Annotated in this window: 107 protein-coding genes, 1 tRNA gene and 1 pseudogene (2 of these 109 only partly in view); 55 read left to right on the plus strand and 54 right to left on the minus strand. The window is 67.8% G+C overall.

Annotated features, from left to right (window positions below):
• The 4 genes from PARHAE_RS13110 to PARHAE_RS13125 form a co-directional block, all read left to right on the plus strand.
• Nucleotides 1-451: the final stretch of an ABC transporter substrate-binding protein gene (locus PARHAE_RS13110; protein WP_126155037.1), read on the plus strand. It extends 632 nt beyond the left edge of the window; only the last 451 of its 1,083 coding nucleotides appear in the window; its start codon lies off the left edge, out of view; its stop codon occupies nt 449-451.
• Nucleotides 452-529: 78 nt separating this feature from the next.
• Complete coding sequence (locus PARHAE_RS13115) at nt 530-1,606, plus strand: ABC transporter substrate-binding protein (RefSeq protein WP_126155038.1); 1,077 nt, start codon at nt 530-532, stop codon at nt 1,604-1,606.
• A gap of 56 nt (nt 1,607-1,662) precedes the next feature.
• Nucleotides 1,663-2,961, plus strand: coding sequence for an ABC transporter permease (locus PARHAE_RS13120; protein ID WP_126155039.1), 1,299 nt, complete (start codon nt 1,663-1,665; stop codon nt 2,959-2,961).
• 3 nt (nt 2,962-2,964) lie between these two features.
• Entirely contained in the window at nt 2,965-3,915 is a 951-nt protein-coding gene (locus PARHAE_RS13125; protein ID WP_126155040.1) for an ABC transporter permease, read from the plus strand.
• Between the two features lie 38 nt (nt 3,916-3,953).
• On the opposite strand, the gene PARHAE_RS13130 is transcribed toward PARHAE_RS13125, so the two are convergent.
• From PARHAE_RS13130 to PARHAE_RS13160, 7 genes are all read right to left on the minus strand, one after another.
• Nucleotides 3,954-4,898: an AEC family transporter gene (locus PARHAE_RS13130; RefSeq protein WP_126155041.1), complete on the minus strand. Its 945-nt coding sequence runs from the start codon at nt 4,896-4,898 to the stop codon at nt 3,954-3,956.
• A complete protein-coding gene (locus PARHAE_RS13135; protein ID WP_126155042.1) occupies nt 4,895-5,713 on the minus strand; it encodes an MBL fold metallo-hydrolase in 819 nt (272 codons plus the stop codon). The genes PARHAE_RS13130 and PARHAE_RS13135 overlap by 4 nt, the downstream gene beginning before the upstream one ends.
• Nucleotides 5,710-6,504, minus strand: coding sequence for a TatD family hydrolase (locus tag PARHAE_RS13140; protein WP_126155043.1), 795 nt, complete (start codon nt 6,502-6,504; stop codon nt 5,710-5,712). The genes PARHAE_RS13135 and PARHAE_RS13140 overlap by 4 nt, the downstream gene beginning before the upstream one ends.
• 3 nt (nt 6,505-6,507) lie before the next feature.
• The gene (locus PARHAE_RS13145) at nt 6,508-7,614 is read right to left on the minus strand and encodes a DNA polymerase III subunit delta' (RefSeq protein ID WP_126155044.1); all 1,107 of its coding nucleotides are present in this window, start codon (nt 7,612-7,614) and stop codon (nt 6,508-6,510) included.
• The gene (gene tmk / locus PARHAE_RS13150) at nt 7,611-8,207 is read right to left on the minus strand and encodes a dTMP kinase (RefSeq protein WP_126155045.1); all 597 of its coding nucleotides are present in this window, start codon (nt 8,205-8,207) and stop codon (nt 7,611-7,613) included. The genes PARHAE_RS13145 and tmk overlap by 4 nt, the downstream gene beginning before the upstream one ends.
• Nucleotides 8,207-9,352, minus strand: coding sequence for a D-alanyl-D-alanine carboxypeptidase family protein (locus PARHAE_RS13155; RefSeq protein WP_126155046.1), 1,146 nt, complete (start codon nt 9,350-9,352; stop codon nt 8,207-8,209). Before PARHAE_RS13155 ends, tmk begins: the two co-directional genes overlap by 1 nt.
• A gap of 90 nt (nt 9,353-9,442) precedes the next feature.
• Nucleotides 9,443-10,015, minus strand: coding sequence for a thymidine kinase (locus tag PARHAE_RS13160; RefSeq protein WP_126155047.1), 573 nt, complete (start codon nt 10,013-10,015; stop codon nt 9,443-9,445).
• A gap of 138 nt (nt 10,016-10,153) precedes the next feature.
• Here PARHAE_RS13160 and PARHAE_RS13165 point away from each other — a divergent pair, with 138 nt between their 5' ends.
• Nucleotides 10,154-11,341 carry a multidrug effflux MFS transporter gene (locus PARHAE_RS13165; protein WP_126155048.1) on the plus strand — a complete coding sequence of 396 codons (1,188 nt, stop codon included), beginning with the start codon at nt 10,154-10,156 and terminating at the stop codon, nt 11,339-11,341.
• Nucleotides 11,342-11,414: 73 nt separating this feature from the next.
• Here the strand turns inward: PARHAE_RS13165 and PARHAE_RS13170 are convergent, their stop codons facing one another.
• The gene (locus tag PARHAE_RS13170) at nt 11,415-12,644 is read right to left on the minus strand and encodes a DEAD/DEAH box helicase (RefSeq protein WP_164555250.1); all 1,230 of its coding nucleotides are present in this window, start codon (nt 12,642-12,644) and stop codon (nt 11,415-11,417) included.
• 490 nt (nt 12,645-13,134) lie between these two features.
• Here PARHAE_RS13170 and PARHAE_RS13175 point away from each other — a divergent pair, with 490 nt between their 5' ends.
• The gene (locus tag PARHAE_RS13175) at nt 13,135-14,094 is read left to right on the plus strand and encodes a calcium-binding protein (protein WP_126155050.1); all 960 of its coding nucleotides are present in this window, start codon (nt 13,135-13,137) and stop codon (nt 14,092-14,094) included.
• On the opposite strand, the gene dtd is transcribed toward PARHAE_RS13175, so the two are convergent.
• On the minus strand, nt 14,084-14,539 hold the full coding sequence (gene dtd / locus PARHAE_RS13180) for a D-aminoacyl-tRNA deacylase (RefSeq protein WP_126155051.1): 456 nt from the start codon (nt 14,537-14,539) through the stop codon (nt 14,084-14,086). The two genes, PARHAE_RS13175 and dtd, sit on opposite strands and share 11 nt — an antisense overlap.
• Nucleotides 14,539-14,763 carry a hypothetical protein gene (locus tag PARHAE_RS13185; protein WP_126155052.1) on the minus strand — a complete coding sequence of 75 codons (225 nt, stop codon included), beginning with the start codon at nt 14,761-14,763 and terminating at the stop codon, nt 14,539-14,541. Before PARHAE_RS13185 ends, dtd begins: the two co-directional genes overlap by 1 nt.
• 112 nt (nt 14,764-14,875) lie before the next feature.
• Here PARHAE_RS13185 and PARHAE_RS13190 point away from each other — a divergent pair, with 112 nt between their 5' ends.
• The 5 genes from PARHAE_RS13190 (at nt 14,876) to dusA (ending at nt 18,753) form a co-directional block, all read left to right on the plus strand.
• Nucleotides 14,876-15,127 carry a DUF2312 domain-containing protein gene (locus tag PARHAE_RS13190; protein WP_103172693.1) on the plus strand — a complete coding sequence of 84 codons (252 nt, stop codon included), beginning with the start codon at nt 14,876-14,878 and terminating at the stop codon, nt 15,125-15,127.
• A 149-nt stretch (nt 15,128-15,276) separates the two neighbouring features.
• On the plus strand, nt 15,277-17,139 hold the full coding sequence (locus PARHAE_RS13195) for a DEAD/DEAH box helicase (RefSeq protein WP_126155053.1): 1,863 nt from the start codon (nt 15,277-15,279) through the stop codon (nt 17,137-17,139).
• Nucleotides 17,140-17,280: 141 nt separating this feature from the next.
• A complete protein-coding gene (locus PARHAE_RS13200; protein WP_126155054.1) occupies nt 17,281-17,607 on the plus strand; it encodes an HU family DNA-binding protein in 327 nt (108 codons plus the stop codon).
• A 57-nt stretch (nt 17,608-17,664) separates the two neighbouring features.
• Nucleotides 17,665-17,739: transfer RNA gene (locus PARHAE_RS13205), tRNA-Val, on the plus strand.
• A gap of 30 nt (nt 17,740-17,769) precedes the next feature.
• Nucleotides 17,770-18,753 (plus strand): tRNA dihydrouridine(20/20a) synthase DusA, encoded by a 984-nt coding sequence (gene dusA, locus PARHAE_RS13210; protein ID WP_126155055.1) that lies wholly within the window; start codon nt 17,770-17,772, stop codon nt 18,751-18,753.
• 59 nt (nt 18,754-18,812) lie between these two features.
• Here the strand turns inward: dusA and mazG are convergent, their stop codons facing one another.
• A complete protein-coding gene (mazG, locus tag PARHAE_RS13215; protein WP_126155056.1) occupies nt 18,813-19,631 on the minus strand; it encodes a nucleoside triphosphate pyrophosphohydrolase in 819 nt (272 codons plus the stop codon).
• 61 nt (nt 19,632-19,692) lie between these two features.
• Here mazG and PARHAE_RS13220 point away from each other — a divergent pair, with 61 nt between their 5' ends.
• Entirely contained in the window at nt 19,693-20,859 is a 1,167-nt protein-coding gene (locus PARHAE_RS13220) for a M20 aminoacylase family protein (RefSeq protein WP_126155057.1), read from the plus strand.
• On the opposite strand, the gene PARHAE_RS13225 is transcribed toward PARHAE_RS13220, so the two are convergent.
• A complete protein-coding gene (locus tag PARHAE_RS13225; RefSeq protein ID WP_126155058.1) occupies nt 20,856-21,308 on the minus strand; it encodes an Lrp/AsnC family transcriptional regulator in 453 nt (150 codons plus the stop codon). The genes PARHAE_RS13220 and PARHAE_RS13225 overlap by 4 nt on opposite strands.
• Nucleotides 21,309-21,398: 90 nt before the next feature.
• On the opposite strand from PARHAE_RS13225, the gene PARHAE_RS13230 reads away from it, so the two are divergent.
• From PARHAE_RS13230 to PARHAE_RS13275, 10 genes are all read left to right on the plus strand, one after another.
• Entirely contained in the window at nt 21,399-21,983 is a 585-nt protein-coding gene (locus tag PARHAE_RS13230) for a LysE family translocator (protein WP_126155059.1), read from the plus strand.
• 155 nt (nt 21,984-22,138) lie between these two features.
• Nucleotides 22,139-22,474 carry a preprotein translocase subunit YajC gene (gene yajC / locus PARHAE_RS13235; RefSeq protein WP_126155060.1) on the plus strand — a complete coding sequence of 112 codons (336 nt, stop codon included), beginning with the start codon at nt 22,139-22,141 and terminating at the stop codon, nt 22,472-22,474.
• Between the two features lie 36 nt (nt 22,475-22,510).
• Entirely contained in the window at nt 22,511-24,175 is a 1,665-nt protein-coding gene (gene secD / locus PARHAE_RS13240) for a protein translocase subunit SecD (protein WP_126155061.1), read from the plus strand.
• A 10-nt stretch (nt 24,176-24,185) separates the two neighbouring features.
• Nucleotides 24,186-25,166, plus strand: coding sequence for a protein translocase subunit SecF (gene secF, locus PARHAE_RS13245; RefSeq protein ID WP_126155062.1), 981 nt, complete (start codon nt 24,186-24,188; stop codon nt 25,164-25,166).
• Nucleotides 25,166-25,519, plus strand: coding sequence for an Mth938-like domain-containing protein (locus PARHAE_RS13250; protein WP_126155063.1), 354 nt, complete (start codon nt 25,166-25,168; stop codon nt 25,517-25,519). Before secF ends, PARHAE_RS13250 begins: the two co-directional genes overlap by 1 nt.
• On the plus strand, nt 25,516-26,142 hold the full coding sequence (gene ccmA, locus PARHAE_RS13255) for a heme ABC exporter ATP-binding protein CcmA (protein ID WP_126155064.1): 627 nt from the start codon (nt 25,516-25,518) through the stop codon (nt 26,140-26,142). Before PARHAE_RS13250 ends, ccmA begins: the two co-directional genes overlap by 4 nt.
• Nucleotides 26,139-26,795, plus strand: a complete 657-nt coding sequence (ccmB, locus tag PARHAE_RS13260; protein WP_126155065.1) for a heme exporter protein CcmB — start codon at nt 26,139-26,141, stop codon at nt 26,793-26,795. The genes ccmA and ccmB overlap by 4 nt, the downstream gene beginning before the upstream one ends.
• 42 nt (nt 26,796-26,837) lie before the next feature.
• A complete protein-coding gene (locus PARHAE_RS13265) occupies nt 26,838-27,563 on the plus strand; it encodes a heme ABC transporter permease (RefSeq protein WP_126155066.1) in 726 nt (241 codons plus the stop codon).
• On the plus strand, nt 27,560-27,703 hold the full coding sequence (ccmD, locus tag PARHAE_RS13270; protein WP_126155067.1) for a heme exporter protein CcmD: 144 nt from the start codon (nt 27,560-27,562) through the stop codon (nt 27,701-27,703). The genes PARHAE_RS13265 and ccmD overlap by 4 nt, the downstream gene beginning before the upstream one ends.
• Nucleotides 27,696-28,238 (plus strand): DsbE family thiol:disulfide interchange protein, encoded by a 543-nt coding sequence (locus PARHAE_RS13275; RefSeq protein ID WP_126155068.1) that lies wholly within the window; start codon nt 27,696-27,698, stop codon nt 28,236-28,238. Before ccmD ends, PARHAE_RS13275 begins: the two co-directional genes overlap by 8 nt.
• Nucleotides 28,239-28,243: 5 nt before the next feature.
• Here PARHAE_RS13275 and PARHAE_RS13280 read toward each other — a convergent pair whose 3' ends face one another.
• From PARHAE_RS13280 to PARHAE_RS13305, 6 genes are all read right to left on the minus strand, one after another.
• Nucleotides 28,244-28,513, minus strand: a complete 270-nt coding sequence (locus tag PARHAE_RS13280) for a DUF2934 domain-containing protein (protein WP_126155069.1) — start codon at nt 28,511-28,513, stop codon at nt 28,244-28,246.
• Nucleotides 28,514-28,533: 20 nt separating this feature from the next.
• Complete coding sequence (gene glgX / locus PARHAE_RS13285; RefSeq protein WP_420899407.1) at nt 28,534-30,609, minus strand: glycogen debranching protein GlgX; 2,076 nt, start codon at nt 30,607-30,609, stop codon at nt 28,534-28,536.
• A gap of 13 nt (nt 30,610-30,622) precedes the next feature.
• On the minus strand, nt 30,623-31,690 hold the full coding sequence (locus PARHAE_RS13290) for a sugar phosphate nucleotidyltransferase (protein WP_164555244.1): 1,068 nt from the start codon (nt 31,688-31,690) through the stop codon (nt 30,623-30,625).
• Between the two features lie 155 nt (nt 31,691-31,845).
• Nucleotides 31,846-34,083: a malto-oligosyltrehalose synthase gene (gene treY / locus PARHAE_RS13295; RefSeq protein ID WP_126155071.1), complete on the minus strand. Its 2,238-nt coding sequence runs from the start codon at nt 34,081-34,083 to the stop codon at nt 31,846-31,848.
• The gene (gene treZ, locus PARHAE_RS13300) at nt 34,080-35,795 is read right to left on the minus strand and encodes a malto-oligosyltrehalose trehalohydrolase (protein WP_126155072.1); all 1,716 of its coding nucleotides are present in this window, start codon (nt 35,793-35,795) and stop codon (nt 34,080-34,082) included. Before treZ ends, treY begins: the two co-directional genes overlap by 4 nt.
• The gene (locus PARHAE_RS13305) at nt 35,792-36,649 is read right to left on the minus strand and encodes an SDR family oxidoreductase (protein WP_206436950.1); all 858 of its coding nucleotides are present in this window, start codon (nt 36,647-36,649) and stop codon (nt 35,792-35,794) included. Before PARHAE_RS13305 ends, treZ begins: the two co-directional genes overlap by 4 nt.
• A gap of 177 nt (nt 36,650-36,826) precedes the next feature.
• On the opposite strand from PARHAE_RS13305, the gene PARHAE_RS13310 reads away from it, so the two are divergent.
• Nucleotides 36,827-37,039 carry a hypothetical protein gene (locus tag PARHAE_RS13310; RefSeq protein ID WP_126155073.1) on the plus strand — a complete coding sequence of 71 codons (213 nt, stop codon included), beginning with the start codon at nt 36,827-36,829 and terminating at the stop codon, nt 37,037-37,039.
• 7 nt (nt 37,040-37,046) lie between these two features.
• Entirely contained in the window at nt 37,047-37,292 is a 246-nt protein-coding gene (locus PARHAE_RS13315; protein ID WP_126155074.1) for a hypothetical protein, read from the plus strand.
• Here PARHAE_RS13315 and PARHAE_RS13320 read toward each other — a convergent pair.
• Together PARHAE_RS13320 and PARHAE_RS13325 are read right to left on the minus strand one after the other, a co-directional pair.
• Nucleotides 37,289-37,924 (minus strand): cysteine hydrolase family protein, encoded by a 636-nt coding sequence (locus PARHAE_RS13320; protein WP_126155075.1) that lies wholly within the window; start codon nt 37,922-37,924, stop codon nt 37,289-37,291. The genes PARHAE_RS13315 and PARHAE_RS13320 overlap by 4 nt on opposite strands.
• 109 nt (nt 37,925-38,033) lie before the next feature.
• The gene (locus PARHAE_RS13325) at nt 38,034-38,474 is read right to left on the minus strand and encodes a pseudoazurin (RefSeq protein WP_126152698.1); all 441 of its coding nucleotides are present in this window, start codon (nt 38,472-38,474) and stop codon (nt 38,034-38,036) included.
• Nucleotides 38,475-38,667: 193 nt separating this feature from the next.
• On the opposite strand from PARHAE_RS13325, the gene dinB reads away from it, so the two are divergent.
• The 3 genes from dinB to PARHAE_RS13340 all read left to right on the plus strand — a co-directional run bounded on the left by dinB (nt 38,668) and on the right by PARHAE_RS13340 (nt 42,673).
• Nucleotides 38,668-39,780, plus strand: coding sequence for a DNA polymerase IV (dinB, locus tag PARHAE_RS13330; RefSeq protein ID WP_241232808.1), 1,113 nt, complete (start codon nt 38,668-38,670; stop codon nt 39,778-39,780).
• An 87-nt stretch (nt 39,781-39,867) separates the two neighbouring features.
• Nucleotides 39,868-41,742 carry a bifunctional sugar phosphate isomerase/epimerase/4-hydroxyphenylpyruvate dioxygenase family protein gene (locus PARHAE_RS13335; protein WP_126155076.1) on the plus strand — a complete coding sequence of 625 codons (1,875 nt, stop codon included), beginning with the start codon at nt 39,868-39,870 and terminating at the stop codon, nt 41,740-41,742.
• 4 nt (nt 41,743-41,746) lie between these two features.
• Nucleotides 41,747-42,673, plus strand: coding sequence for a LysR family transcriptional regulator (locus PARHAE_RS13340; protein ID WP_126155077.1), 927 nt, complete (start codon nt 41,747-41,749; stop codon nt 42,671-42,673).
• Nucleotides 42,674-42,755: 82 nt separating this feature from the next.
• On the opposite strand, the gene PARHAE_RS13345 is transcribed toward PARHAE_RS13340, so the two are convergent.
• From PARHAE_RS13345 to PARHAE_RS21130, 9 genes are all read right to left on the minus strand, one after another.
• Nucleotides 42,756-43,589, minus strand: coding sequence for a shikimate dehydrogenase family protein (locus tag PARHAE_RS13345; RefSeq protein WP_126155078.1), 834 nt, complete (start codon nt 43,587-43,589; stop codon nt 42,756-42,758).
• Between the two features lie 7 nt (nt 43,590-43,596).
• The gene (locus PARHAE_RS13350) at nt 43,597-44,340 is read right to left on the minus strand and encodes an amino acid ABC transporter ATP-binding protein (protein WP_206436951.1); all 744 of its coding nucleotides are present in this window, start codon (nt 44,338-44,340) and stop codon (nt 43,597-43,599) included.
• Nucleotides 44,341-44,357: 17 nt separating this feature from the next.
• Entirely contained in the window at nt 44,358-45,386 is a 1,029-nt protein-coding gene (locus PARHAE_RS13355) for a Gfo/Idh/MocA family protein (protein WP_206436952.1), read from the minus strand.
• Complete coding sequence (gene aroQ / locus PARHAE_RS13360) at nt 45,383-45,829, minus strand: type II 3-dehydroquinate dehydratase (protein ID WP_126155080.1); 447 nt, start codon at nt 45,827-45,829, stop codon at nt 45,383-45,385. The genes PARHAE_RS13355 and aroQ overlap by 4 nt, the downstream gene beginning before the upstream one ends.
• Nucleotides 45,830-45,896: 67 nt before the next feature.
• A complete protein-coding gene (locus PARHAE_RS13365; RefSeq protein WP_126155081.1) occupies nt 45,897-46,715 on the minus strand; it encodes a transporter substrate-binding domain-containing protein in 819 nt (272 codons plus the stop codon).
• Nucleotides 46,716-46,767: 52 nt separating this feature from the next.
• On the minus strand, nt 46,768-47,592 hold the full coding sequence (locus tag PARHAE_RS13370; protein ID WP_126155082.1) for a transporter substrate-binding domain-containing protein: 825 nt from the start codon (nt 47,590-47,592) through the stop codon (nt 46,768-46,770).
• A 27-nt stretch (nt 47,593-47,619) separates the two neighbouring features.
• Entirely contained in the window at nt 47,620-48,270 is a 651-nt protein-coding gene (locus PARHAE_RS13375; RefSeq protein WP_126155083.1) for an amino acid ABC transporter permease, read from the minus strand.
• A gap of 13 nt (nt 48,271-48,283) precedes the next feature.
• On the minus strand, nt 48,284-48,946 hold the full coding sequence (locus PARHAE_RS13380; protein ID WP_126155084.1) for an amino acid ABC transporter permease: 663 nt from the start codon (nt 48,944-48,946) through the stop codon (nt 48,284-48,286).
• Between the two features lie 28 nt (nt 48,947-48,974).
• A complete protein-coding gene (locus tag PARHAE_RS21130; protein ID WP_164555245.1) occupies nt 48,975-49,127 on the minus strand; it encodes a hypothetical protein in 153 nt (50 codons plus the stop codon).
• Nucleotides 49,128-49,160: 33 nt separating this feature from the next.
• Here PARHAE_RS21130 and PARHAE_RS13385 point away from each other — a divergent pair, with 33 nt between their 5' ends.
• Nucleotides 49,161-50,003 carry a 3-oxoadipate:acetyl-CoA acetyltransferase gene (locus PARHAE_RS13385; RefSeq protein ID WP_126155085.1) on the plus strand — a complete coding sequence of 281 codons (843 nt, stop codon included), beginning with the start codon at nt 49,161-49,163 and terminating at the stop codon, nt 50,001-50,003.
• 174 nt (nt 50,004-50,177) lie between these two features.
• Entirely contained in the window at nt 50,178-51,443 is a 1,266-nt protein-coding gene (locus tag PARHAE_RS13390) for an MFS transporter (protein ID WP_206436953.1), read from the plus strand.
• A gap of 34 nt (nt 51,444-51,477) precedes the next feature.
• On the opposite strand, the gene PARHAE_RS13395 is transcribed toward PARHAE_RS13390, so the two are convergent.
• The 5 genes from PARHAE_RS13395 to pcaD all read right to left on the minus strand — a co-directional run bounded on the left by PARHAE_RS13395 (nt 51,478) and on the right by pcaD (nt 55,075).
• Nucleotides 51,478-52,506, minus strand: coding sequence for a 3-carboxy-cis,cis-muconate cycloisomerase (locus PARHAE_RS13395; protein WP_126155087.1), 1,029 nt, complete (start codon nt 52,504-52,506; stop codon nt 51,478-51,480).
• A 65-nt stretch (nt 52,507-52,571) separates the two neighbouring features.
• Nucleotides 52,572-53,171 (minus strand): protocatechuate 3,4-dioxygenase subunit alpha, encoded by a 600-nt coding sequence (gene pcaG, locus PARHAE_RS13400; RefSeq protein ID WP_126155088.1) that lies wholly within the window; start codon nt 53,169-53,171, stop codon nt 52,572-52,574.
• Between the two features lies 1 nt (nt 53,172).
• Nucleotides 53,173-53,901 (minus strand): protocatechuate 3,4-dioxygenase subunit beta, encoded by a 729-nt coding sequence (pcaH, locus tag PARHAE_RS13405; protein WP_126155089.1) that lies wholly within the window; start codon nt 53,899-53,901, stop codon nt 53,173-53,175.
• Nucleotides 53,898-54,293, minus strand: coding sequence for a 4-carboxymuconolactone decarboxylase (gene pcaC / locus PARHAE_RS13410; protein WP_126155090.1), 396 nt, complete (start codon nt 54,291-54,293; stop codon nt 53,898-53,900). Before pcaC ends, pcaH begins: the two co-directional genes overlap by 4 nt.
• A complete protein-coding gene (gene pcaD, locus PARHAE_RS13415; protein WP_126155091.1) occupies nt 54,290-55,075 on the minus strand; it encodes a 3-oxoadipate enol-lactonase in 786 nt (261 codons plus the stop codon). Before pcaD ends, pcaC begins: the two co-directional genes overlap by 4 nt.
• A gap of 86 nt (nt 55,076-55,161) precedes the next feature.
• On the opposite strand from pcaD, the gene PARHAE_RS13420 reads away from it, so the two are divergent.
• Nucleotides 55,162-56,064 (plus strand): LysR substrate-binding domain-containing protein, encoded by a 903-nt coding sequence (locus PARHAE_RS13420; RefSeq protein ID WP_126155092.1) that lies wholly within the window; start codon nt 55,162-55,164, stop codon nt 56,062-56,064.
• A 197-nt stretch (nt 56,065-56,261) separates the two neighbouring features.
• Here PARHAE_RS13420 and PARHAE_RS21710 read toward each other — a convergent pair.
• Nucleotides 56,262-56,327 (minus strand): annotated as a pseudogene (locus tag PARHAE_RS21710) (hypothetical protein); the annotation flags it as partial.
• Between the two features lie 156 nt (nt 56,328-56,483).
• On the opposite strand from PARHAE_RS21710, the gene PARHAE_RS13430 reads away from it, so the two are divergent.
• Nucleotides 56,484-56,984: a YciE/YciF ferroxidase family protein gene (locus PARHAE_RS13430; RefSeq protein ID WP_126155093.1), complete on the plus strand. Its 501-nt coding sequence runs from the start codon at nt 56,484-56,486 to the stop codon at nt 56,982-56,984.
• Between the two features lie 34 nt (nt 56,985-57,018).
• Here the strand turns inward: PARHAE_RS13430 and PARHAE_RS13435 are convergent, their stop codons facing one another.
• The 4 genes from PARHAE_RS13435 to PARHAE_RS13450 are packed head-to-tail and all read right to left on the minus strand — an operon-like array spanning nt 57,019 to nt 67,422.
• Complete coding sequence (locus PARHAE_RS13435) at nt 57,019-57,984, minus strand: c-type cytochrome (protein WP_126155094.1); 966 nt, start codon at nt 57,982-57,984, stop codon at nt 57,019-57,021.
• Nucleotides 57,981-58,559: an SCO family protein gene (locus PARHAE_RS13440; RefSeq protein WP_126155095.1), complete on the minus strand. Its 579-nt coding sequence runs from the start codon at nt 58,557-58,559 to the stop codon at nt 57,981-57,983. Before PARHAE_RS13440 ends, PARHAE_RS13435 begins: the two co-directional genes overlap by 4 nt.
• Nucleotides 58,556-60,313, minus strand: a complete 1,758-nt coding sequence (locus PARHAE_RS13445) for a hypothetical protein (RefSeq protein WP_126155096.1) — start codon at nt 60,311-60,313, stop codon at nt 58,556-58,558. The genes PARHAE_RS13440 and PARHAE_RS13445 overlap by 4 nt, the downstream gene beginning before the upstream one ends.
• Nucleotides 60,310-67,422, minus strand: coding sequence for a hypothetical protein (locus tag PARHAE_RS13450; RefSeq protein WP_126155097.1), 7,113 nt, complete (start codon nt 67,420-67,422; stop codon nt 60,310-60,312). The genes PARHAE_RS13445 and PARHAE_RS13450 overlap by 4 nt, the downstream gene beginning before the upstream one ends.
• A 172-nt stretch (nt 67,423-67,594) precedes the next feature.
• Between PARHAE_RS13450 and PARHAE_RS13455 the strand changes: the two genes are divergently transcribed.
• Nucleotides 67,595-70,285 carry a trypsin-like peptidase domain-containing protein gene (locus PARHAE_RS13455; RefSeq protein ID WP_164555246.1) on the plus strand — a complete coding sequence of 897 codons (2,691 nt, stop codon included), beginning with the start codon at nt 67,595-67,597 and terminating at the stop codon, nt 70,283-70,285.
• On the opposite strand, the gene PARHAE_RS13460 is transcribed toward PARHAE_RS13455, so the two are convergent.
• Together PARHAE_RS13460 and PARHAE_RS13465 are read right to left on the minus strand one after the other, a co-directional pair.
• A complete protein-coding gene (locus tag PARHAE_RS13460) occupies nt 70,219-71,463 on the minus strand; it encodes an effector-associated domain EAD1-containing protein (RefSeq protein ID WP_126155099.1) in 1,245 nt (414 codons plus the stop codon). The two genes, PARHAE_RS13455 and PARHAE_RS13460, sit on opposite strands and share 67 nt — an antisense overlap.
• Nucleotides 71,460-72,554, minus strand: a complete 1,095-nt coding sequence (locus PARHAE_RS13465; protein ID WP_126155100.1) for a trypsin-like peptidase domain-containing protein — start codon at nt 72,552-72,554, stop codon at nt 71,460-71,462. The genes PARHAE_RS13460 and PARHAE_RS13465 overlap by 4 nt, the downstream gene beginning before the upstream one ends.
• 119 nt (nt 72,555-72,673) lie before the next feature.
• Here PARHAE_RS13465 and PARHAE_RS13470 point away from each other — a divergent pair, with 119 nt between their 5' ends.
• The gene (locus PARHAE_RS13470) at nt 72,674-74,944 is read left to right on the plus strand and encodes a coiled-coil domain-containing protein (RefSeq protein WP_164555247.1); all 2,271 of its coding nucleotides are present in this window, start codon (nt 72,674-72,676) and stop codon (nt 74,942-74,944) included.
• 49 nt (nt 74,945-74,993) lie between these two features.
• Here PARHAE_RS13470 and PARHAE_RS13475 read toward each other — a convergent pair whose 3' ends face one another.
• A complete protein-coding gene (locus PARHAE_RS13475; protein WP_126155102.1) occupies nt 74,994-75,734 on the minus strand; it encodes an N-formylglutamate amidohydrolase in 741 nt (246 codons plus the stop codon).
• A gap of 112 nt (nt 75,735-75,846) precedes the next feature.
• Here PARHAE_RS13475 and pyk point away from each other — a divergent pair, with 112 nt between their 5' ends.
• The 7 genes from pyk (at nt 75,847) to pheS (ending at nt 81,623) form a co-directional block, all read left to right on the plus strand.
• Nucleotides 75,847-77,292 carry a pyruvate kinase gene (gene pyk, locus PARHAE_RS13480; protein ID WP_126155103.1) on the plus strand — a complete coding sequence of 482 codons (1,446 nt, stop codon included), beginning with the start codon at nt 75,847-75,849 and terminating at the stop codon, nt 77,290-77,292.
• Nucleotides 77,293-77,326: 34 nt separating this feature from the next.
• Complete coding sequence (locus PARHAE_RS13485; RefSeq protein WP_126155104.1) at nt 77,327-77,554, plus strand: hypothetical protein; 228 nt, start codon at nt 77,327-77,329, stop codon at nt 77,552-77,554.
• A gap of 109 nt (nt 77,555-77,663) precedes the next feature.
• A complete protein-coding gene (gene rpmI / locus PARHAE_RS13490) occupies nt 77,664-77,864 on the plus strand; it encodes a 50S ribosomal protein L35 (RefSeq protein ID WP_126155105.1) in 201 nt (66 codons plus the stop codon).
• A gap of 16 nt (nt 77,865-77,880) precedes the next feature.
• Nucleotides 77,881-78,240, plus strand: a complete 360-nt coding sequence (gene rplT / locus PARHAE_RS13495) for a 50S ribosomal protein L20 (protein WP_126155106.1) — start codon at nt 77,881-77,883, stop codon at nt 78,238-78,240.
• A 199-nt stretch (nt 78,241-78,439) separates the two neighbouring features.
• Entirely contained in the window at nt 78,440-79,051 is a 612-nt protein-coding gene (locus PARHAE_RS13500) for a VPLPA-CTERM sorting domain-containing protein (RefSeq protein WP_126155107.1), read from the plus strand.
• Between the two features lie 46 nt (nt 79,052-79,097).
• Nucleotides 79,098-80,480 carry a cytochrome P450 gene (locus tag PARHAE_RS13505; protein WP_126155108.1) on the plus strand — a complete coding sequence of 461 codons (1,383 nt, stop codon included), beginning with the start codon at nt 79,098-79,100 and terminating at the stop codon, nt 80,478-80,480.
• Nucleotides 80,481-80,540: 60 nt separating this feature from the next.
• Nucleotides 80,541-81,623, plus strand: a complete 1,083-nt coding sequence (gene pheS / locus PARHAE_RS13510) for a phenylalanine--tRNA ligase subunit alpha (protein WP_126155160.1) — start codon at nt 80,541-80,543, stop codon at nt 81,621-81,623.
• Nucleotides 81,624-81,628: 5 nt separating this feature from the next.
• Here pheS and PARHAE_RS13515 read toward each other — a convergent pair whose 3' ends face one another.
• Together PARHAE_RS13515 and PARHAE_RS13520 are read right to left on the minus strand one after the other, a co-directional pair.
• Nucleotides 81,629-81,874, minus strand: coding sequence for a hypothetical protein (locus tag PARHAE_RS13515; RefSeq protein ID WP_126155109.1), 246 nt, complete (start codon nt 81,872-81,874; stop codon nt 81,629-81,631).
• Nucleotide 81,875: 1 nt separating this feature from the next.
• Nucleotides 81,876-82,367, minus strand: a complete 492-nt coding sequence (locus PARHAE_RS13520; protein ID WP_126155110.1) for a hypothetical protein — start codon at nt 82,365-82,367, stop codon at nt 81,876-81,878.
• 111 nt (nt 82,368-82,478) lie between these two features.
• Here PARHAE_RS13520 and PARHAE_RS13525 point away from each other — a divergent pair, with 111 nt between their 5' ends.
• Nucleotides 82,479-82,889, plus strand: a complete 411-nt coding sequence (locus tag PARHAE_RS13525; protein WP_126155111.1) for a SufE family protein — start codon at nt 82,479-82,481, stop codon at nt 82,887-82,889.
• Here the strand turns inward: PARHAE_RS13525 and mnmA are convergent.
• Nucleotides 82,861-84,027 (minus strand): tRNA 2-thiouridine(34) synthase MnmA, encoded by a 1,167-nt coding sequence (gene mnmA, locus PARHAE_RS13530; protein WP_126155112.1) that lies wholly within the window; start codon nt 84,025-84,027, stop codon nt 82,861-82,863. The two genes, PARHAE_RS13525 and mnmA, sit on opposite strands and share 29 nt — an antisense overlap.
• A 148-nt stretch (nt 84,028-84,175) precedes the next feature.
• Here mnmA and sciP point away from each other — a divergent pair, with 148 nt between their 5' ends.
• From sciP to recG, 4 genes are all read left to right on the plus strand, one after another.
• Complete coding sequence (sciP, locus tag PARHAE_RS13535) at nt 84,176-84,451, plus strand: CtrA inhibitor SciP (RefSeq protein WP_126155113.1); 276 nt, start codon at nt 84,176-84,178, stop codon at nt 84,449-84,451.
• 96 nt (nt 84,452-84,547) lie between these two features.
• A complete protein-coding gene (gene ctrA, locus PARHAE_RS13540) occupies nt 84,548-85,255 on the plus strand; it encodes a response regulator transcription factor CtrA (RefSeq protein ID WP_126155114.1) in 708 nt (235 codons plus the stop codon).
• A 92-nt stretch (nt 85,256-85,347) separates the two neighbouring features.
• On the plus strand, nt 85,348-87,537 hold the full coding sequence (gene ligA, locus PARHAE_RS13545; protein WP_126155115.1) for an NAD-dependent DNA ligase LigA: 2,190 nt from the start codon (nt 85,348-85,350) through the stop codon (nt 87,535-87,537).
• Entirely contained in the window at nt 87,510-89,630 is a 2,121-nt protein-coding gene (gene recG, locus PARHAE_RS13550) for an ATP-dependent DNA helicase RecG (protein WP_241232809.1), read from the plus strand. Before ligA ends, recG begins: the two co-directional genes overlap by 28 nt.
• 258 nt (nt 89,631-89,888) lie before the next feature.
• Here the strand turns inward: recG and PARHAE_RS13555 are convergent, their stop codons facing one another.
• Nucleotides 89,889-90,326, minus strand: a complete 438-nt coding sequence (locus PARHAE_RS13555; protein ID WP_126155117.1) for an iron-sulfur cluster assembly scaffold protein — start codon at nt 90,324-90,326, stop codon at nt 89,889-89,891.
• A gap of 61 nt (nt 90,327-90,387) precedes the next feature.
• Between PARHAE_RS13555 and hisI the strand changes: the two genes are divergently transcribed.
• Complete coding sequence (gene hisI / locus PARHAE_RS13560; protein ID WP_126155118.1) at nt 90,388-90,747, plus strand: phosphoribosyl-AMP cyclohydrolase; 360 nt, start codon at nt 90,388-90,390, stop codon at nt 90,745-90,747.
• Between the two features lie 61 nt (nt 90,748-90,808).
• Here hisI and gluQRS read toward each other — a convergent pair whose 3' ends face one another.
• From gluQRS to PARHAE_RS13585, 5 genes are all read right to left on the minus strand, one after another.
• Entirely contained in the window at nt 90,809-91,654 is an 846-nt protein-coding gene (gluQRS, locus tag PARHAE_RS13565; RefSeq protein WP_126155119.1) for a tRNA glutamyl-Q(34) synthetase GluQRS, read from the minus strand.
• Nucleotides 91,636-92,973, minus strand: coding sequence for a methylenetetrahydrofolate--tRNA-(uracil(54)-C(5))-methyltransferase (FADH(2)-oxidizing) TrmFO (trmFO, locus tag PARHAE_RS13570; protein WP_126155120.1), 1,338 nt, complete (start codon nt 92,971-92,973; stop codon nt 91,636-91,638). Before trmFO ends, gluQRS begins: the two co-directional genes overlap by 19 nt.
• Before the next feature lie 93 nt (nt 92,974-93,066).
• A complete protein-coding gene (locus PARHAE_RS13575; RefSeq protein WP_126155121.1) occupies nt 93,067-93,687 on the minus strand; it encodes a 50S ribosomal protein L25/general stress protein Ctc in 621 nt (206 codons plus the stop codon).
• Between the two features lie 65 nt (nt 93,688-93,752).
• The gene (locus tag PARHAE_RS13580; RefSeq protein ID WP_126155122.1) at nt 93,753-94,961 is read right to left on the minus strand and encodes an alpha-hydroxy acid oxidase; all 1,209 of its coding nucleotides are present in this window, start codon (nt 94,959-94,961) and stop codon (nt 93,753-93,755) included.
• Nucleotides 94,962-95,017: 56 nt separating this feature from the next.
• Complete coding sequence (locus PARHAE_RS13585; protein WP_126155123.1) at nt 95,018-95,278, minus strand: hypothetical protein; 261 nt, start codon at nt 95,276-95,278, stop codon at nt 95,018-95,020.
• Nucleotides 95,279-95,353: 75 nt separating this feature from the next.
• On the opposite strand from PARHAE_RS13585, the gene PARHAE_RS13590 reads away from it, so the two are divergent.
• The 8 genes from PARHAE_RS13590 (at nt 95,354) to PARHAE_RS13625 (ending at nt 104,692) form a co-directional block, all read left to right on the plus strand.
• Nucleotides 95,354-95,938, plus strand: coding sequence for a TetR/AcrR family transcriptional regulator (locus tag PARHAE_RS13590; protein WP_126155124.1), 585 nt, complete (start codon nt 95,354-95,356; stop codon nt 95,936-95,938).
• 65 nt (nt 95,939-96,003) lie between these two features.
• Nucleotides 96,004-97,893 (plus strand): DNA primase, encoded by a 1,890-nt coding sequence (dnaG, locus tag PARHAE_RS13595; protein WP_126155125.1) that lies wholly within the window; start codon nt 96,004-96,006, stop codon nt 97,891-97,893.
• A 139-nt stretch (nt 97,894-98,032) separates the two neighbouring features.
• A complete protein-coding gene (rpoD, locus tag PARHAE_RS13600; RefSeq protein WP_126155126.1) occupies nt 98,033-100,006 on the plus strand; it encodes an RNA polymerase sigma factor RpoD in 1,974 nt (657 codons plus the stop codon).
• Between the two features lie 105 nt (nt 100,007-100,111).
• Entirely contained in the window at nt 100,112-101,542 is a 1,431-nt protein-coding gene (locus PARHAE_RS13605) for a DNA recombination protein RmuC (RefSeq protein ID WP_126155127.1), read from the plus strand.
• Nucleotides 101,539-101,961, plus strand: coding sequence for a secondary thiamine-phosphate synthase enzyme YjbQ (locus tag PARHAE_RS13610; protein ID WP_126155128.1), 423 nt, complete (start codon nt 101,539-101,541; stop codon nt 101,959-101,961). The genes PARHAE_RS13605 and PARHAE_RS13610 overlap by 4 nt, the downstream gene beginning before the upstream one ends.
• A 120-nt stretch (nt 101,962-102,081) precedes the next feature.
• Nucleotides 102,082-102,546, plus strand: a complete 465-nt coding sequence (nrdR, locus tag PARHAE_RS13615; RefSeq protein ID WP_126155129.1) for a transcriptional regulator NrdR — start codon at nt 102,082-102,084, stop codon at nt 102,544-102,546.
• A gap of 29 nt (nt 102,547-102,575) precedes the next feature.
• On the plus strand, nt 102,576-103,565 hold the full coding sequence (gene ribD, locus PARHAE_RS13620; RefSeq protein ID WP_126155161.1) for a bifunctional diaminohydroxyphosphoribosylaminopyrimidine deaminase/5-amino-6-(5-phosphoribosylamino)uracil reductase RibD: 990 nt from the start codon (nt 102,576-102,578) through the stop codon (nt 103,563-103,565).
• Nucleotides 103,562-104,692, plus strand: coding sequence for a zinc-dependent alcohol dehydrogenase family protein (locus tag PARHAE_RS13625; RefSeq protein WP_126155130.1), 1,131 nt, complete (start codon nt 103,562-103,564; stop codon nt 104,690-104,692). Before ribD ends, PARHAE_RS13625 begins: the two co-directional genes overlap by 4 nt.
• Here the strand turns inward: PARHAE_RS13625 and PARHAE_RS13630 are convergent.
• Nucleotides 104,681-107,107 carry a penicillin acylase family protein gene (locus tag PARHAE_RS13630; protein WP_126155131.1) on the minus strand — a complete coding sequence of 809 codons (2,427 nt, stop codon included), beginning with the start codon at nt 107,105-107,107 and terminating at the stop codon, nt 104,681-104,683. The genes PARHAE_RS13625 and PARHAE_RS13630 overlap by 12 nt on opposite strands.
• A 155-nt stretch (nt 107,108-107,262) precedes the next feature.
• Between PARHAE_RS13630 and PARHAE_RS13635 the strand changes: the two genes are divergently transcribed.
• The gene (locus PARHAE_RS13635) at nt 107,263-108,126 is read left to right on the plus strand and encodes an NAD(P)-dependent oxidoreductase (protein ID WP_126155132.1); all 864 of its coding nucleotides are present in this window, start codon (nt 107,263-107,265) and stop codon (nt 108,124-108,126) included.
• Here PARHAE_RS13635 and PARHAE_RS13640 read toward each other — a convergent pair.
• Both PARHAE_RS13640 and PARHAE_RS13645 read right to left on the minus strand, forming a co-directional pair.
• On the minus strand, nt 108,123-108,893 hold the full coding sequence (locus PARHAE_RS13640) for a hypothetical protein (protein ID WP_126155133.1): 771 nt from the start codon (nt 108,891-108,893) through the stop codon (nt 108,123-108,125). The two genes, PARHAE_RS13635 and PARHAE_RS13640, sit on opposite strands and share 4 nt — an antisense overlap.
• Nucleotides 108,893-110,155 carry the 3' portion of a dihydrolipoyl dehydrogenase gene (locus PARHAE_RS13645; protein ID WP_126155134.1) on the minus strand. It continues 147 nt past the right edge of the window, so only the last 1,263 of its 1,410 coding nucleotides appear in the window; its start codon lies beyond the right edge, outside the window — the gene reads right to left on this strand; it ends in the stop codon at nt 108,893-108,895. The genes PARHAE_RS13640 and PARHAE_RS13645 overlap by 1 nt, the downstream gene beginning before the upstream one ends.

The raw sequence follows: 110,155 nt of genomic DNA on the forward strand, positions 1-110,155 counted from the left end.
CCAGGTGGTCTGGTGGGACGCCGGTGCCCAGGCGCCGCAGCTTCTGGCCGACAAGGAGGTGTCGATGACGCTGGCCTATAACGGCCGGATCTTCGATGCCATCATCGGCGAGGGCAAGCCCTTCGCCTTCGTCTGGGACGGCGCCAATCTGGACATGGATTACTGGGTCGTGCCGCGCGGCGCGCCCGACAGGGATCTTGCGATGCAGTTCATCGCCTATGCCTCGAACCCGCAGCGCCAGGCCGATCTGTCGAAATACATCGCCTATGGTCCGCCTCGGAAATCCGCAGCGGCCGGGGTCGGCACCTACAAGGACGGCACGACCGAGATGCGGCCCTATCTGCCGACGACGCCGGAGAACGCCGAAAAGGCCCTGGTCAACGACGCCGGTTTCTGGGCCGACCACGGCGCGGAACTGACCGAACGGTTCAACGGCTGGCTGGCCGGCTGACGCGGATCGGTGCGGGCCGTCGCGGCCCGCCCACGCCAAGACGGGGCAGAGACCCCATCCACCAACGGGAGCAAGACCATGAAAACCACCCTGATCCTGTCCACCGCCCTGGCGGGCATGGCCTTCGCCGCGGCCGCGCAAGAGGTGAACGTCGTTTCCTGGGGCGGCGCCTACGAGGTCAGTCAGGTCGAGGCCTATAACAAGCCCTTCACCGCGCAGACCGGCATCAAGGCCAACATGATCGCCGCCGACGACCCGGCCACGCCGCTGAAGGCCCAGGTCGAGGCCGGCAATGTCACAGGCGATGTCTTCGACCTGGCGATGGCCGACGCGATCCGGCTGTGCGACGAGGGCGCGCTGATGGAATTCGACCCCGCCGACCTGCCGGCGGGCGCCGACGGCACCCCCGCCGCCGAGGATTTCGTCGACGGCAGCCTGACCGATTGCGCGGTGGGCAACATCGTCTGGGGCACGGTGATCGGCTATGACAAGTCCAAGTTCCAGGGCGAGGCCCCGTCAACCGTCGCCGATTTCTTCGACACCGCCAAGTTTCCGGGCAAGCGCGGCCTGCCGAAATCGCCCAAGCGGACGCTGTATCTGGCGCTGATCGCCGATGGCGTCCCGGCCGACCAGATCTATGACACGCTGGCCACGCCGGAAGGGGTGGACCGCGCCTTCGCCAAGCTGGACACCATCAAGGGCGACGTGATCTGGTGGGAGGCGGGCGCCCAGCCGATGCAGCTTCTGGCCGATGGCGAGGTGGTGATGACCACCGTCTATAACGGCCGCATCTTCGACGCCATGGTTGGCGAGGGCAAGCCCTTCGACGTGATCTGGGACGGCCAGTATCTGGAGATCAACGCCTTCGTCGTGCCCAAGGACGCGCCCCATCCCGAAGAGGCGGTCGAATATGTCAAGTTCGCGACCGGCACGCAGCCGCTGGCGGATCAGGCGAAATACATCGCCTATGGCCCGACGCGCAAATCCTCGGCCCCGCTGGTCGGCACCTACAAGGACGGCACCACCGAAATGGCGCCGCATATGCCGACCCAGCCCGAACACCTGGAAACGGCGGTGATGGACGACCCGGAGTTCTGGGCCGATCACGATGCCGAACTGACCGACCGCTTCACCAGCTGGCTGGCCGGTTCGTAAGCTTGATCGCCGCCGCCCCTGTCCGGGGGCGGCGGTCCTGACAGTCTGGGGAATTCATGGCGAACGCACTCGATCCGCACGCGGCCATCACGACAACCGCCTCGGGGCTGACCGACGGGGCCTTGCGGACCGCCGATGGCAAGCCCTTGGCCCGCGCCCTGGCGCGGTCGCAATCGCTGGCCCGGCGCCGCGCCTTCCTGCTGGTGCTGCCGCTGCTGGCCTTCATCCTGATCACCTTCGTGATCCCGATCGGGCAGATGCTGCAACGGTCCTTCTATAATGACGGCTTCTCGGCCAACATGCCGCAGATCTCGGCCTGGTTCGCGGAAAATCCGCGCGGCACCGAACCCGACGAGGCCGCCTGGGCCGCCCTTGCCGCCGACCTGACCGCCAGCGCCGAGGCGCGGACGATCGGCGTCGTGGGTACGCGCATCAATTATGACGTGCCGGGCACGCGGTCGCTGTTCACCTCGACCGGGCGGCAGGTCCGCCGCGGGATCGAGCCGCCCTATCAGGCCGCGCTGACCGAGATCAATCAGGATTGGGCCAGCCCCCGGCTGTGGTCGGCGATGCGCGAGGCCTCGACTCCGATGACGGCCAATTTCTATCTGGCCGCCGTGGACCGCAAGCGGGCCGAGGACGGCAGCATCCAGCAGGTCGAGCCGCGCCAGCAGGTCTATGTGATGCTGTTCATGCGCACCTTCTGGCTGTCGCTGCTGATTACCGGCATCACCTTCGTGCTGGGCTTTCCCATCGCGCATCTGCTGGCGACGCTGCCGATGCGCAAGTCGAACCTGCTGATGATCCTGGTGCTGCTGCCCTTCTGGACCTCGCTTCTGGTGCGCACCACAAGCTGGATGGTGCTGCTGCAACAGCAGGGGGTGATCAACGACATCCTGGTCTGGTTGGGCGTGATAGGCGGAGGGCAGCGGTTGCAGATGATCTATAACCAGACCGGCACGATCATCGCCATGACCCATATCCTGCTGCCCTTCATGATCCTGCCCTTGTATTCCGTGATGCGCACGATCAACCCGTCCTATGTCAGGGCGGCGCGGTCGCTGGGCGCGACCAGCTGGACCGCCTTCCGCCGGGTCTATTTCCCGCAGACGCTGCCGGGCCTGGGGGCGGGGGCCTTGCTGGTCTTCATCCTGGCCGTGGGATACTACATCACGCCCGCCTTGGTCGGCGGATCGTCGGGGCAGCTGATTTCCAACATGATCGCGATGCACATGACCGACACGCTGAACTGGTCGATGGCGGCGGCGCTGGCCGCGTTGCTGCTGGCGGCGGTGCTGCTGCTTTACTGGGTGTATGACCGGATGGTCGGCATCGACAATCTGAAGCTGGGGTGATCCATGGCTGTTCCGACCTATGCAACCCCGCTGGAGCGCGTCTGGCATTACGCCTATCTGGTGATCTGCGGGCTGATCTTCTTCTTCCTGATCGCGCCCATCGTGGTGATCATCCCGCTGTCCTTCAACGCCGAGCCGTATTTCACCTTCACCGACAAGATGCGGTCCTTCGATCCCGACGGCTACAGCATGAGGTGGTATCGCAGCCTGCTGACCTTCGGGATGCAGAACCCGGACGCCAGCGGCTGGGCCTTCTGGTCGGATGCCTGGGCCAATGCCAAATGGGTGCAGGCGGCCAAGAACTCGATCATCATCGGCGTGGCCTCGACCATCGTGGCGACGGTGCTGGGGACGCTGGCGGCCCTGGGCCTGTCGCGCCCCGAGATGCCGTTCCGCCGGGCGATCATGGCGATCCTGATCTCTCCCATGATCGTGCCGCTGATCATCACGGCGACGGGGATGTTCTTCTTCTATTCGAACCCCTGCGAATTGCTGGGCATCGTCGGCCTGCCCACGAATTGCGGGCGGCTGGCGGGCACCTATCTGGGGGTGATCCTGGCCCATGCGACCCTGGGGATTCCCTTCGTGATCATCACCGTCACGGCGACGCTGGTGGGGTTCGACCAGTCGCTGAACCGGGCGGCGGCGTCCCTGGGGGCCAATCCGCGCACGACGTTTTTCCGCGTCACCATGCCGCTGATCCTGCCGGGCGTGATCTCGGGCGCGCTGTTCGCCTTTGTTACGTCCTTTGATGAAGTGGTGGCGGTGCTGTTCATCGCCGGGCCGGACCAGCAGACCATCCCCCGGCAGATGTGGAACGGCATCCGGGAACAGATCTCGCCCGCGATCCTGGCGGTGGCGACGCTGCTGGTGATCTTTTCCATCGCGCTGCTGACCACGGTGGAGTTGCTGCGGCGGCGGTCGGAACGGATCCGGGGTGTGACGCCGCATTGATTCCCTTTGGGTATTTGTGCAAAGAAGAAGCTGCTGCCTCAGGGCAGGATCGCCAGCCACATCCAGATCGACAGGACCGAGACGGCCGTGCCGACAAGGACCGTGGTGGCGGCGACCCGTTTGGCGGCGCCATAGAGGTTCGCGAACAGATAGGCGTTCACGCCCGGCGCCATGGCCGCCGTCATCACTGCCGACCGCAGGCCCGCGTCGTCCAGCCCGGTGATCCGGCCCAGGCCATAGGCGATGCCCGGATGGATCAGCAGCGAACAGGCGCAGCACATCGCGATGGCGCCCGTGTCGCCTTCGGGGCGATAGCGATAGAGGATCCCGCCCAGGCCGAACAGCGCGGCGGGCAGGGCGGCGCCGGCGATCATGTCCACGGCGGCCCAGAATCCCTCGGGCATGACCAGGCCCGCCTGTTGCAGCACGTTCATGGTCATGCCGGTCAGGATGCCGATCACTAGTGGCGTCCGCAGCACGCCCGTCATGGCCCGCAGGGCGACCCCACCCACCGACAGCCCGCTGCCATGGGCGCGCGTGAACTCCATGAAGGTGATGCCGAAGGTGTAGAGCAGCGGCGAATGGATCGCGATGATCGCCCAGTTGCCCGACAGCGAGCCGGGACCATAGGCGCGCTCCATGATCGGGATGCCGAGCAGGAGGCTGTTGGAAAACAGGCAGGTGAAGCCGATCGCCACGCAGTCCATGGGCGGGCGGTGGAACACGAACCGCGCGCCCGCCCAGCCGATGAAGAAGCTGGCGAAGGCGCCGACATAGAAGGGCAGCAGCAGGGCGGGGCGGAATTCCGTCCCCAGGTCCAGCCGCGACATGGACGCGAAGAGCAGCGTCGGCGCGGCGAAGTTCTGGGCAAAGACCATCAGCCCGTCCACCGCGCTTTCGCGAAAGATGCCGCGCCACGCCACCAGATAGCCGAAGCCCACGATCAGAAAGACCGGGACGATGATGTTGAACAGCGCGCTCATAGCGCGGCGGGGTGGTCGGGGGTGTCCGCCGTGGTCTCGATGACCATGCCGTCGAAGGCGGGGGCGATATGGTCGGGCGTGGTGGCCGCGACGGTGGCGTAATCCATGTCGATATGCATGTTCGTCAGCACGCCGCGCGGCACGCCGGACCGTTCGATCCAGTCGAGCGCCTGCGCCAGATGGGCGTGGCTGGGATGGGGCGCGGGACGCAGGGCGTCGCAGATGAACACCTCGGCCCCGTGGATCAGCGGCCATGCAGGGTCGGGGATGGCGGACACGTCGGGCAGATAGACCAGCCCGCCGATGCGCAGGCCGAGCGCGGTGATTTCCCCATGCTGGACGCGGAAGGGGATGAGCGTGACGGGGCCGCCGGGGCCGTCGATGGCGATCGGCCCGTCGATCCGGTGCAGGTCGCAGATCGGCGGGTAGAAGCTGCCGGGCGGGGTCTCGAAGATATAGCCGAAGCGGTCCAGCAGCGATTCGGCCGTGGGCCTGTCGGCCCAGGCTGGGATGCGGGCGCCGGCGTTATGGGCCAGTTGCCGCAGATCGTCGATGCCGTGGATGTGGTCGGCATGGGCATGGGTATAGACCACCGCGTCCAGCGTCGCCACGTTCGCGTCCAGCAGTTGCGGCACCAGATCCGGGCCGGTGTCGATGAGCACCTGCGTGGTGCCGCCGGGACCGGGGCGTTCCACCAGCAGCGAACAGCGGCGGCGGCGGTTCTTGGGTTCCGCCGGATCGCAGGCGCCCCAGCGGTTGCCGATGCGCGGCACCCCGCCGGACGATCCGCAGCCCAGGATCGTCGCGCGGATCATGCCGCCTTCCAGAACAGCCGGTCGAAATTGGCCGTGGTCTGCGCGGCAAGCTGCGGATAATCCATGCCGAGCGCCTCGGCCACGATGGCGGCGGTTTTCGCGACATAGGCCGGCTCATTCCGCTTGCCGCGATGCGGGGGCGGGGCGAGATAGGGACTGTCGGTTTCTACAAGGATCCGGTCGCGCGGCGCAGCGGCGAAGATCGCCCGCAGATCCGCCGAACGCGGGAAGGCCGCGATGCCCGAGATCGAGAGATAGAAGCCCAGGGCGAGCGCCGTTTGCGCCAGCGCCGCGCCGGAGGTGAAGCAGTGCATCACGCAGGTGAAGGCTCCCGCCCGGTGTTCCTCGGTCAGGATCCGGGCCATGTCCGCGTCGGCATCGCGCGAATGGATGATGAGGGGCAGGTTCGTGCGGCGCGCGGCCTCGATATGAATGCGCAGGCTGTCGGCCTGCGCCGCCGCGCTTTCGGCGGTGTAGTGGTAATCAAGGCCGGTTTCGCCGATGCCCACGAATTTCGGATGATCGGCAAGGGCGACAAGCTGATCCAGCGTCGCCATCGGTTCCTCGGCCACGCTCATCGGGTGGGTGCCTGCGGCATAGAACACCCCGTTGAACCGTTCGGCCAGGGCGCGGACCTGGGGTTCCTGGCGCAGGCGGGTGCAGATCGTGACCATCCGCGTGACCCCCGCCGCGCGGGCGCGCTCGATCAGGGCGTCGTGTTCGCCGTCGAAATCGGGGAAATCCAGATGGCAATGGCTGTCGACGATCGGGGGAAGCCCGGCTTGGGACATGGGTCAACCTTTGGCTGGCGGGGCGGATCGCGCGGGCGGCAGATGCGCCAGTTCGATCAGCATATCCATCACCAGCGCGGCAGGGTCAAGGTTGACCGCCCGCCCGGTCCGCGCCCGCGCCGACAGCCGCGCCTGCGCTTCGGCCCAGGCCCGTGCCGCCCCGTCGTTTGGCGCGATCCGCGCCATGAGCGCGCCTTCGCCCCGCGCCGCCTGGGGCAGGGGCGGTCCCATCAGGCCCGCGCGCGCGGTGCGCGTCAGGAAGCGGTCCAGCACCGTCATGGTCAGGTCGAACGGATCGCCCTCGGCCCCCGCGCGTCCCGCAGCGGCATCGGCGAACGCGGCGGCGCGGGGGCGGTCCAGCCGGGGCAGGGTGGCCATCAGGTCCACGAGCTGCTGGTAACGGTCAAGCCCGCCCTGGCCCGCCAGCCGCAGCGCCTCGCCCACGGAGCCGTCGGAGAGGGCCGCAAGCGCCTCGGCGTCGTCGTCCACGCCCAGGTGGGACAGGACGCCCCCCATCTGCGCGGGGTTGAGCGGCGACAGGCGCAGGGTGCGGCAGCGCGACCGGATGGTCGGCAGAAGCCCTGCGGGCTGATGCGCGATCATCAGGATCAGCGCGTCGGCGGGCGGTTCCTCCAGCACCTTCAGAAGGGCGTTGGCGGCGGCGGGGTTCATGTCGTCGGCGGCGTCGATGATGGCGACGCGGCGCCCGCCCTCGGCCGCAGAGAGATGGAAGAAGGACAAGAGCCGCCGGATTTCATCGACGGTGATCTGCGCGGACAGCCGCCCCGCCTTGTCGTCCCAGGGGCGGCGCACCAGATGCAGGCGGGGTTCCGACAGGGCCGCGATGCGCCGCGCCTCGGGGCTGTCCGCCGCGCCGAAGGGGCCGGTCGCGCCCGACAGCATCCAGCGGGCGATGGCCCAGGCCAGCGTCGCCTTGCCGACGCCGCGCGGGCCGGTCAGCAGCCAGGCATGGTGCAGCCGCCCGCCCTGCGCGGCCTCCACGAATTCGGCGATGGCGGCATCCTGGCCGATCACGCGATCCGTGTGGCGCGGATGCGGCGCGCCGGGAACGCGGTCGGGTTCGGGAATGTCGTCGGGATCGGTTTTCACAGCGCGGCCCGGATGCGGGCGGCCACGTCATCCGCGACGCCGCTGCCGTCGATCAACCGAACACGGGCCGGGAATTCCTGCGCCAGGGCACGGAACCCCTGGGCCAGCCGCCGCTGGAAATCCAGCCCCAGGCTTTCGAAGCGATCCTCGGCCCCGCCGCGCGCGATCCCCCGGCCAAGCGCGGTTGCCGGGTCGAGGTCGATGACGAATGTCAGGTCCGGTTCGACGCCGATGGCCAGGTCGTGCATCCGGTCCACAAGCGCGCGCAGGTCGCCACGCGCCGCGCCCTGATAGACGCGGGTGGAATCGGCGAAACGGTCGGTGACGACGGTCTGGCCCGCCGCCAGGGCCGGGCGGATGGTGCGCTCCAGGTGGTCGCGGCGGGCGGCGGTGAACAGCAGGCATTCGGTTTCCGCCGACCAGCGTTCGCCCGCGCCTTCCACCAGAAGGCGGCGGATTTCCTCGGCGCCGGGGCTGCCGCCGGGTTCGCGGGTCAGGACCACCGCGCGCCCTTCGGCCCGCAGCGCATCGGCCAGCAGCCGGGCCTGGGTGGACTTGCCGCAGCCGTCGATCCCCTCGAAGCTGATGAACATCAAAGGCCCGCGGCTTCGACCGCCTTGTGGCCCAGGCGCATCACGGCGCCCTTCATGCGGCCCGCGAAACCCGCCTCGGGCACGTCCTCGGACGCCAGCAGGGGGGTGATGGCGTCCTGGGTGCCCGGAACCGACACGACAAGGCGGCCGATCTGGTCGCCCTTGGCGATGGGGGCGGGGATGGGCGATTCGAAGACCGCCTCGACCTTGACCTGATCCCTGGACCCGGCGGGCAGCAGCACGTTCACGCCGTCCTTGGTGGTCAGCCCCACGCGCGACCGGGTGCCCAGCCAGACCGGCGCCTCGACTACGGTCTCTCCGGCGGGAACCAGGGTTTCCATGCTGAACTGGCGGAAGGCCCAGTTGACGATACGCTCGGATTCCTCGGCCCGCGCGGTGTCGCTGGCCAGTCCGCTGATCACGAAGATCACACGGCGCCCGCCCTGCACGGCCGATCCGACCAGGCCGTAACCGGCCTCTTGCGTGTGCCCGGTCTTGAGCCCGTCGGCGCCGATGTCCAGCCGCAGCAGCGGGTTGCGGTTGAAGCGGTTGGACGGCACCCGGTCCATGTAGCGGAATTCGGTGATCGAGAAGTCGTCGTAATATTGCGGGAAATCGTGGATCAGGTGCATCGCCAGCATCCCCAGATCCTCGGCCGACATGACATGGCCCTCGGCGGGCCAGCCGGTCGAGTTCTTGAAGACCGAATGCTTCAGGCCCAGGGTCTTGGCGCGTTCGGTCATCTGGCGGGCGAAGGCTTCCTCGGTTCCCGCAAGGCCTTCGGCCAGGACCACGCAGGCGTCGTTGCCCGACAGCACGATCACGCCCTTGATCAGCTGTTCCACGGTGGGCGTGTCGCGCGGTTCCACGAACATCTTCGACCCGCCCATCTGCCAGGCCTTGGTCGAGACGGGCAAGGTATCGGTCAGCTTCAGGCGGCCGTTTTCCAGCGCCTCGAACACCATGTACAGGGTCATCAGCTTGGACATCGAGGCGGGCGGGATAGGCACGTCGGCATTCTTGGCCATCAGCACCGTGCTGGTATTCACGTCATAGACCCAGGCCGAGGTCGCGGTGGTCTCGAACGCCTGCACGGGCGCGGCTAGCGAAAGAAGGGCGATCAGCCGCAGCAGGAAAGCACGCATGGAAAATCCTTTGCCTGTTTGGGGCTGATGGTTACAGCAAGCCCCCGCCCGTCGCAACGCGGGCCACACGCATTCCGCGAGATTTGATGCTCAGTTCCCGGTCGCCTCGCGCCAGTGGCGGCGGCACAGCGAGACATAGGTTTCGTTGCCGCCCACCTGCACCTGCGCGCCTTCGGTGATCGCGCGGCCCCGGTCGTCGCGGCGGATGACCATGGTGGCCTTCTTGCCGCAATGGCAGATGGTGCGCACCTCGCGCAGGTCGTCGGCCAGGGCCAGCAGCGCGGCAGAGCCGGGAAACAGCTCGCCCCGGAAATCGACGCGCAGGCCATAGCACATGACGGGGATATGCAGGTCGTCGGCCACGCGGGCCAGTTGCCAGACCTGGGCCGGGGTCAGGAACTGCGCCTCGTCCACGAAGACGCAGGCGCAATCCGCGCCGCGATCCCGGATCAGCGCGGCCATGTCGGTGGCAGGATCGAAGGTCAGCGCCACGTCGCTGATGCCGATGCGGCTGGCGATGACGCCATGACCCGCCCGGCTGTCCAGGGCGGCCGTCAGCAGCAGCGTGCCCATCCCCCGTTCGCGATAGTTGTAGGACGCCTGCAACAGCAGCGTGCTTTTGCCCGCGTTCATGGTCGAGTAATGGAAATACAGCTTGGCCATGCGCGCCCCATAACGCCGGGGCAGGATGGCGGCAAGGGTTGCGCCGCCCTGCGCAAGCTGGCAAAAACCGGCAGGCGGCGGGCGAATCCCACAGCGCGATTCTGCGCTGCCTTCTTCTTTGGACAATCAGGTTTCTCGATGCGCGATCCCCTGTTCCGCATGGCCCTTGTGCTGGGCGTGCTTTCCGCCGTCGGTCCCTTCGCGATCGACATGTATCTGCCCGCCCTGCCGCAGGTGGCCGCCGACCTGGGCACGACCGAGGCCGGGGCGGCGCTGACGCTGACCTCGTATTTCATCGTCTTCGGCATCGCGCAGATGATCTATGGCCCGATGGCCGACGCCCTGGGGCGCAAGACGCCGCTGGTGGTCGGCGTGGCGATCTTCACCGCCGCCACGGTGGGCGCGGCGCTGGCGCCGACCATCGGCTGGCTGATCGCGGCGCGCGCCGTCCAGGGGCTGGGGGCGGCCACGCTGATGGCGGTGCCCCGCGCGGTGATCCGCGACGTGGCGACCGGCCCCGCCGCCGCGCGCGTCATGTCCACCATCATGATCGTTATCGCCGTGTCGCCCATGCTGGCGCCGCTAACCGGATCGCTGGTCATGGCCTGGGGCGGATGGCGGGAAATCTTTGCCGTCCTCGCCGTCGCCGCCCTTGTCAGCCTGGCCCTGATCCTGTTCGTCCTGCCCGAAACGCTGGCCCCCGAACATCGCCGCCCGGTCAGCCTGGCGCCGATGCTGTCGGGCGCGCGCCGCCTGCTGACAGACCGGCGCTTCATGGGGCTAACGATGATCGGCGGCTTCGGGATGGCCAGCTTCTTCGTGTTCATCTCGTCCGCCAGCTTCGTCTATACCCGGCAATACGGGCTGTCGCCGATGGGCTTCTCGCTGGCCTTCGCGGCCAATGCGATCGGCTTTTTCAGCGCCTCGCAATTCGCGGGGCCGATGGCGCAGCGATACGGGATGGAGCGGGTGATCTCGCTTGCCATCACCGGCTTCGCGGCGGCGATGATCGCGCTGGCTCTGATCGTCTGGCTGGGCCTCGACGCGCTGCCGGTGGTGATGGCGGGGCTATTCGTCGGCAATGCCTGCCTGGGCCTGGTGATGCCCACGGCGATGGTGATGTCTCTGGACCCCCATCCCGACATCGCCGGTCTCGCCTCGTCCCTGGGCGGCACGTTCCAGATGCTGACCGGAGGCGTGATGATCGCGCTGACGGGCCCGTTCATGGACAACAGCGCTGCCAGCATGGTCGCGGCCATCGCGCTGTGCGCCGCGTTGGCCTGGTGCGCAGCCGCCCTGTCGCTGCCCCGCCTGCGCCTGGCATAGGAAAAGCCGCAGGGGCGATCCCTGCGGCTTCTTCTTTGTCCAAATACCCAGGGGGCAAGGCCGCCCCTTTGCGTTACGCCTGCCGGCTTTTCGGCTGCCGCGACGGACGCCGCGCCGGACGCTTGTTCGCGCCCGCCCCCATCGGCTTGCCGCGCCCGCCGCCCTGGGGACGGGCCGAGGGGATCGGCCCGACCGGCGCCTCGCCGCCGATCACCGGGATCGGCGCCTTCATGGCCTTTTCGATGGCGCGCAGTTCGCCGACCTCGGCAGGCGCGCAGAAGGCCACGGCGCGGCCGTCGCGGCCCGCGCGCGCGGTCCGTCCGATCCGGTGGACATAGTTTTCCGGCACGTTCGGCAGGTCGTAGTTATAGACATGCGCCACCTCGGGGATGTCCAGCCCCCGCGCCGCCACGTCGGTCGCCACCAGCACCTGCGTCTGCCCCTTGCGGAAGGCGTCCAGGGCGCGCTCACGCTGGCCCTGCGACTTGTTGCCGTGGATCGCGGCGACGGCGAAGCCCCATTTCTCCAGCAGCTTGGCCAGCTTTTCGGACCCGTGCTTGGTGCGGCCAAAGACCATCGCCAGTTCGCCCGGATGCTTGGCCAGGTATTCGGCCAGCAGCGTCGCCTTGTCGCCCTGGGTCGTGAAGTGCACGCCCTGCTCGATCTTCTTGGCGGCCTGACCCGGAGGGTTCACCGCCACCCGGACCGGATCGGTCAGGTAGGTGTCGGCCAGTTCCTCCATCAGCTTCGGCATCGTGGCCGAGAACAGCAGCGTCTGGCGGTCGCGCGGCAGCATCCGCGCGATCTTGCGCAGCGTGTGGATGAAGCCGATGTCCAGCATCTGGTCGGCCTCGTCCAGCACCAGATAGGTGGTGGCCTCAAGGCTGATCGCGCGCCGCTCGATCAGGTCCATCAGGCGTCCCGGCGTGGCGATCAGCACGTCGACGCCGCGCGACAGCCGTTCGGTCTGCACGTTGATCGAGGCGCCGCCCACGACCCGGAACGACCGGATCGGCGTGCCTTCGGCATAGGCGTCGATATTGGCGGCGATCTGGGTGGCCAGTTCGCGCGTCGGGGCCAAGATCAGCGCCCGGCAGGTCCGGGGATCGGGCTTCTTGCCGTATTTGATCAGCCGGGTCAGCATCGGCAGGCCGAAGGCCGCCGTCTTGCCGGTGCCGGTCTGCGCCAGGCCCAGCACGTCGCGCCCCTCGACGACCGAGGGGATCGCCTGGTCCTGGATCGGCGTCGGCTTGGTCAGCCCGATGGCCGCGATATTGGCGTTGATGCGGTGGTCGATGCCCATGTCGGCAAAGGGGCCGGTCGGCAGCGGATCGCGCGCGGGCGCCCGGCGGCCTTCGTTCGTGTCGAAGTTGGGCAGGTTGCGGGGGCGGGGCTTTTGGCCGCGGGCAGGGCGGCGGGTATTGTTGTTGTCCATCAAACTCTCGTTCCCCGCGTCCCCCGTATCGGACGCAAGGCCATGGCCGCGTCCGATGCGCGGCGATCAGCAGGGATGCGGGCGCGATAGGGTGCCCGCAAGCCTCCCCGCGTGAATGGGAAACTGGAATGGGTGCCGGGCTTTGGGGCGAAAATCGCGGCTGCTCACGCGGCAGCAGGCATCGGCATGGCCCAGATGGGGCCTGGGGACGCGCAAGTCAAGCAGGATCGTCTCTCGGGACCGCCCATGGCGCGTTAACGATGATTAACGATTCCTGTCGCGCAGTCCGGGGAACGGTGTCAAACTGGGACAGCCTTGTTGTTTTTGCGCCTGTTACCGCTTTTGCCAGGAAATCGCCATGACGACCGTCACAGCCCACTATAAGGTCGACAGCCTTGCCATCGACCTGAACTTCTATTCCCGCAATTTCTATGAAGACGCGTTCTATGACAACATCGGCTTCCAATATGGCGGGAAGGTCTATCAGGATGCTTACCTGATCAACGGGTGGGACGGTTACGCCGACACGATCATCACCTTTCTGGGCAACGGCATGCGCTTCAACGCTTGGGGCGATGTGGTCGGGGGAACCGTCACCGCCCTGGTGGAGGAGGGATATTACGGTCCCGAAATCTGGTCGGCCCAGAATTTTTCCGTCTCGGCGGCCAGCATCTACAAGGCCGCGCTGACCTATGGGAATGCGGACGACCGGGCTGTGCTTGCGAAGATGATGGCGGGCGACGACACCGTCAATCTCAGCGCGTTCAACGACCGTTTCGAAGGCTGGGCGGGCAATGACCGGATCTGGGGCCACGCCGGCAACGACACCCTGATCGGCGGCGCCGGCCACGACGCGCTCAGCGGCGGGTCCGGCAGCGACCGCCTGCAAGGCGGCGACGGAAACGACAGGCTGTTCGGGGCCGCGGGCAACGACCTGCTGGAAGGCGGCACGGGCGGCGACATGCTGGAAGGCGGGGCGGGCCGCGACAAGATGTATGGCGGGGCTGATGCGGTGCGCGACGTGTTCGTCTTCCGCGCCAGAACCGACACCGCCGTCGGATCGCAGCGCGACAGCATCCTGCAATTCCGGTCGGGCCAGGACGACATCGACCTGTCGCCGATCGACGCCAACCTGTCGCGCGCCGGAAACCAGGCCTTTGCCTTCGCGGGCACTGCGGCGGCCGCCCATTCGCTGTGGTATGTCAAGACGGCGGACGGCATTCTGCTGCGCGGCGACGTGAACGGCAACAGGACCGCCGATTTCGAGATCTGGATCGACGATGCGGCCCGCCTGGGCGCGACCGACTTTATCCTGTAGCGCGGTCCGCCGTATCCAGCCAGATCGTCACCGGCCCGTCATTGACCAGCCGCACGGCCATGCCGGCGCCGAAGCTGCCGGTCTCGACCGCGATCCCTTGCGCCGCAAGGCTGGCGACAAAGCGTTCGTAAAGCCTCCGCCCGTCATCGGGCGCGGCGGCGGACGAAAAGCCGGGGCGGTTGCCGGTGCGCGTGTCGGCGGCCAGCGTGAACTGGCTGACGACCAGGGCGCCGCCGCCCATGTCCAGCAGCGACCGATTCATCTGGCCCGCATCGTCGCGGAAGATGCGCAGCTTGGCCACGCGCAGCGCCAGCTTGTCGGCGGCGTCCTCGGCATCGCCCGCCATCGCGCAGACCAGCACCAGAAGCCCCGGCCCCGTTCGGCCGATGACGGCGCCGTCCACCTGGACCGAGGCCTCGGTGACGCGTTGGACCAGGGCGCGCATCAGCCCAGCACGATCCCGGTGATGACCAGCAGCAGCCCGATCATCGACGCCGCCAGGGCGCCCATGTTGACCGCCAGGACCGGCCGCATCCGGTCGCGCAGCGCGGCGTCGTCCAGCCCCGCCCTGCGCGCCCGCGCCACCGTCAGGATGCACCAGATCAGCGCCGCGACTCCCGCCAGCGTCAGCGCCGCGCCGCCCCAGATCAACCCGTCGAAGACCGTCATCGGATCATCCCCGCCATGTTTCCGCCCCGCGCCCTAGCGGCGATTGCGCCGCGCGGCAAGACCGCCTAACAGGTGCCGCCAAGGAACGGGCAGGACCAAACGGAAGGAAACGATGATGGACGATCAGGCCTACAGCGTGGCAGCCGACGAGCTGCGCCAGTTCATCGAACAGTTCGAGCAACTGGAAGCCGAGAAGAAGGACATCGCCGAACGCCAAAAAGAGGTGATGGCCGAAGCCAAGGCACGCGGCTATGACACCAAGGTGATGAAGAAGATCGTCGCCCTGCGCAAGCGCGACCGCGACGATATTGCCGAAGAAGAGGCGATCCTGGAAATGTACAAGCAGGCGCTTGGCATGGGCTGACGGCCCATTTCCTTTGACTTCTGCCGCCGGTCTGTCTAGAAGCGCCCTTTCGGCCTCGGATTTCCGGCGCGACGGACCACGGGAGATGTCTGTCGCAAGGATCGCGGTGCCCTCACTCGGGTGTTCGGCACCCCCATTCTGGCGATGACATGACAAACGATACGATAGCCGCGCCGCTGGCTGCGGCCTTGGCGGCCAAAGGCTATGCCAGCCTGACCTCGGTTCAGCAGGCGGTTCTTGAAAGCGACGCGGCGGGCCGCGACATGCTGGTTTCGGCGCAAACCGGATCCGGCAAGACGGTGGCCTTCGGCCTGGCCATCGCACCGCAGCTGTTGGACGGCGACGCGCTGCCCGATGCGGGCGTGCCCCTGGGCCTGGCGATCGCGCCGACCCGCGAACTGGCGCTGCAAGTCGCCGCCGAACTGGGCTGGCTCTACGAACAGGCGGGCGCGCGCATCGCCACCTGCGTGGGTGGCATGGATTACCGCACCGAACGCCGCGCCCTTGACCGGGGCGCCCATATCGTCGTCGGCACGCCGGGCCGGTTGCGCGACCATATCGAACGCGGATCGCTGGATCTGACCGGCCTGCGCGTCGCCGTCCTGGACGAGGCGGACGAGATGCTGGACCTGGGCTTCCGCGAGGATCTGGAATTCATTCTGCAATCCGCGCCCGAACAGCGCCGCACGCTGATGTTCTCGGCCACCGTGCCGCCGGCCATCGAACAGATGGCCCGGACCTTCCAGGACGACGCGCTGCGGATCATGGCCCAGGGCGAATCGCGCCAGCATGTCGACATCGAATACCGCGCCTTCAACGTCGCCGCCCGCGACCGCGAACCCGCGATCTTCAACCTTCTGCGCCTGCACGAGGCGCGGACCGCGATCATCTTCTGCAAGACGCGGGCCAACGTGAACCACCTGCTGGCCCGGATGGCCAATCGCGGCTTCAAGGCGGTGGCGCTGTCGGGCGAACTCAGCCAGCAGGAACGCACCCACGCCCTGCAAGCCCTGCGCGACGGCCGGGCGCAGGTCTGTGTCGCGACCGACGTGGCGGCGCGCGGCATCGACCTGCCGGGGCTGGAACTGGTGATCCATGCCGATCTGCCGACCAATTCCGAAACGCTGCTGCATCGCTCGGGCCGCACCGGGCGGGCGGGGGCCAAGGGTGTCTCGGCCCTGATCGTCATGCCGTCCGAGGTGCGCAAGGCGCAGATGCTGCTGAAGCGCGCGCGGGTCGAGGCCGAATGGGGTCCGGCGCCCTCGGCCGACGAGGTTCGGGCGCAGGACGACACGCGGATGCTGGATCATCCCGCGCTGAAGGAGGGCGATGACGACGACGGCGCGATGGCGCGGATGCTGCTGGACCGCTTCGGGCCTGAAAGGCTGGCCCAGGCCTTCATCAGCCTGTGGCGCGAAGGCCGCCCCGCGCCCGAGGAACTGACGGTCCTGCAGGACCGCGCGCCTGCCGCCCCCCGCGAACGTCCGCCCTTCGGCGAGGCGGTCTGGTTCGAGCTTTCCGTCGGCCATACCGGCCGGGCCGAGGCGCGCTGGCTTCTGCCCAAGATTTGCGACGGCGGCGGCATCACCCGCGACGCCATCGGCGCCATCCGCGTGCGCCAGGATGAAAGCTTCGTGCAGATCGCCGTGGCGCAGGCGGGCCGTTTCGGCAAGACGCTGGAACTTGAGCCGGGCCTGACCATGCGCCGCCTGGACGGCGAACCCGACCTGGACCGCGCGCCCCGCCCGGCGGAACCCCGCGCGCCCCGCAAGGCAGAGGGCGACTGGAAACGGCCCGCCCGCGCCAAAGAGAAAGAGACCGAGGCAGACGCCCCCGTCCGGGCCAAGAAACCCCGCTGGACAGCCGAGGACCGCGCCAAGGCCAAGCCCGCCACCAAGGGCGCCACGGCCGGCAGGGCGGGTGCCTTCCAGAATGGTTCGCCGAAGCCCGCGGGCAAGGATCGCGGCAAGTTCGCCGCACCCAAGAAAGGTGCCCGCAAACACAGGGACTGACCCCTGAAAAACGGCCTGCGCATCGGAATTGACGCGCAGGCTTCTTCGGTCAAGAGTTGATCTTGGTTAAGAATAATGTTGACCTTGGGTCAAACAAGTCTCACGCTGAAGCCGTATCTTGTCTTTTTTTGGTGGAATGTGATGATTAAGCGTGTTTCTTCCCCGGACGACGAACCGTCGACCCCGACCCGAAATCCCCAGCCCGCGCATGTCCTTCAGAAAAAGGATTTCGTGGACCGTGTCGTCGCCGCCAGCGGCGCGAAAAAGGCCGATGCCCGCCCCATCATCGAGGCTACGCTGGCCCAGCTTGGCAAGGCCCTGTCGGCGGGCGAGACGCTGGCCGTCCCGCCCCTGGGCCGCGCCCGCGTCAACCTGGAACGCGACCAGCGTGGAGGAGAGATCATCACCCTGCGCCTGCGCCGCCGCCCGTCCAGCATCCGCCAATCCGCCCAGTCATCGGCGGACTGAATTCGAACCGATTCGCCCTTGCGATCACCGTCGGCCCCTGCTAGATGCTGCGCCCACGGGTGATTAGCTCAGCGGTAGAGCGCTTCGTTCACATCGAAGATGTCAGCGGTTCAAATCCGTTATCACCCACCATCCTTCCCTTGTGCGCGTCTTCGGCGGATCATGAAAACTTCTGTCACAGACGCCGCATTGCTGTCCGTCGCGCCGATGATGGACTGGACCGACCGGCATTGCCGGGTCTTTCACCGCCTGATGTCGCGCCGCGCGCTGCTGTATACGGAAATGGTGACGGCCCCGGCGATCATCCATGGCGACCGGCCCCGGCTGCTGGATTTCGACGCCGCCGAACATCCCCTGGCCTTGCAGATCGGCGGTTCGGATTCGGCGGACCTGGCGCAGGCCACGCGGATCGCAGGCGATTGGGGCTATGACGAGATCAACCTGAACGTCGGCTGCCCCAGCGATCGGGTGCAATCGGGCTGCTTCGGCGCGGTGCTGATGAAGACGCCCGATCTGGTCGCGGATTGCGTGGCCCGGATGATCGAGGTCAGCCCGGTCGAGGTCACGGTGAAGTGCCGCATCGGCGTCGATGACCAGATCGCTAAGGATGTGCTGCCCGCTTTCCTGGCCCGAATGCGCGCCGCCGGGATCCGCCGCATCGCCATCCATGCCCGCAAGGCCTGGCTGCAAGGTCTCAGCCCCAGGGAAAACCGGGACATTCCGCCGCTGGACTATCCTTTGGTCCACCGGATGAAGCAGGAATTCCCCGACCTGCACCTGTCGGTCAACGGCGGCGTCGGCAGCCTCGATCAGGTGCGCGATCACCTGCAAGCCATGGACGGCGTGATGGTGGGGCGCGCGGCCTATCACCAGCCCTGGGACATCCTGGGCCGGGCCGATTCCCTTTGGGGCGACGCGCCCCCCTTCGACACGCCGGACCAGGTTGCCCACGCCATGCGCCCCTATATCGCGCGCCATCTGGCTGCGGGCGGGCGGCTGCACCAGATCACGCGGCATATGCTGGGCCTGTTCCACGGGCTGCCCGGCGCGCGCGGCTGGAAGCGCACCCTGTCCGAAGGCGCGTCGAAAGGCGGGATCGAGGTTTATGACGCCGCCCTGCGCCAGGTCACGCAACTGGCGGCCTGACCGCTTCTTCTTTGCCAAATACCCTGGGGGAGTCCCGCAGGGACGGGGGCAAAGCCCCCTTACTCGGTCGCCCGTTCCGCAGCCTTGGCCTGATCCCACAGACGATCCATCTCGGCCAGGTCGCTGTCCTCGGGGCGGCGCCCTTCGGCGGCAAGCGACGCCTCGACGGCGCCGAAACGACGGGTGAACTTCGCATTGGCCCGGCGCAGCGCCTGTTCGGGATCGACGTCAAGATGCCGCGCCAGGTTCGCCATCACGAACAGCAGGTCGCCGAATTCCTCCTCCAGCGCGTCGGCGCCAAGCGTGTCGCGCGCCTCGACCAGTTCGGCGGTTTCCTCGACGATCTTCTCCAGCACGTCGGCGGGGCCGGGCCAGTCGAAGCCCACGCGGGCGGCGCGGTTCTGCAACTTGATCGCGCGGGTCAGCGCGGGCAGGCCCAGGGCCACGCCGTCCAGCGTGCCGCGTTCGGCCTTGCCCGCGCGTTCGACGGCCTTGATCGCCTCCCAGTCCCTGACCTGCTGTTCGGCGGACTTGTCGCGGGATTCGTCGCCGAAGACATGCGGGTGGCGGAAGATCAGCTTGTCGGAAATCGCCGCCGCGCAATCGGCGAAATCGAACATCCCCGCCTCTCGGGCCATCTGGGCGTGGAACACCACCTGCAACAGCAGGTCGCCCAGTTCGCCCGGCAGTTCCCCCCAGGCCTGCCGGTCGATGGCATCGGCGACCTCGTGCGCTTCCTCGATCGTATAGGGCGCGATCGAGGCGAAATCCTGCTCGATGTCCCAGGGGCAGCCGGTCCGGGGGTGGCGCAACTGCGCCATGATGTCGATGAGGCGGGCGATCTCGGCCCCGGCGTCGCGGCGGGTCGGTTCGGTCATTGCGATTTCCCTTCGCTTCTGTCCTGATGGGCCATTGCCACAGCGCAGGGGTCAAGTCCACATGCCCGTCCTGAACCGCATCGCCGAATTCGCCGGCGACATGACCGCCTGGCGGCGCCACCTGCACCAGCACCCCGAACTGGGCTTCGACTGCTACGGCACCGCCGCCTTCGTGGCCGAACGCCTGCGCGACTTCGGCGTGGACGAGATCCACGACGGCATCGGCGAGTCGGGAATCGTCGGCATCATCGAGGGGCAGGGGCCGGGACCGACCATCGGCCTGCGCGCCGACATGGACGCCCTGCCGATGGACGAGGCGACGGGGCTGGACCATGCCTCGACCGTGCCGGGGCGGATGCACGCCTGCGGCCATGACGGGCACACGACCATGCTGCTGGGCGCCGCGCGCTATCTGGCCGAGACGCGGAATTTCGCGGGCCGCGTGGCGCTGATCTTCCAGCCGGCCGAGGAAAACGGCGGCGGCGGGCAGGCGATGGTGCAGGACGGTATGATGGACCGCTTCGGGATCGAACGGGTCTTTGCCATGCACAACAGCCCCGGCCTGCCGGTGGGGGTGATGAACACCACGCCCGGTCCGATCATGGCCGCCGTCGACACGTTCGAGATCCATGTCCAGGGCCGGGGCGGCCACGGCGCCATGCCGCATCTGACCGCCGATCCCGTCGTCGCGGCGGTGGCGGTGGTGAACGCGATCCAGACGATTTCCAGCCGCAACCATTATGCCTTGGACGACCTGGCGATCTCGGTCACGCAGATCCATACCGGCAGCGCCGACAATATCGTGCCCGACACCGCCTATGTCTGCGGCACGGTGCGGACCTTCGCCCCCCATGTGCGCGAGATGGTGCGCCGCCGCATGACGCAGATTTGCGAAGGCCAGGCGGCGGCCTATGACGTGACGATCCGGCTGGATTACGTCGAGGGCTATCCCGCCACCGTCAACGACCCCGCGCAGACCGATTTCGCCGTCCAGGTCGCGCGGGAAATCGTCGGTGCCGACAATATCTCGGGCGAGGCCGGGCGCGAGATGGGGGCCGAGGATTTCAGCTATATGCTGCAATCGCGGCCGGGCTGCTATCTGTTCATCGGCCAGGGCGACACGGCCAGCGTCCACCACCCGGCCTATGACTTCAACGACGCGATCTCGCCCATCGGAGCCAGCTTCTTCGCCCGGCTGGTCGAACGCGCGCAGCCGGTGGCGCGCTAGGCGCGTTCGTCCTTGGGGCTGTCCATCACCACATGGGTGGTGATGGTGGCGATCCAGGGAAAGGCGCCCAGCACATCGGCATGGAACTGCTTGTAGGCGGCCAGGTCGGCCACCTCGACCCGCAGCAGGTATTCCATCGTGCCGGTGATGTTGTGGCATTCGCGCACGGCGGGCGCGGCAAGGCATGTCCGCTCGAACGCCTTCTGCGCGTCGTTGGCATGGCGCGCCAGGCCAACGGCGACATAGGCGACAAAGCCGATATTGCGCGCCCTGGGGCTGATCACCGCACGATAGCCCGCGATGATCCCGCGCCGTTCCAGATCCTGCACCCGCCGCAGGCAGGCCGAGGGCGACAGGCCCACCCGCGCGGCCAGTTCCGTATTCGGCAGCCGCCCTTCACGCGACAGTTCGCGCAAGATGCGGTCGTTGATCTGGTCATCTGTGCTCATGAATTGCACTATTTTGAACAATGGAACTATCTTTGCAACAATTATCCGCCATTGTCGCGCTATCGTTGCGCCTGACGCGGAGAAGATGCGATGACTGCCGAGATTTTGCTGGCCCTGCTGGGCTTTTCCTTCGTCACCTCAGCCACGCCGGGGCCGAACAACATGATGCTGATGGCCTCGGGCGCGAATTTCGGCCTGCGCCGGACGGTGCCGCATCTGCTGGGCGTGTCGCTGGGATTCGGCGCCATGGTGGGGATCCTGGGGCTGGGATTGGACCGGATCGTCACGGGCAACCCTGCCGTGGCCGGGGCGCTGAAATGGGCAAGCCTGGCCTATGTCCTGTGGCTGGCCTGGAAGATCGCCACCGCCGCGCCGCCGTCGCCCGCCGATGCGCAGGGCCGTCCGCTGGGCTTTCTGGGCGCGGCCGCCTTCCAATGGGTCAACCCGAAGGCCTGGGCGATGGCGCTTGGCGCGCTGTCGGCCTATGCGGCGGGGGTGGGCGGCCCGTTGGTCGTGGCAGCGGTCTTCGCCATGGTGAACCTGCCCGTGGTCGCGGCATGGGCCGCCGCCGGGCAGGGATTGCGGGGTCTGCTGGACCGTCCGGGCCGGTTGCGGGCCTTCAACGCGACGATGGCCGCGTTGCTGGTGCTGTCGATGCTGCCGGTGGTGCTGTAGGACAGCGGAGGCCGCGGCCTCGGGCGGCGCTCACGATCCTGTTTGCCCGCGCGGTCCCGCGCGCGGCCGGGCTTCCTTGCCAAGCAGGGATGGCGGCGATAGGTTGCGCGCCAATTCGGGCGGGGTCCACCGCCATGACAGCCGAGAGGATAGCCATGTTCGTCACCCCCGCTTATGCCCAGGCCGCCGCAGGCGGCGCCGCCCCCGGCGCCGCCCTGATGCAGTTCATCCCGCTGATCCTGATCTTCGCGATCATGTATTTCCTGATGATCCGCCCGCAGCAGAAGCGGGTCAAACAGCATCGCGACATGGTCGCGGCGCTGAAGAAGGGCGATCACATCATCACTCAGGGCGGCATCATCGGCAAGGTCGTCTCGGCCCGCGACGACGAACTGGAGGTCGAGATCGCAACCGGCGTCAAGGTCCGCGTCGTGCGCGCCACCGTGTCCCAGGTGGTCAGCCGGACCGAGCCTGTCGCCGCCAACGGCTGATCCTTTTCACAATCACTTTCAAGGGCTTCGGCGAAGATGCTTCAGATCGACCGTTGGAAACGCATTCTCATCATCGGGCTGTGCGTCCTCGGCATCGGCTTTGCCGTGCCCAACATGTTCTACCAGAGGGTCGAATCCCATAACGACGCCGTGGCCGAGATCGCCAAGACCGGCGTCGAGACGCCCGAGCTTGCCGCCGCCCGCGACGGCTGGCCGGGCTGGCTGCCCAGTTCGCTGGTGGCGCTTGGGCTTGACCTGCGCGGCGGCGCGCATCTGTTGGGCGAGGTCCGTGTGGCCGAGGTCTACAAGGCGCGCATGGACGCGCTGTGGCCCGAACTGCGCCGGGCGCTTGCCGACGAACGCGCCACTCTGGGCGCCATCCGTCGCCTGCCGTCGCCCGAAGGCACGCTGAAGATCGAGGTCGAGAACGCCGACCGCATCGCCCGCGCCATCGAGATCGTGCGCGGCTTTTCGACCCCTGTCACCACCCTGACCGGCGCGGGCCAGCAAAGCCTGGCGATCCAGCAGCAGGGCAACACCATCACCATCCAGCTGTCGGACGCCGAAAAGGCCGTGACCGACGACCGCACCGTCCAGCAGAGCGTCGAGATCATCCGCCGCCGCGTCGATGAGGTCGGCACCCGCGAACCGACCATCGTGCGCCAGGGCGCCGACCGCATCCTGATCCAGGTGCCCGGCATCGGCTCGGCCGAGGAACTGAAATCGCTGATCGGCACCACCGCGAAGCTGACCTTCAATTCCGTCGTGGCCACCGGCACCGACCCGCAGGCGCGTCCCGGCGTTGGCCAGGTGATCCTGCCCTCCGCCGAACAGGAGGGCCTGTATTACACGCTGGAGGAAAGCCCCGTCGTCACCGGCGAGGAACTGACCGACGCCGTTCCCTCGACCGACCAGAACGGGATGCCTGCGGTCGATTTCCGCTTCAACCCGACCGGCGCGCGCAAGTTCGGCGCCTATACAAGCGCCAATATCGGCCAGCCCTTCGCCATCGTGCTGGACAACAAGGTGATTTCGGCCCCGGTCATCCGGCAGGCGATCACCGCCGGATCCGGCCAGATTTCCGGGTCTATGGATTTCGACGGCGCGAACCAGCTGGCCGTGCTGTTGCGCGCGGGCGCGCTGCCCGCGCAACTGGATTTCCTGGAAGAACGCACCATCGGCCCGGAACTGGGCCAGGACAGCATCGACGCGGGGCGCCTGTCCTCAATCATCGCGACCGCGGCGGTCGTCGCCTACATGATTGCCAGCTATGGGCTGTTCGGGGCCTTCGCCTCGATTTCGGTCGTCGCCAACGTGATCCTGATCCTGTCGATCATGTCGATCATGGGGGCCACGCTGACCCTGCCGGGCATCGCCGGGATCGTGCTGACCGTCGGCACGGCGGTGGACGCCAACGTCATCATCTATGAACGCATCCGCGAGGAGTTGCGCGCGGGCAAGCGTGTCGCCAAGGCCATCAGCGACGGCTTCGACGAGGCGATGAGCGCGATCATCGACGCCAACGTCACCTCGTTCATCGCGGCGGCGGTGATGTTCTTCCTGGGTTCCGGCCCGGTCAAGGGCTTCGCCGTGACGCTGACCATCGGGCTTGTCACCTCGGTCTTCACGGCGATCTTCCTGACCCGGTTGATGATCGTGTGGTGGCTGGAATGGCGCAAGCCCAAAGAACTGATCCTGTAAGGGGACCGCAATGGCATTCCGTCTGAAACTCGTCCCCGACAACACCAACTTCAACTTCTTCCGCTGGCAGTGGCTGACCTTCGGGATCTCGGCCGTGGCGATGGTGATCTCCGTCCTGCTGATCGCGGTGATGGGGCTGAACTTCGGCATCGACTTCAAGGGCGGCACCACCATCCGCACCGAAAGCTCGACTGCCTTCGAGGTGGGCGATTACCGCGACGCGCTGAACGACCTGGGTTTCAGCGATCTGGCCATCACCGAGGTCTTCGACCCCAGCTTCGGCGCCGACCGCCACGTCGCGATGATCCGCATCGGCACCACCGATGAGACAGGATCCGTCAGCCCCGAGCAGTTGAACCAGATCGAGGCCGCGCTGCATCAGGTGGATCCGCAGATCGTCTTCGCCTCGGTCGAATCGGTCGGGCCGAAGGTCTCGGGCGAGTTGATCCAGACGGCCTTCTATGCCGTGGGCGCGGCCTGCCTGGGGATCATGGCCTATATCTGGCTGCGCTTCGAATGGCAGTTCGCCATCGGCTGCGTGGTGGCGCTGATCCATGACGTGCTGCTGACCGTCGGGCTGTTTTCGCTGTTCCAGCTGAAATTCGACCTGACCACCATCGCGGCGCTGCTGACGACGCTGGGCTTTTCCTGCAACGACACGGTCGTGGTGTTCGACCGGCTGCGGGAAAACCTGATGAAATACAAGACTCGCCCCCTGATCGACCTGATGAACCTGACCTGCAACGAAACGCTGTCGCGCACCATCATGACCGCCGTGACGACCGCCATCGCGCTGACCGCGATGCTGATCTTCGGCGGCGACGTGATCCGCGACTTCGTGATCGCCATGCTGTTCGGCGTGGTGGTCGGCTGCTATTCCACCATCTACGTCGCCAAGAACATCGTGCTGTGGCTGGGCGTCAAACGCGACTGGTCCAAGAAGGATCCGAAGCTGGCGGCCTCGCCCTTTGAAAACGCGGAACGTCCCTGATGAAGCTGACGCCCAGCGATTTCGGCGGGTCCGTGCCCGTCGACGGCTATGGGCCGGGGTTCTTCCGGGTCGGCGGCAAGGTCGTGCAGGGCGCTGTGCTGGTCACGGCGGCGGGCGCCGAACCTTGGGGCGGGCTGGACGACCGCGCGGCGTTGACCGCGCTTGCCGGTCGGGTGGACGTGCTGTTCATCGGCATGGGGGCGGATGTCGCCCATGCCCCCGCCGATCTGGTCGCCTCCCTGCAAGCGGTGGGGGTGGCGGTCGAGGCGATGGCCTCGCCCACCGCCGCGCGCACCTATAACGTCACCCTGTCCGAGGGGCGGCGCGTCGCCTGCGCCCTGCTGCCCCTGTGACCCTGCTGGCCGTCCAGGATCTGGCCGTCGCGCGCGGCGGGCTGCGGACGGTCGAGGGCGTGTCCTTTGCCCTGGACGCAGGCCAGGCGCTGATCCTGCGCGGCCCGAACGGCATCGGCAAGACCACGCTGCTGCGCGCGGTCGCGGGGCTGCAACCCCCCGTCGCGGGCCGGATCGAGATGGCCGACGACGCCGTGGCCTATGCCGCCCATGCCGACGGGCTGAAAGGCGCGCTGACGGTGACGGAAAACCTGGCCTTCTGGGCGCAGATCTTCGGCGGCGGCGATGTGGCGGGCGCGATCGCGGCGATGGATCTGACGGGTCTGGCTCACCGCCCGGCGGCGGCGCTGTCGGCGGGTCAGAAGCGGCGTCTGGGTCTGGCCCGGCTGATGGTCGCGCGCCGTCCGCTGTGGGTGCTGGACGAACCCACCGTGTCGCTGGACGCGGCGTCCGTGGCGCGCTTCGCCGCGATGGTGCGGGGGCATCTGGCGCAGGGCGGGGCGGCGCTGATCGCCACCCATATCGACCTGGGTCTGGATGCCGGCGTGCTGGACCTGACGCCATACCGCGCCAGGGCGGACAGCACCGCCCGCCCGGCAGGCTTCAACGAGGCTTTCGCATGATCGCCCTGCTGCGCCGCGATTTGCGTCTGGCCATCCGCGCCGGCGGCGGCTTCGGTCTGGGCGTGGCCTTCTTCCTGATCCTCTGCGCGCTTGTGCCCTTCGGCGTCGGACCCGACACCGCCGCGCTGCAACCCATTGCGCCGGGCATCTTGTGGCTGGGCGCGCTGCTGGCCTGCCTGCTGTCGCTGGACCGCATCTTCGCCCTGGATCACGAGGACGGCAGCCTGGACCTGCTGGCGACCTCGCCCCTGCCGCTGGAGGGCGCGGTGGCGATCAAGGCGCTGGCGCACTGGATCACCACCGGCCTGCCGCTGATCGTCGCCGCGCCGCTGTTCGGGATCCTGCTGCACCTGCCCGGCGCGGCGGTCCCGGCGCTGCTGGCATCCCTGCTGCTGGGCACGCCCGCGCTGTCGATGCTGGGGGCCTTCGGCGCCGCCGTCACCGTGGGGCTGCGGCGCGGGGGGCTGCTTTTGTCGCTGTTGGTCCTGCCGCTCTATATCCCTACGCTGATCTTCGGGACCGAGATGATCCGGCGCGGGCAGGAAGGCGGCGATACGGGAACGCCGCTTCTGTTCCTGGCGGGCATCACGGCGGGGGTGCTGGCGGTGATACCTTTCGCCGCAGCCGCCGCGCTGCGGGTCAATCTGCGGTGAACCGGGCTTGAGCCGCCACCAAGCCGACGCTAGGGGAACGATATGTCGATCTGGGAATACGCCAACCCCGTCAAGTTCATGCGCACATCGGGCGCGATCCTGCCCTGGGTGGTGGCGGGGGCGGCGGTCTGCACGGTCACAGGGCTGACCTGGGGATTCCTGACGCCCGAGGATTACCGGCAGGGGTCCACCGTCAAGATCGTCTTCCTGCATGTGCCCGCCGCGATGATGGCGATCAACATCTGGGTCATGATGCTGGTGGCCAGCCTGATCTGGCTGATCCGCCGCCACCATGTCAGCGCGCTTGCCGCTAAGGCCGCCGCCCCCATCGGCGCGGTGATGACGGTGATCGGGCTGATCACCGGCGCGGTCTGGGGCCAGCCGATGTGGGGGACGTGGTGGGAATGGGATCCCCGGCTGACCAGCTTCCTGATCCTGCTGCTGTTCTATATCGGCTATATGGCGCTGTGGTCGGCGGTCGAGGATCCCGACAGCGCCGCCGACCTGACCGGCGTGCTGTGCCTGGTCGGATCGGTCTTCGCGCTGCTGTCGCGCTATGCGGTGTTCTTCTGGAACCAGGGCCTGCACCAGGGCGCCAGCCTGTCGGTGCAGTCGGGCGAACGGATGAGCGCGGTTTACCGATACCCCTTGTATCTGACGATGCTGGGCTTCGGGTTGCTGTTCCTGTCGCTGCTGCTGATCCGCACCCGGACGGAAATCCGCAAGCGACGGCTGGCCGCGCTGCAAGCACGGGAGATGCGCACATGATCGAACTTGGAAAATACGCGGGCGCCGTACTGGGCGCCTATGGGCTGTCGCTGGCGCTGCTGGGCGGGTTGATCTGGCAGACGCTGGCCGCGAATGCCCGCGCCCGCCGCGATCTGGAAAGGCAGGAAAAGCATGGCTAGGATCTCGCCGCTTGTCGCCATTCCTCCGCTGGCCTTCGCAGCCCTTGCGGCCATGTTCCTGTGGGGCATGGGACGCGACGACCCCAACGGATTGCCATCGGCAATGGTGGGGCGGCAGGCGCCTGCGCTTCCGCAGACCACGTTGCCCGGCAAGACCCAACTGACCGACGACATGCTGCGCCAGCCCGGCGTCAAGCTGGTGAATTTCTGGGCAAGCTGGTGTCCGCCCTGCCGGGCCGAGCATCCGACCCTGATCGACCTTGCCAAGCGGATGCCGGTCTATGGCGTCGATCTGCGCGACACCGAGGCCAACGCCCTGGCCTTCCTGGCGCAGGACGGCGATCCCTTTGCCGCGCTGGCAACCGATCCCAAGGGACGCGGCGCCATCGACTGGGGCGTCACCGCGCCCCCCGAGACCTTCATCGTGGACGGCGAGGGCCGCGTCCTTTACCGCCATGCCGGCCCCCTGATCCGCGAGGATTACACCCACCGTTTCCTGCCGGAACTGGAAAAGGCCCTCTCGGCCCAGGACTAGGCCGGTTACGGGGCGTCGTTCAGATAGGGCGTGGGGTCGGCCTTGGCGGACTTGGCGGACGACTTGCGGGGCGCCCGCTTGGGTTTCGCGGCGGCTGCCGTCTGGGCCAGGCCGGACTGGCCGTCAGTGTCCCCTTGCGATCCACCGTCCATCTGGTTGCGCAGCTCTTCCTCGGCGCGGGACCAGTGTTCGGCGTCTCGGCCGTCGGGCCGGCCCTCGCTTTCCCAGATTTCGTGGGCGCGTTGCTTGATCCTTTCCTGATGGTCCTGGTCCATGTCTTCCTCCTTGGTCAAAATCACTCGGGTTGCCGATCCACGCGCAGGAACGCCATGACGGTCTGCCAGGGCACCGGGACGGTGCCTTCGGCCGGGCTATCCTGGGCCACCTCATCGGCCGAGGTGTCGATGCGCAGGCGCCAATCCCCCTGGGGCAGGGCGAATTCCGCGTCATCGCCCGCGTTCAGCAGGATCAGCACTTCGGATCCGCCGGGGATAGACTGGTGCAGGGCGAAGCAGCGCAGTTCGCCGTCCTGCCAGTCGCCGTCCTCCATCGCGCCGCCGCGCGGATGCAGCCAGGTGATCGCGGGCTGGCGGTCCTGGGCGTCCTCGGGCGCGGCGCCAAAGCGGGATTGCGACAGCGACACCTCTTGCCGGAACGCGGCCAAGGCCTCTACGGCGGTCAGGATGCCGTCATCGGCCTTGTCCCATTCCAGCCAGCTGATCGCGTTGTCCTGACAATAGGCGTTGTTGTTGCCGTCCTGCGAATTGCCGAAATCGTCGCCCGCCAGGATCATCGGCACGCCTTGGCTCAGCATCACGGTCGCCAGCATCGCGCGGACCCGGCGCCTGCGCGCGGCGAGGATCCCGTCGTCGTCGGACGCGCCCTCGGCCCCCAGGTTGTCCGACAGGTTGTGATCGTGGCCGTCGCGGTTGTCCTCGCCATTGGCGTCGTTGTGCTTGTCGTTGAAACTGACGGTATCCCACAGGGTGAAGCCGTCATGGGCCGCGACGAAGTTCACGCTGGAGGTCGCGGGCCGGTGGCTGTGATTGAACTGCACGGGCGATCCGGCAAGCCGTTCGGACATCGCGGGCAGCAGCCCCGGATCGCGCCGCCAGAAGGCGCGGGTGTCGTCGCGGAATTTGTCGTTCCATTCGCGGAACGGCCAGCGGTATCCGCCCACCTGGTATCCGCCTTCGCCGATATCCCAGGGCTCGGCGATCAGCTTGACGCCCGACAGCACCGGATCCTGGCGGATGGCGTTGAAGAACGACCCGTCGCGTTCGAAGCCCTGGCTTTCCCGTCCCAGCGTCGAGGCCAGGTCGAATCGGAAACCGTCCACATGCATCGCCTCGACCCAATAGCGCAGCGAATCCATGACCATCCGCAGCACCATCGGATGCGCGACGTTCAGGGTGTTGCCGGTGCCGGTGGTGTCGAAGCTGTGGCGCGGATTGTCGGGCGACAGCAGGTAATAGGATGCGTTGTCGATGCCCCGGAAGGACATGGTCTGCCCCAGCTCGTTGCCCTCGGCGGTGTGATTGAAGACCACGTCCAGGATCACCTCGATCCCCGCCTTGTGCAGCTTGCGGATCGCCTCTTTCACTTCCCGGATCTGGCCGGATTTCAGATAGGGGGCATGAGGGGCGAAGAAGGACAGGGTGGAATAGCCCCAGTAGTTCGACAGGCCCTTTTCCACCAGATAGCGGTCGTTGGCGAAGGCGTGGATCGGCAGCAGTTCGATGGCGGTGACGCCGATCCTGTGCAGATGCTCGATCACCGCGTCGCTGCCCAAACCGCGAAAGGTGCCGCGATCATCCTCGGGCACGGCGGGGTGAAGCTGCGTCAGCCCCTTCACATGCGCCTCATAGATGACGCTGTTCTGCCAAGGGGTGCGGATGGCGCGGTCGGTATCCCAGTCGAACTTGGCGTCCACCACGACGCCCTTGGGCATGAAGGCGGCGCTGTCGCGGTCGTCGAAGGACAGATCGTCCTGACCCACCTGATAGCCGTGCAGCGCGTCGTCCCAGCGGATCCGGCCGCGCAATTCGCGGGCATAGGGATCCAGCAGCAGCTTGTTCGGATTGAAGCGATGGCCTTGTTCCGGGTCATAAGGCCCGTGGACGCGATACCCATAGACCTGTCCCGGACCGATGCCGGGCAGATAGCCGAACCAGATCCCGCCCTCCATGTCGGGCAGGTCGATGCGGTGCAGTTCCTGTTCGCCGGTTTCGTCGAACAGGCACAGTTCCACCCGCGTGGCGTGATCTGAATACAGGGCGAAATTCGTGCCTTCGCCCAGATATTCGGCGCCCAGAATGTCGGGGCGGGTGACGGAAAGGTCGAAGGCCGGGCGTTGCTTCATGTCGCGCATTCGGTTCCCCAGATCAGGCGACATCTTGGCGCGGCATGGCGGTTCGCGCCGCGGCGGAAACGGGCACCCGCAGCGTATCCCGACGATCCAGCATCGCCTGGGTGATCAGGATCGTGTCGCGGTCGCGGCGAAACCAGCGGGCATCCTCGTGCGCGTCCTCGCCCACGACCAGTCCGGGGGGCACATGGGTTCCCGGCGCCACCAGACAGCGCGTCAGCCGGGCCGAGGCCGGAACAAGCGCCCCCGGCATCGCCACGCTGTCGCGGCCCAGATACCATTCCGACAGGGTCGACATGCGCGGCAGGCGGGCGGGATGGCTGCTGAGGAAATCCAGATGCGACCGCCGCAGCGCATCCAGGGTGCCCACGTCGCGCCAATAGGTATGTCCCGATGGTCCCGTCGGCAGGCGATAGGCGCAGGCCAGTCCCTTCGCCACGGCGGCGGGGATCACCTGGTGCCCGAAATCCGTCGCGTGGGTATCCTGCCCGAACAGCGCATCGCGCAGCCAAGCGGCCTCGAACACATAGATGCCCATCGAGACCATCGCCTTGTCCGGCTCGCCAGGAATGGCGGGGGGATCGGCTGGCTTTTCCAGGAAGGACAGGATCCGGCCACCGGGATCGGTGTGCATCACGCCAAAGCCGCTGGCCTGCGACAGGGCCACCACGTCCACCGCGACCGTCACCGCCGCGCCGGACGCCCGGTGCGCCGCGATCAGAGGGCCGTAATCCATGTCATAAATATGGTCGGCAGCCAGAACCAGAACCTGATCGGCGTCGCAGTCGCCGATATGGTCCCAGTTGCGGCGCACCGCGTCGGCAGTGCCCTGGTAACGGTCGCGACCGTCGCGCAGGACCATCCCGCCCCGCGCGAAATGCTGGCCCCAGCGGGCGGGCAGGTGGTCATGAAGGGTGCGGGGCGCGAACTGGGTGGCGACGATCAGACGATCCAGGCCGGATCGCACGACATTCGCCATTGCGAAATCAACGATGCGGTTGCGGCCCGCGAAATGCACGGCCGGCTTGCTTTCGGCGGCGGTCAGGTCGTGCAGGCGGCTGCCCTTGCCCCCGGCCAGAAGCACGGTCGCAACCCGCCGATCCGGCAGGGAGAGGACAGGAGAACGAGGCGACGGTGCTGACACGGGGTCTGTCCTTCGATTGGGGGATGCAAGCGCCCGTAGGGCGGCTTGCTTTCCAAACTGAAACAACGCGTGATTGTTCCAGGCGGCATCAAATGTTAATTTTCCATTTGGTTCAGCCGGACGCAGACGGAACTGCCGTCCTCGAAGACGCGGGAAAGAAGGGGATCGGCCGGCAGGACGGCTGTGGGTGAGAATTCGGCGACCACCTGTGTGCCGCCTGCGGCGCGGATCAGGCGCAGGCCGTCGCCGTCGACCTGCACGCGGGCATCCGCATCGCGCAGGAATTCGCTGTGGCTGCCGCGCAGCGCCAGAAGCTGTCGGGTCCAGTGCAGCTTGGCGTTCGTATCGGCCTCGCGCCGGGCCAGGGCGTCCCAATCGACGGGCAGGCGGTTGTCGGGGTCGGTCAGCGCCAGCAATCCGCCCTCGTCTCCGCGATAGATGTCGGGAAAGCCGGGCATCAGCAGCTGGAAGGCCAGTTGCGCGAAGGCCAGGGCCTCGCCCCGGTGCAGCAGGGCTTGCAGCGCCGGATCCGGGCGCGCCGCCCATTGGTCCAGCAGGCCGCGGGCAAAGGATTTTGCGGCGGTCTCGGTCGCCGTGTCGGGATTGGTCCAGAAGCTGGTCAGCTTGGCCTCTCGCATGGCCTTTTCGATATGGCCGTCCAGCCGGTCCGCCGCCCGTCCCGCGTCGCCGTCCCAGATCGCCAGGGCCGATTGCAGGACATACCACCGCCAGCGGGGATCGACCGCATCGGCCGAGGGCAGCCGGGCGGCCGCGTCGAACAGCGCCTGGAAGGATCGCGGCAGGTGGCTGATCGCGACCAGCCGCATCCGGGAATCGCCCGACCGCTTGGTGTCATGGGTCGACACCAGCGTCATGTCCCCCGGCCTGCGCGCGGCCAGGAAGGCGTTGGCCTGCTCGACGGTCACGTCCGGTTCATCGGGTTCCGCGCCGACCTCGTTCGCGGCCAGATAGCGGGTCCAGCGAAATCCCGCCGTATCCTCTTGCGCCTTGGCCAGCAGCGCGCCCGAGACCTGCTGGAAGCGTCGGACGAAGACGCGGGCGGCGGCGGATTGCGGATCCAGCATCAGGTCCGCCAGCAGGTCGACCACCGCCCGGCTGCGCAGACCCTGCGCGGCATCGTCCGCGACCCGCCCCAGCAGGTCGCGGTCATCCGGGCAGGTCCGGCAGGTGACATAGCTGCGATAGCGCGGCATGGACGCCAGCAGCGCCGTCACCGCCTCGCGCAGCGATTCCGGCCCCGGCTGGGCGAGCGGAGAGCCTTGCACGGCCAGGGCCGCCATGTCGCGCAATTGACGCCGTTCGGCAGCCAGTTCGTTGTCCAGCACGTCCAGCTTGGCCTGGCGCAGTTCGGTGCGGAAGTCCGTGTCGATCCCGGTGGCCGCGCGCCACAGGCAGTCCAGTTCGGCGATCCCCGCCGGGTCGGTGAACAGCCGCGCGATCAGGCGCGCGGCCTCGTATCCAGTGGTGCCGACAGTCTTCCAGTCCGGGGGCAGGGTCTCATCGCCGACCAGGATCTTTTCGACCCAGACCGGAGTGTCGGGCAGGGCGTGGTGCAGCCGGTCCAGATAGCCCGCCGGATCGGCCAGCCCGTCGATATGATCGACGCGCAGCCCCTGAACCGATCCCGCGCGGACCAGATCGAAGATCAGCGCATGGGTGTCCTCGAAGACGCCGCGATCCTCGACCCGCATCCCGATCAGGCTGGTGACGTTGAAGAACCGCCGATGGGTGATGCCGTCGCGTTCCAGGTCGGAATGGACCAGCCGCCAGTGCTGGGCGTCATGCAGCGCGCGCAGGTCATCGGTCGCAGGGCTGTCGGGGGCCAGGGGCAGCGCGGCATCGCCGAAATGCCACAGCCCGTCCGCCGCCCGGAACGCGCCGTCGGCCAACATCTTTTCGAACGGTTCGGGCAGGAAGGGCAGGACCAGCGGCCCCGCGTCCCAGTCGATGTCGAAATGCCGGGCATAGCGGCTGGCCGTTCCGTGCTTCAGCACGTCCAGCAGCCACGGGTTTTCCAGCGTGAAGGCGGTATGGTTGGGTACGATATCCAGGATGATGCCCAGGCCCTGGTCTCGGGCCGCGCGCGCCAGGGTGTCGAACCCCTTGCGCCCGCCCAGGGCCGGGTCGATGCGGGTCGGGTCGGTGATGTCGTATCCATGCGTCGAACCCGCCCCGGCCTGGAAGATCGGCGACAGATACAGATGCGAAATCCCCAGGCCCGACAGATAGGGCAGAAGCCGCGTCACCTGCGCGAAGTCCACGCCGTCGCGCAACTGGATCCGATAGGTCGCCGTGGGAATGGAGGGGATCATGGGAACCTTGTGCTGACGGAAAGGGCATAGGGATCGCTGCCGATGCGGCCCAGGGAAAATGCGGCATCGTCGGCGGCTTGCAGATCGGGCGCGGCCTGGCCCAGGCTCAGTTGCAGGTCCAGGGTTCCCTGGTGGAACGGCCAGGACGCGGCCAGGGACGCCGCGCCGTGCCGCACCACCCGCGCAGGACCGCTGCATCCGCTTTTCAGCAGCGGCACCACATGGTCGCGCCGAAAGGCCAGGGCGCGCTTGGTCAGCGCCAGCCAGTCGCGCGCGGTGCCGTCGTCTCGCCAGTCCAGCCGGGATCGGGCGAAGGTATCGGGATCCAGCGGGTTGGGCACGCCCGATCCCAGACTGGCGATTTCGGCGAATTCGGCGGCGCGGCCTTCGCGGACGGCGCGGGCCAGATCGCCGGTGAAATCCGCGAAAAACAGAAAGGGCGTGGTCGCGCCGCGTTCTTCGCCCATGAAGATCATCGGGACATAGGGGGCCACCAGCAGCAGCGCGAAACCCGTCCTGACGCCCTGCGGGTCGGCCAGCGACAGCAGCCGTTCGCCAAGGGCGCGGTTGCCGACCTGATCATGCGTCTGGGTCGCATTGACGAAGGCGGTCGGCGGCAGGTGGCCGCAGGGCTGGCCGCGCGGGTCGTCGCGGGCGGCGCGGGGCTGGCCCTCCTCGACATGGCCGCGCTGCAAGGTCAGGCACAGGTCGCCGATGGGGTCGACCGCGAAGCTGGCGTAATAGCTGTCGGATTCGCCCGTCAACTGGCAGTGGATCGCATGGTGGAAATCGTCGTTCCAACTGGCGTCATAGCCGTTTTCGCGCAGGAAGGGATCGTTGCGTTCATCCTCGACGATCAGATGGATGGCGCGGCTGTCGTCCACGGCGCGGGCGCGGCGGGCAAGGGCGGTCATGAAGTCCTCTGCGCCCGGCCCCGTGATCTGGTGGACCGCGTCCAGCCGCAGTCCGTCAAGGCGGAATTCGCCCAGCCAGTATTCCGCGCACTGGATCCAGTATTCCCGCACGGCGGCTTGCGAAAAGTCGATGGCCGCGCCCCACGGCGTATGGCGGCTTTCATCGAAGAAGGCGGGGGCGGCATGGTGCAGATAGGCGCCCTCTGGCCCGAAATGGTTCATGACCAGATCCAGGACCACCATCAGCCCCAGCGAATGCGCATGATCGACAAAGCGGCACAGGTCGTCGGGGCTGCCATAGGCCGGATGCAGCGCAAAGGGCAGCACCCCGTCATAGCCCCAGCCGCGATCGCCTTGCCATTGGCCCACCGGCATCAACTCGACCGCCGTGATCCCCACATCCGCCAGCCCGGCCAGCTTGCCCGCTGCCGCCGCCAGCGTTCCTTCCGGGGTGAAGGTGCCCAGGTGCAGTTCATAGATCACCGCCTCGGCCCAGTCGCGCCCGGCCCAGGGCGTGTGCCAGCGGTCGTCCGGTCGCGCGGTCACGACCGACGGGGCGTGGACGTCCCCCGCCTGCAAGCGGCTGGCGGGGTCGGGCATGTCGCGGCCGTCCACCCGCAGCAGATAGGTGTCGCCCGGCCGGGCAGGGGCGGTCACGGACCAGAACCCGTCCGCCTGTCGGATCATCGGGCGCTCGTCGCCATTCAGGACCAGCCCGACCCGTTCCGCCTGGGGCGCCCAGAGGTCCAGGGTCCAGCCCGCATCGGTCCAGTATCCACCCCAGCGTTGCGTCGTCATATCATCGGCTTGCCGCCGGTGACGGCGATGGTCGCACCCGAGACATAGCTGGACATCGGTTCCGCCAGCATCACATAGGCCGAAGCCAGCTCGACCGGCTGGGCCGGGCGCTTCATGGGATAGTTTTCGCCGAATTTCGACACTTTTTCCGCATCCATGCTGGCCGGGATCAGCGGCGTCCAGACCGGGCCGGGGGCCACGACATTGGCGCGGATGCCGCGTTCTGCCAGCAGTTGCGCAAGGCCCATGGTGAAATTCTGGATCGCGCCCTTGGTGGTGGCATAGGCCAGCAGCGTCGGGTTCGGATCGTCGGAATTGATCGAGGCGGTGTTGATGATCGAACTGCCCGCCCGCATATGCGGCACGGCGGCCTTGGTCAGGTGGAACATCGCGTCGATATTGATGGCGAAGGTCTTGCGCCATTCGTCGTCCGGGATGTCTTCCAGCTTGTCGAAGGTTTCCTGATGGGCGGCGTTGTTGACCAGGATGTCGATCTGGCCGAACACGGCCACGGCGTCGGCGATGATCTTGCGGCAATGGCCGGGGTCGGCGATGTCGCCCGGAAGGGTCAGGCATTCGCGCCCTGCGTCGCGGACCAGTTGCGCGGTGGACCGGGCGTCCTCGGTCTCGTCCAGATAGGACAGCGCCACGTCCGCCCCCTCGCGCGCAAAGGCGATGGCGACGGCGCGGCCGATGCCGCTGTCGCCGCCGGTGATGACGGCCTTCATCCCTTCCAGCCGGCCCGCGCCGCGCCAGCTTTCCTCGCCATGGTCGGGGCGGGGGTCCATCTTCTGGAAGCTGCCGGGCAGATCCTGCTGCTGCTTGGGAAAGGGGGGCTTGGGATAATCGCGCATCTTGCGGCCTTTCTGATCGGAAGGGGGCGCCCGTTGCGGACAGCCTGCCCAGTCAGAACCGCCGGGACGCCGACAGGTTTCCATCTTGCTGTTTATCAGTTGAAAAAACCCGTTGGCCGCGACGGGAACAACTGCCGCCGCGCCGTCGTTTGATACCCGAACAACAGGAGCGATGACATGCGCAGTTGCGACATTCTGATAGCGGCGGGCGGGTTCCTGCTGGCAGGCGGGCTGATTGCCAAGGCGATGGGCGGGTCCAGCTCTCCCGGGCCGCGCTATGTCCGCCCGGCAGGGCGCCGCGAGATGTCGGCCCCGCCCCGGGACTGGGATCTGGTGGACGAGACGGGGGATGAATCCTTCCCGGCCAGTGATCCTCCCGGCACTTATTGAGGCTGCCATGGCACCCGACGCCCAGGCGATCGCCCATGCCAAGCTGATCGACGCGCTGCCGGACCTGCTGACCCCCGACGCGCGCCGGGCGCTTTGCGACTGGCTGGCGGAACGTCAGGTTCTGCATGACGGGCAGGAAGACCCTGGCGCCGTCATTGTCGACGGGCTGGAAACCGAACTGGCCGTCGTCGAGACCTTCCGCCGGATCTCCGAGCGGCTGAACTGCCGCCGGGAAGATGACGCCAGATATTAGACCATCACGGCGACCAGGGGGGCGGTCTCGACCATCTCGATCTGCTGTCCGAAGCGTTTCCCATACATCTCCATCGCCGCGTCATGGGTGTCGTCCGTAGAGGAGCAGACGGCATCCGATACCAGGATGACCCGGTATCCCAGATCGACAGCGCCGATCACCGCCGCCAACAGGCAGACGTCCGTCTCTCCTCCGGTCAGGATCAGCGTGTCGATCCGATCCCGTTGCAACAGGGCGTGCAGCCGTCCGTCCATCCAGGGCGAATAGACGGGCTTGTCGAAAATCCGCGCGCGGGGCAGGTGGATCTCCAGTTCCGGCAGCAGGCGCAGCCAGTCGGGATCCAGGTTGCGCCGCAGCATCTGCGGCCATTTTTCATAATAGCGCCGCCAGGTGCCGGGCGCGTCGTCCAGTGTTTCGGGCGGGATGAAGCGGGTGAAGACGGTGCGGTCGGGCAGGGTCTCGACCAGGTGGCAGACATTCGGCAGCACCCGGCGCATCCAGTCCACTTGCCATTCCGAACCCTTGTCGAACAGCCGCTGCATGTCGATGCACAGATGCACCGCGCGGTCGCCTGGCGGGCCGTAGGTCAGGCCGTCTTTCGCCTTGTGGCCGTCGGCGTTCTGCGGAAGCATGTCCTTACCCCGTTTCTGGATCCGTGGGGAAACGGCGCAAGGGGCGGGAAGTTTCCGGTTTTTGTCCGGCGCCGGGGCAGCCCTGGGCCGCCCCGCCGGGTGGTGGGGGTTACTGGACCTGGGCGATCTCGGCGTCCATGCGCTCGCGCGCCTTTTTCGACATCTTCGCGGTCTTGGCGGCATCCAGGTTCGCGGGCGCGTCGCCCACCTGGATCAGCCCCACCATGCCCATCGCGAAATGCGGCGTGCATTTCACGCCGTAAAGGCCGGGCTCGGTCACGGTCAGCGAATATTCCTCGTTGATCTTGCTTTTGAACGGCTCGACCCCTGCGGGCAGGATCTCCTTGATCGCCTCGACGTTGTGGCTCTTGTCGGTGGGGATGAAGTGGATCACGTCGCCGGGTTGGGCCTTCACGAAGGCGGGTTCGAACACCATCATCCCGGCCTCGCCCTTGTTCATCATGTGGACTTCGTGCTCGGCGGCGAAGGCTGCGCCGGACAGGGCGAAGGTCAGGGCCAAGGCGGGGGCAAGGAAGAGGGCGCGTTTCATGGGTCTTTCTCCTGAAGTCGCGGACCGGGAAACGGTCCGTTCAAGGGCCGGATTAGGCCCTTGCGCCGCCCTGCACTTTGACCAAGCGCAAACTGCACGGCGAAAATCGGCGGCGGAGGAAATATTCCGTTCCGCATTTGTTTCCGCTGCTGTGGTCGATTAGACTGGCGGGGCAAGTCAGGGACCGATCCAGATGCCGCAACCCGACAATCATGCCGCACCGATGGCCGACGCGGGGATCCGCAAGATCATCCATGTCGACATGGACGCCTTCTATGCCTCGGTCGAGCAGCGCGACAACCCGGACCTGCGCGGCAAGCCCGTGGCCGTGGGCGGGTCGACCGCGCGCGGTGTCGTCGCCGCCGCCAGCTATGAGGCGCGGGTGTTCGGCGTGCGCTCGGCCATGCCGTCGGTGACTGCGAAGCGCCGCTGCCCGGATCTGATCTTCGTGAAGCCGCGCTTCGAGGTCTATCGCGCCGTGTCCCAGCAGATCCGCCAGGTCTTTGCCGAACATACCGACCTGATCGAGCCGCTGTCCCTGGACGAGGCCTATCTGGACGTGACCGAAAACAAGCAGGCCATCCCCGTGGCCACCACCATCGCCCTGATGATCCGCGACCGGATCCGGCAGGTGACGGGGCTGAACGCATCTGCGGGGATTTCCTACAACAAGTTCCTGGCGAAACTGGCCAGTGACCTGAACAAGCCGAACGGGCAGGCGGTCATCACGCCCGCGCGGGGACCGGCCTTCGTGGCCGAACTGCCGGTCAAGAAATTCCACGGCATCGGCCCGGCCACTGCGGCCAAGATGGAGCGGCTGGGCATCGTCACCGGCGCCGACCTGCGCGCCCGTTCGGCCGAATTCCTGCGCCAGCATTTCGGCAAGGCGGGGGACTGGTACTGGCGCATCTCTCGCGCGATCGACCACCGCCCGGTCGAGCCGCACCGGATCCGCAAATCGGTCGGATCCGAGGACACCTTTTCCGCCGACATCTTCGATTTCGACCCCGCCCGGCAAGAGGTCGCGGCCCTGGCGGACAAGGTCTGGAAAGCCTGCGACAGCAGGCACCTGACCGGGCGGACCGTGACGCTGAAGGTGAAATACGCCGATTTCCAGCAGATCACCCGCAGCCGGACCTTGACCGGCCCGGTCCACGGCGCCGGCGATCTGGAAGCCGTCGCGGTCGGCCTGTTGCAGCCGCTGTTTCCGACGGCCAAGGGCATCCGCCTGCTGGGCGTCACCCTGTCCTCGCTTGAGGAGGACGAGGGGCAGGCCCCGCAGTTGTCCCTGCCGGGCTTCGATTAACATCGTGTTATCCATCCGGCAGGATCGGTTCTTGCCAGTTATCCCCAGGCGGGCATTATGGGTGAAACCGCCCGATGGACATGTCCCATGAAATCCTGCATCGCCACCGTTTCCCTGCCGGGCAAGTTCGCCGACAAGCTGGCCGCCGCGCAGGCCGCGAAATTCGACGCCATCGAGATTTTCGAACAGGATTTCGTGGCCTCGGACCACTCCCCGCGCGAGGTGGGCCGGATGGTGCGTGATCACGGGCTGGACATCGCGCTGTTCCAGCCCTTCCGCGATTTCGAGGGCCTGCCCGAACCGCTGCGCAGCCGCGCCTTCGCCCGCGCGGAACGCAAGTTCGACCTGATGGCGGAACTGGGAACCGATCTGGTGCTGTTCTGTTCGTCGGTCCATCCGGCGGCCATGGGCGGGATCAGCCGGGCCGCAGACGATCTGGCGGAACTGGGCGACATCGCCGCCGCGCGCGGCATCCGCGTCGGATACGAGGCGCTGTGCTGGGGCCGTCATGTGGCCGACCACCGCGACGCCTGGGAAATCGTCCGCCGCGCCGATCATCCGAATATCGGCCTGATCCTCGACAGCTTCCACACCCTGGCCCGCCGCATCGACCCCGACACGATCCGCCGCATTCCGGGCGACAAGATCTTTTTCGTCCAGCTTGCCGATGCCCCCGCGATCGAGATGGACCTGCTCTACTGGTCGCGCCATTTCCGCACCATGCCGGGAGAGGGCGACCTGGATGTGACCGGCTTCATGCGCGCGGTCATGGCTGCGGGCTATGCCGGGCCAATCAGCCTGGAGATCTTCAACGACCAGTTCCGGCGCGGGATGCCCCGGCTGGTGGCGCAGGACGGGCATCGGTCGCTCGTGCATCTGATGGACGCGGTGCGCCGCGCGGAACCGCAACTGCCCGTGGACCTGCCCGCCTTTCCCGGCCCCGTTGCGGTCGAGGGGGTCGAGTTCGTGGAATTCGCGACGGCCCCCGGCGATGCGGGCGGGCTGGAGCAGTTTCTTGCCTCGGCCGGGTTCGCCGCGGTGGGGCGGCATCGGTCGAAGCAGGTGCGGCTGTGGCGGCAGGGGGGCGTCAACCTGCTGGTCAACAGCGAAGCCCAGGGCTATGCCCATGCCGCCTGGCTGAACCACGGCACCGGCGTGTCCGAGGTCGGGCTGACGGTCGCCGATCCCCAGGGCGCCGTCACCCGCGCGACCTTCCTGGGCGCCCCCGCGCACGCCCAGTCGCATGGCCCCGACGAACTGGCGATCCCCGGCATTCGCGGCGTTGGCGGCAGCGCGCTGCGGTTCCTGCACGCAGGCGCGGCAAGCCTGTGGGACGTGGATTTCACGCTGGACCAGCCAAGCCCCCAGGGCGCGGGTCTGGTCGCGGTCGATCACATCGCGCAGACCATGGCCTATGATGAGATGCTCAGTTGGTCGCTGTTCTACACCTCGATCTTCGGGGCCGAGAAATCCGCCATGGTCGACGTGGCCGATCCCGACGGGCTGGTGCGCAGCCAGGCGATCCGCGCGGGCGCGCTGCGGGTCACGCTGAACGGCGCGGAATCGCGGCGCACCCTGGCCGGGCGCTTCATCGAGGATACCTTCGGGTCGTCCGTGCAGCACCTGGCCTTCCGCACGGACGACATCTTCGCGACCGCCGCCGCCATGCAGGACCGGGGTTTTCCGGTGCTGAGGATCGGCGCGAATTATTACGACGACATAGAGGCGCGCTTCGGCCTTGACCCGGCGCTGCGCCAGCGGGTGCAGGCGCTGAACATCATGTATGACGAGGAACCCGGCGGCCGGTTCCTTCAGTTCTACAGCCAGGCGCAGCCGGGCGGGCTGTTCCTGGAGGTGGTGCAGCGGACCGGCACCTACCAGGGATATGGCGCGCCGAACGCCCCATTCCGCATCGCCGCGCAGAAGCGCAGCGAACGTCCCGCCGGAATGCCCGCCCGGTAGCCCCATGCGAGAGATGACCCTGCGCCAGGTCGAGGTGATCCGCGCCGTGATGATGGCGGGCACCATCCAGGGCGCGGCGAAGCTGCTGAATGTCAGCGCGCCGGGGATCTCGCGGCTGGTGAAGTATACCGAAAGCTCGCTGGGGATCCGGCTGTTCGAACGGAAGGGCGGGCTGTTCGTCCCCTCGGCCGAGGCCGAGGCGATCTTCCAGATGATCCACCAGGTCTATCGCCAGATGGAGAACCTGAACGGCGCCGTGGGCGCGCTGCGCAAGGGCGAGGACGTGCGCCTGTCCTTTGCGTCCGCGCCGTCCATCGCGCAGTTCATCGCCGCCCGCGCGATCCGGGGCGTGCGCCAGCGGTTTCCCGACCTGTTCATCGACCTGAACATCCTCAAGATCGAGGAAACCACCGATTACCTGCTGCTGGACAAGGGCGAATTCGTCATCATGTCCTCGGCTGTGGACAACCCCGCCCTGACCTGCGAGCCGCTGGCGCGCGGGCGGCTGGTCGCGATCGTGCCGGACGGGCACCGGCTGGCCGCGCAGCGCACGATCTCGGTCCACGATCTTGCGGCCGAGGATTTCGTGGGTGTCCATCCCGACGATCCTTATGGCGCGGCCTTGGCCCAGCCGTTCCGCGACGCGGGGATCAACCCGCGCTATACCATGCGCGGACGGTTCGCGCAGACCGTGGTCAGCCTGGTGCGGCACGGGCTGGGGGTCGCGGTGATCGACGAATTCTCCGTGGCCGAGGTCTATATGCCGGGCATCACCCGCCGCCCCCTGACCGAAAGCGCCGGGATCACCGCCTGGGCGGTGACGCGCAAGGGGCGCCACCTGTCCAGCTTCGCGGAATACGCCATCGACAGGTTCCGCCGCGAACTGGCGCAGGCGGTGGCGCGGGACGATTGGGACGATCCGCCCGCGTAGGGTGGGGTTTCACCCCACCATGCTTTCGGCAAAGGTGGGCGCCCGCCAATGGTGGGGTGAAACCCCACCCTACGCCCGAACGCTAATAGCTGATCGCCGCCGTCCGGCGCAACTCGTCGGCGGTGGGCTTGCCGAAGCCGAAGAACTCCAGATAGGCGGGGATCTGTTCGAACAGCATGTCGGTGCCGACCTGATAGCGGCAGCCGCGCTCGGCGGCGGCGGACAGGAAGGGCGTCATTTCGGTCTTCATCACCACCTCGCCCACGAAGGCGGCGGGGTCGATGCGGGTCACGTCCATCGGCAGCGGATCGCCCGCGTTCATTCCCAGGGGCGAGGCGTTCACCACCAGTTCGAACCCCGCCGGATCGCGGCTGCCGGTTTCCACCCGCAGCGCCGGATAGGCCGCCAGCAGCCGCCCGGCCAGAGCCTGCGCCGCGCCCGCGTTGGGATCGAAGATCGCCAGCCGCGCCACGCCCGCCCGCGCCAGCGACGCCGCGATGGCCGAGCCGACGCCGCCCGCGCCGACCACAAGCGCGCCGATCCCGTCCAGCCGCTGGCCCTTGGCCAGCACGCCTAGCACGAAGCCCTCGCCGTCGAACATGTCGGCCTCCAGGGCGCCGTCCACCCCCAGCCGCAGGGCATTGGCCGCGCCCGCAATCCGGGCCGTGACCGACACCCGGTCGGCCAGGCCAATGGTGGCGACCTTGTGGGGCATGGTGATCAGCGCGCCGTGGATGTTCGACAGCCGGAACACCAGCGGCAGGAAAGCGGCGTAATCCTCGGCCTTGCAGCCCATCGGCACCACCACGGCGTCGATGCCACGGGCGTCGAACCAGGGGTTATAGATCATCGGCGCCTTGAAGGTGCTGGTGGGATAGCCGATATGCGCGATCAGCCGGGTCGTGCCGCTTATCATCGTCGCCTCAGTGGTGCAGGATCTCGCCCAGGAAATTCCGGGCGCGTTCGTGGCGGGGCGCGTGGAAGAATTCCTCGGGGGTGTTTTCTTCCAGGATCTCTCCGTCGGCCATGAAGATCACCCGGTCGGCGACCTGGCGGGCGAATCCCATCTCGTGCGTGACGCAGATCATCGTCATGCCGTCGCGGGCCAGGCCCACCATCGTGTCCAGAACCTCCTTGACCATCTCGGGGTCAAGCGCCGATGTCGGTTCGTCGAACAGCATGGCGATGGGTTCCATGCACAGCGCGCGGGCGATGGCCACGCGCTGCTGCTGGCCGCCGGACAGTTGCGCGGGATATTTGTCGGCCTGGTTGCCGATCCGCACCCGGTCCAGGTATTTGCGCGCCGTCGCCTCGGCCTCGGCCTTGGAGATGCCGCGCACCCGCATCGGCGCCAGGGTGCAGTTTTCCAGGACCGTCATGTGCGGGAACAGGTTGAACTGCTGAAAGACCATGCCGACCTCGCGGCGCACGGCGTCGATGGCCTTCTGCCCGTCGTCCAGCTTGGTGCCGTCTACGACGATAGTGCCGGACTTGATCGTCTCAAGATGGTTGATGCAGCGGATCAGCGTCGACTTTCCCGACCCGGACGGGCCGCACAGCACGATCTTTTCGCCGCGCCGGACGTTCAGGTTCACGTTCTTCAGGGCATGGAAGGCGCCATACCACTTTTCGACATTCTCCATGCGGATCAGATAGTCTTCGGTCATGATCTCCCTCCCTGGGATCAAAGCGCGATGCGGGCGCCGGTTTCGGCGGATTGCTTGACGGCCTGGATGACGCGCAGGGTCTCCAGCCCGTCGCGGCCCGACACCAAGGGCGGTTCCCGGCCTGCGATCACGCGGGCGAACTGGCTGACTTGCCGGGCCAGGGGGTCTTCGTCGGACACCGTGGCCCGCTGCACGTCGAAGGGCGAATACCAACTGCGTTCGCCCCGCGCGGTGCGCAGTGTCAGGGACGGCAGGGCCAGCGATCCGTGGGTGCCGCCGATCAGATAGCAATGCTCGTCCGTCTGCGGATAGGCGGGGTTTTCGCCGGTGGTCATCTCCCAGGACCAGGGCGCCACCGTCGCGTCGCAGACGCTGACCGTGGCGAGCATGCCGCTGGCGAATTCCAGCAGGATCACCGCCGTTTCCTCGACCGCGTTGCCGCGCAGGGCGTTCGATTCGCGCGCGGTGACGGCGGTCACGTCGTCCAGCAGGTAACGCAGGTTGTCCACGTCATGGATCAGGTTCAGGAAGACCGGCCCCGCGCCTTTTTCGCGCCGCCAAGCCACGTCGAAGTAATCGTCGGGCTTGCACAGCCAGAACATCGCATTGGCGACGACCGGGGTGCCGATGCTGCCGTCCTGGATCAACTCGCGCGCCTTCTGCATCAGCGGGTTGTGGCGGCGATGGTGCCCGGTCAGCAGCGGAACGCCCGCCGCATCCGCCGCCGCGACCAGCCGTTCGGCGTCCGTCACGCTGTCGCAAAGCGGCTTTTCGATCAGCGCGGGCAGGTTTGCGGCGATGCAGTCCAGGCCGTTCCGCATGTGCATCTGGTTCGGGGTTGCAACAATCACGCCGTCCGGGCGGGGACCCGCCATCGCCTCGTCCAGCGACCGGACCCAGGGCGCGCCATATTCCGCCGCCACCGCTTGGCCCGTGGGCGAGGGGTCGATGACGCAGGCCAGATCCGCGTCCGCCGAGGCCGCGACATGCATCGCGTGGCGCTTGCCGATCAGGCCCGCGCCCATGACGGCGATGCGCGGTGTCACGCGTCCGCCCCGGCCAGCGTGACGATGCGGCGCAGGGCCAGGCGATAGCCCTCGGTCCCGCATCCGGCGATCACGCCGTCGGCGCGCAGGCTGACATAGGAATGGTGGCGGAAGGACTCGCGCTTGTGGACGTTCGAGATATGGACCTCGATCACCGGGCCGTCGAAGGCGTTGAGCGCGTCCAAGATCGCCACCGAGGTGTGGGTATAGGCGGCGGGGTTGATGACGATGCCTGCGCCATCCTCGCGCGCCTGATGGATCCAGTCGATGATCTGGCCCTCGGTGTTCGATTGCAGGAAACGCGTCTGGACGCCCAGTTCCAAGGCCAGCGTCGCGCAGTCGCGTTCCACGTCGGCCAGGGTCTCGGACCCGTAGATATGGGGCTGGCGCTTGCCCAGCAGGTTCAGGTTCGGACCATTCAGGATATAGACGAGCTTCGGCATGGGATGTGACCTTCGGGGCAGGGGGCGCCCGGCGGCGGAACCGCCGGGCCGTGGGATTGTCGCGGGCTTACTGGGCGATGGCGAAGGGCACGCCGTCCATTTCCCCAGGCAGTTGCGGCGGATCCATGTGCATCCAGGTGTTGTAGATGCCCTTGAACTCATCGGTTTTCATGAACTCGCCCAGGAAGGCGTTGACGGTCTGGTTCCAGTCGGCCTCGCCCAGGCGGGTGCCGACGCCGTTGTAAAGCGCCGTCAGAGGCATCTTGTTTTCGTATCTGCCGGGGGCGCCAGCCTCGATCCGGGTGATGTAGAACTGGTTGCCGCCCACCGCATCGACCTGGCCCGACATCAGCGCCTGGATGGTCGCCGCGTCGTCGTCGAAGCGCATGATGTTCGTGCCTTCCGGCGCCAGGGCGGTTAGCGCGGTATCCTGAGCCGCCGAACGCGGCACCCCGATGCGATAGTCGGCCAGCTTCTCGGGCGTCGAGAGATCGGCGTCCTTCGGACCCACGACCGACATCTGGTTCGCCGCATAGGGGACCGAGAACTGGATCGACTGCGCCCGTTCCGGGTTCATCGCCATGGTGGCGAACAGAACGTCCACCTTGTCGGTGGTCAGCGCCGGGATGCGGTTGGCGACGGCCAGCGGCACGAATTCGGCCTGCACGCCCAGGTATTCGGCAAAGGCGCGGCCCATCGCGGCGTCATAGCCGTCGGCTTGGCCCGACGAATTGATGCAGCCCCAGGGGCAGTTGTCGCCCTGGATGCCGATGCGGATCGTGCCGGATGCCTTGGCCTCCTCGACCGAGCGGGCGTCGGCGGCGGTGCCGACGGCGGCGGCCAGGGCCAGGGCCGCGGCGGCGGCGATGCGGGTGATGTGAAGCATGGTGGTTCCTCCCTGATACGGACCGTCTTGCGGTCCCCGTGGTGTTTAAAGCCTATTGCCGCGCCACGGTGAAGCTGACGCCGTCGATGGTGTCCGGCAATTGCGGCACCTCGACCTGAAGCCATTCGGCATAGGCCGCGTCAAAGGCATCGCTGCCGATGAAGGCGTCCAGGAACTCGTTGGCGGCGGTGTTCCAGTCGGCCTCGCCCAGGCGGGATGCGATGCCCTGGTACAGCGCGCCGATGGGGAACTTGTTTTCGTATTCGCCGGGGCGCGCGGCTTCCAGGCGCTGGATGTAGAACTGGTTCGATCCCACAGCCTCGACCTGACCGGACACGAGCGCCTGGATATTGGCCGCGTCGTCGTCGAACCGCTGGATGCGGGTCTCGGGCGGCGCTTCGGCGGTCAGGATCGTGTCCATCGGCGTCGACCGGGGAACGCCGACCGACCGGCCCGCCAGCGATGCGAGATCGGGCAGGTCGGTCGATTTCGCCGCCGTCACGAACAGGGTGTTTTCGGCATAGGGCTGGCTGAACTGCACCGATTGCGCGCGTTCGGCGGTGATGCCCAGCGACGCGATCAGCACGTCCACCTTGTCGGTGGTCAGCGCCGGGATGCGGTTGGCCACGGCCATGGGCACGAATTCGGCCTCCAACCCCAGATGGGCGGCGAAGGCGCGGGCGACCGCAGCGTCAAAGCCCTGTGCCTCGCCGGTGCTGCCCAGGCAGCCCCAGGGGCAGTTGTCGGCCTGGATGCCCACGATCAGCTTGCCCGAGGCTTTGGCGTCCTCAAGGCTGCGGGCATCGGCGGCGGTGGACAGGCCCGCAGATAGGGCCAGCGTGGCGGCAATGGCCGTCAGCGTCGTCTTCGCAAGCATGTATTCCTCCCAAATTATTATTGTGGTTCAGCGGCGGTCGCGGGCCAGGCGGCGCTCCATCCGGCTGCCCCACAGCGACAGGGGCCAGCACAGCAGGAAATACAGGGCGCCGACGATGCCGAAGACGATCAGCGGCTTGAATGTCTGGTTCGACACGATCTGCCCGGCCCGCGTCAGTTCGATGAAGCCGACGATGGCCGCAAGCGAGGTGCCCTTCAGCAACTGTACCAGGAATCCGATGGTGGCGGGCAGCGACAGCCGTAACGCCTGGGGCAAAACGATGTCGCGCATCAGGCTGCGATACTTGATGCCGAGGGCGTGGGCGGCCTCGGTCTGGCCCAGCGGCACGGCCTGGATGGCGCCGCGCCAGATCTCGCCCAGATAGGCCGAGGCGTGGGCGGTCAGCGCGATGGCCACGGCGCCCCAGGCGGGGACGGTGACGCCCAGCAGCGGCAGGCCGAAATAGACGACGAACAGCTGCATCAGCAGCGGCGTGCCCTGGAAGATCGCGATCCAGGCCGCCGCGATGGTGCGCAGCCAGCGGCGGCGGGCGACGCGGACCAGGGCCACGACTAGGCCGAAGGCGATGCCGCCGACAAATCCGATGGCGGTCAGGGCCAGCGTCCATCCCAGGCCGCGCAGCAGGAACAGCAGTTCGGGGGTTCCGATGGTGGACATGTCCGGCCCCTTTTCAGCGCGTGGGATAGGTGAAGGCCGCGCGAGAGATCAGCGCGAACAGCGACATGATGAACCAGGACAGCGCCAGATACATCGCGGTGATGGTGAAATAGACCTCGAAGCTGCGGAAGGTGTCGCCGTCGATCCGCTGCGCCACGCTGGTCAGTTCAAAGGCGGAAATCGAGGTGGCGATGGATGTGGTCAGCGTCAGCAGGATGAACTGGCTGGCCAGCGAGGGGAACACGGCGCGCAGCGCGGGCTTCAGGATGATCTTGCGGAAGATCTCGCCCGGTTTCAGGCCCAGGGCCAGGCCGGCCTCGGTCTGGCCTTTCGGGATGCTTTCGACGCCGCCCCGGATGATCTCGATCGCATAGGCGCCGCCGTTGAGGCCCAGGGCGATGATCGCGGTGACGGTCGGGTTCAGGCGGATGCCCGCCAGCGGCAGGGCGAAGAAGATGAAGAAGATCTGCACCAGGAAGGGCGTGTTGCGGATCAGTTCGACGAAGGCGATCACCAGGGCCGATCCGACGCGGCTGTGCGACCGGCGGATCGCCACGCCCAGCACGCCGATGATCAGCGCCAGGATCATGCCCGACAGCGCCAGGAACAGCGTGCCGCCCAACCCCATCAGCAATTCGGGCCAACGCGCCCAGACGACGCCAAAGTCCAGTGTCATGGTTTCCCCCCTTCAAAGGCGGCCCGAGTCAGGCGCGGTCAGCCTTTTGATGGAAACTGACCGGGGACGACCGTTCCGTCAAATACCAATCCCCGCATTTTCCTAACATGATGTTAATTTTTCCGGTGCGCTGCGCGGGCGTTGCTGTGGGCTGGCGGTGGCGGCGCTTTTGGTCGATCATGTCCGCAAGCAGTTGTCAAACAAGGGGACTGACATGACCGATCCCTGCATCATCTGCGTGGCGATCACCGGATCGCTGCCGACCAAGGACAACAACCCCGCCGTGCCGATCACCATCGCCGAGCAGCTCGAATCCACCCAGGAAGCCTTCGAGGCGGGCGCGACGATCGCCCACTGCCATGTCCGGGATCACGCCGGCAAGCCGACCAGCGACCCCGACCGTTTCGCCGCGCTGAAAGAGGGGCTGGAAAAGCACTGTCCCGGCCTGATCGTGCAACTGTCCACGGGCGGGCGGTCCGGAGCGGGCCAGGCGCGCGGCGGGATGCTGCCGCTGCGGCCCGACATGGCGTCCCTGTCGGTGGGGTCGAACAACTTCCCGACCCGCGTTTATGAAAACCCGCCTGATCTGGTGGACTGGCTTGCCCAGGAAATGCTGGACCATGACGTGAAGCCGGAAATCGAGGCCTTCGACCTGTCCCATATCCTCAAGGCGCATCAGATGTGGAAGGCGGGGCAGATCAGGGACCGGCCCTATGTGCAGTTCGTGATGGGCGTGAGGAACGCCATGCCCGCCGACCGCGAGGTGTTCGATTATTACATCTATACTGTCAAGCGGCTGTTCGGCCAGGATGCGCCCTGGTGCGCGGCCGGGATCGGGCCGAACCAGATCGTGCTGAACGAATGGGCCATCGGCGCGGGCGGCCACGCCCGCACGGGGCTTGAGGACAATGTGCGCCTGGACCGGGATCGGCTGGCGCCCTCGAACGCGGCTTTGGTCCGCCGCGCCGCCCGGATCGCGGAACGGCATGGCCGCCCCGTCGCGACATGGCGGCAGGCGCGACAGATCCTGGGGCTGCGGATGCCGGAAGCCGCCTGAATCATAACCGGCAAGATATGGATCGCGGAAAAGATTTCATGCCGCAGGCTAAGTGTTTCTTTGTTCACAGGCGGCCGCGGTGATAATGTGCCCGCCGGGGATGAGGCCGGATCGCAGATCGTCGCAACGGGTTGGACACCTGTCGCCCTCCCCCTGATGGGAAGGAGACATCATTTGCCAACCACCTTTGTTCAAAGCAGCGCCGCCCGCACGGTCGCGATCCTGTGCTGGATCGCGGTCGTTCTGGACGGCTTCGATCTTGTCGTGCTGGGCGCGCTGATCCCCACCTTGACCGGCGGCGACACGCCCTGGATGACGCCCGCGCAGGCGACCTTCGTGTCCACCATCAGCCTTGTCGGCATGACTCTGGGCGCGCTGTCCATCGGAATCGCGACCGACTGGCTGGGACGGCGCAAGGTGATGATCTTCGCCGTGCTGGTCTTTTCGGCGCTGACGCTGGCCTGCGCCTTCGCGCAGAACTATGTCCAGCTGGGCATCTTCCGCTTCCTGGCGGGCTTCGGGCTGGGCGGCTGCCTGCCCACCGCCATCGCCATGGTCACCGAATTCTCCAGCGGCAGGGCGGGCAAGGCGTCCACCACGGTGATGACCGGCTATCACGTCGGCGCGGTCGCAACCGCGCTGCTGGGCCTTCTGGTTCTGCCGACGTTGGGCTGGCACGCGATGTTCGTCATCGGCGCCGTTCCCGGTTTCATCCTGGGGCCGGTCATGTACCGCAGCCTGCCCGAATCGCCGTCCTTCCTGCTGGCCAGCGGCCGCCGGGCCGAGGCCGAGGCGATCGCCGCGCGCTATGGCCTGACCCTGCCCGAGTCCGCGCCCCTGCCCGAGGAGCGCGCCTCGCTTGCCGCGCTGTTCCGGGGGAAGCTGCTGCGGAACTCGGTCGCCATCTGCGTGACCTCGTTCATGGGGCTGCTGCTGGTCTATGGCCTGAACACCTGGCTGCCCAAGCTGATGGTGGCGGCGGGATACAGCCTGACGGGCGGCCTGTGGCTGCTGTTGCTGCTGAACGCCGGGGCGATCTGCGGGCTGCTGGCGGCGGGGCGCGTGGGCGACCGGATCGGGCTGAAGGTCGCGGCGGTGGCCTGGTTCCTGTGCGGGGCGGTGCTGCTGGCGGTGCTGTCGGTGCGGATGGGGCCGGGGCTGCTTTATCCGATGGTGTTCCTGACCGGCTGCTTCGTCTTTTCGGCGCAGGTGCTGGTCTATGCCTTCGTCGCCTCGAATTATCCGCCCGGCGTACGGGCGACGGCGCTTGGCGTGGCGGCGGGCGTCGGACGGCTGGGCGCCATCGCCGGGCCGCTGGTCGGGGGCACGCTGGTGTCGATGGGCATCGGCCATCCCTGGGGCTTCTATGTCTTCGCCATCGTCGGCCTGCTGGGGGCGGTGGCCCTGGCGCAGTCGGTGGTGCTGCGCCAGAAGGTCTGAAAACGCGGGGCGCGCGCCTTCGGGCGCCCCTTCGCTACTCTGGCGCACCGATCCGCGTGACCTGACCGGCCAGCGTGATGGCGGTTGACAGCGCCCGGCCCGTGGCCTGCGCCATGCCGGGCAGGATCATCCATTCCAGCGCCCAGGCCGCGCCCGAGCGTTCCTGTTCATGGATCATCGCCTGATGGATCCCGGCAAGCTGCGTGGCGTTGAACCGCGCCAGCGTCACCAGCAGTTCCGCTATGACCGGGTTCTGCTTGTGCGCCATCGCGGACGAGGTGCCGCCGCCCGACAGCGCGATCTCCCCGATCCCCTGCTGGGCCATCAGGGCGATGTCCTGGCCCATCTTGCCCAGCGTGCCGCTGACCAGCGACAGGATCCCCGCGAACTCGGCCACGCCGTCGCGTATCGCGTGCCAGGCGCGGGGCGGGTTTTCCAGGCCAAGCGCCGCCGCCATGTCCGCCGCCACGGTATCCGCCTTGTCGCCCAGATCCCTGCGGTCGCCCGAGGCGCCGCCCAGTTGCAGCCGGGCGACGCGCGGCCGGGCCTGCGCGATCCGGGCGCGATGGTCGGCCAGCGGCAGAAGCCAGGGGGCGATGCGGTCGGCCACGGTGATTTCGGTCGCCGCCTGCATCCGGGTGCGGCCCATCAGCGGGCGCGCGCCGAAGCGGCAGTCCAGTTCCCGCAGCGCCTCCTCCAGCACCGCCAGCCGCGCGTCGATCAGCGCCAGCGTGTCGCGCATGGCGATGGTGGTGGCGGTGTCGATCACGTCCTGGGACGTGGCGCCCTTGTGGACCGCCGCCGCATCGCCCGCTTGCGCCTTCATCTGCCTGACCAGGCGCGGCACGACAACGCCGTCCTGCCCGTTGCCCGCGCGCAGATCGTCCATGTCGAAAGCCATGTCCTCGATGGCCCGCGCTGCGCCCTCATCGCCAAGCGCGCGGCTGAAGGCGGCCTCGAAAGCGCGCATCCCGGCAAGCTGGGCCTCGGGCGACCACAGCCCGGCCATGTCGGGATCGGCGAACAGCCCGCCCAGCCAGGGGTGGTCGAAAGCATCGGTCATGGCTTGCCCTTTCCATGCGAAAGCGGCGCGAGGATGCCCCGCGCCGCGCCCAGTCTAACCCGCGATCAGATGTCCAGGAACACCGTCTCGCCTTCGCCTTGCAGGCGGATGTCGAAGCGATACCTGCCGTCGCCGGTCTTTTTCGCGATCAGCGTCTGCACGCGCGGGCGCTGTTCGATGCGCGACAGGAGTGGGTCGCCCTCGTTGTCCTCGTCCTCGAAATAGATGCGGGTCTGCAACCCGATGTTGATCCCCCGCGCCACGACCCACAGCGAGATATGCGGCGCGAAGGCCCGGCCGTAACGCGATGGAACCCGGCCCGGCTTGACAGTGCGCAGGGTGAATTCCCCCGTGATCGCATCGGCGGCAAAGCGGCAATGGCCCGAAACGGCCGGATCGGCGCCGTCCTGGCCCGCGAAACGCCCCTCGGCGTCCGCCTGCCAGCTTTCGATCAGCGCATCGCGCAGCGCCCAGCCGGTGCCGTCATAGACGGAACCTACGATCTCGATGACCTGGCCCTTGGCGCCGTCGGCGATGGGCGAGGTGCCGATTTCCGCGTCGTAATAGCCGGCATTGCCTGCATAGGTCGGCATCAAGCCAATATGGACATAGGGTCCGGCGGTCTGCGACGCGGTTTCCGTCAGGACATTCAGCGGCTGGACCATCTTACATCCCCTCGATCTTGTTTTCGAACATGGTCTGGCGGCGGCCGCGCAGGACGATGTCGAATTTGTAGGCCAGGTAATCCAGCGGCCGCGAATGCGCCATGTCCAGCGGCGCGACCAGCCGGTCAAGCTGGGATCGGTTGCGGATCGTCGCGGCGATGGGGCACAGGGGGATCAGCGGATCGCCCTCGAAATACATCTGGGTAATCAGGCGCTGCCCGAAGCTGTGGCCATAGACCGAGATATGGATATGCATCGGCCGCCAGTCGTTGCCCCGGTTCGGCCAGGGATAGGCGCCGGGACGGATGGTCAGGAACTGGTAACAGCCGTTCTCGTCTGTCAGCGTCCGCCCGCAGCCGCCGAAATTCGGGTCCAGCGGCGCCAGATAGCTGTCCTTCTTGTGGCGGTAACGCCCCCCGGCATTGGCCTGCCAGATTTCCACTAGCGTGTTCGGCACGGGCCGGGCGTTTTCATCCAGCACGCGGCCGTGCATCAGGATGCGTTCGCCCACGGCGGGGGCGGCGCCCTTGGTCCAGTTCAGGATCAGGTTGTTGTCCAGCGCGCCGATGGCGGAATGGCCGAAGGTCGGGCCGGTTTCCTCGGAGGGGCCGGATTCCATCGTCAGCAGCGGCAGGTTCGGCGACCGGGCCACCGATGTCTTGTAGTCGGGAAAATACGCATCCGGGTGCGCCTCGCGGTTGCGAGGGATCAGCGGGCCTAGATCGGTCATTCGGATGCCGCCTCCATCTCGGCATAGGTCTGTTTCGCCAGCTTGATGGCGTGGTTCGCGCGGGGCACACCGGCATAGATGGCGACGTGCTGGAACGCCTCCATCACGTCGCGTTTGGACGCGCCGGTTCGGGCCGTGGCCCGGATGTGCATGGGGATTTCCTCGAAATTGCCGGTCGCGGCCAGCAGGGCCAGCGTCAGCATGGATCGTTCCCGTCTGGTGATCGCGTCGGAGGCCCAGACGGTCCCCCAGGCGGATTCGGTGATGAGATCCTGGAAAGGCCGGTCCAGGTCGGATTTCGCGGCCTCGGCCCGGTCCACATGGGCGTCGCCCAGGACCGCGCGGCGGGTCGCCATTCCCTGCGCGTGGCGGTCGGTCACGGGATCGGTCATGGGGCGGTCCTTTCCAGAAAATCGGTCAGCAGCCGGGCGGTGGCGGCGGGCTGTTCTACGCAGGGGATATGGCCCGCGTCAGGAATGACGTGGAATTCCGCGCCGCACAGGTCGGCCGTGGCGCGCACCAGATCGGGCGGGGTGGACCCGTCCTGATCGCCCGCCATCGCCAGAACCGGCAGGGTCAGCGCGCGGGTGGATTCAGTCAGGTCGGCGCCCGCGATGGCCGCGCAGCAGCCGGCGTAACCGGCGACCGTGGTGCGGGTCAGCATGTTGCGCCACAACGGAAATTCCGGGTCGGCGTCGCGGAAGGCCGGGGTGAACCAGCGTTCCAGGATCGGCCCGGCAAGGGCCGCGATACCGTCGCGATTGATCGTGTCGATGCGGTCCTGCCACAGCTGCGCGGTGCCGATCTGCGCCGCCGTGTCCATCAAAACCAACGCCCGGACCAGGTCGGGCCGCCGGGCCGCAAGCCCTTGGCCGATCAGCCCGCCGATGGACAGGCCCACGAAGGTCACGTCGCGCAGGGACAGGCCGTCGCAGACCGCCTCGGCATCCGCGACCAACTGGTCCATGGAATAGGGCGCGGGCGTGGCGTCGGTCAGCCCGTGGCCGCGCTTGTCGAAGCGCACGATCCGCAGCCCGGCGGGCAGCAACGGCAGCAGCGCGTCCCAGATCCGCAGATCGGTGCCCAGCGAATTGGCCAGCACCACCGCGCGCCCGTCGCGCGGGCCTTCGTCGCGGATGTGGATGGTGATGTCGGATGTGGAGATGGTCTGCATTCTTTCCCCCTTGCGCTGCTTATCGCATGACAGATGCGGCGATGAAAATTATAATGATGGAAAGATACCATAACCGGAAGGTTATCATGCTGCATTCCCATCTGCGCCTGCGCCACCTGCGCTGCTTTCTGGAAACGGCGCGCCTGGGCAGCCTGTCGGCGGCGGCCGAGGCGCTGCATGTCAGCCAGCCCGCCGCCTCCAAGACCATCCGCGAGCTTGAGGAGATCCTGGGCGTCCAGTTGTTCGACAGGTCCGGGCGCAAGCTGGCGCTGACGCCGGCGGGCCGGGTCTATCAGACCCATGCCGGCACCGCGCTTGCCGATCTGGAACGGGCGCAGTCGCTGGTGCTGTCGCCGCCTCCGGAACGCCCGCGCCTGCATCTGGGGGTGCTGCCCACGGCGGCCACGGGACTGGTGCCGCGCGCGGCCCTGGCATTCCGCGAAACCCGACCCGATGTCCTGCTGGACGTGATGACCGGGCCGAACTGGCTGCTGCTGTCGCTGCTGCGCGAAGGACAGCTTGACCTGGTGGTGGGCCGGATGCCCACGGCGGGCAATACCGAGGGGCTGGGCTTCCGGCGCCTTTACTGGGAGCGTGTCGTGCCGGTCGTGCGCGCGGGCCATCCGCTGTTGCGGCTGGACTGGGATTACGGCGAACTGGCTCATCATCCGCTGATGCTGCCGCCCGCAGGGGCGATGATCGCGTCCTCGGTCAGAAGCTGGCTGCATTCGGTCGGCATCACCGACCCGCAGCCCGCGTTCGAGAACGTCTCGCTGGCCTTCGGGCGCGAGGTCGTGACCCGTTCGGACACGGTGTGGTTCATATCCGAAGGGGTGGTGCGCCCGGAAATCGAATCGGGCGCCCTGGTCGTCCTGCCGATTCGCAACGAATTGCTGGGCGGCCCGGTCGGCATTTCCCTGCGCGAGGGCGGCGAGCCGTCGCCCCCCGCGCAGGCGTTCATCGCCGCCCTGGAGGCCGCCGCTCGGTAAGGCAGGCCCACATAGTTTTCCGCCAGGTCGCGCTGCGCGGTTTCCGATTCCGCCAGATGGGCCAGGGTGGCGCGGCGCATCCGGGCGGCGAAGCTGTCCTCGTCGTCGAAGCGGTGTAGCATCATCGTCATCTGCCAACTGAAGCGCATCGCCTTCCAGATCCGGGCCAAGGCGCGGCCGGAATAGGCGCCGATGCCGGTCTGGTCGCCCTTCAGCGCGGCGATCAGCGCCGGGTGCAGATAGAATACATCCGATACCGCCAAGTTCAGTCCCTTGGCCCGGAAGGCGGGATGCGGCGGCGCGGCCGATTGATAAAGGCCGGTTCGGCACGGTCGCGGGGAACGGACGGGCGGGACGATTGTTAAGGGGATGTCTCAGGGCCGCGACCGACGCGGCGGATCAAGCAACGGAGATTTTCCATGGCCGACAAGACGCTGGACACGCTGTTTCACGAAACGCTGAAGGACATCTATTACGCCGAGCGCAAGATCCTGACCGCGCTGCGCAAGATGGCCCGCGCGGCGCAAAGCGAGGATCTGAAGGCTGCGTTCAAGGCGCATGAGGAGGAGACCCAGACCCAGGTCGAGCGCCTGACCCAGGTGTTCGAACTGATCGGCAAGCGCCCGCGCGGCAAGACCTGCGACGCCATCGAAGGCATCATTGCCGAAGGCGAGGACATCATTGACGAATTCAAGGACAGCCCCGCCCTCGACGCGGGCCTGCTGGCCGCAGCCCAGGCGGTCGAGCATTACGAGATCAGCCGTTATGGCACGCTGAAGGCCTGGGCGCAGACCCTGGGGCTGGACGAGGCCGCGTCGCTGCTGGACGAGACCTTGCAGGAAGAAACCGCCACGGACGAAAAGCTGACCAGCCTGGCCGAGGCGGTCATCAACGCCGCCGCCACCCAGGAAGCGGCCTGATCAACGGCAAGGCCCGCGCCCGTCGCGGGCCTTTTCAGGGACCGTTCTGGCGATAGACCTGGATCATCGGATCCAGGTCCAGCCGTTCCAGCATATCCTCGAAGCGGCTGCGGGTCGGCTGCCGGCCCAGGTCGCGCAACAGGGTCAGCGCCGCCAGCGTGGCGGCATAAGCATGGGCCGCGCGCGCATCCCGACCGCTCTGCAAGGCCCAGCCCATCGCCTGGGGCAGGGGTCCGACAGCCTGCACCTCGATTCCCTGCGACAGCAGCCTGGGCAGATGCGGACCCAGCCGGTTCATGCTGTCCGCCACGCGCCGGGCCTGGCTGTTTTCCTGGTAGGGCCGCAGGCCGGAATCGTCGGATAACAGGCGCTGCACGCGCGCATCCTCGGCCCGGTGCAGACGGGGCAGCAGGGTGGCGATGGTTGCGTCCAGATCCAGGAAGGCCGGGTCGCCGATCATAACCCGACGCCCGAAGCTGCCTCCGTCGCGGTTGAAGGCGGCGATGGCGGCAAGGGCCGCCTCGCGCGCGGCGGGATCGGCGGGCAGGGCGACGGTGAGGGTATCTGCGCCCAGGCCCTGGCGTTCCCATGCATCCAGGTCTCGCAGATGCGCCGACAGCGCCGCGATGGCCTGGTCCGATCCCTGGAATCGCGGCATCCGCGCCGAGATGGTCCGTCCCGACGGGGTGATCCCTTGGGTCAGCAGCCGGGCGAAGGCCGGCTCGTCATAGGCGGGGCGCTGCGGCGTGGCGGTGGCAAGGCTGGTCCAGCCGATGGCGGGCGCGGTCTGCGCGCCGCCTTCGGTCCCGCCGCGACCGTCCGCGCCGTGGCAGCCCGCGCAGCTGAACTGCCCCTGCGGCAGGACCGGCCCGTCCGCGCCGCCCAGGCGGGGCTGCAACCCGTCGCCGCCGTTGAACAGCGCCGCCCCATCCTGGGCTACCCCGTCCTGGGCCACGGCGGGCATGGCCAGCAGCAAGACAAGGACGGCCAGCCGCCTCATGGGGCGATTCCGCGTGCCTGTTCGATCAGCTGCGCCGGGTCGGGCACGCCCGAGATGCGCCAGAAGGTGCCGCTGCGCAGATCGCCCAGCAGATAGACGGCTTCATGCGCCTCGACCGGGCCGGGTTTCAGGCCGAAGGCGGACAGCAGCACCGGTGTGTCGGCGCGACTGGCGACCAGCCAGTCCCAGTTGCCGCTGGCCTCGATCTCGGCCGCCGCCGTCGCCAGTGTGCCGGGCGTGTCGCGCCAGGGATCGACCGACAGCGCGATCAGCCGCAGCGGCGGGGCGCCGGGTGCTTGCAGGTCGGCGTCGACCAGCTTCATCACCGCCTTGACCATGGTGCAGTTGTCCTTGCATTCCGTATAGATGAACGAGATCAGGACCGGTCCTGCGTCGCCATAGCGGGTGACGAATCCTGCCGTTTCCCCCTGCGTATCGGTCACGGGAATATCGGGCAGAAGCAGCCGTTCCTGGGTCAGCGCGCTTTCCATCGGCGCGGCGGCATGGTCGTGCCCGGAATGGGCCAGGGCGGCGGCGGGCAGCAGCGCCAGCAGAAGGGCAAGGGAACGGATCATGGCAATTCCTCCAGCACCAGGGGGGCGAAGCCCGTGGGATGCCCGGCGCGGGCGGTGACGACCAGCGGCAGGCGGCCGTCCAGTGTCCAGCGTTCTGCGGTCAGGCCGTCGGGGCCGGTGGTGAAGGGCTGACGGATGCGCCAGTTGCCCGTCAGGGCGGCCAGGTCGATCACGCCCGACAGCCCTGCGGCGGGCGCGCCCTCGCCGGTGGTGAAGCGCAGCCGCACCCCGCCATCGGCATCGGCTTGGGGCTGGATGCGGCCGGGGGTGCGGGCGGCGGTCTGCGGGGCAGGGGGCGTCGGCAGGGCCGCGCAGAAGGCCATCTGGCCGATCCCCGCGCTGACCACCAGTTCCCACGCGCCGGGACGGGGCAGGCGGGCGGCGGCGGTGAACTGGCCGGGGCCGGTGGGCCGCAGCCCGCGATCCAGGGCGCGCACGATCTGCGGAATGCCGCCGCGCAGGCGCATCGCTTCCATCGGGGGCTTGCCGCTGATCGCGTGGCGCGCGTCCAGGACAAAGCCCGCATAGCTGTCGGCATGGACCGCCAGAACCGCCGGTTCCGGCAGCAGGGGCGCCAGCAGCGCGGAGGTCGGGGCATCCCGGCCGGGCAGGGGCGGACCGATGACGACGCGGCCCAGCGTGGCCTCGGCACCGGGCGGGATCGGGTCCAGATCCATCACGCCGATGGTCGATCCGTCCGCCAGCCGCAGTGCGGCAGTGCCGGGCAGGAAGGCCACCTCGGCCACGGGGCTGTCGGTATCGGCGGCGGGGACGACCTGGCCGGTCGCAAGATCGGCCATCGCAAAGCCGGTGCGGTCCCGCGCGTACAGAATGACCATTCGGCCTTCGGGGCTGACGGCCATGCGGTCGAAATGCCCGTCCAGCGGGATGGCCTGCGCCCGGTCCGGTGCGTCCAGCCACAGCACATGCAGCGTCTTCCGATCCAGCCACAGCGCCGCGTCGCGGTTCAGACCGATGGCCGCGGCGCCGGGGGCCGGGGCATCGGCCAGCGTGGCGCCGCCGTCATCCAGCACCAGCAGCCGGTCGTCCGACAGGACCGCCAGCCGCCAGGACGGATCGGTCCCGCCGTCGCCCGCGATGGCCCTTGCCTTCAGATCCAGGCGCAGGTCGCGGCCGGGCCGCAGGATGTCGCCGGTCCCCTCCTCCAGCAGCCAGGCCCCGCCCGAGGCGGCGGGCACCAGGGCGCCGGGCCGGTCCAGCCCTTCGGCCAGCACCTGCGTGTCGCCATAGGGCGTCATCGCCAGCACCTGCCCTGCGCCGGGCAGGCTGAGCAGGAACCGCCCCGACGACGGATCGGCCGCGACCGAGGCCGGGGCCGTATCAAACCGGCGCGCGGCCAGCAGGTTCGCGGTGCCAAGCGCGCGCTGCGGATCCAGCACGGTGAAGGCCCCGTCGCGCGCCGCCACGCCCAGCACCACCCCGTTCAGATCGACGCTGCCGATAGAGGCGCGGCCGGTCGCGCGATAGGCGGCGGCGGTTTCGCCGCAGGGCAGGTCGCTGGGGCCGCGTTCGCGCAGCCAGCCCAGCGGCGCCAGATCGGTCGGGACGGAACCGACCTGCGCGGTGAACTCCAGCACCACGTCGAAGGGCTGGCCCGGCAGGACCTGCGCCAGATCGGCGCCGCCCGGCGCGGTGAACCGGACCTGCGCCGACAGCGGCGGCTTCAGATCCTGCGCGGCGGCCGGTCCGGTCAGCGCGGCCAGGACCGCCAGCCAGGCGGCGCGGCGTGTCACTGCGTGTTCCTTTCGCATTCTTCGGCGTTGAACTCGACCAGGCCCCAGGTGCCGCCCGCCATCAGATAGGTGGGGCCGTCATGCCACAGCACCTTGCCCTCTACGTCCTGGCGCCTTCCGTCCGGCCCCAGAACCTGCCGAGGATGCAGCCAGGCCGAGACCACCTTTCCCGGCGCCACCAGGGCCGCGTTCGGGAAGCCGAAGCCGGGAAACAGGTCGTCATAGCCCAAGCCGTTCATCACGAAGGCCCGCTGCCGCGCCCGGCCTCCGGGGTGGACGACGCGGATCAGCACCTGCTCGCCGGGGCAGGCCATCAGCGTTATCGGCTTGCGACCGGGGTCGGATCGATAGGTGTCGTCGAAGAAATTCGGCGGGAACAGGACGGTATTGAGGTCGTCGCTGGCCTCGATCCGCCCGGCGCCCCTGACCGTGCCGTTCTTGCCCGGCTGGAACACGATGTCGTCCCGGCGCAGCAGGCTGGCAAAGGGCCGCGACTGATAGCTGACGCCCTGGTCGCCCCAGTCATAGCTGTCGTCGCAGACCGGGCAGTCGGGAACGATCCTTGCCGTCTCGGGCGTGCCGTCCTGCCAGTTCCAGCGGATCCGGGAATCCGAATCGTGGTGGTTCAGCCCGTCCTGATAGAAGATCACGAATTCACGGACCGCGACGGGCGTGCCGGGGCCGGTCGGTTCGGCCGGATCGTATCCGGGATCCATCACGACGTTTTCGTACCGCACGCCCCGCTGGAAATCGCCGGGCGCCTTGGCGGCGCGGCGCGATCCAACGGGCGCCCCCGTCACCGTCTCCGGGATGGTCCAGTGGCGCGGCAGCACGTCGATCACCCCGAACAGCCCGTGCGTCGTCTGCGACACGACATCGCCCGTCACCCGCACCGGAACGGGGCCGAAGGCATAAGGGATCCAGTGGATATGGCGGTGCAGTTCGTCCCGCACGGCCCTGTCCAGTTCCGCGGCCTGTACCGAGGTCAGGTCGATATCGCCCAAGGTGAAACGCTTGCCCAGGACCGTCGCATGGGCCGGATCCCGGCTTGCGGCAGCGCGGGGTTCAAGGGTCAGATCGCTCCATCCGACCGCTGTTTCCAGGGAGTTGACAGCCCGGACGAAGACTTCGGTGGGCAGGTCCACATTGACGTCCGGCTGGACGATCCGCATCCGCCCGGCATAGAACCGCAGCAGGCCCGAGACCTGCGCGATATCGGCCGTCGCCGGCGCCATCGCCGCGCGGTTGATGCCATAGCCCAGCGGCAGGTTGCGGATCAGGTCGCCGCCCGGCAGTCCGATGGACAGCCCCAGCCGGGCCGAGGGGCGCAGGCCGGTCGCGGGCGCTGTCAGCGGCGTCAGGACGCCGCTGACGCCGGTGACGGGGGCCTGACCCGGCGCCCCGGCGCTTGAACTGCGGCTGACCGCCTGTTCGGCATCCGTGTTCAGCGGCGTGATCTTGGGCATCAGCGCGTCGCCCGGCTGATCGTGCCGCTGGGCGGGGGTTCCGGTCAGCGGCGGTTCCTGCAACAGGTTGACATAGCGCAGTTCGACGCAGTCGCCCGCGTTCACCCGCATCACGAAGGGCTCGGGCCGGGCATAGGCCTTGCGCACCGCCGCGATCACCTGGGCACGCGGCAGGTTCTGCCAATGCGCGTCGGTGCCGATGTCGCGCGCGTTTCCCTTGGCATCCGTCACCTCGGCGGGATTCAGCAGCGCCAGCATCAGCCCGTCGGGATCGCTGCGGTAACCGCCATAGTCGGTGCCCCGATCCCAGATATCGGCGGTGCGCAGCGCCACCACCAGGCCCATCGTGGTATGGCGCAGCAGCGGATTGTCCGGCAGCGGGCAGCCCGGCGCTTCGTTGAGGGGCAGGGCGTCGATGGCGCCTTTGGCGCGGGCTTCCACAAGCTTCTTCCTGTCGATGGGAACCAGCGTTTCGGGGGCCGCCCCGTCCTTCCAGCCGTCCAGCAGCGCCGTGCGCGCCTGCTGGTCCTTGTAGATGCGCAGCAGGCCCCAGGCGCCGTTCCACAGCGCGTCCAGGGTGCCGAAGTTGTAGAGGTAATCCGACACGTCCTCGACCCGTTCGGTTGGGGTCGGGAAGGCTGGCGCGGCATTCCGCGCCGGTCTCATCTCGATTGCCGGGACATCGCTGCGCAACCGGGTGCGGACTTCGAAATGTTCGGAAATCCCGACCTCTTGCGCGAAGGTATAGCCTTCCAGATTGTCGCAATTCGCAAGCGCGTCGTCGAAGGCGCGATAGCGGGCCAGCGTCTCGGCGTCCTGGAGATCGCTCTCGTCATAGGCCTCGCGCGCGGCGGGGGTCAGGTTCAGCCAGGTCTCGTAATCTTCGGGGTATCCCTTGCGCACCGCGTCGAAACAGGCCTTGCGGGCGGGATCGACCGACACCGCCAGGTCGCGCATCCCCTGGGAAAAGCGTTGGTCGATATTGCGCGGTCCGGCCATGCCCGCGATGTTGAAGACATGCTGCACCTCTTGCGCGCCCTGGATCAGGCGGAACACGGTGCGTTCATCCTGATATGCCTCGAACTGCGGGGTTTCGGGGTCGCGGGCGGGCGCCGAGCCGGTGTTATCCTTCGGATCGTGCCATGACCGCAGGACATTGCCCGCATCGCCCCGGTCGCCCGCAAGCTGATAGGCATAGCTGCACCGGGGCATCGTCCCCGCCATCAGCCGGGACACGACCTCGCTGTCGGGGGCGGCGGGATCCCAGGCCTGCCCGGCGCGGGCCATGCGCAGGGGTTCGCAATCGGCGTCGGGCGATCCGTCGGCGTTCTTGGTCCCCAGCCGCAGCGGCAGCGGGGCGTTGCGATAGTTCACCAGATAGGGATCGTGATGATCGACCGAGATCGATTCCGGCCGTTCCGGCGGTGCCACGGGCTTGGCCAGCGGGCCGCCCTGGACGGGCTTGCCGTCGGGCGACGCGGCGCGGCTGCGATAGTCGACCAGATGCTCGCGCAGGGCCTGGACGCTGGCCAGATCCATCAGGTTGCCGTGCAGGCGCGCCCGGTGATAGGGCCAGTCGCCCGGCGCGCCTGCCGCCCACCAGGCGGGCGGAGTGACGGGGTCGGCCGGATCGTCCGGGCCGCATTGCCCGGCCGTCTGTCCCCGCCACAGCCCCTTGGCGGCCGACAGCGCCTCGCAATAGATTCGGGCCATGCCCTTCAGATGGGCGTCGGCGCGCGGTTCGATCGCGGCCGTATCCTCGCGGTCGCGCGGGTCGTAGAGCAGGGCGAAATCCGCGACGGCCAGCGCGAATTCGCGGTAGTCGTCGTGGATCAATTCGTTCGTCTTGACGATCTTGTGGGTGCCCGTCCAATCGGCGCCGTCCTTTTCCCGGACTTCGAACAGGCCGGTCGTCACCATCGGCTTGCAGGAACCGTCGCCATGCGGATCGCAGATCTCGGCATGGTCGGGTTCGATCAGCAGGGCCGTGTAGAACCCGTGCTGCTGGATGGACGAGGGGCCGAAATGGTCGTGGCTGAACACCGTGCGCATGGTCCGGTCGCGGGCCTTGGGGGCGTCGTCGCCCCCTTTTCCGTCCAGGGCCATGATCGGATCGGCGAACCAGCGTTGCACGGTGGTCTGGAACAGGTGGCGGTTTTCGGTCACGGGCAGCCGCCAGATCCGGCCGTTGTTCAGGGTCGAGCATTCGGCCTCGGTCGCGGGGCGGGTGCCCCAGTCGCCCAGATCCGCCTGGTCCCAGGACGGATCCAGGCTGCCCCCGCGCAGCGCGGCGCAGCGGCGCGCCATCAACTCGTCGGCGGCGAAGGTGCCGTCCTCGTAGTTCCAGCCGTTCCCCGACCCGTCCGAGGATGTCACGTCGAATTTCACCAGATGGATATGCTGGCCGATGGTGTCGGTCGGCGTCTTGACCTGGAAATCGTCCAGTTCCAGATCCTTGGGCAGTTCGTTGGTGTGGCGGAATTCGATGCATTCGCCCGACAGCGCGCGGAAGAAGAACGGCTCCACGTCGTCGCGCGTGGTGGGCGAGATGCGGTTTCCCGGATCGCCCGGCAGCTTGAAGGCGTCCGATGTCCGCGCCTGCGCGCCGTTCTGGCTGTTGTCGGCCCGGCTGGTCAGCACGTCGATGCGGGCCTGCGGATCGTGCCACCCTGCCTGATTGACGACCAGATCCAGTTGCACGGCCGAGACCCGGTATCGCCGGAACCCCGTCAGCGCCGGGTCGATGGCATAGTTCTGATGCCCGGTCAGCGGATCCGTGCCCGTCTGGCCGTGGTCGCGTCCCGGCGCCCCGCCGCAGGGATCGGAGAATGGCGCGCCCGGTGCGGGCGGGGCGCCGTTCACGTCGAAGGCGCCGCGGACGGGGGCCGCGTCCGCCTGCCCCGGCAGCGGGGCCTTGGGCGTCCGATAGGCGCCGTCGCCGAAGGCGGCGGGGTCGCCGTCCGGCCCCAGCATCGCCAGACCGGCACCGTCATGGTGGAAGGCCTGCGCCGCGCGCTCCAGCGGCTCTCCCTCGGGGTCGAGCGCGCGGATCCAGGCATGTTCCAGATGCGCCGTCATGTCGCCAAGCGCCAGGGCCTTGGCGACCATCTGGCTGCGCAGGGTTTCCAGGCGCGCGCGGCTGTCTTCGTCGTCCAGATCGGCGGCCAGCGTGGCGTCCAATTCCGTGATCTCGTCCGACAGCCGCAGCGGCAGGTCGCGGTCGGCCTTGGTGATCACATGCCGCCCCAGGCCCCCGGACAGGTATTCGTCCCTGGCAGGGGCGTCGGGACCGGACCCCTCGTCCCCCAGGGCACGGGCGATGTCATGGGGCGCCTGCGGCGGCCGGTGCCCCGGCTGCCCGGCAACATAGAAGGGATAGCCCGGCATCGCATCCGGCACCGGCCGAGGCGTCCTTGCAGGGGTTTGCGCGGTTTCCGTCCGGGGCGCCGCCGCCTGCGCGCGGATCAGCCGTTCAGGGCCGCCCGCCGCCTGGCCGCGCCACAGGGGCGGGCGGCGGCGCGCGGCCTCGGGTGCCAGCGACGCCTGGTCCGGCGCCGCCTGGGGGTCGGCATAGCGGGGCAGGGGCGGCAGCGCCTCTCCGGGCAGGGGGACAAGCGCCGGGATCGGCGTGCCCGCGCCGGGGCCGGGTTCGTCGCGCGTGCCCGGATCCAGCCAGGCGCCGGTTTCGGGATCGACGCTGCCGGCGCGGGCGAAATGCACATTGTCGGGGTGGCGGATATCGGCCGAAAGGCCGGGCTTGTCCTGGCCGTCGGGCAGCTTGCGGCTGCCGTCCTCGAACACGTCATGGACGCGCCACAGCGCCCACATCCCCTGCGCGAAATGCGGATACAGGTGGCAGTGGAAGATCGAATCCCCGACGGTGCGGTTGCGGTTGCCCGACCCGCCCCAGGCGCCTGCTTCGCGCCCGCGCCCGCCGTGATAGATGTTATAGGTGAAGCCCTGGCCCGGCGCGACGGTCTGGCTGTCCAGATAGCTGCCGCGCCCCTGGTCGTTGCCCGCGAACCATTGATGCGCATGCAGGTGGAAGACATGGGTTTCCTTCGGCCCGGCGTGGAAATTGCGGAACACCACCGGGTCGTTCAGATAGGAATGATGCACGTTCGACGGATCGTCGGCGTACCATTCCAGCAGCGCCGGATCGCCGTTCGCCCACGAGGTCAGGAAGAACTCCTCGTACAGGCATTCCGCGCAGGCCGCCGCCGGTCCGATCCCCTTGCGGTTGGCCAGCAGCATCGTGCCCATCCCCGACGCGCCATAGTTGATGGCGAACCCGTCGCGCACCCCGGCAAGCTGGCCGAACCGGGCCAGTTCCTCGAAGTTGCGGGTGTAGAAGGTCTTCAACTCGTCATGGAAAAAGACCGAGAACTCGCGGAACGCGTCGAAGCGCAGTTCCTGGGTGCGGTCCTTGTCCGCCGTGTCGGTCTTGCAGTGCAGGGGAGGCGTGGAATAGCCGCCGGGGTCGGCGGCGCGGTGGTCGCACCAGATGATCGCGTTCAGGTCGGCATGGACGATCTCGAACGCTTTCGCCTGGCGGAAATCGGCGGTGCCGATGGCGCGGGCCATGTTCAGGACCGGGATGCCGCCCAGCGTCCTTTCGTAATCCAGTCCGCCCGACCGCGCGTGGCGCGGTCCGCCTTCGCGGGGCGCCCAGGCCGCATCCATCGCCGCCTGCGACACCTGGCTGCGATACCAGCGGGTGCCGGGGCGTTCGGCCATGACCGCGCCGAACAGCCCATGGGTGATCGACCCGCCGTCGCCCTCACCCCCCGCCGGGGCGGCGCGGCTGGCAAAGAAATGCGTGCCTTCCTGCACGACCTCGTAGAGGCAGTCAAAGCTTTCATTCGGCATTGCGGCGCCCAGGCCCCGGCAGGCGGGATGGGGCGGCTGTCCGCGCAGCGCCAGCGGCATCAGCCCTTCGGCCAGCAGATTCAGGCTGCGGGTGCGCGGCCAGTCGGCCTGATCGAAGATCGGAACCGGATCGCGCCCTGCTTCCGGCTCGATCCCGGCGCCGGGCGGATCGTTGTCCGCGCGGTTCATGTCCTGATCCTCGCACAGCGCCTCGTGATGATCGACCATCCGCGCCGATCCGCGAGACAGATGGCCGCCGACCGGAGCCCTGCCGTCGGGGCAGAAATCCCGCGACAGGTCGCGCGCCGGGGGGCTGCCGGGAACCTCGGGCGCCAGCAGGTTCTGGACCCGGACGAACAGCAGATCGCCCACATTCGCCCGCAGCACCAGCGGCCTTGGCCTGCGGCAATCGCGCAGCCGCACCTCGCCCGCGCGAAGCTGCACGGCGGGCTTGGCATGGGTCGCGGTATCCTGCCCGCAATCGGGCTGGGCGGCAGGGGCCTCCTCCATCGCCACCACGTCGCGGCGCAGGGCGAAAATCATCCCATAGGGGTTGAACGATCCGAAGCGGTTATAGACCAGCATCTGATCCAGGGCGACCAGATCGGCGCAGACCACGCGCTGCGGCCTGTCCCCAGGGGCGTCCGAACAGGCCGTGTCGAAATCGGCGGCCGCCTGCGCATGGGCCGGGGCGGTCCAGAACATCGCGCCGCAGACCAGCACAACTGCGGGAAGGACGGCGCGCCGGACAAAGCGGAAATACGGGACGGACATGATAAACCCCGATGCTGAAACAGCCTGCGGGCAAAGGGTCATCAAAAGCCCGAAAGGCACAAAATAACAAACTGCGGATACTTTTATAATTAATATTGCCACGAATCAGGGTTAATCGCAACATACATATATTAACGAGTTTTCTTTTGTATTTAGGATGGAACAGGTTGCGATGGATTATCCCTTGGCCGCCGCCCGCCGGTTGATGGCCATCGGCGCGGAAAATTCCCGTGCCCGGTCGATTATCGACGATCGCCGCCCCGTTTATCTGCTGCCCCCGCAGGAAAAGATCGCTGCGCCCCCGGATCTGCCAGGGATCGATTCCGCCCGACTGAAATCCCTTATCGACCATCAGGCCTCGAAGGTGGCCTTGCTCAAGGTCCGGGACGGTCGCGATTTCCAGCCGGTGGCGACGGCCTGGCCGTTTTCGACCGATGAAGCCGTGGGCAGGACGCGGCGGTTTCTGACCGCCGGCCATGTCCTGAGGATCGTTGTGACCGAGGGCACCCTGCGCCACGCCGGCGACGTGCAGAAGCAGACGGTCGTCAAGCGGGATGCCCAGGTCGTCTTTCCCGACGGTTCTTCCCATCCCGTCATCCGCTGGATATGTTCCGCGCCCCTGGACCTGGCTGTTTTCGAGATTCAGGACGATTGCGATGCGTTGATCCTGAAAACAGATCGGGCGGTGCCGGACAGCATCGCCGTGATCGGCTATCCCCTGGTCGGGGGTGTCGAAGTCTTCAAAAATCAGACCGACCCCTATATCGAGCGTCAATATCTTGCGGTCGGCGAACGGAAATCCGCCATTGGGGGCGGAAAACAGCGGGCTGCTCAGTTCCGGCACGACGCGACCACCCTGCCGGGGTTTTCCGGCGCGCCGGTCTTCGATCCCGAAACCGGGCATGTGGTCGGCCTGCACATCCAGGGATCGGCCGAGGGGCTGGAACATTCGGTCGGGATCGTCGGATTGCGGAACCCTGTCGAGAGGGACTGGAACGACGGTCTGCGTGCCTCGGGCATGGTGCAGCAGCAGACATGGCTGGCCGAGATCCTGGATGGAACCGGCGACAGGCCTGACGACGATGCCGCGACGATATTCTGGACGGGCGGTCTTGCGCCCGGTCCCCGTGAACCGATCGAGGCGTTGCCGCTGCCGATCCTGCTGGCCGATACCGGCGCTTCTCGCGGTCCGGGGGGGACGGGGACAGAGGGCGGCGTGGTGCCCGACCGGCCCGACAAGCGCGACAGGTTCTATCGACCCGGCCTGACGCCGGTCCCGCAGCGCCTGATTCCCAGCCCCGGTGCCATCGGCGACCAGGGGGCCGAGGGCAGTTGCGCCGCCTTCGCCCTGGCCGCGGCGATCGAGATCCAGCTTGCCCGGCGCAGGGGGTATCGCCCGCCGCCGCAGGGTCTGACGGCCAGCGTGCGGATGCTTGACCGGATGGCGCGGCGGCACGACGAATGGCTGGACGACACGCCCGACGGCACCAGCCTGCGCGCCGTCATCAAGGGGTTCCACCATAACGGCGTCTGCCCGGAATCCCTATGCGCCTATGTCCCGCAACGGCCCGCGTTCTTCCTGACCCGGACCATCGCCAAGGCCGCGCGGCGGATCACGCTGGGCGCCTATCTGCGGGTCCGGCTGACGGTCGACGACATGCGGATGGCGATTGCCGATGCCGGGGCGGTGATCGTCACCGCCGACATTCATGACGGTTGGGGAAATCTGGACCGCCGCGGCCGGATCCCCTTCGACCTGGCGAACCCGCCGCAGCCGCGCGGCAGGCACGCCTTCGTCGTCACCGGCTATGACAGGAACGGGTTCATCGTCCAGAACGCGCGCGGCGCCGGCTGGGGCGGCTATTTTCATCGTCCCGGCCATGCGTTGTGGCGTTTCGCCGACTGGGCCGAGAACGGCCGGGACGCCTGGGTCATCCGCCTGGCCCCCCAGGACGACAGGGCCTTCGCCCTGACGGCGAGGGCCGAGGCGACGGCGGCCCCGCCCCGCAGGCAGGGGCTTCTGGGCCATGCCCTTCATGCGGAACGCTTCGGCCTGGTCGAGGACGGCACCCTGGGCCTGGGCGCGCAGGGCGTTGCAGAGACGGCGGCCTATCTGGACGATGACGCGGCGCGCGAACGCTATCCCCGGCTGATGCTGGTGTTTCACGAACCGCTGATGGATGGCGACCTGATCGCCCGGCTGGCGCTGCGGCTGACCTTGCGGCTGAAGGCGCAAGGCGTCTATCCGCTGCACATCGTCTATGGCCTGGACGAGATGCTGGCCTGCCGGTTGCGCCTGTCCCATGACATCGGCCGCGCGGTCGAACGCTATCTGCGCGAGGGCGCGTCCCGCGATGCGGCGCTGCAACGCCAGCTTGGCCCGGTCATCCGCACCCAGGTGGACCATTTCGCCCAAGGGGCGCGGGCCGCCGCAGCGCCGCTGCTGGCCGATGCCCTGGCGCCGCTGTCGCTGTGCGCGATGCCGGGCAGGCAGGTCGATGTCCTGTCGGTGGGCCTGGGCGGTGTGGTCGCGCAAGAGGTCCTGCCGACCTTGCCAAGCCCGCGCCCGCCGCATCTGGCCATCGCCTGCCCGGTCGAGATCAAGGCCACCCGGCACTGGCGCCTGGGCAAGACGATGGACGAGGCCGATCTGCCGGGCTGGCTGGGCAGTTGGGGCGACATCGTGGCCGGGGCCTTCGGCCGCAGCATCCGCAGCCCAAGGGGCGCAGAGGCCGCGAATGCCCAGGATCTGCTGTCGGCGCCGGAGTTCGTCACCGACCTGCTGAAGCAACTTCCTCATGGCGGCGCGGTGCGCCCCTCTAGAACGCGGCCTTGGTGGACTGGAACCAGTCCGCGTCGCTGACCAGAGCGGCGTTCTGGCGCCAGGGCAGGGGCTGCCTGCGATCCTGCGGCAGGGGCTGGATGCCACGCTTGGCGTCCAGCCCCTGCCGCCAGCAGGTCGGTCGCAAGCGCCATCAAGGCATAGCGCCGCTGGGGCGTGCGGGCCTCGGCGATCAGGGTCAGCGCGTTCACCATGCCCCCTTCGGGCAGCGCCATGGCCCGCGCGATGGGATCGGCCACCGTGTCCCACACCTCATAGCACAGGCTGAGGATTTCGTCGGTCGAGGACATGCCGCTGGGCATGGCGAACTGCCGGACAAGCTCGTCCAGATAGTCCTTGACATGCGGCCGGTCGAAGGACTGCACGGCCTGTTCGAACACCCGTCCCGGCGGAGGACCGGAAATCGGCCGGTCCCAGGCCAGCAGGAACAGCCGGATCCGGCTGGGCTGGCCGTTGCCGACGACCTGGGCCAGGCCATACATCAGCATCCGCAGGCTGTCGTCGATCTTGGGGCTGTCGAAGCCGTCGAAGACCAGCCACCAGTCCTCTTTCAGGTCGCTTGCGGCGATGGCGAACCACCGCACCAGGCGCGTGACCGCCGTGGAATCCTGCGGCCCGTCGGCCAGGGTCGGCGGCGCGCCCAGCTTCATCTGGTCGGCCAGATCCGCGATCACGTCTTGGGCGGTTGTGGTGGCCTCGAACGGCAGGGGCAGGTTGATGCGGGCGTTCACGCTGCGCGCCACATGGGCGATCAGGTACTGGCTGTAGGTCTTGCCGCTGGTCGGCGCGCCGGTGACGTGCAGCACCTTGGGGCCGTGCGGCTGGGTCATCGTCAGCAGCGCGTGGCGCAGGGGGTGCTGGTTCACGAAGGGCGCGCCATCCAGCAGCAGTTCCAGATGCGCGGGCACGTTCGTCGGCGCGCGAGAGGCCCCGAAGCCGTCGATCAGCGCGATCAGGTCGGGATTGATCTGGTCGACGGCCCGCAGCCCGTCCAGAAGCTGCCCGATCCAGCCTTCGGCATTCGCCGCCGTGACAAGCTGGAAATAATCGTCCTCCAGCGTTCCGCCCCGGCTGGCGATCCGGGAAAGCGCGGTGTTCATCGGCGGCTGCGCCAGGATGATGTCCAGCCGGCCGGGGGTCGGAAACGCGTCCAGCAGGCGCCTGAACAGCAGATTGGCCTCGGCATTGTTCAGCTTCATGGCGGCGCCTGCGTCCAGAAGGGATCGACCTTGCCGTCCAGCCAGCGGACGATCCGGTCCATCGGGATCGCCTGGTTGAACGCGGCGGTGCGGAAATAGTTGGGATCGCCCGCATGGTGCAGGCCGATCAGATCCAGCTTGCGGTTGAAGACCGGGGACCCTGACGATCCCGGCTCGGTCGCGACATCGTGGCGCCACCGCAGCCCGGCCCCGTGCAGTGCGGTCAGCCGCCCGACGCCCAGCTTCAGCGGCGCGCCCTCGGGATGTTGCAGGATGAACAGGTCGTCGCTCTCGCCCGCATGCAGCGCGGGGTCGATGCCGATCCAGCCGCGCGGCGGATTGTCCGGCCCCTCATCGCCGCTGCGGGGCAGGGCGCCCAGGGGCCGGGACAGGCGGATCAGGGCGAAATCCAGGTTGTCGGCGGCGGGGATGTCGTCCTCGGCCAGGCTTTCGTCGGCAGGGTCGGGCGGGCGTTCCTGGACCAGCCAGTCCTGTGCCACGGGAACCGCCACCCCCTCGCGCACCCGGACGCCGCCCGCATCGACCAGGTAGTCGAACCGGCAGATCATCCCGGCATCCGCCGCCAGCCCGTCGAGGACATGCTGGTTGGTCATCACCAGATCCGCCCCGACCAGAAAGCCCGTGCCAAGCGCGCGCGGAGGCGACCCGGCAAGCTCGATCCGGCAGGTCTGGCCTTCCAGGGCGGACAGGCGGGCCAGGAAGGTGGCGATGTCGCTGAAATCGCTGTTGTCGCGCACCACGCGTTCCAGCCGGATCCGGGGCTTTTCCGCGATGGCCTGCTGCGCGGCATCGGCGACGGCGACGCGCGCGCCGCTGGTCAGCCCGTCCTCCAGCATCAGATCCGCAAGGGCGGCGTTTCCCGGCACCGCCTCGTGCGCGGCGCGGGCCAGGGCTTCCAGCCAGCCCTCGGCCTGGACCTGGACGACGATGTTCCAGTATTCCACGTCCAGCGCGCTTTGCGGCGTCAGCGTGTCATAGAGGACGTTGAACCGCTGGCCCAGGAACATGGCGAATTTCGCGCGGAGCGGGAATGCCGCCAGCAATGCCGTGCTGAGCTTGGCTTTGTTCACCGTGAACCGCTTCCATCACAGGCAGCCCGCGCGGCTGCATCGGACTGAAATCTTACCGCGAATCGGCTTTTGTGTCATCCTTTCCGCAAAGGTTGTGGGGTGGTGAGATGCGGTCCCGATTGCACCTGGCACTGGCCGTCGCGACAGGGCTGGCGGCCGCGCCCCTGGCCGCGCAACCTGTGGGGCAAGCAACCGCGTCGAATCCCGCCCCCGCGATCCAGCGCCTGGCGGAAGGCACGCTGCCCATCGTCCCCTGCCCAGGGGCTGCGAACCAGGGCTGCGTCGAAATCCTGTTCGACGGCGATGTTCCGCCCGCCGCCTGCTGGAGCCTGCCGCCCTTCGGCGATGCCGCCGTGACGGTCGAGACCGCGCAGGCAGGCCAGATCGCGGGCAGCACCACCCGGCGCATGACGATCCTGTTCCAGCCGCTGGACCAGGTGCCCCCCGCCACGCCCGCGACGCTGCGCTTCGGTTTTCCCCGCCCCGGCGCAAGGCTGTCCTGCGACCAGACGGTGGTGGTCCAGCGTCCCGCCAGCGTCCTGGCCCTGCCTGCGGACCTGGACCTGGGCGTCCTGCGCCTGGGGCCGCTGGGCGGGGTCCGGGGTGCCGACCGCGTGCAGGCGGTCTTTGCCGCCCCCGGCCAGCCCGCCATCGGGCCGCTGAGGATCTCGTCCCAGGCGGACCTCCATGGCACCGACCGCCGGGGCAGCCCGGTTCCCGTCCGGCTGGCTCTGCCCGCAGGCGCAGCCGTCACGGCGGGCAGCTTTGCCGAACTGACCGTGGCGCCCCGCCAGACAGGCGCGTTTCCGGCGCTTGGTCCGCTGTCGGGACAGGTCTGGATCACGGCGCCGCAACTGGTGCAGCCCTTTGCGCTGACGATCAGGGCCACCGGCCAGATCGGCTGGCTGGCGATCTGTGCGATGCTGGTCCTGGGCATCCTGCTGGGCTGGGCGGTCCGCCACCAGATCCTGCCGCGCCAGATGCTGGCCCGCGCCCGGCTGGAAGCGGGCCAGGCGTTTGTCGCGGCCAAGGCGCTGCGCGCCCGGCAGCGCGACACGGTCGTGGCGCGCGAGCTGAACGAGGTGATTGTCGGTCAGGAACAGCAGGTCCGGTCGGCCAGGGACCAGGATGCCGTCGCGCAGGCCGTCAAGGACATGACCGACGCCCTTGATGCCCGGTTGAAGGACGCGGATGCCCGGCGCCAGGCGCTGGCCGGGACCATCGCGCCGTCACTGGCCGCGCTGCGGGGCCTGCCCGCAGTGTCGGAACTGCCCGCGCAGCCGCTGGACCACTGGGCCGAGGCGCTGGAAACCGCCCAAGGGATGATCGAGGCGGGCGAAATCGACCGTCCCCGGCGCCTGATCGAAACGCAGGCCGCCCAGGCCGAACGGGCCGCACTGACGGCGCTGTCGGATTTCGCGGCGGATGCCGGGGCGGCGATCCGGGATCTGGACCGCTGGTCGCGGGACGCGGCGGTCCAGGCCTTTGCCCCGCTGCAAGCGGTGCGGGCAGGGTTCCTGCCCCCCGGCGACGCCACCCCGGCCGCGACGCTGACCGCGCTGCGCGACGCCCATGACACCTTGCGCCGTGCCGCCGCCGCCGCGCATCCGGCCATTGCCCGGCACCTGCGCGCCCTGGCGGCCGGGGCCGCGAACAGCGGTTTTCCCGACCCTTTGGCCCGGACCGAGGAGATCCTGCGCGACCTGGACGGTGCGCCCGTCGCCGCGCTGACCCGGTTGGCCGGGCTGGTCCAGGACTATCAGCGCCACGCCCGGACTGCCAAGCTGGCCTCGTTCGAGGATCTGGCCGATGTCAAACCCTCGGGCGTCGAAGCCGGGACCGATTCCGTCCCCCCGCTGGAACGCCGGATCGAGCCGCCCGAACCGCCCGTCCCGACGATCGAGACCGATCCCCGCCTGCCCGTGGCGGGTCAGGAGTTGCGGATCGGACTGGCCGACCTGCCAGCCGGTCACGTCGCCCGCATCTGGACGCCCTATGGATCGGCGCGCATCGGCGGCCGGGACGATCCGCCGCTGACCTTCCGCCCGCCGCATCCCGGCCTGATTCCCGTCCAGATCGTCCTGGCCGACGTGCGGGGCCACGTATTGTCGCGCCACTCCACCACGCTGACGGTCCAGCCCGCCCCGGATCGCGACATTCCGGTCTTTCAGAATGAAAAGGACCAGGCCGACCGGCTGGCCACCGCTGCGGCGGCGGCCCTGGCGCTGCTGTCCGGGGCGGCGGTCTTTTCCGTGGTGCCGCTGACAAGCTGGTGGGCGCTGCTGGCGCCGTTTCTGTGGGGGTTCTTCGTGAACCTGAACCTGCCCGACGCGATCCAGGGCCTGCAATCGCGCCGCGACGCCGTGTTCAAGACGCTGAACATCGGCTGATTGTCGGTCCCTGGGCATCCGGTGGATCAGGGTGGCGATCCCAACCGGATTACAGCCCGGCGCCTGCCAGGGTGCTGGCGATCACCGGGGCCAGCTTGGCGGCCCATTCCATCTGGCCCGCCTCGTCCGCGATCAGGTCGTTGCGCAGTTCGATCAGCACGTTCGGGCGGCCGCGGCGCAAAGCGTGGCGGTCTATCGAATCGCCTTCCAGATGGCCGTCATAGGGCTGGTTCTCGCCTGTGATCCATCCCGCTTCGCGGCAGGCCTGCACCATCGGCGGGCCAAGCCGGACATCCTGGTAGGAATAAAGAATCCCCACCTGCCAGGGCCGCATCGGACGGCCGCGCAGTTGCGGGGTAAAGCTGTGGATCGCACAGATGCAGCGGTCGGGATGGCTGTCCGCCAGCCGCGCCAGCGCGGCGTGATAGGGACGGTGCAGCCGGTCCAGCCGCCGTTCGCGTTCCGCCGGGTCGGCGTTCTTGTTGGCCGGGATCACCGTGCCGTCATACAGGCGCATCAGCAGCGTCGGGTCGTCCTCGCCCCGGTTGGGATCGATCACCAGCCGCGAGAAGTCCGAGAAGATCGCCGGCGCGTCCATCAGCGCCGCCAGCCGCGACGCCAGCCCCGCCGCGCCCACGTCATAGGCGATGTGGCGCGTCATGTCCGCCGTATCGATCCCCAGGTCGCTGCCGTTCACCCAGTCCGGGACGCGGTTCGTGGCATGGTCGCAGGTGATCAGCCAGCGGGACGGGCGGTCCTCTCCCTCGGTCCAGAAGGCGCGGTCTGTCATCGGTCGGTCATCCTTCATGTCGCAGGATGTCTATGCGATGGTGGCGGCGGACGCCAGTTGCAGCCGCAGGCGATCTGGACCATAGTTAGCGCAAACGGAAGAGGGCCGCAGGATGAGAAGACATCGCAACGTGAAGATCGTGGCAACCCTGGGGCCCGCGTCCAGCACCAAGGACATGATCCGCGCGCTGTTCGATACCGGCGCGGACGTGTTCCGCCTGAACATGAGCCACGGCAGCCACGACGATCACCGCGCCCGCTATGACGCGATCCGCGCGGTCGAGGCGGAAACCGGCCGCCCCATCGCCGTCCTGGCCGATCTTCAGGGGCCGAAGCTGCGCGTGGGCCAGTTCACCGCAGGCGCCTGCGACCTGGAAGAGGGCAACCGCTTCCGCTTCGATCTGGACACGGCGCCGGGGGATTCGCACCGGGTGCAACTGCCCCATCCCGAGATTTTCGCGGCCCTGGTGCCGGGCAGCAACCTGCTGGTCAATGACGGCAAGATCCGTCTGCGGGTCGATGAATGCGGTCCCGATTTCGCCGATTGCACGGTGACGGTCGGCGGCACGATCAGCGACCGCAAGGGCGTGAACGTGCCCGACGTGGTGCTGCCATTGGCGGCGCTGTCGGACAAGGACCGCGCCGACCTGGAATTCGCCTGCGAACTGGGCGTGGACTGGCTGGCCCTGTCCTTCGTGCAGCGCGCCGCCGATGTCGAGGAGGCGCGGGCGCTTGCCAGGGGGCGCGCCGCGATCCTGTCCAAGATCGAGAAACCGGCGGCTGTGGATGCCTTCGAGGAGATCCTGGCCGCCTCGGACGGGATCATGGTGGCGCGGGGCGATCTGGGGGTGGAACTGCCGATCCATTCCGTGCCTCCGATCCAGAAGCGGCTGGTGCGCAGGTGCCGGTCTGCGGCCAAGCCGGTGATCGTCGCCACCCAGATGCTGGAATCAATGATCGAAAGCCCGATGCCCACGCGGGCCGAGGTCAGCGACGTGGCCAACGCCATCTATGAAGGCGCCGACGCGGTGATGCTGTCGGCCGAAAGCGCCGCCGGTGCCTATCCCATCGAGGCGGTGCGCACGATGGACAGCGTCGCCCGCTCGGTCGAGGCCGACAGCAACTATCGCGCCATCATCGAGGCTTCGCGCCAGAACAAGCTGCACAGCGTGGCCGATGCCATCGTCACCGCCGCCCGAGAGATCGCCGAGACGACCGACATCGCCGCGATCTGCGCCTTCAGCCAGTCGGGCAAGACCGTCAGCCTGGTGGCGCGCGAGCGCCCCCGCGTGCCGATCATCGCGCTGACCCATCTGGAATCGGTCCTGCGCCGCATGTGCCTGACCTGGGGGACGCATTGCGTCATCACTCCGCAACTGTCCCGCTTCAAGGAGGCGGTGGTCAACGCGACGCGCGCGGCGCGGGAATTCAACTTCGCCGACGAAACCCGGCAGGTCGTTGTGATCGCGGGCGTGCCCTTCAACGTGCCGGGCAGCACCAACATCGTGCGGATCGCGCCCTGCGACGAACGCTTGATCTTCGCGTCGGATCCAGAATAAGCGCAGGTCGGACGGACCATCACGAGGGGTTTCCATGTCTGATCTTCTGTTGCTGGGCGGCATCGCGCTGTGCTTGCTTTCGGTCGTCGTTGCCGTCGTGCAACTGCTGCGGACCCAGGCCCCGCGTGCGGGCGCGATCCTGCTGGTGCTGGGCATCGCGGCGATCCTTGCCGGGGCCTATCTGGCGCCCGAGCCGTTCAGCCTGGACCGGATTCCCCAGGCCTGGGCGCGTCTGGCGGGCGGTGTGACGACAACACCCTGAGGCCCTTGCCAAATCCGAATGGCGCGCTTATACGGCGCGCTTCCTGCCCGTGCGTCCGGCCACCATGGCATTGCCGAGTCGCACGTTCACTTCGATCAAGGAGACGAAAATGCCGAAGATGAAGACCAAGTCGGCCGCCAAGAAGCGGTTCTCGTTCACGGCCACGGGAAAGGTGAAATCCGCCCAGGCCGGCAAGCGCCACGGCATGATCAAGCGCACGATCAAGTTCATTCGCGACGCGCGCGGCACCACCGTCCTGTCGGACGCGGATGCCAAGATTGTCAAGAAATACATGCCCTACAACCGCTGATCGCGAGGACTGAACAATGGCACGAGTTAAATCCGGCAAGGTCACGCACGCCCGCCACAAGAAGGTTCTGGACGCGGCCAAGGGCTATTACGGCGCCCGGTCGCGCAACTTCCGCACCGCCACCCAGGCCGTGGACAAGGCGAACCAGTACGCCACCCGCGACCGTAAGACCCGCAAGCGCAACTTCCGCGCGCTGTGGATCCAGCGGATCAACGCCGCCGTCCGCCTGGTGGATGCCGAGATGACCTATTCGCGCTTCATCAACCTGCTGGCGAAAGCCGGGATCGAGGTGGACCGCAAGGTTCTGGCCGACCTGGCCGTGAACGAACCCGATGCGTTCGGTGCGATCGTGGAAAAGGCCAAGGCGGCTGCCTGAACGGCGCCCCTGACCGCTTGCAAAGGCCCGCCGTCTGGCGGGCCTTCTGCTTTTTATCCGGGCAAGCCGATGATTTATCGTCCAAAAAACGATCATTTTGAGATTGTTCAAGTTTTTATGATTAGAGATCGAACCCAAATCCGCCTAGCGTGTTACGAAAGAAGCCGCGAACGGCGGAGTCCACAGTGAAGGGTTGTCCATGAAGTTTCGGAAACATCGCATTGCTGCAATTGCTGCGGCCTTTGTCATGGCTGCGGGCGCATCCCAGGCTGCGACCTATACCGCCAGCAATGTCGTGGCCGAGGGAACGTCTTACGGCACCTGCGCGACATATTCCCTGGCCGCCTGCGATGCAAACCAGCGGCGCGTGGTCGGAAACGCCTTGGGCGAGACGGATGGGCGGTTCTACTCCCTGGGGCTGGGTGGTCGCCTGACATTGGGTTTCGGAGCCGCGATGTTTGGGCCGGGCGCCCTTCTGACGCTTGAAGAGGTGACGTTCGGCGGCCCGCAGGCTGGCGGCCATCGCGAGGCCGTGGACGTGTATTCCGTTTTGGGCGGTGTCGCGACCTTCGTGCAGACGGTCTATAACACTGCGGCAGTCACATCCCTGCGGATCGCGAACAGCTTCGACCATATCCAGCTTGTCGACGCCACCTTGCGCGAATACGCGGGCACCCGCAGCTATGACGGGTTCGACGTGGATTCCGTCAAGGTGACAATTGCCCCTGTTCCGGTTCCTGCCGCCGGCGCGCTGATGCTGGCCGGTCTTGGCGGCTTGGCGATGCTGCGGCGGCGCAAGGCCGCCGTCTGACATGGCGGCGCCGCGTGGCCCATCGGCGGCCGCGCGATCCGACCTCATGCCAACTGATGCGTCGCTTGCGTCGGGAGCAGGGGTCTTGCCCTCGCGCTGTCCCGTACGGGTGGCGCTGGCCCGCAAACCGCTGGGCATCGTCGGCACCGCCGTGACCGCCCGACGGAACCTGCTGGAACTGATCCCGGAAATCGCGACTCGTCAGCCCATCGTGTCGGGCAGGACCGGGGTGCGGTTTCATATGGTCATGGATCCGGCGACCCTGCGCCACATCCTCAAGGATCGGGTCGAGGATTATCCGAAATCCAACGTCACCAAGCTGATCCTGGAACCCGCCATCGGCGACAGCCTGTTCGTGGCCGAGGGGGCCGAGTGGCGGTGGCAGCGCCGCGCCGTCGCGCCCGCCTTCGCACTGCGCCATGTCCAGGCGCTTGGTCCGATCATGACCGCCGCCGCCGAGGCGTCCTGCCGCCGCCTGTCCGCCGCGCGCGGGCCGGTCGATCTGTTCGAGGAAACGGTGGCCGCGACCTTCGAGGTCATTTCGGATGTCACGCTGTCGGGGGACCGGGCCTTTGACCGCGACGCCGTGCATCACGCCATCGACGGCTATATCGCGCAGACTGCCAAGGTCTCGCTGCTGGACGTGATGGGCCTGCCGGGCTGGATCCCGCGTCCGGGGCGGATCTTTTCTCGCCCCGGCCTGAACCGGATGAAAGACATCGCGGATCGGGCCATCAACGCCCGCGCGGCGGCCCCCCGCACCGAAGGCGCGCCGGATCTGCTGGATCTGCTGCTGGATGCCGCCGACCCGGAAACGGGTCGGGCCATGACCCGCGACGAATTGCGCGACAACCTGCTGACCTTCATCGTCGCCGGGCACGAGACGACCGCCCTGACCCTGGCCTGGGCGCTGTATCTGTGTGCCTTCGACCCCGCCGTTCAGGACCGCGCCGCGGCCGACGCCCAGGCCGCCTTGGGGGACCGCGCCGCGACCGCTGCCGACCTGGACGCGCTGCCCCTGATCCAGCGGATCGTGAACGAGGCGTTGCGCCTCTATCCCCCTGCCGCGTTCCTGTCGCGCACGGCGCGGGCCGAGGACCGGCTGTGCGGCCGGCAGGTTCTGCCCGGCGACACGGTGATGCTGCCGATCTATGCGCTGCACCGCCACCACCTGCTGTGGGACCGCCCCGACGCCTTCGATCCGGACCGTTTCCTGACGACGCCCGACCGCTATGCCTTTCTGCCCTTCGGCGCGGGGCCGCGCATCTGCATCGGTGCGGGCTTCGCCCTGCAAGAGGCGGTGGTGATCCTGGCGACGCTGCTGGCGCGGTTTCGATTCACAGCCATTCCGGGCCGCGATCCGCAGCCCCGGATGATCCTGACGCTGCGGCCTCATGGCGGGGTCTGGCTGAACGTCACGCCGCGCTGAAGGCTTCCCCCTTGGCCCCACAAATGCTAACGCCATGCCCGACAAGGACGAGGCATGACGATGGACGACCTGAACCCGCTCCGCCAGCAATGGCTTGACCGCATCAACGGCGCCGCCGATCCGGCCGCCATCGAGGAGGTGCGCCTTGCCGCCCTGGGCAAGAAGGGCGAGATCAGCCTGAAGATGCGCGAGTTGGGCCGCATGACGCCCGAGGAACGCCAGACCACCGGCCGCGCCCTGAACGAGCTGCGCGACGAACTGGACGCCGCCCTGCGCGCTCGCAAGCTGTCGCTGGAGGATGCGGCGCTTGAGGCCCGTCTGGCGGGCGAGTGGCTGGACGTGACGCTGCCTGGGCGCCCGCGTCCGCAGGGAACCATCCATCCCATCAGCCAGGTGACCGAGGAAGTGACGGCGATCTTCGCCGACATGGGATTTGCGGTGGCCGAAGGCCCGCAGGTCGAATCCGACTGGTACAATTTCGACGCGCTGAACATCGCGCCCGAACACCCCGCGCGCCAGGAACACGATACCTTCTTCATGCACCGCGCGCCGGGCGACAACCGGCCTCCGCATGTCCTGCGCACCCATACCAGCCCGGTCCAGATCCGCGCCATGCAGGATCACGGCGCCCCGATCCGCGTGATCTGCCCCGGCCGCGTCTATCGCATGGACATGGACCAGACCCATACCCCCATGTTCCACCAGGTCGAGGGCTTGGCCATCGACCGCGACATCAGCATGGCGCAGCTGAAATGGACTCTGGAGGAGTTCTGCCGCGCCTTTTTCGAGGTCGGCCAGGTCGAACTGCGCTTCCGCGCCAGCCATTTCCCCTTCACCGAACCCTCGGCCGAGGTCGACATCCGCTGCGACTGGTCCGGCGGGCAACTGAAGATCGGCGAGGGGGATTCCTGGCTGGAGATCCTCGGGTCGGGAATGGTCCATCCGAATGTCCTGCGCGCGGGCGGCATCGACCCCGACCAATGGCAGGGCTTCGCCTTCGGCATGGGCATCGACCGGATCGCGATGCTGAAATACGGCATCCCCGATCTGCGCGCCTTCTTCGAAAGCGACCTGCGCTGGCTGCGCCACTACGGCTTCGCTGCGGGGGATGTGCCGAGCATCAGCGGGGGGTTGAGCCGTTAGACTCTTCAGCGCCAGGGCGTTGTGTGGACCGCCCAGAACAGCATTCCCATCATCATGGCAGCGCAGCCCATGACAATGGGAAAGGGTGGACCGCTGATAAGGCTCATGGCCGCAAGCACCAGCCAAAGGGCGATGATCAGCAGCCGCCCTTGAAGCGAGTTGCGGGCAAGATGCCACAGCCATAGGGTCGCCCCGCAAATCAGCGGGACACAGAGGACGACAAGCGCGATTTCGGCGCCGGGGCGGTCCATCTTACCGCCGCAGCGTCACCACGTTGCTGCCGCTCGTGATCTCCACCGCCGCGATCCGCGACAGTTGCACCGATGAAATCGCCATCGCCGCCGCGATCTCGTCCACGCCGGGGCGGGCGGGCAGGGCGGCGGCGCTGCCGGGGGCGGGCGAGACGCCCACCAGCCGCAGGCGCAGCACTCCGTCCGCGTCGGGGGCAAGCCGATTGCCCGGCTGCGGGCGCGCCGTCACAAGCGCGACCGAGGAATAGCCGCGCACCGGCGCGAAGCCGTTCACGACCAGCAGGCGGCCTTCGTTCAGCGGTTCCCACCGGGCGGCGGCGATCTGGGGAATAAGGGGACGGGTGTCCGAGATCTGGGCATAGCCGTCCTCGGGCTCCAGCGTGGGGGTCGGGGCGGATCCCCAGGACAGCGGGTTCCAGCGGCTGTCGCCCAGCCGTCCGCAGCCGACAAGGATCATCGTGGCGATCAACAACGGCGCGGTCAGTTTGCTCATGTCACCATCCCTTGGGCGTTTCGGCCCGTGTTAGGCGAAATCCGCGCGCGGATAAAGGCACTTTGACCTTGCCGTCCCGGCGCGTTAACCACAGGCCAAAAGGACCGCGCCATGGCAACCCAAGCCTTCGAAGACATCGCCGACACCTTCGACTTCCTGGACGACTGGGAGGAACGCTATCGCCATGTGATCGAGCTTGGCAAGGCGATGCCGCCCATGGACCCGGCCTTGCAGGTGCCGGCCACCAAGGTCGAGGGCTGCGCCAGCCAGGTCTGGATCATGCCGATGATCGAGAACGGCCGCTTCGATTTCCAGGGCGACAGCGACGCGATGATCGTGCGCGGACTGATCGCGGTGCTGCACGCGCTGTATTCCGGCGTGCCGGTGGCCGAGGTCGGCAAGATCGACGCCCAGGCCGAACTGGCGCGGCTGGGCCTGGACGAGCACCTGTCGTCGCAACGCTCGAACGGGGTGCGGGCGATGGTGCAGCGGATCAGGCAGCTTTCCGACGCCGCAGCGTAATCCAGCCGCCGCCCAGCACGCGGGTGCTGTCGGGTTCGTAGAAGACGCAGGCCTGGCCGGGGCTGACGCCTTCCTCGGGGTCCAGCAGCTCGACCTCGGCGCGGGTGGCATCGATGGGACACAGGATCGCCGGGCGCGGCGGCCGGGTGGAGCGGATGCGGACCATTACCGGAATTTCCCCGGCAAAGGGCTGATCGCCCAGCCAGTTGACCTCGCTGATCGGGACGATCGTGGTCGCAAGCGCTGATTTCGGGCCGACGACAACGCGCCGCGCGTCGGGGTCCAGCCGCACCACATACAGCGGATCGCCCAGGCCGCCGATCCCCAGTCCGCGCCTCTGGCCGATGGTGTAATGGATCACGCCCCGGTGCTTGCCCAGGACCGCGCCGTCCATGTCCACGATCTCGCCCGGTTCGGCGGCGTTGGGGCGCAGCTTTTCGATCACGGCGGCATAGTTTCCGTTCGGCACGAAGCAGATGTCCTGGCTGTCCGGTTTGTCCGCCACCGCCAGCCCGTATTCGGCGGCAAGCGCCCGCGTTTCCGCCTTGCTGGCCAGGTGGCCCAGCGGAAAGCGCAGGAAATCAAGCTGTTCCTGCGTGGTCGAGAACAGGAAATAGCTTTGATCGCGATTCGGGTCGGCCGCCATGTGCAATTCGGCCCTCGTGGCGCCGTCCTTGCGCTGGATATAGTGGCCGGTCGCCATGCAATCGGCATCCAGGTCGCGCGCGGTTTCCAGCAGGTCGCGGAACTTCACCCGTTCGTTGCAGCGGATGCAGGGCACCGGGGTCGCGCCCGCCAGATAGGCATCGGCGAATTCGTCGATCACCGATTCGCGGAACTTGTTTTCGTAATCGAGGACGTAATGCGCAAAGCCCATGCGTTCGGCGACCCGCCGGGCGTCGTGGATGTCCTGCCCCGCGCAGCAGGCGCCCTTCTTCGCCAGGGCCGCGCCGTGGTCGTAAAGCTGCAAGGTGACGCCGATCACGTCATAACCCTCGGATTTCAGCTTCGCGGCGACGACGGAACTGTCCACGCCCCCCGACATCGCCACCACCACGCGGGTCTGCGCGGGCGGCTTGGCAAAGCCCAGGCTGTTCAACGAAGGCGCGCGCGCCGTGGCGCGGTGATGAAGGGTCATGACAGGTCCAAGGATACAATATTGCATCGAAATATAAGCAAATGCCGCCTATTCTCAAGCCGCCCGCCCCGGAAAAACCTGTCACGCTCAACCTGGCCTTAGGGGATTTGGGTCAAGGTTGCTTGGAACGCGACATAGGACAGGTGGGATGTTCTTGAAAAAAACCGACGCACCTCGCACCGTAACCCTGCCAGACGGCAGGATCCTGACCCTGGCCGACCTGCCGCCCGACAACACGCGATGGGTGGCCAGCCGCAAGGAAACCGTGGTCAACGCCGTGATCCATGGCCTGATCACCAGGGATGAGGCCCTGCACCGCTATGGCCTGTCCGAAGAAGAATTCGACGGCTGGATCAAGGCGGTCCAGGATCACGGCCCGGCTGCCCTGAAAGTCACATCGATTCAAAGATTCCGGCAACCATAAGTTGCGCAAGATCAATCAACGGATCATGGTAACATCATATTAACCTTATGAGTCGATGGTTGAACCCAGCGAATACACGAATCGGGGCTTACATAGATGAGAATTTTGTTGGTTGAGGATGATCCCAGCACCGCTCGGGCCATCGAATTGATGCTGACCGCCGCCAGCTACAACGTGTTTCGGACGGACATGGGCGAGGAGGGGATCGATCTTGCCAAGCTCTATGACTATGACCTGATCCTTCTGGATCTGGACCTGCCCGACATGCACGGGATGGAGGTTCTGCGTCATCTGCGCCTGGCGCGCGTCGATACGCCGATCCTGATCCTGACCGGATCGGACGACACCGAAAGCAAGCTGCGGGGCTTCGGCTTCGGCGCCGACGACTATATGACCAAGCCCTTCAACCGCGAGGAATTGCAGGCCCGCATCCAAGCGATCATCCGCCGGTCCAAGGGCCACAGCCAGGCGATCATCAAGACCGGCGAGATCGTGGTGAACCTGGATGCCCGTTCGGTCCAGGTCAAGGGTAAGGCCGTCAACCTGACCGGCAAGGAATACCAGATCCTGGAACTGCTCAGCCTCCGCAAGGGCACGACCCTCACCAAGGAGATGTTCCTGAACCATCTTTACGGCGGCATGGACGAACCCGAGTTGAAGATCATCGACGTGTTCATCTGCAAGCTGCGGAAGAAGCTGTCCGAAGCCATCGGCGGCGACAGTCATATCGAGACCGTCTGGGGCAGGGGCTATGTCCTGCGCGAACCCACGCCCAATGCCGAACGACTGGCTGTCGGCGCCTGATCGGGCGGCTGCCGCGCAAGCGGTGCGGCAGCCCCTGTAAAATCCTTCGCCGAACGTCGTATAGAACGGACAGACGGAAGGCGGAGGCAGCGATGACGGATGCAAGGCAGGATGACAGCGTGACAGCGCGGCCCGACCCGGCCGCGCTTGACGAACGGCGCGCGGGCGATGAAATCGCCGACCTGTCCGCCCGCATCGCCCAGGCCAACGAGGATTATCACCGCAAGGACGCTCCGGTCCTGTCGGACGCCGAATATGATGCGCTGAAGCATCGGCTGCTGGCGCTGGAACGCGCCTTCCCCCAGCTTGCCCATCCCGACAGCCCGACGCAGGCGGTCGGCGCCGCCCCGGCGGAAGGCTTTGGCAAGGTGACCCATGCCCAGCGGATGATGTCCCTGGAAAACGGCTTCAGCGACGCGGACGTGACGGATTTCGTCGCACGTGTCCGCAGCTTCCTCGGCCTGCGCGACGGGGATCTGGCTTTCACCGCCGAACCCAAGATCGACGGGCTGTCGCTGTCGTTGCGATACGAGGACGGCGTGCTGGTCCAGGCCGCGACACGGGGCGACGGCACCGTGGGCGAAAATGTCACCGCCAACGCCCGCACCATCGCCGACATTCCCCACCGCCTGACCGGCGCGCCCGCCATCCTGGAGGTGCGGGGCGAGGTCTATATGAGCCATGCCGACTTCGAACGGCTGAATGCCGCGGAAGGGGGTCGGGTGTTCGCCAACCCTCGCAATGCCGCCGCCGGATCGTTGCGCCAGATCGACCCCGCCGTGACCGCCTCTCGCCCGCTACGGTTCTTCGCCTATGGCTGGGGGCAGGTCAGCGAACCGTTGGCCGATACGCAAAAGGGCGCGGTCGACCGGCTGGCCGCGCTTGGCTTTCAGACCAACCCGCTGACGCGGCTGTGCCACGACGCCGATCAGATGCTGGCGGTCTGGGCCGAGATCGAACAGCAGCGCGCGACGCTGGGCTATGACATCGACGGGGTGGTCTACAAGGTCAACGACCTGTCCTATCAGGCGCGGCTGGGATACCGCTCGACCACGCCGCGATGGGCGCTTGCCCACAAGTTTCCGGCGGAAACCGCCTGGACCCGGCTGGACCGGATCGAGATCCAGGTCGGCCGCACCGGCGCGCTGTCGCCGGTCGCCCGGCTGGAGCCGGTGACGGTGGGCGGCGTCGTCGTCTCGAACGCGACCCTGCACAACGAGGATTACATTGCCGGGCGCGACAGCAGCGGCGCCCCGATCCGCGACGGCCGCGACATCCGCGAGGGCGATTGGGTCAAGATCTATCGCGCCGGCGACGTGATCCCCAAGATCGCCGATGTCGATCTGTCGCGCAGGCCCGAAGGCAGCCAGCCCTATCGCTTCCCGGAAACCTGCCCGGAATGCGGATCCGATGCGATCCGTGAGCCCGGCGATTCGGTGCGCCGCTGCACGGGCGGCCTGATCTGTCCCGCCCAGGCTATCGAGAAGCTGAAGCATTTCGTCAGTCGGGGTGCCTTCGACGTCGAGGGGCTGGGCGCCAAGCAGATCGAAATGTTCTTTTCAGACCCCCTCCTGCCGATCCGCGAACCGGCCGACATCTTCACCCTGGCCGAACGCGACGCCCGCACCATTGCCAAGCTGAAGAACCGCGACGGCTTCGGCGCAAGGTCCGCGGAAAAGCTGTTCGCCGCCATCGAGGACAAGCGCCGCATCCCCTTGGAACGCCTGATCTTCGCCTTGGGCATCCGTCATGTGGGCGAGGTCGCCGCAGGGATCCTCGCGCGGCATTTCGGCACCTGGGACGCGCTGATCGCCGCCGTCGATGCGGCCGCCAGCGAACCCGCCTTTGCCGCCGCCGACGACAAGGCCCGCCGCGCCGCTCTTACCGACAGTCCGAACTGGGCGGAGCTGACCTCCATCAACGGCATCGGCGCCGTGCTGGTCCAGTCGCTTGTCACCACGCTGACGCAGGATGCCGAGCGCGCCGGGATCGACCGCCTGATCGCCCAGGTCGAGGTTCTTCCGGCCGCCGCGCGCCAGGTCCGGCAGACCGAGATCAGCGGCAAGACCCTGGTCTTCACCGGCACCCTGGAACGCATGACGCGCGCCGAAGCCAAGGCCAGGGCCGAGGCGATGGGCGCCAAGGTGGCCGGTTCGGTCAGCGCCAAGACCGATCTGCTGATCGCCGGACCGGGCGCCGGATCGAAGGCCGCAAAGGCCGCCGAACTGGGTGTCGCCGTCATCGACGAGGACGAATGGCTGCGCATCGCGGGCGGGACATGACACAGCCCAAGGGGCGGCCGCCCGCGCTTTTTCCGCTGTTCGCGGCCATCGACACCTTGCCCGGCATCGGGCCGAAAAGCCGCGACGCCTTGGCGCAGATGGGCATCGAACGGCCGCGCGACCTGATCCTGACCCTGCCCGCAAGCGGCGTCATCCGCCGCCGCATCGACCGGATTGCCGACGCCCGCGCGCCCGAGATCGTGACCATTCCCGTCACCGTGGGCCGCCATCACCCGCCCGCCGCGAAGGGTCGCCCCTGGCGGGTCCATTGCAGCGACGGGGTGGACGACCTGACGCTGGTGTTCTTTCATCCGCGCAAGGACTGGATCGAAAGCCAGCTTCCGACCGGCGCCCGCCGCATCGTCAGCGGCAAGGTCGAGCTGTTCGACGGCATGGCGCAGATGGTCCATCCCGACCATATCCAGCGCGAGGACGAGCCGCCCCTGCCGGAATTCGAGGCCGTCTACCCCCTGACCGAAGGCCTGACCCGCAAGACCATGGCCAAGGCCGTCGCCGCCGCGCTGACGCGCCTGCCGTCCATGCGGGAATGGATCGACCCGCAGCTTGTCGCGCAGCGCGGCTGGCCTGATTTCGAGACCGCGCTGCGGCAGGCGCATGATCCGGGGGCGATGCGCGACCTGTCGCCCGATTCCCCGGCGCGGACGCGGCTGGCCTATGACGAATTCCTGGCCCATCAGATGACGCTGGCCCTGGTGCGGCGCGAAAAGCGGCGGCTGAAGGGGCGCCCCAGCCGGGGCGACGGCCGTTTGCGCAGGGCGGTCCTGGACCATCTGCCCTGGCCGCCGACCGGCGCGCAGATGCGCGCGATCGCAGAGATCGCCGACGACATGGCGGGCGAGGGCCGGATGAACCGGCTGCTGCAAGGCGATGTCGGGTCGGGCAAGACCCTGGTCGCGATGCTGGCAGCCCTGGTCGCCGTCGAGGCCGGGGGCCAGGCGGTCCTGATGGCGCCCACCGAGATCCTGGCCCGCCAGCACGCCCGCGCCCTGGAGCCTCTGGCCCGCGCGGCGGGCGTGCGGCTGGCCGCGCTGACCGGCCGGGACAAGGGCGACTTGCGCGCGCAACTGCTGGAGGATCTGGCCCAGGGGCGCATCGATGTCCTGGTCGGCACCCATGCGGTGTTCCAGCGCGGCGTCGAATTCCACGATCTGCGCCTGGCGATCATCGACGAACAGCATCGCTTCGGCGTCGCCCAACGGCTGGAGCTTTCGGCCAAGGGGCAGGTGCCGCCCGACATGCTGATCATGACCGCGACACCGATCCCGCGATCCCTGGCGCTGACGCAGTATGGCGACCTGGATATCTCGATCCTGGATGAAAAGCCGCCGGGGCGTCAGCCGATCACGACGGTGATGATCGGCGATCAGCGCCTGGACGAGGTGACGGCCCGGCTGCGACACGTGCTGGACCAGGGCGCGCGCGCCTATTGGGTCTGCCCGCTGGTCGAGGAAAGCGAGGTCAGCGACCTGACGGCGGCCGAGGCGCGGTTCCAGTCGCTGGGCGCGCAGTTCGGCGACATCGTGCGGCTGGTGCATGGCCAGATGCCGGCAGATCAGCGCGACGCCGCCATGGCCGACTTCGCCAGCGGCCGCGCGCGGCTTCTGGTCGCGACCACCGTGATCGAGGTCGGTGTGGACGTGCCAGAGGCCACGATCATGGTGATCGAGCGCGCGGAAAGTTTCGGGCTGGCCCAGTTGCACCAGTTGCGCGGGCGGGTCGGGCGGGGCACCGGCGCCTCGACCTGCGTGCTGATGTATCACCCGCCGCTGAACGAAACCGGCGCGCGACGCCTGACGACCCTGCGCGATACCGAGGACGGGTTCCGCATCGCCGAGGTCGATCTGGAGATGCGCGGGGCAGGCGATGTGATCGGCACCGCCCAGTCGGGTCTGCCCCGATTCCGCGTCGGCGACCTGGAACATCAGGCCGGGCTGATGGCCGTCGCGCGCCAGGATGCCCGCCATCTGCTGGACCGCGACCCGGCCCTGGAAAGCCCGCGTGGGCAAGCGATTCGAATGCTGATGTGGCTGATGAGCCAGGAGGATGCGATCCGGCTTATTTCGGTGGGGTGAAGTTCTTAAAATGTTCTTTACGAATCGCTGCAAAAATGAGAACAAAAGAGCAACCGATAGGAGTTGCTCATGTCCCGTGAATTCTTCTGCGATCTTCTTGGCGTCACCGCCCTGACCGTGACGACCGTCATAGTGCTGTGGCTGCCCGCCATCCTGCAAGCCTGATCTCTGCCCCGCGTTGCCATGACGGCGCCCGCCTGTGCGACCGTCACATCCCCAGCACGCGCAACTGCCGGTCCTGCAATGGGACCGGCTTTTTCATGCCTGGGCTTGGTCAATCGCCTCCAGAACCGCGTCCCAGGCCAGCAGGATCGAGGCATGGCGGTTCGGATAGTCGCGGGCGGGCAGCAGAGCTTCCAGGTCGGCGAAGGGCGCGGCCGGGGGGTCGCCAGCCGCTGTCAGCATCGCGCGCAGCGCGTCGCGTGTGGCGGCCAGTTCCGTTCTGCTGCGGCCGATGACCGCCTGTCCCAGGACCGAGGCCGAGGCCTGTCCCAGGGCGCAGGCGCGCACCTCTTGCCGGAAATCGGCGATCCGGTCGCCCTCCATCGCGACATAGGCCGTGACCGAGGATCCGCATTGCGGCGACCGGCGCATGGCCTTGCCGTCGAAGTCGGGCAGGGTGCCCAGATGCGGAATGGCCGTGGTCAGCGCCAGGATCCGGCGTGAATAAAGCTGCATCAGGTCGCTGTCGGCCATCGGTCTTTCCCATGGGCTGCCTTGCGCCTAGATAGGAACGACCACCGCGAAAGGAAACCCGATGTTCGAATCGGCCAGCCTGAAATACGACGCGAACGGGCTGATTCCCGCCATCGCCCAGGACCACGACAGCGGCGAGATCCTGATGATGGCCTGGATGAACGCCGAAAGCGTGGCACGGAGCCTGGAGACCGGCCGCGTCACCTATTGGTCGCGGTCGCGGCAGGCGTTCTGGATCAAGGGCGAAAGCTCGGGCCATGTGCAGCAGTTGGTCGAGATGCGCGTGGATTGCGACCGTGACTGCCTGCTGGTGCTGGTTCGCCAGACCGGCCCGGCCTGCCATACCAACCGCCGAAGCTGCTTCTATACCGCCATCCGCAACGGGGCCGAGGTCGAGATCATGGAGCCGATGGCGGGATAGGGGGCGCTGCCCCCGTCGCCGTTCCGGCGACTCCCTCGGGATGTTTGGCGTCCAAAGCAGGTCAGAAGGCGAGCATCCGGCGGATGTCCTGCGGAGTGGCGCCATCGTCGCGATAGCTGCGGATCGCGCGGGCATCGTCGCGTTTCGCCAGTCGCCTGCCTGCGTCGTCCCGGATCAGGCGGTGATGGTGGTAACGCGGCGTCGGCAGGGTCAGCAGTTTCTGAAGAAGAACGTGGATATAGGTTGAATCAAAAAGATCTTTTCCGCGCGTGACCAGGGTTATCCCTTGCGCCGCATCGTCGACGACGACGGCCAGATGATAAGACGTTCCCATGCCGCGCCGCGACAGGATCACATCCCCGATCCCTTCTTGGAACTGGTCTCGGGTCAGCAGGTGATCCTGGCCGGGCATGATTGCCTGATCCCGAAAGGCCACCCGGTCGATGCCCAAGGCGTCGAAGGCCCGCGCCACGTCCAGCCGGATCACGTCATCGGGTCCGGCATCGGCCATGCTGCGGCCCCGGCAGGTGCCGGGATAGACCAGCCCGTCGGGTCCGGCCGGCAGGGCGCCTTCTTGGGGGGCCGACAGCGCGGCGCGGATGTCGCCCCGGCGGCAGCGGCAGGGATAAGTCAGCGGCGCCAGCCGCGCCAGCGCCTCGTGATAGGCCGTCATCCGGTCGGATTGACGCATGACCGGCTGCGGCCATGTCAATCCCAGCCAGGCCAGATCGTCGTAAATCGCGGCCTCGTAATCCGCGCGGCAGCGGTCGCGGTCGATATCCTCGATCCGCAGCAGGAACTGGCCGGGTCCGGCCGCCGCCTGCGCCACAAGCGCGGCATAGGCATGGCCCAGATGCAGCAGCCCCGTAGGCGAGGGCGCGAAGCGGGTTATTGCGCCGCCAGCCATGCGCTGAAATCGTCCTTGGCGCGCTGCGTATAGGCGGGATAGCGGTCCTTGCGGCCCTTCCGGCCGCCGCGCGCTTCGTCCAGCGGTGGGAACAGGCCGAAGTTCACGTTCATCGGCTGGAAGGTCTTGGCCTCGGCTCCGCCGGTGATGTGGTTGATCAGGGCGCCCATGGCGGTGGTCGGCGCCGGGGGCGGCAGGTCGCGCCCAAGCGCCTGCGCCGCCGCCATCCGTCCGGCCAGCAGGCCCATCGCGGCGCTTTCGACATAGCCCTCGACCCCGGTGACCTGCCCGGCGAAGCGCAGGTTGGGACGCTGGCGCAGCCGCATCCGGTCGTCCAGCAGCGTGGGGGAATTGAGGAAGGAATTGCGGTGAATGCCCCCCAGCCGCGCGAAGCTGGCGTTTTCAAGGCCGGGAATCATGCGGAACACCTGGGTCTGCGCGCCGTATTTCATCTTGGTTTGGAAGCCGACGATATTATACAATGTCCCCAAAGCGTTATCGCGCCGAAGTTGAACCACTGCATAAGCTTTTTCGTCGGGCTTATGGGCGTTAGTCAGACCCACCGGCTTCATCGGGCCATGGCGCAGCGTTTCGCGGCCGCGTTCCGCCATCACCTCGATCGGCAGGCAGCCGTCGAAATAGCCGGCGGTCTCGCCCTCGTGGAACTCGGTCTTTTCGGCGGCCAGAAGGGCGTCGATGAACGCGTTGTATTGGTCGCGGGTCATCGGGCAGTTGATATAGGCGCGCCGTTCGGCCTCGGTCTCGCCCTTGTCATAGCGGCTTTGCTCCCAAGCCACCGTCATGTCGATGGTTTCGGCATGGACGATAGGGGCAATGGCGTCGAAGAACGCGAGCGACTCCGTGCCCGTCACCCCCCGGATCGACTGCGCCAGCCTGTCCGAGGTCAGCGGCCCGGTCGCCACGATCCAGTTGCCATCGGACGGCAGGTCCGTCACCTCGCCCGGCACGACCGTGATCAGCGGTTCGGCCTGCAAGGCCTGGGTGACGGCCGCGGAAAAGGCCTCGCGGTCCACCGCAAGGGCGCCGCCCGCAGGCAGGCGGTGGCGGTCGGCCGTCGCCATGATCAAGCCGCCCGCCGCGCGCATTTCCCAATGCAACTGGCCGACCGCGTTCATCACGTCGTCGTCGGACCGGAAGCTGTTGGAGCAGACCATTTCCGCGCAATCGCCGGTCTTGTGGGCGAAGGTGCCCTTGGCGGGGCGCATCTCGTGCAGGATGACGGGCACGCCCGCGCGGGCGATCTGCCAGGCGGCCTCGGACCCGGCCAGGCCCGCGCCGATGATGTGGACTGGTTCCATGGCAACCTCCTGCAAGCGGGCTAGCAAAGCGGCCCGAAAATGGAAAGGGCGGCGCCAGCGGCACCGCCCCAGGATCGCGCGAGGCGGCCGGGATCACTCCTCGGCGGCGGCCTCGGCTTCTTCGTCGTCACCGCCCGAACGCAGCGCGGACGGCGCGGCGATGTTGGCGATCACGAAGTTGCGGTCGATGGTCGGCTTGACGCCATCGGGCAGTTTCACGTCGTTGATGTGGATGGTGTCGCCGACGTTCAGGCCTTCCAGATCGACGGTGATGTGATCCGGGATGTCGCCCGCCGTCACGACCAGTTCGACCTCGGGACGCACCGTCACCAGCGTGCCGCCGCGCTTCAGGCCGGGGCATTTGTCGTGGTTGATGAAGTCCACGTGGATGAACAGGTTCACCTTCGACGTGCGGCGCAGGCGCATGAAGTCGATATGGATCGGCAGATCCTTCACCACGTCCTTCTGGACGCCGCGGCAGATGACGCGCACGTCTTCCTGGCCTTCGACTTTCAGGTTGAACAGGGTGGACATGAAACGGCCGGCGCGCAGTTGCGTCAGCAGCTTGTTGAAGTCGAACTGCACGTTGACCGGGTCTTTGTGGTCGCCGTAAACGACTCCGGGAACCTTACCGTCGCGGCGAGCTTGGCGGGCGGCCCCCTTGCCTGACCCCGCGCGCGGCTCGGCCACCAGATCAGGGATCTCTTTGGCCATGATATCTATCCTAACAGGTTGTGAACGCCGCCATCCTCCAAGGGTGCATGGCGACAGGGTGCGGCCTATACGGCAACCGGGGCGATTTGTGAAGCCCCCACGGGCTGCGGGATGTCGTATTCGTCCAGGAAGCCGCGCGGGATCATCACGTTGTCTGGGCCGATGTCCTTGACGTTGCGTTCGCCGCACAGCGCCATGCTGATGTCCAGCTCCTTGCGGATGATCTCCAGCGCGCGGGTCACGCCCGCCTCGCCCATGGCGCCCAGCCCGTGCAGCCAGGCCCGCCCGATCCAGGTGGAATGCGCGCCAAGCGCCAGCGCCTTCAGCACGTCCTGGCCCGACCGGATGCCGCCGTCCATGTGGATTTCGACCCGGTCACCCACCGCCTTGACGATATGCGGCAGCATGCGGATCGAGGACAGCGCCCCGTCCAGTTGCCGCCCGCCGTGGTTGCTGACGATGATCGCATCGGCCCCGAAATCGGCGGCGATGCGCGCGTCGTCGGGATCCAGCACGCCTTTCAGGATCAGCTTGCCGCCCCACAGGTCGCGGATCCGGGCGATCTTGTCCCAGTCCAGCTTTTCGTCGAACTGCTCGGCCGTCCAGCTCATCAGGCTGGAGGGGTCGGCGACCCCCTTGGCATGGCCGACGATATTGCCGAAGAAACGCCGCTTGGTTTGCAGCATCCCCATGCCCCACCGCCAGCGGGTCGCCAGATCCAGCAGCGTGGGCAGGGTCAGCTTGGGCGGCGCGGATAGGCCGTTCTTCAGATCCTTGTGCCGCTGACCCAGGATTTGCAGATCCAGCGTCAGAACAAGCGCGCTGCACCCGGCCTTCTTCGCGCGTTCGATGATGGCCGCCAGAAAATCCTGGTCCTTCATCACATAAAGCTGGAACATGAAGGGCTTGGTCGTGTGTTCCGCCACATCTTCGATGGAACAGATCGACATGGTGGACAGGCAGAACGGCACCCCGAACTTTTCCGCCGCGCGGGCCGCGTGAATCTCGCCGTCCGCGTGCTGCATCCCGGTCAGGCCGACGGGGGCAAGCGCCACGGGCATCGCCACGGGCAGGCCTGCGATGTCGGACGCGGTGCTGCGGTTCGACATGTCCACGGCCACCTTCTGGCGCAGCTTCAGCCGGGCGAAGTCGGTCGTGTTCTCGCGGAAGGTCTGTTCGGTATAGCTGCCCGATTCCGCATAGTCGTAGAACATTTTTGGCGTGCGGGCGCGGTGCATCCGCTTCAGATCTTCGATCGAGGTGACGACGGGCATGGCGCTCTCCGGCAGTTTGGTCAAAAATCTTTACCAGAGACGCGCGCCCTCAGCAATCACTCCCGCGGACGCATCCGCGACAGGGCGTCCGGCTCGATCACCGGGCCACGCAAAGCGTCGGCCCGCTGTCGCAAGGCATCGGCACGCGCCTGCGCCTCGGCATCCACGGCGACGGACGAAGCAGCGTGCGGCGCGTGATCGGGAAGCGCCGGCTCGGCCAGGATCCGGTCGGTGGGAAGCAGGCTGGGATAGGTGTCGGCTTCGCCGGTGCAGGCGGCAAGGGCCGCGACGCAGGTCAGGATCAGGGCGTGTCTCATGGCGCCATGATTACGGCGGGTTGGGTCACGGGGCAACGGACTTTCCCGCCCGCGCGCCCCGCGCTACAAGGCGCCATGGCCCGCACCCAAGGTTCCCGCGCCGAGATCACCGGCCCCCTGATCCGCACCCATGCCCGCCGCCTGTTCGCGCGGCAGGGCTATGCCGCCGTGTCGATGCGCCAGATCGCGTCCGCCGTGGGGGTGCAGGCGGGGGCGCTGTACGCCTATACGCCCGACAAGCAGGCGCTGCTGTTCGACCTGTTGCAGGATCACATGGAACACCTGCTGGCCTCCTGGTCGGATATTCCGGGCGATCCGCTGTCCCGGCTGGAACATTTCGTGCGCTTCCATATCGACACCAGCCTGGACCACGCGGACGCGGTGTTCCTGGCCTATATGGAGCTGCGCAACCTCACCCCGGAAAACTTCGCTCGCATCGCCGCGCTGCGGGGGCAATACGAATCCGCCTTGGAAACGATCCTACGCGACGGGGTGGCGGCGGGCGTCATGCGCATCGACGACCTGAAGCTGGCGACCATGGCGCTGATCGCGATGCTGACCGGCGTGACCAACTGGTATCGCGAAGGCGGCCGTCTGGACCGCCGCCGGATCGGCGACATCTACTGGGGCCTGGCGCGCGGCGCGGTCGGCGCGGATTGACCCCCGCTTCTTCTTTGCCCAAATACCCCTTTCCTTGACGCCTGCCACAGCGCGATAATCCCCCCATGAGTCTGCCCCCCGGCTTCCTTGACGAGATCCGCAACCGCGTTCCGATCAGCCGCGTGATCGGGAAGAAGGTGGTGTGGGATCTGCGCAAGTCGAACCAGGCGCGGGGCGACTGGTGGGCGCCATGTCCGTTCCACCAGGAAAAATCGGCCAGTTTCCACTGCGACGACCAGAAGGGCTATTATTACTGCTTCGGCTGCCACGCCAAGGGCGACGCCATCAGCTTCCTGCGCGAGGCCGACGGGATGGAGTTCATGGAGGCGGTGAAACTGCTGGCGGCCGAGGCCGGGCTGACCATGCCCGAACCCGACCCTCGCGCCCGCGAACGCACCGACCGCCGCACCCGCCTGCTGGAGGTGACCGAGGCCGCCTGCCGCTGGTTCCGCCTGCAACTGCAAACCGGCGCCGCGGCCGAGGCGCGCGATTACCTGGTCCGGCGCGGGCTTGACCAGGCGGCGCTCGATCGGTTCGAGATCGGCTTTGCCCCCGACAGCCGCACCGCCCTGACCGGCGCCCTGCGCGACAAGGGCTTCGACGACGCGCTGATCGTCGAATCGGGCATGGCGGCCCGGCCCGACAAGGGCGGCGCGCCCTATGACCGCTTCCGGGGCCGGATCATCTTTCCGATCCGCGACGGGCAGGGGCGCTGCATCGGCTTCGGCGGGCGGGCGATGGATCCGAACGCGCGGGCCAAATACCTCAACAGCCCGGAAACGCCGCTGTTCGACAAGGGCCGCAATCTTTACAACCTCGGTCCCGCGCGCGCCGCCGTCGCCAAGGGCCAGCGGCTGGTCGTGGTCGAAGGTTACATGGACGTGATCGCCCTGGCCCGCGCGGGGTTCGAGGGGGCGGTGGCCCCCCTGGGCACCGCCGTCACCGAGGACCAGCTGCGCCTGATGTGGCGCGTCAGCCCCGAACCTGTGATCGCGCTCGACGGCGACGCGGCGGGACAGCGCGCGGCGCAGCGGCTGATCGACCTGGCCCTGCCGATGACCGGGCCGGGCCAGGCGTTGCGCTTCGTCATCCTGCCCCCCGGCCAGGATCCCGACGACCTGATCAAGGCCGCCGGACCCGGCGCCATGGGGGCGCTGCTGGATCAGGCCCGCCCGCTGGTCGATCTGCTGTGGTCGCGCGAAACCGAAGGTCAGGTCTTCGACAGCCCCGAACGCAAGGCGGCCCTGGACAAGCGGCTGGCCGATGCCGTCGCGCGGATCCCCGACGAACGGACCCGCGCCCATTATGCCGAGGAGTTGCGCCGCAAGCGGTGGGAGCTTTTCGGGGGATCCCGGCGCGGCGACTGGAAGCCGGGCAAGCGCGGGGGGGCCGCCAAGGCGGGTCGCCCCATCTTGCCGGTTCCCGCCACCGCAAGCGATCCCCAGGCCGCGGGCACCCTGCTGGAAGGGGCCAGCCTGCTGATCTGCGCCCTGCGTCCCGAACTGATCGCGCAAGAGGAAACGCGCCTGGAACGCCTGACACCCGCAGATCCCAACCGCGCCGCCCTGCTGTTCGATCTGCTGGGCCAGACGCAAAGCCCGGCCGGGGCGCGCGGGCTTGAAACGTTGCGCCGCGACGCCCATCTGGGCCTGACCCCGGCCGTCATCGACGCGCAGGATACCGAAACCGTCGCGGCAATTCTGACCAACCTTCTGGACCGGCTGGAAGCACAGCGCGCCATCGGCGCCGAACTGGCCCGCGCCGAGGCCGAGATCCAGGGAGAGGCGGACGAGGGCCTGACCTGGCGGATGCAGCAGATCGCCCGCGCCCGCCACCGCGCCGAACGCCCCGAACTGGAGGGCGCCACGGATTTGAACGAGGATCGCGAGGCGCTGTCGGCCCAGCTGTCCCAGTTCATCGACGGTCAGATCTGGCGCAAGCCGCCGCGCCGCTGACCATTGCAGGTGATTCGCAGGCAACGCGAATCGGTTGCGTCGCGCGCCCTTTGATTCGGGGGTGCGGCGCGCTAGATGTAGAGCAGATTTCAGTGATTCGCCCCGCCCGCGAATCACCGCCTGAGCAAGGGAGCCGTTCATGGCCGCCAAGGACGACGATCACGACAAGACCGACAAGGACGACAACGCCCATTCGCTGGACATGAGCCAGGCCGCCGTCAAGCGCATGATCGCCGAGGCGCGCGAACGCGGCTATATCACCTATGACCAGCTGAACGCCGCGCTGCCGCCCGAACACGCCTCGTCCGAGCAGATCGAGGATGTGATGTCGATGCTGTCCGAAATGGGCATCAACGTGATCGAGGACGAGGACGGCGCCGAGGAACCCGAAGGCGGCGCGGTCGCCGTGGTCGGATCGACCTCGCGCGAAGTCGCGGTCGCCACCTCGGAAACGGAAAAGCTGGACCGCACCGACGATCCCGTCCGCATGTATCTGCGCGAGATGGGGTCGGTCGAACTGCTGAGCCGCGAGGGCGAGATCGCCATCGCCAAGCGGATCGAGGCCGGGCGCAACACCATGATCGCGGGGCTGTGCGAAAGCCCGCTGACCTTCAAGGCCATCACCATGTGGCGCGAGGAGCTTCTGGACGAAGAAATCCTGCTGCGCGACGTGATCGACCTGGAAACCACCTTCGGCCAGTCGCTGGAGGACGAGGACGGCGCCGAAGAGGAACTGTCCGAGGAAGCCGCCCCGGCCGAGACCGCGCAGAAGCGCGAGGAACTGGATGCCGACGGCAACCCCATCCTGAACGAAGAGGACGAGGACGAGGACGAAGGCGCCAACCTGTCGCTGGCGGCGATGGAGGCCAGTCTCAAGCCCAAGGTTCTGGAAACGCTGGAACTGATTGCGCGTGATTACGAAGCGTTGGCCGCGATGCAGGACCAGCGGATGTCGGCGACCCTGAACGAGGACAACAGCTTCTCGGCCAGTGCGGAAAGCGACTATCAGGTGCTGCGGTCGCGCATCGTGGGCTTGGTCAACGAACTGCACCTGAACAGCAGCCGCATCGAGGCCCTGGTCGACCAGCTTTACGGCATCAACCGCCGGATCGTCACCATCGACAGCGGCATGGTCAAGCTGGCGGACGCCGCGCGGATCAACCGCCGCGAATTCATCGACGCCTATCGCGGCACCGAACTGGATCCGGCCTGGGTGGACCGCATGTCCCAGCAATCGGGCCGGGGCTGGCAGGCGCTGTTCGAACGCTCGCGCGACAAGGTGGAAGACCTGCGCAACGAAATGGCTCAGGTGGGCCAGTATGTCGGCGTCGACATCGAGGAATTCCGCCGTATCGTCAGCCAGGTCCAGCGGGGTGAAAAGGAAGCCCGTCAGGCCAAGAAGGAAATGGTCGAGGCGAACCTGCGGCTGGTCATCAGCATCGCCAAGAAATACACGAACAGGGGCCTGCAATTCCTTGATCTCATTCAGGAAGGCAATATCGGTCTGATGAAGGCCGTGGACAAGTTCGAATACCGGCGCGGCTACAAGTTCAGCACCTATGCGACCTGGTGGATCCGTCAGGCGATCACCCGGTCCATCGCCGACCAGGCCCGCACGATCCGCATCCCCGTCCACATGATCGAGACGATCAACAAGCTGGTCCGCACCGGCCGCCAGATGCTGCACGAGATCGGCCGGGAACCCACCCCGGAAGAACTGGCCGAAAAGCTGCAGATGCCGCTGGAAAAGGTCCGCAAGGTGATGAAGATCGCCAAGGAGCCGATCAGCCTCGAAACCCCGATCGGGGACGAGGAGGACAGCCAGCTTGGCGATTTCATCGAGGACAAGAATGCCGTCCTGCCGCTGGACAGCGCCATTCAGGAGAACCTGAAGGAGACCACGACCCGCGTCCTGGCCAGCCTGACCCCGCGCGAGGAACGGGTGCTGCGGATGCGTTTCGGCATCGGCATGAACACAGATCACACGCTGGAAGAGGTCGGCCAGCAGTTCAGCGTCACCCGCGAACGGATCCGCCAGATCGAGGCCAAGGCGCTGCGCAAGCTGAAGCATCCCTCGCGCAGCCGCAAGCTGCGGTCCTTCCTGGATCAGTGACCCGCACCGACGGCCTTGCCCCTGCCGGGCGGGGCCATGTGCCGAACCGGCTTGCAAGTTCGGCACAAACCATGAACACTATCGCCAGTTGTTCGTGGAGAGCCGATGCCCAGCCTGCTTGAAGACCCCGACGCCCTTCGCATCCTGCTGATCGCGGCGGTTGCGATCCTGGCGGTCCTGACGGTGCTTGCGACGGGTTGGGCCAAGGCGCGTCGGCTGGCGGAAAGCCGCGCCGCCGATCTGGAAGCGCAGCTTGCCGCCCTGGGCGGGGAAGCGCGCGCCCTGGCCCTGCGCGCCGGCCAGCACGAGGCCCGGCTGGACGGTCAGTCCGCCCGCCTGTCGGAACTGTCCGAGGAACGCGACGGTCTGGCCGACGCGCTGCATCAGGCCCGGCAAGCCCTGTCCGCATCCCGGACCGAACTGGCCGAGGCGCGGTTGCGGGCCGAAAAGGACGCCGAATCCGCGGCCCGCGAGATCCAGACGCTGCGCGAATTGCGCGCTGATATGACGGCGCAATTCAAGCTGCTGGCTGCGGAAACCTTGCGCGCCCAACAGGGGGACATGCAGAAGGCACAGGGCGAGCAATTGTCCGCGCTGTTGAACCCGTTCCGCGAACAGGTGCATCGCTTCCAGACTGAATTGCAGGCCAGAAACAAGGTCTTGGATGAAGAAGGTGCAAGACTGCGCGAACAGATTGCCTTTCTGCACCAGCGGTCCGAGGATATCTCTCGCGAGGCGGTGAATCTGACCCGCGCCTTGAAGGGCGACAAGCAGCGGCAGGGCGCCTGGGGCGAGATGGTGCTGGAACGCCTGCTTGAGGATTCGGGCCTGATCGCGGGCACCCATTACGACACCCAGTCCAGTTGGACCGACGATGACGGCAAGCGGTGGCGCCCGGATGTGGTGGTCAGGATGCCGCGCGCCAAGGTGATGGTGATCGACAGCAAGGTGTCGTTGAACGATTACGAAGCCTCGGTCAACGCCGAGGATCCGGCCGAGGCGCAGGCCGCGCTGCGCCGCCATGTCGCGGCCCTGCGCGCCCATGTCGTGACGCTGGGCGACAAGGGCTATCACCGGATGGACGACGGTTCGGTCGATTACGTCCTGATGTTCATCCCCATCGAAGGCGCCTTCTCCGAGGCGCTGCGCGCCGATCCGACGCTGGCCAGCTTCGCAATGGAGCGGCGGGTGGGGCTGACGACGCCCACCACCCTGATGCTGACGCTGCGCACCGTCGAACATATCTGGGCCGTCGAGCGGCGCGAGGCCAACGCGACCGAGATCGCCAAGCGCGCGGGCCAGCTTTACGACAAGGTGGCCGGCTTCGTGGATTCGATGGAGGGCGTGGGCCGCGCCCTGGATCAGGCGGGGCGGGCGCATGGTCAGGCCATGGACCGGCTGTGCCGGGGATCCGGCAACGTGATCCGCCAGGTCGAGATCCTGCGCGAACTGGGCGCGCGCACCCAGAAGCGCATCGAGACCAGTCACGACGGCGATGACGGCTTTCGCCTGGAACCGCCCGAGGCCGCCGAATGAACCGCATCTTCACGATCTCGACGCGCGGTCCTGCCTGTCATGACTTCACCCGCGACGTGGCAGGGTGGCTGGCCGACCTGGGGGCAGGGGACGGGCTGCTGACCCTGATGGTGCGCCACACCTCTTGTTCGCTGCTGATCCAGGAAAACGCCGATCCCGATGTGCAGGTCGATCTGCTGGGCTGGCTGGACCGCATCGCCCCACCCGCCGATCACCCCTCGATGTCATGGCTGCGCCACCGCGACGAAGGCCCCGACGACATGCCCGCCCATCTGAAGGCGGCGGTCCTGCCGGTCAGCCTGCAGATCCCCGTGACGGACGGCCGGATGATGCTGGGAACGTGGCAGGGCCTCTATCTGGTCGAACACCGCCGCGCCCCGCACCGACGAGAGATCGCGGCCCTGTTCCAGCCCGCCTGACCCCGCGGCATTCCGGTCACAGACCAGCCGAAGAACATCTTGTGGCCTGTGGATAGTGCTACCCAAATCCTGCCGATCTTTTATACTGCTGGGGATTTTCAGGGCAAAGGGGACAACTGGATGCGCTGCCCGTTCTGCGGAAACGTCGATACGCAGGTCAAGGACTCGCGCCCGGCCGAGGATAACGTCGCCATCCGCCGCCGCCGGTTCTGCCCTGCCTGCGGGGGGCGCTTCACCACCTATGAGCGGGTGCAGCTGCGCGATCTGGTGGTCGTGAAGTCCAGCGGCCGGCGCGAGGATTTCGACCGCGACAAGATGGCCCGGTCGATCCGCATCGCGATGCAGAAACGCCCGGTCGAGCCGGAGCGGATCGAACAGATGATCAGCGGCATCGTGCGGCGGCTGGAAAGCACCGGCGAGACCGACATCCAGTCCAAGATGATCGGCGAGATCGTGATGGAGGCGCTGTCGCGCATCGACAACGTCGCCTATGTGCGCTTCGCTAGCGTCTACAAGAACTTCCAGGACGCCGACGATTTCGACAAGTTCGTGTCGGAACTGCGCCCCATGCCCGGCAACGACTGACCGTGCCGCAGCCCGACGACCTGCGCCACATGGCCCATGCGCTGCGGCTGGCGCGGCGGGGGCTGGGAAATGTCTGGCCCAATCCGGCGGTCGGCTGCGTGATCCTGCGCGACGGCCGCGTGGCAGGGCGGGGCTGGACCCAGCCGGGCGGGCGTCCCCACGCCGAACGCATGGCCCTGGATCAGGCCGGTCCCATGGCGCGGGGCGCGACGGCCTATGTCACCCTTGAACCCTGCGCCCATCATGGCCGGACCCCCCCCTGTGCCGAGGGGCTGGCGGCGGCGGGGATCGCACGGGTCGTGTCGGCGATGACCGATCCCGATCCGCGCGTGGCCGGTCGCGGGCATGGGATCCTGCGGGACTCTGGGATCGACGTGACCGAGGGCGTCCGTCAGGCCGAGGCGCAGGAGTTGCAGGCCGGTTTCCTGTCCCGCATCCTGGCGGGGCGGCCCTTCGTGACGCTGAAGCTGGCGACCAGCTTTGACGGCCGGATCGCCACGGCTTCCGGCGAAAGCCAATGGATCACCGGCCCGCAGGCTCGGCTGCATGTCCATCTGCTGCGCAGCCAGCATGATGCGATCATGGTGGGCGGCAATACCGCCCGCGCCGATCGGCCGTCGCTCAATGTCCGTGGGATCGCCACGCTGCGGCAGCCCCTGCGGGTGGTCATGACCTCTCGCCCGATTGCCGATCTGCCGCCCGAAGGGCCGATGCACGGCCCCATGATGCAGATCGACGCCCCGCCGCAAGACGCGCTGACCCGGCTTGCGCAGCACGGCATCACCCGCCTGTTCTGCGAGGGGGGCGGCGGGCTGGCCGCGTCGCTGCTGCGCGCCGGGCTGGTCGATCAGATCATCGGCTATACCGCCGGGGTGGTGCTGGGCGGCGACGGACGGGCTGCGGTAGGGACGCTGGACCTGGCCCGGCTGGCCGATGCGCCCAGGTTCCGACTGGCCGAAACCCGGCGGCTGGGGGACGACCTGTTCCACCGCTGGACCGCCGAAAGGAGAGACGCATGAAAATCCGTGCCGCCGTGCTGACAGCCTCGCCCGCCTCTGCGCCCTTCGCCGAAAGCCGCCCCTTGCGGATCCGGGAACTCGAGCTGGATCCCCCCGGTCCCGAGGAGGTTCTGGTCAGGATCGGCGCGGCGGGTCTGTGCCATTCCGATCTGTCGGTGATCAACGGCAATCGTCCGCGCCCTGTGCCGATGGTCCTGGGACACGAGGCGGCGGGCACCGTGGTGCAAGTCGGTGCGGCGATCCGCGATCTGGCGCCGGGTGACCGCGTGGTGATGACCTTCCAGCCGACCTGCGGCGCCTGCCTGCCCTGCGCGGAAGGGCGTCCCGCCCTGTGCATTCCGGGCGCCGAGGCGAACGGCAAGGGCGTGCTGATGTCCGGGACGATGCGGCTGCATGACGGGGGCGGCGACGTGCATCACCATTGCGGCGTGTCGGCCTATGCCGATCATGCGGTGGTGTCGCGCCATTCGGTGGTGCGGGTGGATGCGGACGACATCCCCTTTGCCGAACTGGCGCTGTTCGGCTGCGCGGTGCAGACGGGCGTCGGAGCGATCCTGAACACCTGCCGCGTTCAGCCCGGTCACAGCGTCGCCATCGTCGGCCTGGGCGGCGTGGGGCTGGCCGCGCTTTTGGGCGCCGTCGCGGCGGGCGCGACCGAGATCGTGGCGGTCGATCTGTCCGCCGACAAGCTGGCCTTGGCCCGAGATCTGGGCGCGACGCGCGTCTATGATGCCGCGGAACCAGGGGTCGCCGACCGGATCCGTGCGGAAACCGGCGGCGGCGTGGATCATGCGGTGGAACTGGCGGGCGCTGCCCCCGCCTTCGAGCTTGCCTACAAGATCACCCGGCGCGGCGGGCAGACGGTGACGGCGGGGCTTGCCGCGCCTACGGCCGAATTCCGCATCCCGGCCGTGAACATCGTGGCCGATGAACGAACCGTTAAGGGCAGCTATATGGGATCCTGCGTGCCGCAGCGCGACATTCCCCGCTTCATCCGCATGTATCGCGCGGGAATTCTGCCGGTGAACCGCCTGCTGACCCGCACTCTGACGCTGGACCGGATCAACGAAGGGTTCGACCTGCTGGACCGGGGCGAGGCGATCCGCCAGGTCGTCCTATTCGACTGACGGCCCGACCCAGGGTTCCAGGCGGGTGATGCCGGTGGCAGCCGCGCGGGCCAGCCCGGGATCCAGCGACATGCCGATATATTCGCCCCGGCGCCACAGCCCTGCCAGATCGTCGTAATGGCGCGACAGCGGGTGCCCGGACTGCCCGGTCGAGATGACGAAGACCGAACTGTCGGGATCGGCCAGATCATAGACGCCGCGATAGCCCGGACCCGTCGCCGCCTCGAACGGATCGGGACCGGCGCCCAGCATCCCCGTATGGGACACGGTGAAGGCGCCGCCGGAAATCGACTGCGACAGGTTCACGATCCAGCCAAGCGCCGGGATCCGGCCCAGGCCCGGATGGACATGGCGCGCCTGATGCGCGTCGCCCCACCGCCAGCTTGTCACGTCGGGACCGAAGCGCTGCGTCAAATCCAGGATCGCGCGGTCCAGGGCCTGCCGGGCGATGGTCGTGCAATCCTCGACCCGGGCGCTTTGCACGATGTCGCACCAGGCTGCTGCGCCGTTGCGGTTGCGAAAGACCGAATCGATGAAACCGGGATGCAGGCTGCGGATGTCGTCGGCAAGGGGGCCAAGCTCGTCCCGGATCAGGCGGTCTTGCAGCGCGGCCATCCAGGCGGAATAGATCAGCGGCTCGGGCAGATGCTCGCTCATGGCGCCGTCCCATTCGGCCAGCAGGTTCAGCGCGTCCTGACGCTGCCGGTCGGGCGTGCCGGGGGCGGCGGGCTCGCCCGTGAACCACAGATCGGCCCCGACCAGGGGCAGCAGCGCGCGCGCGGCGGGGCTGACGATATCCAGCTGGGCGGCGATGAAGCTGTCGCGGGAATGAACCTCTCGGTCGTTCAGCAGATGCGACAGCCGCGCGCGGCGCAGGCCCAGGGGGCCGCGTTCCTCGGTCGCGAGCGCCAGGTTGCCGGGGGTGGGGCTGTCCTGGGTGACGGGCACCAGCCCGGACCATTCGCCTTCGGGCAGCCAGCCCGGAACCGGCATCGCGCCCCCGGTCGGATGGCTGGCCGGGCGCTGCGGCAGCGCGCCGACGGTCACCTGTCGGATGCCGTCGGTATCGGCCAGCGTCACCGCCATCGCGGGCGCGACCACCCGGCCAAGCGCGGTGGCGGCGCTGTCGGCATCGGTGGCGCGCATCAGGCCGATCAGCGCCGACATGGTGGTGTCGGTGGCCGACAGCCCGGTCCATCGCAACGCGGGCACATATCCCAGCGGGGTGACATCGGCCAGCCCCGGATCCAGCAGCGGCACCAGGGGTCCGTTGCGGGTGCTGCGCAGAACGACGGCGCGCGCCGGTTCGTCCAGGACGCGGATCACCTCGCGCCGGGTGGCGAATTCGGTCCAGCCTTCCGCGCCGCGATAGCGGTCGGCCTGGCCGGGCTGGACCTCCTCGATGGCGATGTCCGCGTCGTCGACGGCGGCCGGGGCAATGCCCCATGCCAGTTGCGGATTGCGCCCGGAAAAGATCACCGGCAGCCCCGGTATCGTCGCCCCGATCACCCCGCCCGGCGTCAGTTGCAGCCGCGCCAGGTAATACAACGACGGCGCGATCAGCGGGCCTTGGGGATCGTTGGCCAGCAGCGCGCCGCCCGCCGCCGTGCGGTCGGCCCCGGCCGCGAAGGCATTGGCGCCAAGTCCCTGGTTGGGGCGCAGGAACCCGGCGGCGTCGCGGGCCGGCGGATCGCCCCGCCGCGCCTCGGGCGGGGCGAGGCGCGCGCCGGGGAACAGGTCGGCATAGCGGGGCAGGGCGGCGCTGCCTTCGCCCGTCAGCACCTCGGTTCCCCGGTCGGGCCAGGTCAGCGACAGGCGGGCGCGCAGGATCTCCTCGGCCGCCGAATTGCTGGTGGCGGCGGCCAGAAGCTTCAGGATCGCCAGCGAATCGGCGGGCTGCCAATAGGCGATCTCTTGCGGCAGGACGAAGAATTCCGGCGCGCCCCGGCCCAACGCGCCTTTGTTGACCTGCGCGATCCACTGGTTCACGCCCTCGGAATAGGCGCGCAGCGCGGCCTGGGTGGCCTGATCCTGGGATTCGACCGACGCGGCGGCGTTGCGATACAGTTCCAGCCGCCGCGCCAGGTCGTCGGCGGGGAAGGCGCCCGCGCCATAGACCTCGGACAGGCGGCCCTGGGCCGCGCGGCGCAGCAGCGTCATCTGGAACAGCCGGTCCTGGGCATGGGCCAGCCCCAGGGCGAAGAACACGTCCTCGTCCGTCTGGCCGAAGATATGGGGCACGTTCTCGGTGGTGCGCACGATCTCGACGGGGGCGGAAATGCCCTGGACGCGCAGCGTGGCGTTATAGTCGGGCAGCGACCGCACGGCGAAATACCAGGCCAGGATCGCCGCCACGACCAGCAGCACGATCAGCCCGATGGTCAGCCGCAGGAGCCAGCGGAAAAGGGTCAGCATGTCGGAAGATGATCCATGGCCTGGTCCGCTGCCTGTCCTTCGGGGGCCTGCGCGCTTGACCATGGCGCGCGGGAGTGTTGGGGTGCTGCATAATTCAGGCGCGGCGCCAGTTCAACGCACGGCTGCCCGCGCCATGTGCGACAATCGAGGGACGAATGGCTAAGCTGGCATTTCTGGGACTGGGCGTCATGGGCGCGCCGATGGCGGGGCATCTGAAGGCCGCAGGGCACGATGTGACGGTGTTCAACCGCACCCGTTCCAAGGCCGGCGACTGGGTGGCCCGGCATGGCGGCGCCTGGGCGGAAACCCCGCGCCAGGCGGCCGAGGGCGCGGAATTCGTGCTGTGCTGCGTGGGCAATGACGACGACCTGCGCCAGGTCTGCCTTGGTCCCGACGGCGCCTTCGCCGGGATGCAGCCGGGCGCGATCTTTGTCGATCACACCACGGTATCCGCCGCCGTGACCCGCGAACTGGCTCGGGCCGCGCGGGATCTGGGGCTGGGCTATGTGGACGCGCCGGTATCGGGCGGGCAGGCGGGGGCCGAGAACGGCCAGCTTTCCGTCATGTGCGGCGGATCGGGGGCCGATTTCGATGCGGCCGCCCCGGTGATCGACGCCTATGCCCGGATCTGCCGCCGGATGGGCGATGTCGGCGCGGGCCAGATCACCAAGATGTGCAACCAGATCGCCATCGCCGGTCTGGTCCAGGCGCTGTCGGAATCGCTGGCCTTCGCCAAGAAGTCGGGGCTGGAGGTCGAAAAGGTGGTCGAGGTGATCAGCCAGGGCGCCGCCGGAAGCTGGCAGATGGCCAACCGCCACAAGACCATGGATGCGGGCCAGTTCGACCACGGTTTCGCGGTGGACTGGATGCGCAAGGATCTGGCGATCTGCCTGGCCGCCGCGGACGAGGTGGGCGCCTCGCTGCCCGTGACCGCCCTGGTCGATCAGTTCTACAAGGATGTGCAGCGGATGGGTGGGGGCCGCTGGGACACCTCGTCCCTGATCGCGCGGCTGGGCTAGGCGCGCTTCGACTCGAACCGTTTCAGGACGGGTTCCGCCCGGTCCAGGGCGCGGCGGATATGATCGGGAAAGCTGCCGGGCCTGATCGCCAAGGTCGCCGAATGGGCGGCGCAGACGGTGCGGGCGTCGCGCCATTCCTTCGCGATCTGCAAGGCCCAGGCGCGGAAATCCCGCGCCGCGCCGGGACGGTCCTGCAAGGCCTGGCCCAGGGTCGGGTGAAAGGTCAGGCGCGGCAGCCGCAGAAGCCGCCGCAGCAGGCCGGGGATCGGCAGGACGTTCAGCGTGTCGTCGACATGCAGGCTGCCGCTGGCCGGGTGATAGGCCAGCAGCGACCCCGCATGGACGCGCTCGTTCTGGCAGATATAGTCGATCCCCTCGGGCAGGGAAAAGCGCAGGTCGGGAAACCGTGCCGCGACCTGGGCGGATTCGACCGCCTCGGGCTGCCAGGGCAGGGCAGGCCATGTCCGGCGGTGGCGATCCGACCCGAACAGCAGCGCCTGGGGGAACATCCGGTGCGTCGTCTCGCAATGGATCGTGTGGAACGGATGCAGGTTCAGAATCGCCCGCACCGCCCGGCCGTCGTCGGTCAGCGCCATGACCTGTCGGGCAACCGTATCCCGCAATCCATAGGAATCGAGGACCAGGAAACCCCCCGACGACAGCCGCACCAGAGACGACTGCGTGCCGACATTCACCACGCCGCCGATCCGCAGCGTGCCGCGGATGTTCCAGAAGCCGTTGCCGAGGTCGATCACCCGATCCGCCATCACGCCCCCGGAGGATTGCCGCTGTCGCGGGCGGCGGACAATTCCAGACCTGCGGCCTTGCAGATCTCGCGCAGGGCGGGCTTCAACCCTTCCTCAAGCGTGGGGTGATAGAAAGGCACATCCAGAAGATCGCGCGCGGTGCTGCCGTTCATGATCGCCGCGACCAGCAGATGGGCCAGATGGTCGGCGCCTGGCACCGCAAGATCCGCGCCGATCAGCCTGCCCTGCGCATCGGCGCCCAGGCGCAGCATTCCCTGGTTGCTCGCCTCGATCCGCGCGCGGCCTTGGTCCGAATAGTCGGCAAAGCCGTTCAGCGCGCAGTCCTTCGGCCCCGCGCCGATGGCCGCGACCGGCGGGTCGGTGAAGGTGATCGTGAACAGGGGCGGACGGTCGGCTGGCGTCATGTCGGGATACCGCGCGGCATTCGCCCCGGCGATGGCGCCTTCCAGCGACGCCTCGTGCAGGACCGGGGCATCGGCATCGGCGTCGCCCGCGATGAAGATCGCCCGGCTGCCGCATTGCAGGGTCTTGCGGTCGAAATCCGGCACGCCCTTGTCGTCCAACGCCAGCCCGGCCGCTTCCAGGTTCAGACCTTCCAGCTTGGGCGCGCGCCCCGTCGCCACCAGCACGCAGTCAAAGTCCTGATGCTGCCCGTCCCAGGACAGCCGGATCCCGTCGTCCTTCGCCTGCGGTTCCGGCGCGCAGCCCAGATGCAGCGCGACATCCCGACTGTAAACATCGCGGAACACCTCGTGGATCCGATCGCAGCGGATCTTGACCAGCCGGTCGCCCTCGTCGAACAGCGCGACCCGCACCCGCAGCCGCGCGAAGGCCTGGGCCAGTTCCGCGCCCAGGGGACCGGCGCCGATCACAGCCATGCTGGCAGGCAGATCCTGCATCTCGAAGATCGTCTCGTTCGTCATCACCCTGGGGCCGAGATCGCGGTAGGGGCCGGGAATCACCGGCCGGGATCCCGTGGCGATCACCACCGCGCGCGCCGCGACCTGCCTGCCGTCGCCCAGCTCCAGCCGGTCGGGGGCCGCGAAACGCGCCCGCGAATCGATGCGGATGCCGTCCGGGATGTCCTCGAAGCCCTTGCGCGTCGCCGCCGCGAAACGGTCGCGCTCGGCGCGCAGTCGCTGCATTACTCGGCTTCCATCCACCTGCGCCGCCGGAATGTCGATCCCCATCAGCCGCGCCTTATCCAGATCGGCATGGGCCTGGGCCGCAGCGATCAGCAGCTTCGACGGCATGCAGCCGGT

The organism is Paracoccus haematequi, from assembly GCF_900631945.1.
Taxonomy (GTDB): Bacteria; Pseudomonadota; Alphaproteobacteria; order Rhodobacterales; family Rhodobacteraceae; genus Paracoccus; species Paracoccus haematequi_A.

Excerpts from the sequence above, each read along its gene's own strand:
- PARHAE_RS13115 (WP_126155038.1), top strand. The coding sequence starts at position 530 with ATGAAAACCACCCTGATCCTGTCCACCGCCCTGGCGGGCATGGCCTTC.
- PARHAE_RS13120 (WP_126155039.1), top strand. The coding sequence starts at position 1,663 with ATGGCGAACGCACTCGATCCGCACGCGGCCATCACGACAACCGCCTCG.
- PARHAE_RS13125 (WP_126155040.1), top strand. The coding sequence starts at position 2,965 with ATGGCTGTTCCGACCTATGCAACCCCGCTGGAGCGCGTCTGGCATTAC.
- PARHAE_RS13130 (WP_126155041.1), bottom strand. The coding sequence starts at position 4,898 with ATGAGCGCGCTGTTCAACATCATCGTCCCGGTCTTTCTGATCGTGGGC.
- PARHAE_RS13135 (WP_126155042.1), bottom strand. The coding sequence starts at position 5,713 with ATGATCCGCGCGACGATCCTGGGCTGCGGATCGTCCGGCGGGGTGCCG.
- PARHAE_RS13140 (WP_126155043.1), bottom strand. The coding sequence starts at position 6,504 with ATGTCCCAAGCCGGGCTTCCCCCGATCGTCGACAGCCATTGCCATCTG.
- tmk (WP_126155045.1), bottom strand. The coding sequence starts at position 8,207 with ATGTTCATCAGCTTCGAGGGGATCGACGGCTGCGGCAAGTCCACCCAG.
- PARHAE_RS13155 (WP_126155046.1), bottom strand. The coding sequence starts at position 9,352 with ATGCGTGCTTTCCTGCTGCGGCTGATCGCCCTTCTTTCGCTAGCCGCG.
- PARHAE_RS13160 (WP_126155047.1), bottom strand. The coding sequence starts at position 10,015 with ATGGCCAAGCTGTATTTCCATTACTCGACCATGAACGCGGGCAAAAGC.
- PARHAE_RS13165 (WP_126155048.1), top strand. The coding sequence starts at position 10,154 with ATGCGCGATCCCCTGTTCCGCATGGCCCTTGTGCTGGGCGTGCTTTCC.
- PARHAE_RS13170 (WP_164555250.1), bottom strand. The coding sequence starts at position 12,644 with ATGGGCATCGACCACCGCATCAACGCCAATATCGCGGCCATCGGGCTG.
- PARHAE_RS13175 (WP_126155050.1), top strand. The coding sequence starts at position 13,135 with ATGACGACCGTCACAGCCCACTATAAGGTCGACAGCCTTGCCATCGAC.
- dtd (WP_126155051.1), bottom strand. The coding sequence starts at position 14,539 with ATGCGCGCCCTGGTCCAACGCGTCACCGAGGCCTCGGTCCAGGTGGAC.
- PARHAE_RS13185 (WP_126155052.1), bottom strand. The coding sequence starts at position 14,763 with ATGACGGTCTTCGACGGGTTGATCTGGGGCGGCGCGGCGCTGACGCTG.
- PARHAE_RS13190 (WP_103172693.1), top strand. The coding sequence starts at position 14,876 with ATGATGGACGATCAGGCCTACAGCGTGGCAGCCGACGAGCTGCGCCAG.
- PARHAE_RS13195 (WP_126155053.1), top strand. The coding sequence starts at position 15,277 with ATGACAAACGATACGATAGCCGCGCCGCTGGCTGCGGCCTTGGCGGCC.
- PARHAE_RS13200 (WP_126155054.1), top strand. The coding sequence starts at position 17,281 with ATGATTAAGCGTGTTTCTTCCCCGGACGACGAACCGTCGACCCCGACC.
- dusA (WP_126155055.1), top strand. The coding sequence starts at position 17,770 with ATGAAAACTTCTGTCACAGACGCCGCATTGCTGTCCGTCGCGCCGATG.
- mazG (WP_126155056.1), bottom strand. The coding sequence starts at position 19,631 with ATGACCGAACCGACCCGCCGCGACGCCGGGGCCGAGATCGCCCGCCTC.
- PARHAE_RS13220 (WP_126155057.1), top strand. The coding sequence starts at position 19,693 with ATGCCCGTCCTGAACCGCATCGCCGAATTCGCCGGCGACATGACCGCC.
- PARHAE_RS13225 (WP_126155058.1), bottom strand. The coding sequence starts at position 21,308 with ATGAGCACAGATGACCAGATCAACGACCGCATCTTGCGCGAACTGTCG.
- PARHAE_RS13230 (WP_126155059.1), top strand. The coding sequence starts at position 21,399 with ATGACTGCCGAGATTTTGCTGGCCCTGCTGGGCTTTTCCTTCGTCACC.
- yajC (WP_126155060.1), top strand. The coding sequence starts at position 22,139 with ATGTTCGTCACCCCCGCTTATGCCCAGGCCGCCGCAGGCGGCGCCGCC.
- secD (WP_126155061.1), top strand. The coding sequence starts at position 22,511 with ATGCTTCAGATCGACCGTTGGAAACGCATTCTCATCATCGGGCTGTGC.
- secF (WP_126155062.1), top strand. The coding sequence starts at position 24,186 with ATGGCATTCCGTCTGAAACTCGTCCCCGACAACACCAACTTCAACTTC.
- PARHAE_RS13250 (WP_126155063.1), top strand. The coding sequence starts at position 25,166 with ATGAAGCTGACGCCCAGCGATTTCGGCGGGTCCGTGCCCGTCGACGGC.
- ccmB (WP_126155065.1), top strand. The coding sequence starts at position 26,139 with ATGATCGCCCTGCTGCGCCGCGATTTGCGTCTGGCCATCCGCGCCGGC.
- PARHAE_RS13265 (WP_126155066.1), top strand. The coding sequence starts at position 26,838 with ATGTCGATCTGGGAATACGCCAACCCCGTCAAGTTCATGCGCACATCG.
- ccmD (WP_126155067.1), top strand. The coding sequence starts at position 27,560 with ATGATCGAACTTGGAAAATACGCGGGCGCCGTACTGGGCGCCTATGGG.
- PARHAE_RS13275 (WP_126155068.1), top strand. The coding sequence starts at position 27,696 with ATGGCTAGGATCTCGCCGCTTGTCGCCATTCCTCCGCTGGCCTTCGCA.
- PARHAE_RS13280 (WP_126155069.1), bottom strand. The coding sequence starts at position 28,513 with ATGGACCAGGACCATCAGGAAAGGATCAAGCAACGCGCCCACGAAATC.
- glgX (WP_420899407.1), bottom strand. The coding sequence starts at position 30,609 with ATGCGCGACATGAAGCAACGCCCGGCCTTCGACCTTTCCGTCACCCGC.
- treY (WP_126155071.1), bottom strand. The coding sequence starts at position 34,083 with ATGATCCCCTCCATTCCCACGGCGACCTATCGGATCCAGTTGCGCGAC.
- treZ (WP_126155072.1), bottom strand. The coding sequence starts at position 35,795 with ATGACGACGCAACGCTGGGGTGGATACTGGACCGATGCGGGCTGGACC.
- PARHAE_RS13305 (WP_206436950.1), bottom strand. The coding sequence starts at position 36,649 with ATGCGCGATTATCCCAAGCCCCCCTTTCCCAAGCAGCAGCAGGATCTG.
- PARHAE_RS13310 (WP_126155073.1), top strand. The coding sequence starts at position 36,827 with ATGCGCAGTTGCGACATTCTGATAGCGGCGGGCGGGTTCCTGCTGGCA.
- PARHAE_RS13315 (WP_126155074.1), top strand. The coding sequence starts at position 37,047 with ATGGCACCCGACGCCCAGGCGATCGCCCATGCCAAGCTGATCGACGCG.
- PARHAE_RS13320 (WP_126155075.1), bottom strand. The coding sequence starts at position 37,924 with ATGCTTCCGCAGAACGCCGACGGCCACAAGGCGAAAGACGGCCTGACC.
- PARHAE_RS13325 (WP_126152698.1), bottom strand. The coding sequence starts at position 38,474 with ATGAAACGCGCCCTCTTCCTTGCCCCCGCCTTGGCCCTGACCTTCGCC.
- dinB (WP_241232808.1), top strand. The coding sequence starts at position 38,668 with ATGCCGCAACCCGACAATCATGCCGCACCGATGGCCGACGCGGGGATC.
- PARHAE_RS13335 (WP_126155076.1), top strand. The coding sequence starts at position 39,868 with ATGAAATCCTGCATCGCCACCGTTTCCCTGCCGGGCAAGTTCGCCGAC.
- PARHAE_RS13340 (WP_126155077.1), top strand. The coding sequence starts at position 41,747 with ATGCGAGAGATGACCCTGCGCCAGGTCGAGGTGATCCGCGCCGTGATG.
- PARHAE_RS13345 (WP_126155078.1), bottom strand. The coding sequence starts at position 43,589 with ATGATAAGCGGCACGACCCGGCTGATCGCGCATATCGGCTATCCCACC.
- PARHAE_RS13350 (WP_206436951.1), bottom strand. The coding sequence starts at position 44,340 with ATGACCGAAGACTATCTGATCCGCATGGAGAATGTCGAAAAGTGGTAT.
- aroQ (WP_126155080.1), bottom strand. The coding sequence starts at position 45,829 with ATGCCGAAGCTCGTCTATATCCTGAATGGTCCGAACCTGAACCTGCTG.
- PARHAE_RS13365 (WP_126155081.1), bottom strand. The coding sequence starts at position 46,715 with ATGCTTCACATCACCCGCATCGCCGCCGCCGCGGCCCTGGCCCTGGCC.
- PARHAE_RS13370 (WP_126155082.1), bottom strand. The coding sequence starts at position 47,592 with ATGCTTGCGAAGACGACGCTGACGGCCATTGCCGCCACGCTGGCCCTA.
- PARHAE_RS13375 (WP_126155083.1), bottom strand. The coding sequence starts at position 48,270 with ATGTCCACCATCGGAACCCCCGAACTGCTGTTCCTGCTGCGCGGCCTG.
- PARHAE_RS13380 (WP_126155084.1), bottom strand. The coding sequence starts at position 48,946 with ATGACACTGGACTTTGGCGTCGTCTGGGCGCGTTGGCCCGAATTGCTG.
- PARHAE_RS21130 (WP_164555245.1), bottom strand. The coding sequence starts at position 49,127 with ATGATCGACCAAAAGCGCCGCCACCGCCAGCCCACAGCAACGCCCGCG.
- PARHAE_RS13385 (WP_126155085.1), top strand. The coding sequence starts at position 49,161 with ATGACCGATCCCTGCATCATCTGCGTGGCGATCACCGGATCGCTGCCG.
- PARHAE_RS13395 (WP_126155087.1), bottom strand. The coding sequence starts at position 52,506 with ATGACCGATGCTTTCGACCACCCCTGGCTGGGCGGGCTGTTCGCCGAT.
- pcaG (WP_126155088.1), bottom strand. The coding sequence starts at position 53,171 with ATGGTCCAGCCGCTGAATGTCCTGACGGAAACCGCGTCGCAGACCGCC.
- pcaH (WP_126155089.1), bottom strand. The coding sequence starts at position 53,901 with ATGACCGATCTAGGCCCGCTGATCCCTCGCAACCGCGAGGCGCACCCG.
- pcaC (WP_126155090.1), bottom strand. The coding sequence starts at position 54,293 with ATGACCGATCCCGTGACCGACCGCCACGCGCAGGGAATGGCGACCCGC.
- pcaD (WP_126155091.1), bottom strand. The coding sequence starts at position 55,075 with ATGCAGACCATCTCCACATCCGACATCACCATCCACATCCGCGACGAA.
- PARHAE_RS13420 (WP_126155092.1), top strand. The coding sequence starts at position 55,162 with ATGCTGCATTCCCATCTGCGCCTGCGCCACCTGCGCTGCTTTCTGGAA.
- PARHAE_RS13430 (WP_126155093.1), top strand. The coding sequence starts at position 56,484 with ATGGCCGACAAGACGCTGGACACGCTGTTTCACGAAACGCTGAAGGAC.
- PARHAE_RS13435 (WP_126155094.1), bottom strand. The coding sequence starts at position 57,984 with ATGAGGCGGCTGGCCGTCCTTGTCTTGCTGCTGGCCATGCCCGCCGTG.
- PARHAE_RS13440 (WP_126155095.1), bottom strand. The coding sequence starts at position 58,559 with ATGATCCGTTCCCTTGCCCTTCTGCTGGCGCTGCTGCCCGCCGCCGCC.
- PARHAE_RS13450 (WP_126155097.1), bottom strand. The coding sequence starts at position 67,422 with ATGTCCGTCCCGTATTTCCGCTTTGTCCGGCGCGCCGTCCTTCCCGCA.
- PARHAE_RS13455 (WP_164555246.1), top strand. The coding sequence starts at position 67,595 with ATGGATTATCCCTTGGCCGCCGCCCGCCGGTTGATGGCCATCGGCGCG.
- PARHAE_RS13460 (WP_126155099.1), bottom strand. The coding sequence starts at position 71,463 with ATGAAGCTGAACAATGCCGAGGCCAATCTGCTGTTCAGGCGCCTGCTG.
- PARHAE_RS13475 (WP_126155102.1), bottom strand. The coding sequence starts at position 75,734 with ATGACAGACCGCGCCTTCTGGACCGAGGGAGAGGACCGCCCGTCCCGC.
- pyk (WP_126155103.1), top strand. The coding sequence starts at position 75,847 with ATGAGAAGACATCGCAACGTGAAGATCGTGGCAACCCTGGGGCCCGCG.
- PARHAE_RS13485 (WP_126155104.1), top strand. The coding sequence starts at position 77,327 with ATGTCTGATCTTCTGTTGCTGGGCGGCATCGCGCTGTGCTTGCTTTCG.
- rpmI (WP_126155105.1), top strand. The coding sequence starts at position 77,664 with ATGCCGAAGATGAAGACCAAGTCGGCCGCCAAGAAGCGGTTCTCGTTC.
- rplT (WP_126155106.1), top strand. The coding sequence starts at position 77,881 with ATGGCACGAGTTAAATCCGGCAAGGTCACGCACGCCCGCCACAAGAAG.
- PARHAE_RS13500 (WP_126155107.1), top strand. The coding sequence starts at position 78,440 with ATGAAGTTTCGGAAACATCGCATTGCTGCAATTGCTGCGGCCTTTGTC.
- PARHAE_RS13505 (WP_126155108.1), top strand. The coding sequence starts at position 79,098 with ATGCCAACTGATGCGTCGCTTGCGTCGGGAGCAGGGGTCTTGCCCTCG.
- pheS (WP_126155160.1), top strand. The coding sequence starts at position 80,541 with ATGGACGACCTGAACCCGCTCCGCCAGCAATGGCTTGACCGCATCAAC.
- PARHAE_RS13515 (WP_126155109.1), bottom strand. The coding sequence starts at position 81,874 with ATGGACCGCCCCGGCGCCGAAATCGCGCTTGTCGTCCTCTGTGTCCCG.
- PARHAE_RS13520 (WP_126155110.1), bottom strand. The coding sequence starts at position 82,367 with ATGAGCAAACTGACCGCGCCGTTGTTGATCGCCACGATGATCCTTGTC.
- PARHAE_RS13525 (WP_126155111.1), top strand. The coding sequence starts at position 82,479 with ATGGCAACCCAAGCCTTCGAAGACATCGCCGACACCTTCGACTTCCTG.
- mnmA (WP_126155112.1), bottom strand. The coding sequence starts at position 84,027 with ATGACCCTTCATCACCGCGCCACGGCGCGCGCGCCTTCGTTGAACAGC.
- sciP (WP_126155113.1), top strand. The coding sequence starts at position 84,176 with ATGTTCTTGAAAAAAACCGACGCACCTCGCACCGTAACCCTGCCAGAC.
- ctrA (WP_126155114.1), top strand. The coding sequence starts at position 84,548 with ATGAGAATTTTGTTGGTTGAGGATGATCCCAGCACCGCTCGGGCCATC.
- ligA (WP_126155115.1), top strand. The coding sequence starts at position 85,348 with ATGACGGATGCAAGGCAGGATGACAGCGTGACAGCGCGGCCCGACCCG.
- recG (WP_241232809.1), top strand. The coding sequence starts at position 87,510 with ATGGCTGCGCATCGCGGGCGGGACATGACACAGCCCAAGGGGCGGCCG.
- PARHAE_RS13555 (WP_126155117.1), bottom strand. The coding sequence starts at position 90,326 with ATGGCCGACAGCGACCTGATGCAGCTTTATTCACGCCGGATCCTGGCG.
- hisI (WP_126155118.1), top strand. The coding sequence starts at position 90,388 with ATGTTCGAATCGGCCAGCCTGAAATACGACGCGAACGGGCTGATTCCC.
- gluQRS (WP_126155119.1), bottom strand. The coding sequence starts at position 91,654 with ATGGCTGGCGGCGCAATAACCCGCTTCGCGCCCTCGCCTACGGGGCTG.
- trmFO (WP_126155120.1), bottom strand. The coding sequence starts at position 92,973 with ATGGAACCAGTCCACATCATCGGCGCGGGCCTGGCCGGGTCCGAGGCC.
- PARHAE_RS13575 (WP_126155121.1), bottom strand. The coding sequence starts at position 93,687 with ATGGCCAAAGAGATCCCTGATCTGGTGGCCGAGCCGCGCGCGGGGTCA.
- PARHAE_RS13580 (WP_126155122.1), bottom strand. The coding sequence starts at position 94,961 with ATGCCCGTCGTCACCTCGATCGAAGATCTGAAGCGGATGCACCGCGCC.
- PARHAE_RS13585 (WP_126155123.1), bottom strand. The coding sequence starts at position 95,278 with ATGAGACACGCCCTGATCCTGACCTGCGTCGCGGCCCTTGCCGCCTGC.
- PARHAE_RS13590 (WP_126155124.1), top strand. The coding sequence starts at position 95,354 with ATGGCCCGCACCCAAGGTTCCCGCGCCGAGATCACCGGCCCCCTGATC.
- dnaG (WP_126155125.1), top strand. The coding sequence starts at position 96,004 with ATGAGTCTGCCCCCCGGCTTCCTTGACGAGATCCGCAACCGCGTTCCG.
- rpoD (WP_126155126.1), top strand. The coding sequence starts at position 98,033 with ATGGCCGCCAAGGACGACGATCACGACAAGACCGACAAGGACGACAAC.
- PARHAE_RS13605 (WP_126155127.1), top strand. The coding sequence starts at position 100,112 with ATGCCCAGCCTGCTTGAAGACCCCGACGCCCTTCGCATCCTGCTGATC.
- PARHAE_RS13610 (WP_126155128.1), top strand. The coding sequence starts at position 101,539 with ATGAACCGCATCTTCACGATCTCGACGCGCGGTCCTGCCTGTCATGAC.
- nrdR (WP_126155129.1), top strand. The coding sequence starts at position 102,082 with ATGCGCTGCCCGTTCTGCGGAAACGTCGATACGCAGGTCAAGGACTCG.
- ribD (WP_126155161.1), top strand. The coding sequence starts at position 102,576 with ATGGCCCATGCGCTGCGGCTGGCGCGGCGGGGGCTGGGAAATGTCTGG.
- PARHAE_RS13625 (WP_126155130.1), top strand. The coding sequence starts at position 103,562 with ATGAAAATCCGTGCCGCCGTGCTGACAGCCTCGCCCGCCTCTGCGCCC.
- PARHAE_RS13630 (WP_126155131.1), bottom strand. The coding sequence starts at position 107,107 with ATGCTGACCCTTTTCCGCTGGCTCCTGCGGCTGACCATCGGGCTGATC.
- PARHAE_RS13635 (WP_126155132.1), top strand. The coding sequence starts at position 107,263 with ATGGCTAAGCTGGCATTTCTGGGACTGGGCGTCATGGGCGCGCCGATG.
- PARHAE_RS13640 (WP_126155133.1), bottom strand. The coding sequence starts at position 108,893 with ATGGCGGATCGGGTGATCGACCTCGGCAACGGCTTCTGGAACATCCGC.